We start from the raw sequence: 110,220 nt of genomic DNA on the forward strand, positions 1-110,220 counted from the left end.
GGCGGTGGCCGCCCATGACGGGATCGCCCGCGCCATCCTGCCCGCCCACACGCCGGGCGATGGCGACCTGGTGTTCGGCGTCAGCACTGGGCGGATCCCTTCGGCCGAGGCCGATCTGGCCCTGCTGGGCCATGCTGCGGCTCTGTGCCTGACCCGCGCCATCGCACGCGCGGTCTACCATGCGAAACCGGCGCCGGGCGACCTGTTGCCGTGCTGGTCGGATCTGCAAAATACGCCTTGAAAATATACCTTTTCGACTGCGTCAGGTCGCCGCCGCGCGTCAAATTGCGCATTGACTCTGCGCGCGTTTGATACTGGTTAAAGGGCAGCCAATTCATATCGGAGCAACGCCAATGAAACGTATCATCGCGACTGCCATCGTCGGCCTGCTGGCTGTGCCGGCTCTGGCCGAAGGCGACGCCGAAGCCGGTGCCAAGACCTTCAACAAGTGCAAGTCCTGCCACATGATCGCAACGCCGGACGGCGAAGCCATCGTCAAGGGCGGCAAAACCGGGCCGAACCTGTACGGTATCGCTGGCCGCGCGGCTGGTGCAGAGGAAGGCTTCAAATACGGCGACAGCTTGGTTGCGGCTGGTGAAAAAGGTCTGGTCTGGGACGAGGAAAGCTTCGTCGCCTATGTTCAGGACCCCAAGGCGTTCCTGAAAGACTACCTGGGTGAAACATCGGCCAAGTCGAAGATGACCTTCAAGCTGAAAAAGGGTGGCGAGGACGTCTTTGCCTATCTGCAGAGCGTTTCGGCCGAATAAGCCGCACTTGCCAAAAAATCGGAACAAGTACAAAAGGCCGCAGCCCTGCGGCCTTTCGTGCGCTTGATTGAAACGTCGATCATCGCCAGTTTTGTCGCAGACAAAAAACACTGCGCCCAACCCGCCAGCGCATCGCGCCCAGTCGCCGATGCCGCCAGACCGACGCAGTCACATCAGGAGAGGACAGATGGGAATCATGATCCCGGCTTGGGTTCATGGCGAGCTGACACCCGTGGACAAGCTGGAAGCCCACGAAAAGGGGCTCAAGCACAAGGCGGTCTCGGTCTTCGTCGTGCGGGGCACCGAGATTCTGATGCAGCGTCGCGCGCTGGGCAAATATCACACGCCCGGCCTGTGGGCGAATACCTGTTGCACCCATCCCGACTGGGACGAGAACTCTTCGGACTGCGCCGTGCGCCGCCTGCGCGAGGAGTTGGGCATCACCGGGCTGTATCCCGAATACCGGCACCGGCTGGAATATCACGCGGATGTCGGCAACGGGATGGTCGAGAACGAGGTCGTGGACGTGTTCCTGGCGCATGTGCGCGGACCCCTTAAGATCGAGCCCAACCCCGACGAAGTGATGGAGATCCGCTGGATCGACTACCACGATCTGCTGGCCGAAGTGCACCGCCACCCCGAACGGTTCACCCCGTGGCTGAAGATCTACCTGCACAACCACGCCGACACGATCTTTGGCCCCGACCTGATCATCTCGGCCAAATCCTGACGCGCCCATCTTGCAAGGGCTGACGAAGCCGCATACATCACGGCGTCATGGCCAAGCAGAAGCAGAAGACAGACCCCAACTACAAGGTGATCGCCGAAAATCGGCGGGCCCGCTTCGATTACGCGATCGAAGAGGATCTCGAGTGCGGCATCGTGCTGGAAGGGTCCGAGGTCAAGTCTCTGCGCGCGGGCGGGGCGAACATCGCCGAAAGCTATGCCGCGGTCGAGGATGGCGAACTGTGGCTGATCAACAGCTACATCGCGCCCTACGAGCAGGCCAAGGCGTTCAAGCACGAAGAGCGCCGCCGGCGCAAGCTGCTGGTGTCCCGCAAAGAGCTGTCGAACCTGTGGAACGCCACGCAGCGCAAGGGCATGACACTGGTGCCTTTGGTTCTGTATTTCAACCACAAGGGTCGGGCCAAGCTGAAGATCGGCATCGCCAAGGGCAAGAAAATCCACGACAAGCGCGAAACCCAGGCCAAGCGCGACTGGTCGCGCCAGAAACAACGCCTGCTGAAGGATCACAGCTGACCCGGGCAGCACCGCGGGTCAGACTGAATCAGAACGCCATGGTGGCCTGCACCGCCCGTTTCCAGCGCTCATAGGCCGCCTCGCGGTCAGCCTCGGGCAGGATCGGTTCGAACCGTTGGTCCAGCGCCCAGGTGTCGGCAAATCCGGCCTGATCGGGATAGACCCCGGCCTTCATCCCCGCCAGCCAGGCCGCGCCCAGCGCCGTGGTTTCCTGCATCACCGGCCGGTCGACCGGCGCGCCCAGAATGTCCGACAGACCCTGCATCGCCCAGTCGGACGCGCTCATCCCGCCATCGACCCGCAGAATTACGTCCGCGTCGGCGCCCCAGTCGCCCTGCATCGCGTGCCACAGGTCGCGGGTCTGGAAGGCGATGCTTTCCAACGTGGCCCGCGCGATCTCGGCCCGGCCCGAGTTGCGGGTCAGACCGAACATGGCGCCGCGGCAGTCGGGCTTCCAATAGGGCGCGCCCAGCCCGGTGAAGGCGGGCACCAGCACCACATGCTGGTTGGGGTCGGCCTGCGCCGCCAGCTCGCCGCTTTGAGGGGCCGAGTCGATGATCTTGAGCGCGTCGCGCAGCCACTGCACCGCCGCGCCCGCGATGAAGATCGAGCCTTCCAGCGCATAGGTCCGCTGACCGTCCAACTGATATGCGATGGTGGTCAGCAGGCGGTTTTTCGACTCCACCGGCTGCGTGCCGGTGTTCAACAGTGCGAAGCAGCCCGTGCCATAGGTGGATTTCATCATGCCCGGCTGGAAACAGGCCTGCCCGATCGTGGCGGCCTGCTGGTCGCCGGCCACGCCCAGAATCGGGATCATCCCGCCGAACAGGCCGGTCTGGCCGAAATCGGCCGCGCAGTCGCGCACCTCGGGCAGCATCGACAGCGGCACGTCCAGCAGATCGCAGATCTCGGCGCTCCAGTTGCCCCTGTGGATGTCGAACAGCAGGGTGCGCGCGGCGTTGGTGGCGTCGGTGGCGTGGACACGGCCCTCGGTCAGGCGCCAGATCAGGAAACTGTCGATGGTGCCGAACAGCAGCTCGCCCGCCTCGGCCCGGTCGCGCGCGCCGGGTACGGTGTCCAGTATCCACTTGACCTTGGTACCCGAGAAATACGGGTCGAGCAGCAGGCCGGTCTGGGCGGTCACGTCATCCTCGCAGCCCGCGTCGCGGAACCGCTGGCAGATTTCGGCGGTGCGGCGGTCCTGCCAGACGATCGCGTTGTGGATGGCCTTGCCGGTCGTCTTGTCCCAGACCACGGTGGTTTCGCGCTGGTTGGTGATGCCGATCCCGGCGATCTGGTCGGGCGAGGCACCGACCTCGTTTATCACCTGCCGGCAGACGTTCAGGACGCTGTCCCAGATTTCCTCGGGGTCGTGCTCGACCCAGCCTTCCTGTGGGAAATACTGGGTGAATTCCTGCTGTGCGGTGCCCACGCGCTGCATCTGCGCGTCGAACAGGATCGCGCGCGAGGACGTGGTGCCCTGATCGATTGCCAGAATAAAGGTCATGCCCGTGTTCCCCCCCGGTCGTCATTTTCAGGGGACATTAGGCGATTGGTCGGGGCCGTTCCAGACCCCAGTTTCAGGCCACAGGCACGTCGATATTGTCGATCAGGCGCACGCCTTCCAGCCAGGCGGTGGCGAACAGGCGCGCGGGGCGGGTGGCGGCGGTCAGCGGCGCAAGCGTTTCGGCGCAGCGCAGGTCGATATATTCCACTTCGGAAAAGCCCGCCGCCAGCAGCGTGTCGCGGGCCGGCCCCACCAGATCCGCGAATGCGGCGCCGCGCGCCAGCTGCCCGGCCATGTCCTGCATCACCGCATGCATCCGCGCCCCGGTCGCCAGCCCCTGGTCCGACAGGCGCAGATTGCGCGAGGACATCGCCAAACCCGAGGGCTCGCGCACGGTGGGGCAGCCGATCACCTCGATCGGGATGTCCAGATCGCGGGCCATGCGCTGCACGACCATCAACTGCTGATAGTCCTTTTCCCCGAAATAGGCCCTGTCTGCCTGCGTCTGCAGGAACAGTTTTGCCACGACGGTTGCCACGCCGTCGAAATGTCCGGGGCGGAATTCGCCCTCCATTACGTCGGTCAGGCCGGCGACGGACACGGTGGTGACGAACCCGTCCGGATAGATCTGGTCCGGGTCGGGGACATAGATCGCATCGACCCCCAGCGGCGCCAGCTTGGCCGCGTCGTCCTGCTCGGTGCGCGGGTACTTGGCCAGATCCTCGGGGTTGTTGAACTGCTTGGGATTGACGAAGATCGTCACGATCACCCGGTCGCAATCGGCCCGCGCCGCCTGTGCCAGCGACAGGTGCCCCTGATGCAGCGCGCCCATGGTGGGCACCACGCCGATGGTCTGGCCCGCCCGGCGCCAGGCCCGGGTCTTGGCGCGCAGCTCCGAAAGGGAGCGAAGGATGGGCGCGGTCATGCCTTGCCCCCCTTGGCAGGGGCCTGATCGGCAAACACATGCTCGGCCGCTGGGAAGGTGCGGGCGCGCACCTCGGCGGCGTATTCTGCGATGGCGGCCTCGGCCAGCGGGCCCAGATCGGCATAGCGTTTGACGAATTTCGGTTTGAAGGCCGTGAAAAAGCCCAACATGTCGTCAACCACCAGGATCTGACCGTCACAGCCGGCCGAGGCTCCAATGCCGATGGTGGGGATGGGCAGCTCGGCGGTGATCCGGTCGGCCAGACCCTGCGGAACCTTCTCGAGCACGACCGAAAACGCCCCGGCCTCGGCCACGGCGCGGGCGTCGGCCAGCACCGCATCGGCCTGTTCGTCGCGGCCCTGCACCTTATAGCCGCCCAGCGTGTTGATCGATTGCGGCGTCAGACCCACATGCGCCATCACCGGGATGCCGCGCTTGACCAGAAAGCGGATCGTCTCGGCCATCTCGACCCCGCCCTCCAGCTTGACCGCGCCCGCGCCGGTCTCGGCCATCAGCCGGGCCGCGTTGCGGAAGGCCTGCGCGGGGCTTTCCTCATAGCTGGCAAAGGGCATGTCGATGACCATCATCGCCGCCTCCAGCCCGCGCGCGACGGCCTGCCCGTGCAGGATCATCATCTCCATCGTCACGCCCAGGGTCGAGCTCAGCCCGTGCAGCACCATGCCCACGCTGTCGCCCACCAGGACGAAATCGCAATGGGGGTCCATCAGCCGGGCCATCGGCGTGGTATAGGCGGTCAGGCTGACCAGCGGATCGCCCCCTTTGCGGGCGCGGATATCCGCGGCATTCGGGGCTTTCTTGCGGGCGGTGGCGCTCATGCTCGCTCCTCGCGGGGTTCATGTTGCAGCGCGGCATAGCAGATCGGCAGGGGCCAGAGAAACCCCGGTTGCGCGAACATTTCCTTGAATGACCCAAGGTTTGCAGGGACATTGATTCCGTCTGGGCCGCGTCATCCGCCGCCCATCCGCACATTCTGGGAGGGAATTTACATGACCAAGCCGTTCTTTCGCACCTTTGCCAGCGCCATGGCGCTGGGCGTGGGGCTGCTCGCCTCGCAGGCCATGGCCCGGTCGGACATCACCATCGCCATGCAGCTTGAGCCGCCGCATCTGGACCCGACCAGCGCCGCCGCACAAGCCATCGATTCGGTCGTCTACACCAACGTGTTCGAAGGGCTGACCCGGTTCATGGGCGATGGCTCGGTCGTGCCGGGGCTGGCCGAAAGCTGGGAGATTTCCGAGGACGGAAAGGTCTATACCTTCACGCTGCACGATGGCGTCACCTTTCACGATGGCACCACGATGGATGCCGAGGACGTGAAGTTCAGCCTCGACCGCGCCACCGCCGAGGACAGCGCCAATGCGCAGAAGGCCCTGTTCGCCGGGATCGAAAGCGTCGAGGTCGTGGACCCGCTGACCGTCAGAATCACTCTGAAAGAACCCAACGGCAATTTCCTGTTCAACCTGGCCTGGGGCGACGCGGTGATCGTGGCGCCCGAAAGCATCGAGGGCATCAAGACCAACCCGGTCGGCACCGGCGCCTACAAGTTCGCCGAATGGGTCCAGGGCGACCGCCTCACGTTAGAGCGCAACCCCGATTACTGGGGTGACCAGCCCGCGCTGGAGAAGGCCACGTTCAAGTTCATCTCGGACCCCACCGCTGCCTTTGCGGCGATGATGGCCGAGGACGTGGACGTGTTCGACAATTTCCCCGCCCCCGAGAATCTGCCGCAGTTCGAGGCCGATCCGCGGTTCCAGGTGCTTGTCGGTTCGACTGAGGGCGAAACCATTCTGGCGACCAACAACAAGAAGCCGCCCTTTGACGACGTGCGGGTGCGGCAGGCGCTGGCCCACGCGATCGACCGTCAGGCGATCATCGACGGCGCGATGTTCGGTTATGGCACGCCGATCGGCACGCATTTCGCACCGCACAACCCGGCCTATGTCGATCTGACCGGCCTGTCGGCGCATGACCCGGACAAAGCCCGCGCCCTGCTGGCCGAGGCCGGGTTCGCGGACGGGTTCGAAACCACGCTGCACCTGCCGCCGCCCTCCTACGCCCGCCGCGGGGGCGAGATCGTGGCCGCGCAGCTGGCCGAGGTCGGGATCAAGGCCGAGATCATCAACGTGGAATGGGCGCAGTGGCTGGAAACCGTGTTCAAGGGCAAGGATTTCGCCCTGACCATCGTCAGCCATACCGAGCCGATGGACATCGGCATCTATGCCCGGCCGGATTATTACTTCCAATATGACAACCCGGATTTCCAGGCCCTGATGGCGACGCTGAACGCCACCACCGACCCCGACGAACGCACCCGCCTTATGGGCGAGGCGCAGCGCATGATCGCCGAGGATTACGTCAACGGCTATCTGTTCCAACTTGCCAAACTGGGCGTGGCCAAGGCCGGGGTTCAGGGCCTGTGGGAAAACGCGCCCACGGCGGCCATCGACTTGACCGCGATCAGCTGGGCGGAATGAACCTTGCGGGTCCGCCCGGCGGGCCCGTTTCCCCACATTAGGGTCTGTTTCAGATGACACGTTGCGTGGTTTCGGTGTTTTTCTTCATGGTCGCCATGGCCCTGTCGGGGCCCACGGGCGCGCAGGGGTTGTTTCAGGATGGCCACAGCGCGCTGTTGGGCACCCCGGAGAACCCGGTCGAGGTCGGCGTCGGCATCAAGATCGACCAGATCACCTCGGTCGATCAGAAGGCCGAGAACTATGGCGCCGTGGTCGTGCTGCGGTTTGAATGGAGCGATCCGGCCTTGGCGTTCGATCCGGATGAACTGGGCCGCGATTTCCGCGTATTCGATCCGCCGGCCTTCGTGCGCCATGCGGCCGCACTGGATGCGGTGGTTCCGGCCTTCGTCATCCACAACCAGCAATCCAACCGCTGGGTGCACGAATCCGCGGCCGCGCTACGCCATGATGGGCATGTGACCTTTGTCGAGAAATCCTCGCTGACGCTGCAGGCGCCGCATTTCAACTTCCTCAGGTTCCCCTTCGACACGCAGGAGTTCCACTTCGAGGTCGTCTCGGTCTTTCCGTCCGACTTCGTGCATTACTACGCTCTGGATCAGTTCTCGGGGCTGGGCGACACGCTGGGCGAAGAGGAGTGGATTCTGGGCAATGCCCGTATGCTGGCCTCGACCACGACCGGCCTGTCGGGCAATGAAAGCGATCAGGTGTCGCTGGTCTTTCAGGGCAGGCGCCACCTGACCTATTATGTCATTCGGGTGTTCCTGCCGATGCTGGTGCTGGTTCTGGTCGGCTGGGCGCTGTTCTTTCTGGACGAATACCGCAAGCGGATCGACATCGCCGGGGCCAACCTGCTGGTCTTTGTCGCCTTCAACTGGGCGATCTCGGCCGATCTGCCCAAGCTGGGCTATCTGACCTTTCTGGATTTCATCCTGCAATGCATGTTCCTGATGACCGGGGCGCTTGTGGTGTTCAACGTGATGCTGCGTCGGCTCAAGGTCTCGGGGCGCGAGGACACGGCGCGCAAGCTGGACAACTACGCGATCAAGTGGATCTATCCGCTGGGCTATGCCGCGATCGTGGGCTACGCGGTCTGGGCGTTCCTGATGCAGTCCTGACGCGCTGTGCCGCTGGACCGGCGGCCAATCCCGGCCTAACGTGGCGGCAATGCTCCGATATGCGCTCAAACGTCTGATTTCGCTGGCACTCAGCCTGGCCGTCGCTTCGGTGGTCATCTTCGCGGTGATCGAGGTGGCGCCGGGGGATCCGGCCTCGTTCATGCTGGGGGTGAACGCCCAGCCCGAAACGCTGGCTGCCCTGCGCGCCGAGCTGGGCTTGGACGTGTCACGGCCGCAGCGCTATCTGAAATGGGTCAGCGGCATGCTGGCCGGAGATTTCGGCACCTCGTACACCTATCGCACGCCGGTGGCGCAGATGGTGGCCGACCGGTTGTGGGTGTCGCTGCCGCTGGCGCTCTACGCGCTGACATTGTCGACGCTGATCGCCTTTCCGGTCGGTATCTACGCCGCTGCGCGCCGGGGGAAACCGGGCGATCTGGCGGTGATGGGAGCCACGCAGCTGGGCATCGCGGTGCCGAACTTCTGGTTTGCGATGATGCTGGTGCTGATCTTCGCAATCAATCTGCGCTGGTTCAACGCGGGCGGGTTCGCGGGGTGGGACACTGGCCTGTGGGCCGGGCTGCACTCGCTGACCCTGCCGGCGATTGCGCTGGCTCTGCCACAGGCGGCGATTCTGTCGCGGGTCATGCGCTCGGCACTGCTGGACATTCTGGGTGAGGATTTTATGCGCACCGCCCGCGCCAAGGGCCTGTCGCGCCGTCAGGCGCTGTGGCGGCACGGGGTGCGCAACGCGCTGATCCCGGTGTTGACCATCATCGGGCTGCAGTTTTCCTTCCTGCTGGCCGGATCGATCATCATAGAGCAGGTCTTCTATCTGCCCGGGTTGGGGCGGCTGGTGTTCCAGGCGATCTCGGCGCGGGACCTGATCGTGGTGGAGTCGGTTGTAATGCTGCTGGTCTTTGCGGTCATCACGGTGAACTTCCTGGTCGATCTGGCCTATGCCGCGGTCGACCCCCGGTTGCGGAGCCGCACATGAGCCGGTCTCTGATCCTGGGGGCGGGGCTGTCCTCGGTGGTGGTGCTGATGGCGCTGCTGTCCTTCGTCTGGACACCCTATGACCACGCCGCGCTGAACATCCCCGACAAATTGCAGCCGCCCAATGCGCAGCACTGGTTCGGTACCGATCATTTCGGGCGCGATATATTCTCGATGATCATGGTCGGCGCGCGCACCTCGATCGCGGTGGCTCTGGTGGCGGTGGGCATCGGCATGGCGCTGGGCGTGCCGCTGGGGCTGACGGCCGCGGCGCGCAAGGGGTCGTGGCTGGATGAGCTGATCATGCGTGGCAACGATCTGGTGTTTGCCTTCCCCTCGCTGGTGATTGCCATCCTGATCACCGCCGTCTTCGGCCCCGGTGCGGTGAACGCGATCATCGCCATCGGCATCTTCAACATCCCCGTCTTCGCCCGTATCACCCGCGGCGCGGCCCTGTCCCTGTGGGAGCGCGAGTTCATCCTGGCCGCCCGTGTGGCGGGCAAGGGCGCGGCGCGGATTTCGGCCGAGCACATCCTGCCCAACGTCGCCAATTTGCTGATCGTGCAGGGCACCATCCAGTTCAGCCTTGGCATTCTGGCCGAGGCGGGCCTCAGTTATGTCGGTCTGGGCGCGCAGCCACCCACGCCCAGCTGGGGCCGGATGCTGGCGGATGCGCAGACAATGGTCAGTTTTGCCCCGCATTTGGCTCTGATTCCGGGGCTGGCGATCATCGTGACGGTGCTGGGGCTGAACCTGCTGGGCGACGGGCTGCGCGATTGGCTGGACCCTCGAATCCGGGTGGCCCGCGCATGAGCCTGCTGGAAATCCATAACCTGTCGCTGTCGATCCACGGGGTCCCCGTTCTGGACCAGGTCGGCCTGTCCATCGACCCCGGGCAGATCGTGGCGGTCACCGGTGAGAGCGGCTCGGGCAAGTCGATGTCGGCACTGGCGGTGATGCAGTTGCTGCCCGCAGGGGCCGTGGCCAGCGGCTCGGTCCGCCTTGACGGGCACGAGGTTCTGAACAGCCCCGAGGACGAGATGTGCCGCCTGCGCGGCGCGGCCGTCGGGATGGTGTTTCAGGAGCCGATGACGGCCCTCAATCCGGTGAAGACCATCGGTGATCAGGTGATGGAGACCATCCTGATCCACAAGGCCATGCCCGCCGACGCCGCCCGCGCGCGCGCCCAAGAGGTTCTGACCCGCGTCGGCCTTCCGCCTGATCGCTTTCCCCTGTCGCGCTATCCGCACGAACTGTCGGGCGGGCAGCGGCAGCGGGTGGTGATCGCCATGGCCATCGCGCTGCGTCCCCGGCTGCTGATCGCGGACGAGCCGACAACTGCGCTGGACGTGACCACGCAGGCGCAAATCCTCGATCTGCTGCGAGGGCTGGTCACGGAATACGGCATGGGCCTGCTGATGATCACCCACGATCTGGCGGTGGTGGCCGACATGGCCGACCGGATCGTGGTGATGCAGAAGGGGCGGGTGGTCGAAACCGGGGCCACCGACCACCTGCTGCGCCACATGCAGCATCCCTATACGCGGATGCTGTTTCAGGCCTCGGGCCACCGGGTCGCATTACCTGCTCCGCCCGCGCCCGCGCCGCTGCTCGAGGTCCGCAACGTGGTGCGCGACTATCGCCTGCCGCGCACGCGGTTGTTTGAGAAGCCCGGCCATCACCGGGCCGTGGATCACGTCAGTTTCACGCTGAACCGGGGCGAGCGCCTTGGACTTGTGGGCGAGTCCGGCTGCGGAAAATCGACCCTGACACGGGCTGTTTTGGGGCTTGAGGAGGTTCAGGGCGGGCAGATCCTACTGGGCGGCCTGCCAGTGTTCACCGGTCGCAAACCCAATTTGGCCGTGCGCCGCAAGATGCAGGTGGTGTTCCAGGACCCGTTCGGCAGCTTCAACCCCCGCCACCGTGTCGCCCGCCTGATCACCGAGCCTTTTCACCTGCTGGGAACGCCGCCCACCGGGTCCGAACGGCAGCATCGGATCGCCGAGATGCTGACCGCCGTAGGCCTCTCGCCGGACGATGCGGGGAAATACATCCACGAATTCTCGGGCGGGCAGCGCCAGCGCATCGCCATCGCCCGCGCCCTGATCATCCGGCCCGAGCTGATCCTGTTCGACGAAGCCGTCTCGGCACTCGACGTGTCCGTGCGGGCGCAGATCCTCGACCTGCTGGCCGAGCTGTGTGCGGCCTATGACCTGACCTACCTGTTCATCAGCCATGACCTGAGCGTGGTGCGCACCATCACCGACCGGGTGATGGTGATGCAAGCAGGCCGGATCGTCGAGCAGGGCGAGACCGAGCGCGTGTTCGCGGACCCGCAGCACCCCTATACGCAAACCCTGATCCAAGCCGTGCCGAAATTGCCCGAGATCGGGCAGGGCGCGGCATGAAACCCGTTAGTTAGAGCCTAATTTGGAGGCGGATATGCTAAATCCCATCTGGTTTGATCCCACCCTGTGCCTGATCGGCGGCGATTGGGTCGCGACCGAAGACACGCTTGATCTGACCAACCCGTCCGACGGCACGCCACTGTGCCGGATTGCGCGCGGTGGGGCGCCGCAGATCGATGCCGCCGTGCAGGCCGCGCAGGCGGCGCTGGACGGTGACTGGGGCAGGACGACCGCGCTGGAGCGGGGCCGCATCCTGACCCGGCTGGGGCAGTTGGTGCGGGACAGGACCGAAGAGCTTGCGCTGCTCGAAGCGTTGGACGTTGGCAAACCGCTGACCCAGGCGCGCGCCGACGCACTGGCGCTGGCGCGGTATTGCGAATTCTACGGCGGTGCGGCGGACAAGGTGATGGGTCAGACCATCCCCTATCTGGACGGCTACACCGTCTATACCCTGCGCGAGCCGCATGGCGTGACCGGCCATATCGTGCCGTGGAACTACCCGATGCAGATCATCGGCCGCTCGGTCGGGGCGGCGCTGGCCATGGGCAATGCCTGCGTTCTGAAACCGGCCGAAGAGGCCTGTCTGACAGCACTGGCCTTTGCCCATCTGGCCACCGAGGCCGGCCTGCCGCCGGGGGCGCTGAACGTGGTGTCCGGCATCGGGTCCGAGGCGGGCGCGGCCCTGTCGGCGCATCCGGGTGTGCATCATATCTCGTTCACCGGGTCCGTGGCGACGGGCGCGCTGGTGCAGCAGGCGGCCGGGGCCAACGTGGTGCCGGTGACGCTGGAACTGGGCGGGAAATCTCCGCAATTGGTGTTCGATGATGCCGATTTGCAGGCCGCGCTGCCGTTTCTGGTGAATGCGGGCATCCAGAACGCGGGTCAGACCTGCTCGGCCGGGTCGCGCGTTCTGGTGCAGCGCGGGGTCTATGCCGAGGTCAAAGCGCGCATGGCTGCCGCCTATGCCGACCTGACCGTCGGCCCCGCGACCGAGGATCTGCGGGTCGGGCCGCTGATTTCGGACCGGCAGAAACAGATCGTGACCGGGTTTCTGGCGCAGGGGGCCGATCTTGAGATCGCAGCACAAGGCCGGATCGTGGATCACGCGCCGCCGGGCGGGGCCTATGTGCGCCCGACGCTGTTTGGGGACGTGCCGCCCGATCATCCGCTGGCGCAGCGGGAAATCTTTGGCCCGGTCCAGGTTCTGATCCCCTTCGACACCGAGGAACAGGCCATTCAAATCGCCAACGGCACCGATTTCGGGCTGGTGGCCGGGGTCTGGACGCGGGACGGCGCGCGGCAGATGCGGCTGGCCAAACGGCTGCGCGCGGGGCAGGTGTTCATCAACAATTACGGCGCGGGCGGCGGGGTCGAGCTGCCGTTCGGCGGGGTCGGAAAGTCGGGCCATGGCCGCGAAAAGGGGTTCGAGGCGCTGTACGGTTTTTCCCAGTTGAAAACCGTGGCCGCCCATCATGGCTGAGCCGGGCTAGACGATCACTTCGATCGCTTCTTGGTCCCCTACGCCGAAAACGCGCTTGTAACGCTCGATTTCGTCTTTCGGCCCCATCGCCTTTTCGGGGTTGTCCGACAGTTTCACCGTCGGCCGCCCATTGGCCGAGACCGCCTTGCACACCAGCGAGAACGGCGCCAGCGCATCCCCCGGCACCAGACCGCGGAAATCGTTGGTCAGCAAAGTGCCCCACCCGAACGAGACCTTCACCCGGCCCGCGAATTGGCCATGCAATTCGCGGATCTTGTCCACGTCGAGCCCGTCCGAGAAAATGATCCGCTTCTGGCTGGGATCCTCGCCGCGCGATTTCCACCAGTCGATGGCGATCTCGGCGCCCTTGGCCGGATCGCCGCTGTCGATGCGGATGCCAGTCCAGCCGGCCAGCCAGTCGGGCGCGCGGTCCAGAAACCCCTTGGTGCCATAGGTGTCGGGCAGGATGATCCGCAGGTTGCCGTCATGTTCGTCATGCCAGTCGCTCAGCACGTCATAGGGCGCGCGGGCCAGTTCCTCGTCGGTTTCGGCCAGCGCTGAATAGACCATCGGCAGTTCATGCGCATTGGTGCCGATCGCCTCGACCTCGCGCCGCATGGCGATCAGGCAGTTCGACGTGCCGGTAAACGCCGGGCCCAGCCCCTCGATCATCGCCTGCACGCACCAGTCCTGCCACAAGAAGGAGTGCCGCCGCCGGGTGCCGAAATCGGCGATCCCCAAACCGGGAATGCCGCGCAGCGTTTCGATCTTTTCCCAGACACGGGTCATGGCGCGGGCATAGAGAACCTGAAGCTCGAACCGGCGCATGTCGTTCAGAACCGCACGCGAGCGCAGCTCCATCAGCACCGCCAGCGCCGGGATCTCCCACAGCATGACCTCGTGCCATTTCCCTTCGAATGTCAGCTCGTACTGATCGCCGCGGCGCTCCAGGTAATAGGGCGGCAGGCGCAGATTCTCGAACCATTCCATGAAATCGGGGCGGAACATCTGGCGTTTGCCGTAGAAGGTGTTGCCCCGAAGCCAGGTGCTTTCACCCCGGCTGAGGCTGAGCGACCGGATGTGATCCAGCTGTTCGCGCAGTTCGCCCTCGTCGATCAGCTTGGCCAGCGGGACGTGATTCGAGCGGTTGATCAAGGAAAACTCGACCGTTGTTTGAGGTCGGTTTCGAAACACTGACTGGCACATCAGCAGTTTGTAGAAGTCTGTGTCGATCAAAGACCGGACAATCGGGTCGATCTTCCATTTGTGATTGTAGACACGGGTCGCGATGTCGACCATGAGGAACTCCTGCCATTTCCGTTGTTAGATCAATCAGGGCGGTGAATGGCAAGAGTCGCGGATTTGGTAACAATGCCAAGGACAGGCCATAATGCGGGCATAATGTCTGTTCTTTTCGCGGTCTAGTTAAACGGTGGGATGGTACGAGAAGGTAGTAGTTGGTTGAATGGGTCTGGCTTACGACTTTGATATTGTAACGATTGCAAAAGATGGGGGCGATTGCGGTTCGTCGGCTAAGACCGAGCCGAAAACCGCAACGGTCTGTGCGCGTTTTCGCGACGTGAAGACGGCCGATGCTCTGAGGGGGGCGTCACCGAAGCTGCGTCAGGTGTTCGTGGATGCCGGATTTATTCTGGACAGCCACGGCAGCGGTGAATCGCGTGGTTTCTATCCGCCCGAAGACGCCGCGGCCCGCGAAAAGGTCCTGCGCCAGCTGTTTGCAAATATTCGGGCCACGGGATTGCGCGGCCAGTATTGCGGTGAATTCGACCTGCGCGGTTTTCTGCGCCATGTTCGCAGCGCGCAGCCTGGGATCGGCATCAAACGCCGCGATCCGGTGCGCCGCCCGCAACCGGCCACACCTGCGCCCGCAAAACCTGACCGAAGAACCGTGCCGGGGCGCATTGGCTTCGCCCTTGGCCTTGCGGTTATCGTGTTCGTCCTGCTGAAATACCTGGCTGCGGCGGGAGCGACGCCCTGAACCGCTAGGCCTGCGTAACACCCGCGTCGCGCATGGCCTGTTCCGCCGCTGCGAGCGATCCATCCAGATCGATTGCGCGGCAAGCGTCGGTTCTGACGGTCACGTCAAAGCCCAGCCGGGCCGCATCCACAGCTGAATAATGCACGCAGAAATCGGTCGCCAAGCCTACCAGCGTCAGCCGGTCGATCCCGCGCGTGCGCAGATAGCCTTCCAGCCCGGTGGGCGTGGTGTGGTCGTTTTCGAAGAAGCCGGAATAGCTGTCGATCGCGCTGCGGAAGCCCTTGCGCAGGATCAGGTCAGCATCGATGCACAGGTCGGGGTGGAATTCGGCGCCGGGTGTGCCCTGCACGCAATGGTCGGGCCACAGGACCTGCGGGCCATAGGGCATCTCGACCAGATCATAAGGCGCCTTGCCCGGATGGGAGGACGCGAACGAGGAATGACCCGCCGGGTGCCAGTCCTGGGTCAGGATCACCGCATCGAAATCGGGCATCATGGCATTGATCGGGGCGACGATCTCATCCCCGTTGGGAACTGCCAGCGCGCCGCCGGGGCAAAAGTCGTTCTGGACATCGATCACGATCAGGGCATGGGTCATGGCGGCCTCCTTTGCGTGTCCTATCGGTAGGCGGGCGGGCATGGGTCGTCAATGCGGTCTCTTGCGTTGCGGGAGGCCGCGCATTAGATCGCGGCCATGTACACGATCGCCGCACTGTATCACTTCACCCGTTTTGCCGACCCGGACGCCCTGCGCGTGCCGCTGTTGGAGCTGTGCCGCGCGCAGTCGGTCAAGGGCACGCTGCTGCTGGCGCATGAGGGCATCAACGGCACCATCGCCGGCCCCCGCGCCGGGATCGACGCGGTTCTGGCGCATATCCGGGCGCTGCCGGGCTGCGCCGATCTGGAATGGAAAGAGGCCACCGCCAGCCAGCCGCCTTTTGGAAAGATGAAGGTGCGCCTGAAGAAAGAGATCGTGACCATGGGCCAGCCGGATGTCGATCCGCGCGCCCGCACCGGCCACTATGTCGAGCCGCAGGACTGGAACGATCTGATCCGTTCGGATGATGTGGTGGTGATCGATACGCGCAATGATTATGAGGTGTCGATCGGCACGTTCGACGGCGCAATCGACCCTAAAACGGCCAGTTTCCGCGATTTTCCTACCTGGTGGGAGCATAACAAGGACCGGTTCCACAACAAGCGCGTCGCCATGTTCTGCACAGGCGGCATCCGCTGCGAGAAATCCACCAACTATCTGCTGGGGCAGGGGGTCGAGGACGTTTATCACCTGAAGGGCGGCATCCTGCGCTATCTCGAGGAGGTCCCGCCCGAGGACAGCACCTGGAAGGGTGAATGCTTCGTGTTCGACAACCGTGTCTCCGTAGGGCACGGGTTGGTCGAGGGACCGCACCAGCTGTGTCATGGCTGCCGCCGCCCGATCCTGCCCCAGGACATGGAGCGCCCCGAATACGAGCACGGCGTGTCCTGCCACCAATGCATCCACGAGACGTCCGAGGCCGACAAGGCCCGGTTCCGCGAACGGCAGAAACAGATCTCGCTGGCACGGGCGCGGGGCGAAGAGCATATCGGCGGCCAATAGCTTCGAGTCACGCAAAAAAGCTTGCGATGATGCGCCCGGCGTTAAAAAATGGCCGGTACCCGTGCTTGGGGAGGGGGGACGATGGCGCATGATCCAACCACATTGCAGGATTGGAAGCCCACGCTGATCGCAGCGATGGGCCTTGTCATGCTCAGTGCTCTGGCTTGGTACATCCTTTCACACCTGACCGAATCCGCCGCCGGCGACACGATCGGAGCCGCGGCCACCATCGGGTTGGCGATTTGGCTGTTCTCGCAAACCTGGTACTACGTTGCGCTTGTGCGCTCGCCCAAGCGGCAGTTGCTGCTGATGGGGATTTCCTTCATCCAGGTCGTGCCGTTTCTGTTCGCTGCAGTCTACGGGTCATACGGGTACTACGATCTGTGCGTTGAAGGCGCCCGCGGTCCGGCGGATGTCCTGTATTTCTCGTATGTTACCTTCACGACGGTTGGTTTTGGTGACTTGCGGCCAGTTGGTGTGTGCCGCGCCCTTGCCGTGGCTGAGGCGATTACCGGCTATATTCTACTGGGCCTGTTCGTGGCAGCGGCCGTGGGGCTGTATGGTCGGTCGCATCGCCATCGCCATGACAAAGACGCCTGAGCCCGCCGGCCACACTTCTTCACTTGTTCCGATCAATCCATTGCGACATCGCACGTTTGTCGCGGAAGCACTCGCTGGGGATCGGGCGGCGTTTGGTGCGCGAGATCCGCTCGGCAAAGGCCACCTGTTTACCCGTCGGGTAGTCGGCAAAGGGGGAGGGATCGTGCGGCTTGTGCGCCGAGATCCAATCGGACATGGATCGCCGGTCGCGCTGCGCCTCGACCGGGATCTCCAGAGCGGACTGCTGGGCGATCGCGCGCGCATAGCGCATCTGACGGTCTGTGACGGGCAGAATGTGGTAGTCGTTGGTCGGCCCCATCGGGGTGGATTTGCGCAATGACTGTTCCATCTGGTGATCCTCCGATCATGCAGAACAGAAATGGAACATTAACCGTTTTTTTCAAGAGGGTCCCTTTTTTTGTTGGCAAAAATTCGCCCAAAGCAGCGCTTTATTGACTGATCAATCAATAATCATTACCTGCGGATGAAACCGACCGGCACCTGACTCCCCGGGGCCCGAGAAAAAAGGATCCGCAATGAATGTTCAGCCCAAGGCCAGCCACTTTGTTGATGGCGAATATGTCGAAGACACCGCAGGCACCCCGATCGACGTGATCTATCCGGCCACGGGCGAGGTCATCGCCCGCCTGCATTCGGCGACGCCGCAGATCATCGAACAGGCTCTAACAAGTGCAAAGCGCGCGCAAAAGGCCTGGGCGGCCATGACCGGGACCGAGCGCGGCCGCGTCCTGCGCCGCGCCGCCGACATCCTGCGCGACCGCAACCGCGAGCTGTCGATCCTGGAAACCCATGACACCGGCAAACCGTTGCAGGAAACGCTGGTGGCCGATGCGACCTCGGGCGCGGATGCGCTGGAATATTTCGGCGGGCTGGCCGGGTCACTGACCGGTGAGCATATCCCGCTGGGCGGCGGCGATTTCGTCTATACCATCCGCGAGGCGCTGGGCGTCTGCGTCGGCATCGGCGCGTGGAACTACCCGACCCAGATCGCCTGCTGGAAGGGCGCTCCGGCGCTGGCCTGCGGCAATGCGATGGTGTTCAAACCCTCGGAAACCACCCCCTTGTCGGCGTTGAAAGTGGCCGAGATCCTGATCGAGGCCGGTGCGCCCAAAGGCATCTACAACGTGGTTCAGGGCTATGGCGACGTGGGCGCCGCGCTGGTCACCGACCCGCGCGTGGCCAAGGTATCGCTGACCGGCTCGGTGCCCACGGGCCGCAAGGTCTATGCCGCCGCGGCCGAAGGCATGAAACACGTCACGATGGAACTGGGCGGCAAGTCGCCGATGATCGTGTTCGACGACGCCGATATCGACAACGCCGTCTCGGGCGCGATCTTGGGCAATTTCTACTCATCCGGTCAGGTCTGTTCCAACGGCACGCGGGTCTTTGTGCAGAAGGGCATCAAAGAGGCCTTCCTGACCCGCCTGACCGAACGCCTTGCCAAGGTGAAGATCGGCGACCCGATGGATGAGGCCGTGAATTTCGGGCCGATGGTCAGCGAGGCCCAGATGAACATCGTTCTGGGCTATATCGAGAGGGGCAAGGCCGAGGGCGCGCGGCTGGTCCATGGTGGCGCGCGGCTGGATCTTCCGGGCTTCTACATTCAGCCCACTGTCTTTGCCGACGTGACCGACGACATGACCATCGCCCGCGAGGAGATCTTCGGCCCCGTCATGTCGGTGGTGGATTTCGAAACCGAAGACGAGGTGATGGCCCGTGCCAACGCCACCGAGTTCGGCCTGGCCGCCGGCGTGTTCACCAACGACCTGACCCGCGCCCATCGCGTGGTGGCCGGGTTCGAGGCAGGCACCTGCTACATCAACACCTACAACCTGGCCCCTGTCGAGGCCCCGTTCGGCGGGTCGAAAATGTCGGGCGTCGGGCGCGAGAATTCGAAGCTGGCGATCAACCACTATTCGGAAATGAAAACCGTCTATGTCTCGATGAACGACGTCGAGGCACCCTACTAGACGTTCCCAAATCGGGATTCCGGCCCAACTTGCCCTGTTCCCGACATTTGGGGTCGGGAACAGAGCATACGGTGTCCACACACTGTGGCTGACTTCTGAGGCAGAGGGGTGACGCGCCCCCGCCAGTCAGGAGAAAAGCCCAATGAGAACCCATGCACAGGCCGTCGTGATCGGAGGGGGCCTGGTCGGTTGTTCGATCCTCTACCATCTTGCCAAGCTGGGCTGGACCGACGTGATCCTGCTGGAGCGGGACGAACTGACCAGCGGTTCAACGTGGCACGCGGCGGCCAACATCCACGGGCTGCACGACAACAACAACGTCACGCGCATCCAGCACTACACGATGAACCTCTACAAGCAGCTGGAGCAGGAAACCGGGCAGGGCTGCGGGGTGTTCCAGCCGGGATCGCTGTATCTCGCCCAGACCGAAGCGCGCGAGCACCAGCTGCGCCTGCAAGAGGCCAAGGCGCGGTTCTATGGCCTGAATTTCCATGAGATCAGCCGCGAACAGGCGATGGAGCTGCACCCGCTGGCGCAGTTCGATGACATCCGTTGCATCATGTATGAACCCGATGGCGGCAACGTGGACCCCTCGGGCGTGACCCATGCCTATGCCGCCGGCGCGCGTGCGCTGGGGGCCGAGATTCAGCGGTTTTGCCCTGTAATAGGGACTGAACAGCAGCCTGACGGCTCGTGGATCGTGCGAACGAAAAAGGGCGACATCCACACGCAATGGGTGGTGAACGCCGCCGGGCTGTGGGGCCGTGAAGTAGCAGCTTTGGCCGGGCTGGACCTGCCGCTGCAACCGACCGAGCACCAGTATTTCGTGACCGAGGCGATTGACGAGGTGGCCGCCCTTGGCCGCCGTCTGCCCTCGATCGCCGACCGCGACGGCGAGTATTATTTTCGGCAGGAGGGCAACGGCCTGCTGATCGGCGCCTATGAGAAAGATATGCGGTTCTGGGCCGAGGACGGCACGCCGCTGGATTTCGCCCATGACCTGTTTCCCGACGACTTGGACCGGATCATGGAAAACGTGATCCGCGCGACCGAGCGTGTGCCGGTGGCCGCGACCGCAGGTGTGAAACGGGTGATCAACGGCCCGATGATCTGGTCGCCGGATTCCAACGCCATCTGGGGGCCGGTGCCCGAGTTGCGCAACTATTTCTGCTGCACCGGCATCATCCCCGGCTTTTCGCAATCGGGCGGGCTGGGCCTCCTGGCCGCGCAATGGATGATCGAGGGCGAGCCGCAATACGACATGTTCGCCTGGGATCTGGCGCGGTTCGGCGACTGGGCCGGCAAGAACTTCACCAAGGCGCGGGTCGCCGACCAATATTCCCACCGCTTCGCCATCCATTTCCCGAACGAAGAGCGCAGCGCTGGTCGGCCGGCTCGCGTGCGCCCTGCCTACGAGATGCAGAAACAGATGGGCGCGGTCTTCGGCCTCAACTGCGGCTGGGAACACCCGCTGTGGTTCGCCGACCGGCCCGGGACGGTCGAGACCACCGGCTTTACCCGCCAGAGCTGGTTCGAACCGGTGGGGCACGAGGCCCGGATGCTGCGTGAAAGCGTGGGCGTGATCGACATCTCGAACTTTGCCAACTACGTCATCAAGGGGCCGGGCGCCCATGACTGGCTCGACCGGCTGGTGGCCAACCGGGTGCCGACCGAGGTGGGGCGGTCTTGCCTGACCCCGCTTATTTCCGTGCGTGGCGGCGTGGCGGGCGATTTCACCATCACCAAAACGGCCCAAGACGAATACATGATGATCGGCTCGGGTATGGCCGAACGCTATCATCAGCGGTTCTTCAACATGGTGGGCCTGCCCGAGGGCACCACCTTCGAGGTCGCCACAAACCGCATCGCGGGCTTCAACATCGCCGGCCCGAAATCGCGTGAGGCTCTGCAACGGCTGACCAACGCCGACCTGTCGAACGCGGCGTTCCCCTTCATGCGCTCGGCCACGATCGAGGTTGCCGGGGTCACCTGCCTTGCCATCCGCGTCAGCTTCACCGGCGATCTGGGGTGGGAGCTGCACTGCGCCGAAGAGGACCAGATCAGACTCTATACCGCGCTTCTGGACGCTGCCCGCGCCTGCAATGGAGGGCCGGTCGGCGGCCGTGCTCTGGGCGCGTTGCGGATCGAAAAAGGCTATGGCTCATGGGGGCGTGAGTATTCGCAGGAGTACTGGCCGCACGAGGTCGGTCTGGATGGGTTGATCAAGCCAGACAAGGATTTCCTGCACAAGGCGGCTTGGCTGGCGATCAAAGACAATCCCGCGCGCGAGGTGCTGTCGATTTTCGAGGTCGATGTCCCCCACGATGCCGATGCCAGCGGGGGCGAGCCGATCTTCACCCCAGATGGTACGCCCGTCGGGCGCGTCACCTCGGGCGCTTATGGCTATACGGTCGGCAAGTCTTTGGCCATCGGATACGCCAACCCAGCCGTGGCCCAGCCGGGTGACGAGGTGCATGTCTTCATCCTGGGCAAGCCGCACAGGGCGCGGATCCTGCATGCGCCTCCGTTCGACCCCAAGGGCCTGCGCCTGCGAGACCAAGTACCGACGATGGAGGGCGTCAGGTGACCGAAACCTTCGCCCGCGTTGCCGAGTTTGTTCTGAACCGCCCGGCGGACCAGATGCCCGACAGCGCGCGCGAAGCGGCAGCCCTGATGCTGCTGGATACTTTGGGCATCGTGATCGCCTCGACCCCGATGGAGGCCGGCGTGATCGCCCGCGATACTGCCGCATTGCTGTACGGATCGACCGATCCTGCGTTCTCGGCGCGGATGCTGTGTGATGGGCGTCGGGTCAGTCTGGCAGGCGCGGCCTATGCGGCCGCCACGCAGACCGACAACCTCGACGGGCACGACGGCTACAACCCGACCAAGGGGCATATCGGCGTGGTGGTCGTGCCCGCGCTGTGCGCATTGGCCGAACACTACCCTGATCTGTCCGGACCCGATGCACTGGCCGCCGTCATCACCGGCTACGAAATTGCGGGCCGCGCCGGTATCGCGCTGCACGCCACCGTCAGCGACTATCACACCTCGGGGGCGTGGAACGCACTGGGCGTGGTTGCCATGGCGGCCCGCTTGCGGGGCCATTCACCGAACCAGTTGCGCCAAGGCCTTGGCATTGCCGAATATCACGGCCCCCGCAGCCAGATGATGCGCGAGATCGCCAACCCCACCATGCTGCATGACGGCTCGGGCTGGGGCGCGCTAGTGGGCATGTCGGCGGCAATTCTGGCCGAGCGCGGCTTTACCGGCGCCCCCGCCATCACCATCGAGGAGGACCGCGCCGCACCCTATTGGCAGGACCTCGGAACGTTTTGGCAGATGGAACATCAATATGTGAAACCCTATCCGATCTGCCGCTGGGCCCATGCCGCCATAGACGGGCTGCGCACGGTGATGAGCTCGCGCGGTCTGACCCATGACCAGATCGCCCGTGTCGAGATCCACAGTTTTCGCGAAGCGGTACAACTGTATTCGGGGATGCCCGAGACGACTTCGCAGGCGCAATACTCGCTGCCATTTGCCGTCTCGACTTTTGCGGTACACGGGCGGATCGGGGTCGAGCACATCAGCGGCGATGGATTGTCCGATCCGATGGTCGCCGATTTCCTGAGCCGCATCACCGTATCCGAGTCGGACCGCCATAATTCCCGCTTTCCCGCCGGGCGCTGGGCCGACGTTCAGGTAACGACGCATGACGGTCGCGTTTTCCGCTCGGGCGACATCCATGCCGGGGGCGGGCCTGAGTCTCCAATGTCGCGACAGGACGTCATCGACAAGTTTGTCGAGTTTTCTTCTCCGGAAATCGGAGAGTCTGCTGCCAAGAATCTGAGCAGGGCGGTTTTGAACCTTACCGATCCCGGCACCCGGTTTAGTGACATGGTACAGCCTCTCTACCTGTCGGCGAAGTCGTCAGCCTGACCCGACCAGCCTTGCAACTGCAGAGGATAGGTCGACAGCGTTTCATATCGTGCCCCGTCCGGCCGAAGTGTCGAACAGTTCAGGTTGAACTGGGTGACCATCATGGTGTCTTGGGGAACTGGGAAATGCAAAATGGCCTTGTTTAGAGCCGATTCAATACCCCGAACTATGGTGACATGCGGTCGAAAGCGGCGGCGTTGCAACGTCAGCCCGGCCCGCCCAATGCACTGCAGGACGCTTTCATGCAGGCGCAGGAGTTCAGGATCGGGCTCCACCACCATGTGCAGCGAGTTTCCGAAACTGCCCAGCCCGGACAGTCTGATGGAAAAGGCCGGGCGCTTCAGCGCTTCGAGGTGATCATTCAATTCGATCAAGGCGTTTCGGGTCTGGTCGCCTAGGAAAGCCAGCGTCAGATGAAGGTTTTCAGCAGGCAAACTTCGACCGCAACGTGCTGCGCGAGCGACGTCGGCGCATATCTGGGCGATTTCGGAAGATACGGGAATGGCGACAAAACATCGAATGAGCGCTTCGGACATCCGTTGCCCCTGATCTGGATAAGGTTGAATTTGCCGGGCAGTCTGGCGGTGCTTGCTCTTTCAGACAAGCGCATGCTCTCAATGCGAGGCGCACAAGCCGGCTGTTCGTCGCGCGGATCCTGACTATTCCAATTCAGTTGTCACGTTCAGCAATTCGGCTATCTTCTGCCGCGTGTCGGCGCTGGCCTCAAGCAGCTGTTCAGCGTCTGAAATTGGCTTGTCCGGTTCTCGCTGCACTGGCGCACGCAGGGCCGAGCTCAGATCTATGACCTGCCCCAGCGCTGTGTCCTTCGCCCCAACTTCTTCCAAGTTGAACCCCGCCCACCATGACAGGCGCGCGGCGGTATCCTCATCCCCTATGTTTCGCCAAGCCTCAACGGCGGCCGCGTAATTGCCCATATCGGTCAGGGCTTGTGCCCGCAGCCTTTCAGCGTCATCGGAGGGATCCTCGGCCAATTCGCGAAAGGCCAGATCCGGTCGGTTTTCCAGCAGCGCGGCCCGCGCCCGAAGGATGGCGCGTTCGCGCCTGCGTGTCCCATCCGAACCTGCACCCGTCAAGTCTCGGGCTTGCTTGGCAAAGCCGAGGTCCGCAAAACGCTTGGCGAGCAACAGCGAAGTCTCGGTCGAAATAGACTCTAAATGATGTGGTTTCAGGGTACTTGTATACAGCAGAAAGGCCAGGTCATCCGCGCGCTCTGCTGCCAGATGCAAAATACGATTGCGCGTGCCGGTCCAGGTCTCGTCTCCGCGATGGGCATCAAGGATATTGAAGGCCGCAGAAAACTCGCTGCCAAGGGCAAGCGCCAGGGCGCGACCGCGGGCCATGACCGGGCCCAATTCAGAATTGCGCAGTTCGATCGCGTAGCCCGAGATCAGATCGATTTGGCGTCGCGAAACGGCCCCACCCTCTGCCCACTTCTTTTCAACAAGCCGGGCCAGGGCAAGCGGGGCTTCCAAATCCGAGCTTGGGTTGTCGATGACGTCGTTCAACAAATTGTCGCGGGTGTCCGCATCTCCCTCAGCGGCAGCAACAGTTGCCTGCGCGAATGTCACCTCGGGGTGTTGCAGAGTTTGGACGCGGTCCACCGAACGAAGTACCCGCCGGGCGGCTTCAAGCTGGCCGGAGGTGACGAATATCTCGGCCAGCCGGGGGCCGAGGATCCGGCGTAGATGCTCAGGAAGCCTCAGGTACGCCTGTTCCATCCGTTCCTGCTGCGCATCACCCTGCAACTGGCCATCCGCCATCGCGGCCCACATGGCAACCGCGCCGTCGCAGCGTTGCAACCCCCGCAGTTGGTTAGGCTCTGATACGGGCTGATCATCAATAATTTGCGCGACCGCTCGAACCCATTCCTGTTCCGGCGATGCATCTTCCATCAACTGCAGAACCTGAATGGCCTCTGAACCAAAACCCCAGTGTGCCAACAGCTTTGCGAGCTTGAGCGCGATGGATCTGTCGACCCTGTCGAACTCTAGGAACAGCCCTGCGCGCAGCTCAGCAACCTGATGCGCAAAGGGCCGACCGTCCGACCAGGTGTCGAACCCCAATTCGGCATCCGAAATACAGGCTGGCAGCGCCTCCAGAGGTTGCAGAGGTGGCTCTCCCAGTTTGCCCAACTCGTCAAGTATCGAGCTTACTTGGATATGCGCAGGCAGATCCCGCGCGATGTCCGGAAGCGCTTCCGGCGCCGAGGCACGCGGACCCGGAGGTGTGACGTTCAGGTCCACAAGCTCGCGATCCGAGCCTTGCAACAGACGGGTCGAAAGGCGCTGCTGCAGGCCATCGCGATCCAGTTGCAGAAGTGGGGCAACGATTTCAATTGATGGCGTTTCGGCCTGTGGGCGACGTTTGGAAGTCTGTTCTGGGATCACGATCGATGGAATGTCCAGACTTGGCGGAGGCAAGGCTTTTTGTGCCGCGATGTCCACAACGATCATCGTATCCTTGTACAAAAAAGCAGTCGCCGCGCAATCACAGGCGAAGTTCAGCTCAAGCGGCGCGCCGGGATCGGCCTGCGATATCGCCTCAAGCCGGCCTGCGGACAATCGTGCAAAGACCGATCCGGTCTTGAATTCCACGTCGTCCAATTCGACCGCCAGGCGCGCACCGTTTTTCCGGAGGGCGAGGCTCCAGTTGGTGCCCGCAGGAACGCTGAGAACAAGCCGCGTGAAGCCGTCATGTTCGCCGGACCGCACCGGAACGTCCTTCGCCAGCACTCCAGTTGCCGATGCGCTCAGGCCAAGGGTCAGGAGCAAAACCCGGATCATGCTGCCGCCTGCTTGATCTCTTTCAAGGCTTCCTCCAATTCGGTGAAGCCGGGACGATTGTGGGTCGGCGTGTTCTGGCGACCAACCTCGATACACATTGCGGGGTTGTGATTGTGCAAGTTGGCAACCAGAACTTCCCGGATCAGTTGATAGAAGTGATTGTCTTCCTCCACGACCGCTTTCAGCTTTCCGGCGAAGGGGCCGACCAGTCCGTAGGCCAGAAAGACGCCCAGGAAAGTCCCGACAAGGGCACCTCCGATCAACTTGCCCAAGACCTCGGGCGGTTGGTCGATCGAGCCCATGGTCTTGATCACGCCCAAAACGGCCGCGACGATCCCCAGTGCCGGCAACCCGTCCGCCACGGTTTGCAGGGCGTGGCTGGAATGCATGGCGTGGTGGAAATTGGCATCCATCCGCTTTTCCAGAACCTCTTCAACCTGATGGGGATCGTCATAGTTCATCGCCGCCGACCGCATGGTGTCGCAAATCAGGTCCACTGCCTCTTTGTCCGCCTGTATCTTGGGGAAGGCCGCAAAAATGGCCGAGTTTTCATGGTCTTCGATGTGCTGCTCGAGCTCGACCGGATTTGAACGGGCAAGCCGGATCAGCGAGAACAGAAGGCACAGCAGATCGCGGTAGTCTTCGGGCTTCCACTTCGGGCCTTTGAAAACCTTGCCCAGATCCTTGATCGTGTGTTTGACCGCCGACATGTCATTGCTGATCAGAAAGGCGCCGATGGCGGCCCCGCCGATCATCATCATCTCGAACGGCAGAGATTTGAGGATGATGGCCATCTTGCCGCCGGCGGCGAGGTAGCCGCCGAACACCATTACGAAAATAACGACGATTCCAAGAATTCCGATCATGTGGTCTCTCCGGCAGAGCGGTCTTTGAGGGTGGGGCTCATGGCGGCTACTCAGTGGGGGCGTTGGCGTTGCGTCCGGCCATTACGACACTGATGGTATAGGCGGCCTCGGGGCTGAGACCGGCCATCACACCCGCAGCTGCCTCAGGCGGCATACGCGACAGAAAACCGGCCGCAAAAACCGGATCCATCGTTTCGAACAGCGCCGCGGCGTCCTTGGGCTTCATGTTCTGATAGACATCGGTCAGACGGGTGAGGTCGGTTTCAGCCGCCTTGTCCGCCACGGCCAATGTCTCGCGCAGCGATGCCTCGGCCTCTTGCAAAGCGGACAGGCGCGCCGCAATGGCCTCGTTGGCAATCTCCAAGGCACGCTCCCTGTCGCGCAGCGCGCTCTCACGCTGTTTGACGGCTGCTTCCCGACGCAGCAATTCGGTCAGCAAGGCTTGCATGTCCGGCTTTTCGTCCGACCCGGCGCTGTGTGTCGAGACTTCCGAGGGGTCAGGCCCCCTTGCCAAAGCCGGCCCAGCCTCCAGCCCCAGCCGTATGATGGCGGAACTGATCATCAAGGCTGAAATGAGGGTCAGAACGCCACCACGTGGTCGACGCTGGGCAGGTTGCAGGCTGCGCATCAGGATCGGGCCTCGCTACCTTGCGCCTTGTGCCTGAAGAACAATACGCCCTTGGGAATCGGGCCCGGATCCTCTGCGGAGTCGTTGGTGGATTTGACCTTGGCTTCCGGCTTGGATGGCTTTGGTTCTACAGTCGCAGGCTCAGCGGGTTGCTCGGGTGCTTGAGGCCCGGGTTCCTCTTTCAGCGAGACCGGTTCCGCCTCGAGAGGTGACGGCTTTTTGGTTTCGGCCGAGGAATTTGCAGGCTCCTTAACCTTTGGTTTGTCCTCGGGGATCACGTCGTGCATCGACGCCATGATCAACTCAAGCCGCTGTGCGACTGACTCGGCGCGCTCGGTCGGATCCTGCAGTTTGTGTCCGGACTGGTCAGATGCAGCACGCGCGGCATCCAGGGATTTTTTCAGTTCTTCCGCCTGTGCGGACAGCACGGAAACCGCGCCACCGACGCCCCGCTCCAGGTCCGTGAACCGCCTGAGGCGTCGGGCCAGAACAAAACAGTACAATCCGGCTCCCAAGGCGCCGGCGACCAGCAGAATGTCCGAGATCAGTTCCAATTTCGCCTCCTAGTTCAATACGAATTCCGTGACCAGAACGTCACGTACCCGACCTTCGCCAACGACGATGCCGATGCGCCGCAGCAGGTGCCCGCGGATGCGAACCAGGGCCAGCGAGTCTTCGAGGTCAGACAGGTTGATGGCCCGGAGATAGCCGTTCATCACGTCCATGATGCGGGGAATCATCTTTTCCACCTCGGCCTCGTGACCGGCGGCCACCTCAAGTTGAGCGTGGAATTTCAGATGCCGCGAATCGCCGGAATTCACGGACACGATCACGGGCGGCAGGTCGACGAACCCGACATCCGGCAACGCATCGATTGCATCTCCGGCGTCCGCGTTTTCCGCTGTTTTTCCCCCGGCCTCTGGGGCTTTGCCCAAAAGCCCGGACGCGGTCACATAGTACCCGCCCGCAGCACCCAGCAGCGCCAGAACCGCGCCAATCATCAGTCCCTTTTTGCCCGACTTCTTCGGGTCTTCTGCCTCATCCACGGTCGCGTCTGTCATGGCGTCCTCATTCTTGCGTTCGGCACCCGTCATAACCCCGCAGGGACTAACCGATTGTTAAGGGCAATCGTTCAAACAGGGCACGAGCCGCACAGAATGTCGGCGAGTCGGAGGTGAGCGTGCAGCAGATCGGAACTGTCTGGGCAAGTTTGGGCAGGCGCAAACAAATCATCGTGGCGGTGGCGGCTGTCGTCGTGTTCCTGAGTGTCCTGGCGATGTCGCGGTTGGTGACATCTCCGTCCATGACACTCCTCTATGCGGGGCTGGAAAGCGGGGCAGCGGGGGATATCGTCCGGGCCCTGGATCAACGCAGTGTCACCTACGAGATTCGTGGCGGCTCAATCTATGTTCCGGGCTCGCAACGCGACGAGTTGCGCATGACCCTGGCAAGCGAGGGTCTGCCTGCAAATGGCAACCGGGGTTATGAACTGCTGGATACGTTGAGTGGGTTCGGCACGACTTCCCAGATGTTTGACGCTGCCTATTGGCGCGCCAAAGAAGGTGAACTGGCGCGAACCATCGTCAGCAGCCCTCATGTAGGGCAGGCGCGGGTTCACATTGCCAGCGGGTCCACAAGCCCGTTCCAGCCCAGCGTTTCGCCAACCGCTTCGGTCTATCTGGTGCCATCCGGGGCCAAGATCACGGTTGAGCAGGCCAAGGCGATCCGTTTTTTGGTGGCCTCCGCCGTGACCGGCCTCGCGCCCGAGGATGTTGCGGTGATCGATTCCAACGGTGCGGTGATCGGCCCGCAAGAGACGGCGGTTGCCGCCGACACTGCCGATGACAAGGCCAAGGTCCTGCGCGACCGCGTCCTGCGGCTGGTCGAGGCACGCGTCGGACCCGGCAATGCGGTAGTCGAAGTCAGCGTCGACACGGTCACCGAGACCGAATCCATAAGAGAGCGGCGGTTTGACCCCAAGGGCCGCGTCGCAATCAGCACCGATGTCGAGGAACGGTCGGATACCTCCCGCAATCGGTCGTCTGATGTGACGGTCGCGTCCAACCTGCCGGACGGGGACGGCAATGGCAGCGATGAATCGAATTCTTCAGCCACGCAAACCCGCGAGCGGATCAACTATGAGGTTTCAGAGACCGAGCTTGAAGTTCTGCGGGTGCCGGGGGCCATCAAACGCCTGACGGTTGCCGTGCTCGTCAACGGAACCCGCACAACGGACGCCACCGGTGCCGAGGTTTTTGAACCGATGGCACAGCCGGAACTGGACGCTCTGGAAGAGCTTGTCGCCTCGGCCGTAGGCTTCGATGCGGATCGCGGGGATGTCATCACGCTGAAATCCTTGGAACTGCCCAATGTCGAACCGCAGGGAACGCTGGCGACCGCTTCGGTCTGGCAAAGCATCCATCTGGATACGATGTCGCTGATACAGATGGCAGTGTTGGCCATCGTCTCGCTGATCATGGGGCTGTTCGTGATCCGGCCGATCCTGGCCGGTTCGGCTGCAGTGCCAGCCTTGCCGCCTGCCGCAGCCTCCGCCGAGGGCGGCGCGCCATATCTTGTCGGTGAAATCTCAGATGCGGATGGACAGGAATTCAGCGCTCTCACAGGCCAGGGTGAAAACGGAGGCTCTGTGCCTGCGATTGGGTCCACGGCAAGCGAAGATGCGGTCGGCCGTCTGCGCGCCATGATCGGGGACAAACAGGAAGAGACGGTCGAAATTCTGCGGAGCTGGCTGGAAGAAAACGAGGAGAAGGTGTGATGTCGATCGCCCACCTGCTCGAGGATTTCACCGCTCAGGCCGACGGCGCGAATCTGCGATTGCTGGACGAAGAAGCTTTGGAGGAAGAGCGGCTTGCCGCTTTCGAACGCGGATATGGTGCCGGGTGGGAGGATGCGTTGCAGGCCCAAGCCCAAGGTCGCGCTGCGCTGACCGAGGATATGCGGGCGGCTTTCTCCGACATGTCCTTCACCTACCAGGAAGCTCTGACCCGGATGACCTTGTCGCTTGAACCGATGTTCAGTGCTCTGGTTCAGACCGTCCTTCCGCACGCGTTGGATCGGGGGCTTGCCGCCCGCGTGATCGAGCAGTTGAGCGAAATGGCCAAGGCGCAGGTTGCAAAACCGATCCTTCTGTTGGTTCCACCCGGTGTTGAAGGGGATGTCGAGGCGTTGTTGCCCGCCGACATCACGCCCCTCCCCAAGGTCGTCGCGGACCCCGAGTTGCTGCCGGGTCAGGCGCGGTTGCAGGTCGGCACCGCCCGGTCCGAGGTTGATTGCGCCGCGCTGCTGGACGCGATCGCCGCCGCTTTCGACGCATATGTTTTTGAGGCAAAAGAGGCTTTGTCAAATGAGTGACGCACCTGCATCCACACCTGAAAGACCCAATCCGTTCGAAGCCGTTCCCATCGAGGTGACGGTTTCCGTTGGTCGGGCGCGCCCCTTGATACGCGACCTGTTGACCATGGGTGAGAACGCCGTTCTGACCTTGGACAAACGGGTCGAAGATCCGGTGGATCTGTATGTCGGCGATCAATTGGTCGCCCGTGGTCTGCTCGAGGAAATGGAGGGGGACAATGCCGGTCAATTGGCGGTGCGTCTGACCGAGATTTCGGATTTCCAGAACGGACTTGGATGATGCGCCGGGCGGCCTGGTGTGCAATTGCGATCCTTGTGCTGACGCCAGCACTGGCATCGGCACAGGAGCTGTCGCTGTCATTGGGCGACGGCGGATCCATATCGGCGCGAACCATTCAGTTGATCCTGCTGATCACGGTGCTCAGCCTGGCACCCGGCCTTGCGATCATGGTGACCTGTTTCCCCTTTCTGGTCACGGTACTGGCCATTCTGCGGCAGGGGATCGGATTGCAACAGTCCCCGCCCAACATGCTGATCGTCAGCCTGGCGCTGTTTCTGACCTACTTCATCATGGAGCCGGTCTTTACCCAGGCTTGGGACACCGGGATCCGACCGATGGTCGAAGAAACACTCGCGGTAGAGCCTGCATTGGAACGTGCCATGGTGCCGTTCCGCGAGTTCATGGTGGCGCGGCTGGATGGTGACACGTTTCGGGCCATGGCGGCCTTGCGCCCCGACACCGCTTCGATGGAGCTGTCGCCGGAGGCGCCACTGTCGGTTCTCATGCCGTCGTTCATGCTGTCCGAGGTTGCTCGCGCGTTCCAGATCGGATTCCTGATATTTCTACCGTTTCTGATCATCGATCTTGTAGTGGCCGCGATACTCATGTCGATGGGGATGATGATGGTGCCGCCCGCCACGGTTTCGCTGCCGTTCAAACTGGCGTTTTTCGTGATTGCAGATGGGTGGTCCCTGATCGCCAGTGCCTTGGTGCGAAGCTATTCCTAGCCTGCGTGCGGTTGGTCTCAGCGCCGGATTTGCAGCCGTGCCCGCAGACCCTGATCACCCGCTTCAAAGCGCAGCGAGCCGCCATGCTGCTCTGCCACGGTTGCAACGATTGTCAGGCCCAGCCCGAACCCGTCGGACGACCCGATGTTCGAACCGCGCCGAAACGGGGCCATCAGCGCCTCGATATCCGAGACGGACAAATTGGTTCCCTTGTCTTCGACGACAATCGTGGCGGTTTCCGCGTCGGTTTCCAGTTCAACCGTTGCGTGACGCCCGTATTTCAGAGCGTTGTCGATCAGGTTCGTCAACGCCCGTTTCAATGAGATAGGTCGCGCCATGACAAGGATGCGGCGGGTCTCTGGGAGCGAGCCATGCCCGCGCCGCGACATGAAGAGCGACGCCGCGCCCTCCACCTCGACCGGGGCGACCTGTTTCAGGGTCACAGGCAGATCCATATCCTGGTAGTCGGCAACCAGCGACTCGACCAGTGAGGTGAGGGAGATTTGGCGCGGGTCCTCGATGCTCAGTTCCGAGCGGGTGTAGGTCAACACGCTTTCGATCATGCCCGTCATCTGGTCGACATCGGACTCCAGCTTCTCTCGCAATTCGGCGTCCGGAATCAGCGCCGCGCGCAGACGCACGCGGGCCGCTGGCGTACCAAGGTCGTGGCTGACGCCGGACAGGACCGTGGCACGCTTTTCCAGCTGTGCGCGTTCGTCCTCCAGATGCGTATTGACCGCCGATACGATGTCGCGCAGTTCGGCCGGCCCGGACATGTGGTAGCTATCCGGACCCCCGCTGCGCCGGCGGTCACGCAGCGACTGGGAGAACCGCGAAAAGCTGTCTGTCACATTGCCGACCGATGTCAGAATGATCGCAAGTGCCACGACGGCCAGAAAGATCGCGGGCAGGCGCAGGTCGGTCGGGGCCGCATCGCACCCCCAGACCTGCGTACCGTCGATCTTCTGCCAAGCGCCCTGTCCGAACCGGGCCACCAGAATGGGTTCGCTGCAATAGGTGGCCAGCAGGCGTGTCAGGTTGCCCATCTTCTGCGGCCCGGTCTGGTCGTTGCCTGACACGATGTCGGATACCGGATAGACCAGCCGGTCGGACAAGACCGCAAGCGTCAGGTTCCGCCCGCTGAGCGGCGCGGAGCTGTCGGTCAGAATGGACAGGTTGGTCAGAAACCGGCGTCCTGCAAGGTCGGGCAACTGCTCGAATTCACCCGCATCGGCCAGACTTGCGGCCTCGGGCGGCAGTGGCGTGATCAATACGTCGGGATGCGAGGCGCGACCGGTGCGCAGATCTTCGTAGACCGAGAACCCGGCAACATAGGCCCGGGTCAGATAGGCGTCCCAGTTGCGAACGGATGAAAACCACAGTCCTGCCGCCAGCAGCCCGGCAGCAAACGCACCCAGGCTCCAGGCCCAGCCCAGATCCCGCAGGCGCAGGGTCATGCCTCCTGTTCCACGGTGACCTCGCAGGCGAAGACATAGCCGACACCGCGGGCCGTGCGCAGCATCTGCGGATCTTTGGGGTTGGCCTCGATTTTGGAGCGCAGCCGCCCCACCAGAACGTCGATGGCCCGACCCTGCGCTTCGGGCTTGTCACCGGTGCCGGTCACGTCCAGCGCGGCGGCGATCTCGTCGCGGGTCAGCGGAATGTGCGGGTTGGCCAGCAGCACCTTGAGCAACGCGGTTTCGCGCTGCGACAGCGACACCTGGTACCCGTCCGGGGCATGCACCTCGTCGCGTTTGCCGTCATAGACCCATCCGCCAAAGCGGAACGTGCGGATCCGCCGGCGATAGGCCAGCGATGGCGTGCGCCGCGCGCGCTGCATCACCGCGCGCACACGCGCCAGCAGCAGTTGCGGGTTGAACGGCTTGGCGATGTAGTCGTCGGCGCCCACCTCGTACCCGGCCATGCGCTGATGATCGGCAGACAGGGCCGACACGAAGATGATCGGCACGTCCTGCTCGCGGCGCAGCCGGGCGCAGATCTCGACCCCGTTCTCGTCACCCAGCATCACGTCCAGAAGGATCAGGTCGATGCGGCCTGACTTCAGGTGTGCCTGCACCTCGCGCTCGGTGGCTGCTGGCAGGGCAATGAACCCGTTCTGGTGAAAGAACTGGGTCAACATCGACCGGATTTCCGGATCGTCATCCACAACCAGCAGACGTGGAATGCTCACGCTGTTCCTCCCCGATTTCCCCCTCGACGCTGCCCTCAATTGTAACGGACTGCAACAGATTCAAGGTCAACGTAACACGCTGTAACAAAAGGCGGGAAAATTTGCAGCCCGCGCCGGATACATGGGAATTTGCCATTGCCAGACGGCAAGCGGCTGCCGGTAATGTCCCGCATCGCTGCCCCGCGGCAGCAAACAAGGATCTGGGAGGATACCAAACATGAAACGTTTCGCACTCGCCACGGCGTCGTCGCTGGCCGTTCTGGCTGGCACGTCGGTGATGGCCGAACCGCAGGCCGAAGTTCTTCACTGGTGGACGTCGGGCGGCGAGGCCAAGTCGGTCGCCGTTCTGCAGGAGGAATTCGCGTCCAATGGCGGCACCTGGACGGATATGCCCGTTGCAGGCGGCGGCGGAGACGCGGCGATGACCGCGCTGCGCGCCCGCGTTCTGGCCGGCAACGCGCCGACCGCCGTTCAGCTGAAAGGCCCGGCGATCCAGGAATGGTACGAAGAGGGTGTTCTGGCGGACATTTCGAACGTTGCCGAGGCCGAGGGCTGGGCCGAAGTCCTGCCCGCCTCGATCGCGGCGCACATGCAGTGCGAAGGCACCTGGTGTGCCGCACCGGTCAACGTGCACCGTATCGACTGGATCTGGGCAAATGCCGACATCCTGGCCGCCAATGACATCGAGATGCCGACCACCTGGGAAGAGTTCAACGCCGCTGCCGAGAAGCTGCAGGCCGCAGGTATCATCCCGCTGGCCCACGGTGGTCAGGCCTGGCAAGACGCAACCGTCTTCGAAGCAGTTGCGCTGGGCATCGGTGGACCCGAGTTCTTCAAGAAGGCCTTTGTCGATCTGGACCCCGAGACTCTGACCTCGGACACGATGGTTCAGATTTTTGACCAGATGCGCACCCTGCGCGGGTTCGTTGATGAGAACTTCTCGGGCCGCGACTGGAACCTGGCCACCGCGATGGTCATGAACGGTGAGGCCGCCTTCCAGATCATGGGTGACTGGGCCAAGGGTGAATTCCTGGCCGCGGGCAAGGTCCCCGGCGAAGACTTCCTGTGTGCCTCGACCCCCGGTGACGGCTATCTGTACAACGTCGACAGCTTTGCCATGTTCGACGTGGACGGCGACGACAAGCGCGCCGGTCAGGAACTGCTGGCCAAGCTGATCGTGGCCCCCAAGTTCCAGGAAGTGTTCAACCTGAACAAGGGTTCGATCCCGGCGCGGACCGACGTCGCGCTGGACAAGTTCGACATTTGCGCCAAGATCTCGGCCGAAGACATGGGCGCTTCGTCCGCCAATGGCTCGCTGCTGCCGTCCTACGCGCATGGCATGGCGCTGCGCGGTGCGCAGGCTGGTGCGATCACCGACGTCGTGACCGCGCATTTCAACTCGGATATGTCCTCGGCTGACGCGGTTCAGCAACTGGCGGACGCGGTGGCAAACAGCTACTGATCCAACACGCTCTGCCCCCTATACTGCGGGGCAGAGCATCTTTCCCCGGAGGAAAAAATGTCCGAATGGCTGGAAAACCACCTTCCCAAGGTGGTGCTGGCACCGTCGTTCATCGCCGTATTGATCTTTGTCTACGGATTTATCGGATGGACCGCCTGGGTGTCGCTGACCCGATCGAAACTGCTGCCGAAATACGAGATCAAGGGCTTCATCCAATATGAGCGCCTGTTCGACTCGCCCCGCTGGGACACGGCGATCAACAACCTTTACGTCTTTGGCGCGCTATTTATCGTGATCGCGATGGTGCTGGGCCTGCTGCTGGCGATCCTGCTTGATCAGAAGATCCGCGTCGAAGGCGCGATCCGTACGATCTATCTCTACCCGATGGCGTTGTCGATGATCGTGACCGGTACCGCATGGAAGTGGATCCTGAACCCGGGTCTGGGTATCGAGGCTATGGTCCAGGGCTGGGGCTTTCCGAATTTCAAGTTCGACTGGCTGGTGAACCCGGACTACGCGATCTACACGATCGTCATCGCCGCGATCTGGCAGAGCTCGGGTTTTGTCATGGCTCTGTTCCTGGCCGGACTGCGGTCGGTGGATGGTGAGATCATCAAGGCCGCACAGGTCGATGGCATCCCCACTTGGCGGATTTATACGGCAATCATCATTCCGTCGATGGCTCCGATCTTCCTGTCGGCCTTCATCGTGTTGGCGCACCTTGCGATCAAGAGCTTTGACCTTGTCATCGCCCTGACAGGCGGCGGTCCGGGTTATGCGACAGATCTGCCCGCAACATACATGTACGCCATGGCGTTTTCGCGCGGCGATATCGGCCAGGCGGCGGCGTCCGCGATGATCATGATGCTGGTCGTCTTTGCCATCGTGGTTCCTTACCTCTACTCAGAACTGAGGGCGAAAAATGACTGATCTGTCGATGCCCCAAACCCGAACCCGCAGCCAGAGTGCCACGGGCAAGATTGCCCTGCGTTGGTTGCTGTATGTCCTGCTTGGTCTTTTTGCGCTCTACTACCTGATGCCGCTCTTCGTGATGTTGACCACATCGCTCAAAAGCCTCGAGGAAATTCGCACGGGATCGCTGATCTCGCTGCCGCGCGAGGTCAGTCTGGATGCGTGGAAAACCGCCTGGTCGGGCGCCTGCACCGGTATCCAGTGCGAAGGCCTGCGGCCTTATTTCTGGAACTCGGTCCTGATTGCGGTCCCTGCCGTGGCAATCTCGACCCTTCTGGGGGCGTTGAACGGATTTGTCGTCGCGCAGTGGCGGTTCAAAGGGGCCAACATCATCTTTTCCCTGATGCTGTTTGGTTGCTTCATCCCGTTCCAGGTGGTCCTGCTGCCGATGGCGCGTCTGTTGGGCATGATGGGGATCGCCGGAACCATTCCGGGCCTGATCTTCGTCCACGTGATCTATGGGCTTGGCTTCACCACGCTGTTCTTCCGCAACTACTACGTCACCATCCCGGCCGAGCTGACCAAGGCGGCGCGGGTGGATGGTGCCGGGTTCTTTCGGATCTTCTGGTCGATCTTCCTGCCGCTGTCGCTGCCCATCATCGTGGTGACCGTGATCTGGCAGTTCACCCAGATCTGGAACGACTTCCTGTTCGGCGTTTCGTTCAGCCAGGCGGGCACGCAGCCCGTGACCGTGGCGCTCAACAACATCGTCAACTCAACCACCGGCGTCAAAGAGTACAACGTCGACATGGCCGCCGCGATCATCGCGGGGCTGCCGACGCTGCTCGTCTATGTCGTTGCCGGTAAGTATTTCATCCGCGGCCTGACCGCCGGTTCCGTGAAGGGATAACCCATGGCTCCCATCCTCGATATCCAAAACCTGTACAAGAATTACGGCGCAACCGAGATTCTGAAGGACATCAACATTTCGATCGAACCGGGCGACTTCCTGGTGCTGGTCGGCCCTTCCGGCTGTGGCAAGTCGACCCTGCTGAACTGCATCGCCGGGCTCGAGCCGATCTCGGGCGGGACGCTGTCGATCGGCGGCAAGGACATGACCCATGTCAGCCCCAAAGACCGCGACATCGCGATGGTGTTCCAGTCCTACGCCCTGTACCCGACAATGTCGGTGGCCAAGAACATCACTTTCGGCATGAAAGTGCGCGGGGTCGATCAGGCCACACAGGACGCCAAGCTGAAAGAGGTCGCGTCGCTGCTGCAGATCGAGCCGTTGCTGAATCGCCGCCCCAGCCAATTGTCGGGTGGCCAGCGTCAGCGTGTGGCAATGGGCCGGGCGCTGGTGCGCGACCCCAAGCTGTTCCTGTTCGACGAGCCGCTGTCGAACCTGGATGCCAAGCTGCGGGTCGAGATGCGGACCGAGATCAAAAAGTTGCATCAGACGCTGGATGCCTCGATCGTCTATGTGACCCATGACCAGATCGAAGCGATGACCCTGGCCACCAAGATCGTGGTGCTGAAGGGCGGCGTGGTGCAGCAGATCGGCACCCCGGCCGAGATCTACAATCGCCCCGCCAACCTGTTCGTGGCCGATTTCATGGGCTCGCCGGCGATGAACCTGATCCCGGCGCGGGTCCAGCGCAACGGGACCGGCACGCAGGTTGCCATTGCGCGGGATGGGGCTGACCCGATCGTGCTGACGGATACGCGCGATCTGGACCTGCCCGAAGAGGTGATCCTGGGCCTGCGCCCCGAGGACATCGCTGAATCCGGGTTCCGCGCTGGTGCCGGTGTGCAAGAGGCCGCCTGCCTGGTCGATATGGTCGAACCGGCCGGTGCCGATACCTACGTCGTGTCGGAACTGGGCGGCAAACAGGTCACCGCGCGCCTGCATGCCGAGACCAGCGCCAGGGCCGGTCAGATGCTGAACCTGGCCTTTGACATGAGCAAAGTGTCCTATTTTGCGAAAGCGACCGGCGAACGCCTGAACTGAGCCACGAAAAACGCCGCGCAGGGATCCTGCGCGGCGTCATCATCACTCTGACCGGTTGGTTCAGCCGGTCTTTTTCAGGTCATTGATCAGCTGATCCAGGTTGCCTTTGCGCGCATCCAGCATGGCGCCGATCTCGGTCCGCTCTGTCAGCAGCAGGTTCACCCCTTCGATGAACATGTTGTAGAACTTGTCGCGACCCGATTTGTCCGACACCAGGAAGGTCACCTCGAACGGCGCTTCGCCGCGCAGCTTGACGCTGCTGCGCACCTCGTAGCCGGCCTTGATCTTGCGGGCATTCTTGACGGTGACCTCACCCCCGATGAATTCGCGGAAGCGTCGACCGTATTTGCGCGAGATATACCCCTGGAAAGCCTTGGTGAATTCGCGCATCTGGGCATTGCTGGCGCTGCGGGCGTCGGCGCCCAGCGCATAGCGCGCCATGATCGGAACGTCGGCATACTGCACGAAGATCTTTTCGAAATCGCGCAGCATGGCGCTTTCGGATTTGCCCGACTCGATCACGCGCGTGATGTCGGCAACGACGCTATTGACCAGTTGCGTGGCGCTGGCCTCGGTCAACGCCAGGGTCTGCTGCGGAAGGCCAGCCACGGCCAGCCCGGCCAGGGCGGTGGCGGCAAAGGTACGGCGGTTCATGGCGTTATTCAGCATAGGGGTCCTCATATGGGTCCTCGTAAGGGTCAAGGTATGGGTCCCTGACCGGGTCGGTGCCGGTATCGGCGTAGGGATCGGAATACAGACCCAGATAGGCATCCTCATCGTCCCTTGCCAGTTCGAACCGGCGGTTTTGCAAATAGATCAGACGGGCCTGAGCGTAACTGTCTGCGCTTTCGTACAGAATCGAGTCGACCGTGTCCGAGAATCTGCCCCGATCGCCCATCCGCCGTACCACCTCGGCATAGACGCCCAGGTTGTCGGCCGGTCGCGTCGGCGAGAAGTTGATCGGGTTCGAGAACAGGTTGACCACAACGCCGACCGCATCCCGGGTCGTCGAGGGGCCATAGAACGGCAGTTCGACATAAGCCCCTTCGCCGAAGCCCCAGACATGAAGCGTTTCGCCGAAATCGGTATCAACCGGCGGCAGATTCAACTCATCCGCCGGTTTGGACAGACCGAACCCGCCCACGGTCGAGTTGATCACGAACCGCAGCAGGGCGTTGCCCGACTGTTTCAGATTGCCCTGCAGCAGATAGTCGACGGCCTGTCCGGGCAACGAGATGTTTTCAGCGAAGTTGTTGAAGCTGGTGACCATCGGGTCGGGTACGATTTTCACATAGCCTTTCGAGGCCGGGCGGAACAGGAATCGGTCGACGCCCAGATTGAACTTGTGAATGCCGCGATTTGCGTTTTCGTAGGGGTCGAAGACCTCGCCGCGGGCCGCTGCGTCCTGGGGCTGGGACGCGCAGGCCGACAGAACCGCGAACAGCGACACTGCGACGATGTGCTTGAAACGGATCCGGTTGGACACGGTCTTGGTTACTCCCGATCGTCCGGATGTAATCCAGCCGGACACTCAATCAATACGTTTTCTCGTTGGCACAACGGACCAATTCAACGGCACATAGTCGTTTCGCACCCGAAAGGAAACTCCTAGCGTTTAACCCGCGCGCCGGACCCGGGTAAAGTGGCCTGCATTCAACACATCCGCATGAGTGGAGACCTGCCCAAATCGCGGGCAAATGCGAAATTGCCGGTTTCCGGCTTTCCGTAGGCGGTGTTCCCGGTTAGCGTCCGCCAAAGTCACATGAAGTTGAGGACAATCACATGAGCATCGTAGCCAAACTGGAATCCCTGGGCGTGACCCTGCCGGACGCCCCCGCACCGGCAGCCAACTACGTCCCGTTCGTGCGGGTGGGCAACATCGTCTATGTGTCGGGTCAGATCTCGAAGGACGATGCGTTGATCACCGGCAAGCTGGGCGCCGATATGGATGTCGCTGCCGGTGCGGCGGCGGCGCGGGTCTGTGCCATCAACCTGCTGGCCCAGGTCAAGGCGGCCTGTGGTGGTGACATCGACAAGCTGGTGCGGGTGATCAAGCTGACCGGATTCGTGAACTCGACCGCCGATTTCACCGACCAGCCGCAGGTGATCAACGGCGCATCGGACTTCCTGGTCGAGGCGCTGGGCGATGCGGGCCGCCATTCGCGCTCGGCCGTCAGCGCCGCGTCGCTGCCGTTGGGCGTGGCCGTCGAGATCGAAGGGATTTTCGAGATCCAATGACATCGTCTCTGCCTCGTGTGTTCATGGGCGCGCCGATCGCACATCGGGCGTTGCATGACATCCGCCAGAACCGCCCAGAAAACAGCCGGGCGGCCATCCGGGCCGCCATTGCTGCGGGCTACGGGATCGAGATTGACCTGCAGTTGACGTCGGACGGCCATGCCATGGTGTTCCACGACTATGATCTGACGCGCCTGACCGGGCGGCCGGGCGCCATTCAGCAGATCACCCGGGCCGAGGCCGCGGACCTTCCGCTGCTGCACGGGGACGAGGGTATCCCCTCGCTTGAGGAAGTTCTGCAACTGGTGGCGGGCCGCGTGCCGTTGCTGATCGAGTTCAAGGATCAGCACGGTGCGATGGGGCCTGTGGACGGGCGGCTGGAACGGGATGCGGTCGCGCTGCTGAAGTCCTATGACGGTCCGGTCGCGCTGATGTCGTTCAACCCCAACTCCGTGGCCGAGCTGGCCCGGCTGGCGCCGGAGATTCCGCGTGGGCTGACGACCTGTTCCTACAAGCCCGAAGTCGAGCATCTGCCGGCCGAGGTCTGCGACCACCTGCGCGACATCCCCGATTTCAACCGGGTTGGCGCCAGCTTCATCAGCCACGAGGTGCAGGACCTGGCCCGCCCCCGCGTGGCCGAGTTGAAGGCGCAAGGCGTGCCGATCCTGTGCTGGACGGTGCGCTCGGCCGAACAGGAGGCCGAGGCGCGAAAGGTGGCCGACAACGTGACCTTCGAGAACTATCTGGCCGCCATTCCGGGTTGAACCCGGCTGCTGGCGTCACAGATAGTTCAGGGGACGCAGGAGGGCACATGGACCAGTCACAGATCGAGATACGGGTTCTGTCGGCGCTGGATCAGATCCCGGCGGCCGAATGGGACAGTTGCGCCTGCCCCGAGGCCGCCGACGGCACCCGCCCGCTGGACCCGTTCACCACGCACCGGTTCCTGCGCGCGCTGGAAGACAGCGGCTCGGTCGGGCGGGGCACCGGCTGGCAGCCGCAATACCTGACCGCCTATCTGGACGGCCTGCTGATCGGGGCCGCGCCGATGTTTGCCAAGTCGCACAGCCAGGGCGAATACATCTTCGATCACAGCTGGGCCCATGCCTATGAAAACGCGGGCGGGCGGTATTACCCCAAATTGCAGATCGCTGTGCCCTTCACCCCGGCGACCGGGCGGCGGTTCCTGACACGGCCCGGCTATGACGGGATCGCCATGTCGGCGCTGGTGCAGGGGGCGGTGCAACTGGCCGCCGACAACCGCCTGTCGTCGCTTCACGTTACCTTCTGCACCCAGGACGAGGCGCTGGCCGGGCAGCGGATGGGCCTGCTGGCGCGCGACTCGCAGCAGTTTCACTGGCTGAACGACGGCTATGCCGATTTCGACGATTTCCTCGCCGCGCTGTCTTCGCGCAAACGCAAGAACATCCGCAAGGAACGGGCGGAGGCCAATGCCTTTGGCGGCGAGATCCGCACCCTGACCGGTGCCGATCTGCGCCCCGAACACTGGGACGCGTTCTGGGAGTTCTATCAGGACACCGGCGCGCGCAAGTGGGGCTCGCCCTATCTGACGCGGCAATTCTTTGACATCGTTCACGAAACCATGGCCGATGACGTGGCGCTGGTGCTGGCCGAGCGGGGCGGATACCCGGTGGCCGGCGCGCTGAACTTCATCGGGCGCGAGACCTTGTTCGGGCGCTATTGGGGCTGCAACGAACATCACCCCTGCCTACATTTCGAACTGTGCTACTATAGGGCGATCGACTTTGCCATCGCGCATGGTCTGGACCGCGTCGAAGCCGGCGCGCAGGGAGAGCACAAGCTGGCGCGGGGTTATCTGCCCACGCGCACGCACAGCCTGCACTGGATCGCCGATCCCGGTTTTGCCGACGCCGTCGCGCGGTATCTCGAGGCCGAGGCCCGCGCGGTGGGGGAAGAGATCGAAATTCTGACGGACTATGGCCCGTTCAGAAAAGCCAACCCGGAGGAACAGCAATGAGCGAACTTCTGTCGACCGAGACCCGTGGCCCGCTGCTGGATCCGCTGTTCAAGAACGGCTGGACCATGGTCAAGGATCGTGACGCGATCACCAAGACCTTTATCTTCGACGATTTTGTCGATGCCTTCGGCTGGATGACCAAAGTGTCGATCTTTGCGGAAAAATGGAACCACCATCCCGAATGGTCCAACGTCTACCGCACGGTCGAGGTGGTGCTGACCACTCATGACGTGGGCGGCCTGTCGTCTCAGGACGCCAAGCTTGCGCGCAAGATGGACAGCCTGCTTTAGCCGCGGTCGCCCCGCGACCCCATGCCCCCAGCCAGCATCGCTACCTCGCCCAAACGGCGGAACTCGGCCGGGGTCACGGTGCCGTCGCTCACGTCGATGTCGCGCGGGATCCCGGCGGTGCGGTTGCCCATCATCCGTACGCTGCGCGCAGCCGGATTGATGTCCAGACAACGCGTCTGATAGCAGGTAAGGCCAGCCGTATTGATCTGAATGCGCGCTTGCCCGTCCGGCCCGGTCACGACCGGCGCCTGCGGGACGTCGCACGCTGCCAGCAGAACGACCGCGCCAAGCCAACAAAATACTCTCATGCCTGCGCTCCTATTGGTCACAGGGTCAGCCGTGCCGGGGCGCCGGGCCTCAATCCAACTGACCGTTCCGGTCTTTGTCCGCAGACAGGAAATCGTCATTCATCTGCGAGTCATACTCTGACCGAGAGATAGAGTTGTCGCGATTGCGGTCAATCTTCTGGAACATCTTGATATCCATGAACGGCTTGGCCTCGTCCAGACCGAGTGTGCCGTTCTTGTCATCGTCCATTTCCTGATAGGCGTAATCCGAAAAGGCATCAAATTCGTCGCGCGACAGGAAACCGTCGTTGTTGGCGTCGATCGCGTTCAATTCGCGCTCATTCAGTTCGGCCACGCTGTCTGCGGCGGCAGGTGCTGCCATCATCAGGGCCGTCATCAATAGAACCGAGTGTTTCATCCTGGCGCTCCTCAGCATGCGAATCTCTGGCCTTCGACCCCGCCGGCCACGGCGCCGGCTGCGGTCAGAATATCCTTGCCCGACCCACCGCCGAACTGGTTGCCGATGGCGCCGCCGATCAACGCGCCGCCCAGGGTGCCGCCAAGACAGGCGATCTCGTGCTGGCGCGCAGCCTGTTGCTGCGGTGTTGGCGCAGGCCCGCACGCGGTCAACAGCCCCGCGCCGCCCAAAGTAATGACTGCTAGAAATCTTTTCATGAATGAGCTCCCGGTTCCCATGCAGGAACACTGGCACATTCCGGGGGTGCGGGCCAAGTTAATTGGCCTTCATCCAACGTGATCTGTGGCATGGCCCCGGTGCGCACCGGGGCCGTCCTGTCAGATGACTTCGAGCAAGCCTTCGCCAGCCGAAATCTCGCAGGCGCCGGGGCTTTCCTCCAGGTTCAGCGCCACGACCTTGCCGTCTTCGACCAGCATCGCATAGCGCTTGGAGCGCGCGATCAGGCCGGCTGGCGGGGCGTCGAAATCCATGCCGATCGCCTTGGTGAATTCCGAGGCCGGATCGGCCAGCATGGTCAGTCCGGCCGCAGTTGCGCCCGTGGCCTCGCCCCAGGCCTTCATCACGAAGGGGTCGTTGACCGACACGCAGATGATCTCGTCCACGCCTTTGGCCGCAAACTGGTCCTTGGTGCGCATGAAGCTGGGCACATGGGCCGAGTGGCAGGTGGGGGTGAACGCGCCGGGCACGGCAAAGATCACCACCTTGCGGCCCTTGACCTTGCTGGAGACCCGCACCTCTTCCGGTCCGTCAGCGCCCATCTGGATCAGGGTTGCTTCGGGCAGGGTGTCGCCGGTTGAAATCATCTTCATGCTCCTGTCGATTGAAATTGCAAACTCGCTCCTTGCCGCAATATAGGTGGGCGGGTGGCACAAGCCACGGGAAATTGACAGGGGGCGGACCAGATGAGCCATATCGTCGTGATCGGAGCCGGGCAGGCGGGGTCATCACTGGTGGCCGGGCTGCGCAAAGGCGGGTTTGACGGGGCGATCACCCTGATCGGGGCGGAACCCGTGCTGCCCTATCAGCGCCCGCCGCTGTCCAAGGCGTATCTGCTGGGCGAGATGGAGCTTGAACGGCTCTACCTGCGCCCCGAAAGTTTCTATGCCGAGAACGATATCACCCTGCGTCTGGGCCAGCAGGTGGGCGCGATCGACCCGGCGGCCAAGACCGTGACCATAAGCGGTGAGGTGATATCCTACGACCAGCTTGCCCTGACCACCGGCTCGCATCCGCGCCGCCTGCCTGCCGCGATCGGCGGAGACCTGGCGGCCGTGCATGTGGTGCGCACGCTGGCCGATGTGGACACGATGGCCCCCGCCGTCACCCAAGGCGCGCGGGCGCTGATCGTGGGCGGCGGTTATATCGGGCTCGAGGCCGCGGCGGTCTGCGCCAAACGCGGCGTGCAGGTGACGCTGGTCGAGATGGCTGACCGCATCCTGCAGCGTGTCGCGGCCCCCGAGACCAGCGACTATTTCCGCGCACTGCACAGCGCGCATGGCGTGGACATCCGCGAAGGCGTAGGGCTGGACCGGATCACCGGCGAGAATGGCAAGGTCACCGGCGCGGTGCTGGGCGACGGGACCGAACTCGAGGTCGATTTCGTGGTGGTCGGCGTGGGCATCGCTCCGGCCACCGAACTGGCCGAAGCGGCCGGGCTTGCCATCGAAAACGGTATCAAAACCGATGTGCAGGGCCGCACCTCTGCCGCCGATATCTGGGCGGCGGGCGATTGCGCCTCGTTCCCCTACAAGGGCCGGCGAATCCGTCTGGAAAGCGTGCCCAACGCCATCGACCAGGCCGAGGTGGTGGCGCAGAACATGCTGGGCGCGGGCAAGGATTACGTGGCCACGCCCTGGTTCTGGTCGGACCAGTATGACGTGAAGCTGCAGATCGCCGGGCTGAACATGGGTTATGACCACGTCGTAACCCGTCCGGGCGAGGGAGCGACCACCTCGTTCTGGTATTACCAGGGCGATCAGCTGCTGGCCGTGGATGCGATGAACGACCCGCGCGCCTATATGGTCGGCAAGCGCCTGATCGACGCAGGGAAAACCGCGGATCCGGCGGTGGTGGCCGACCCCGCAGCGGATCTGAAACCGCTGCTCAAGGCGTGAGGATCATCGCCGGAGACTTCCGGGGCCGGGCGCTGGCCTCGGTCGGCAAGGGGGATGCAGGCGCGCATCTGCGCCCCACCACCGACCGGGTGCGCGAAAGCCTGTTCAATGTGCTGAACCACCTGATCGATTTCGACGGGCTGCGGGTGCTGGACCTGTTCGCCGGCACCGGCGCGCTGGGGCTCGAGGCGCTGTCACGCCGCGCGGCGCATGTCACCTTCGTCGATGACGGGCGGGTGGCGCAGGGGCTGATCCGCAAGAATATCGACCTGACCCGCAGCGCCGACCGCACCGCCCTGATCCGCCGCGACGCGACGCGGCTGGGCGATAATCCCGAAGCGCCGTTCGACCTGATCTTTCTCGACCCGCCCTATGGCAAGGGAATGGGGCAAAAGGCGCTGGTGGCGGCACTCAAGGGCGGCTGGCTGGCCGATGACACGCTGGTGGTCTGGGAAGAGAACGCCCCGATGGCCCCGCCCGAAGGCTTTACGCTGCACGATGCGCGCAAATACGGCGACACCCATGTCTCTCTGATGTGGCGGGACGGAACGCATGCATGATCTGGTAATCTTTGATTGCGACGGTGTCTTGGTCGACAGTGAAACGATCTCCAACCAAGTGATGGTCGACAACCTGGCCGGGTATGGGCTGAACCTGTCGCTGCAGGACTGCATGTCGATGTTCGTGGGCGGCACCATGTCGGGCGTCCGGGACTCGGTTCGCAAGATGGGCGCTGACCTGCCCGATGACTGGACCGAGCAGATCTATGCGCAGATCTATGATGTGCTGCGCGCGGGTGTTCCCGTGATTCCGGGAATCCCCGAGTTGCTGCGCCATCTGGACGAACAGCGCATTCCATTCTGTGTGGCCTCGAACGGGCGGCGCGAGAAGATGCAGACCACCTTGGGCCAGAACGGGCTGTGGGACAGGTTCCAGGGCGCGATCTTCTCGGCCCATGAGGTCGGCAGCGCCAAGCCCGAGCCGGGGTTGTTCCAGACCGCGGCCCAACATTTCGGTGCAAAGTCGCCGGTCGTCCTCGAGGACAGTGCGAACGGTGTGACCGCCGCGATCCGGGCCCAGATGAGGTGCCTTGCTTATGCGCCGCATGATGACGGCGCGCGCCTGGCCGGGCTTGGGGCCGAAGTCATCCGTGACATGAGGGATGTGCCGCGGCTTTTGGGTCATTGACCGGCCTGTGCTAGACTGCGGTCATGGATCGCGCACTTTCACGCCCGCTCTGGCCCACCCGGTTCGAGGCGCAGGCCACCTCAGGACCCGAGCCACAGCCTCGGCCCGCACCCGTCTTCATTCAGGACGCAGTGACGCCTTGGGGCCCGGACACCCTGCTGCTGAAGCTTCTACGCGATCAGGCCGCCGATCAAGAGGAGTAGGTCGGGTGGAACTTCCCGCCCGGTGACAGGGTAAAGATCTCGACCCCGTCCGCCGTCACACCCACCGAATGCTCGAACTGCGCCGACAGCGACTTGTCGCGGGTCACGGCGGTCCAGTCATCGGCCAGCGTCTTGGTCTCAGGGCGGCCCAGGTTCACCATCGGCTCGATGGTGAAGAACATGCCCTCTTCCAGAACCGCGCCGGTGCCGGGGCGGCCATAGTGCAACACGTTGGGCGGCGCGTGGAACACGCGGCCCAGCCCGTGCCCGCAGAAATCGCGCACCACGCTCATGCGGTGGGCTTCGACGTAAGACTGGATCGCGTGGCCAATGTCACCGAAGGTATTGCCCGGCTTGACCATCTCAATGCCTTTGAACAGGGCGTCGTGGGTCACCTGGATCAGCCGCTCGGCCTTGCGCGGCAGCTTTCCGGCCACATACATGCGCGACGTGTCGCCGAACCAGCCGTCGACGATCACGGTCACGTCGATATTCAGGATGTCGCCATCCTTGAGCTTCTTGTCCCCGGGAATCCCGTGGCAGACCACGTGGTTCACGCTGATGCAGCTGGCGTGCTGATAGCCTTTGTAACCGATGGTGGCCGATTTCGCGCCGGCGTCCTCGACCATCTGGGTGATGATCCGGTCGATCTCGCCAGTGGTCTGGCCGGGAAAGACATGCTCGGCAATATCATCCAGGATGCGCGCCGCCAGAGCCCCTGCCGCGTGCATGCCGGCAAAGTCAGCCTGTTCGTAGATGCGGATACCGTCCTTCGTCAGACGGCCACGATGCTCTTTCATTCGTGCGGGGCTCCAAAAAATTCTGCGCAGCATCCTTTCTACGCTGCTTGTGCAGAAAGTACCAGAGGGCGCAGGGACGCGGGTGCCTGCCCTGATCTGAATTTGGATGCGGGGGGCGAAACGTCAAGGGACGTTGCCGCGTTTTGCGCGGGTGGTCCGGCCCGGCGTCAAAAGGCCTCGACCGATGCCCGGATTTGGGGCCAAATGAATGTACACAGACTCATTTGGTCGGGAAGAGAGGAGCCGGATGAATGTCGCAGAAACGGGAACTGATATCGAATGGAAACCCCATGGAGGCGGTCGTCGGCTTCAGCCGCGCCGTCCGGGTGGGAAATTTCATCGCGGTCGGGGGGACTGCCCCGGTCGATGCGCAAGGCAAGACAGTCGGGGTCGGGGACGTCTATTTGCAGACCAAACAATGCTTTGAGATCATCAAGGATGCGCTGGAGCGTGCCGGATCGGGTTTGCAGGACATCGTCCGAACCCGCGTGATCCTGACCGATATCGACAATTGGAAGCAGGCGATCGAGGCCCGCAAGCTGTACTGTCTGGACGCGCGACCCGTGGACACGATCATGGCGATCAACCGGTTCGTAAATCCCGAATGGTTGGTTGAAATCGAGGTCGACGCCGTCGTCCCCGATTGAATCGCCACGCGGCGGAAATCGACCGGCCTTCAGTCGCTGGAAATCGTCGCCTGCGGCTGAACCCAGACGCCATCCGGTGAAATGCGCGTACCACAGACCAAGTGTTCAACCCCATTGGCCCGGGCAGTCGAAAACGCTGCCGCATAGGCCGGGTCGATATCGGCGGCCAATGCGAAATTGCGGCAATCCGTGCGCTGAACCAGGTAGAGCAGGATGGCCCGGTGCCCTTGCGCGGCCATTTCGGCCAGTTCCCCCAGATGCTTGGTGCCCCGCGCGGTGACGCTGTCGGGAAACTCGGCCAGCCCCGGTTCGCGCGACAGGGTCACGCTTTTGACCTCGACATAGGCGTCGGGCAGCCCGGGTTGCGAAAGCAAAAAGTCGATGCGGCTGTTCTGGCCGTATCTGACCTCGGGCCGCACGGTTTCATAGGCGGCAAATGCGGGGATCTCCCGGGCTTGGAGCGCAGCGCGCAAGGCCCGGTTGGGCACCGAAGTATCGACCCCGGTGAAATGGCCGTTTTCATGATCGACCAGCCGCCAGCCGTATTTGAGCTTTTTCTTCGGGTATTCATTAGGCTCAAGCCAGATCTTTTCGCCCGGTTCGGCCAGACCCATCATCGAACCCGGATTGGCGCAATGGGCCGTCACCTCGCGCCCGTCCTCAAGCCTGCAGTCGGCCAGAAAGCGTTTATAGCGGCGGATCAGGCGGGCGGGCACAAGAGGGGTTTGAAAGCGCATGGTTCCGGGCCTATACCTGCCGCAAAGGTCGATCAAGAGGAGAGCGTGCCATGCCCAACCCAACCGCTGCAATGCTGGTGATCGGGGATGAAATCCTGTCCGGCCGAACCCGCGACGCCAACATGCATTATCTGGCGCAGGAGCTGACCAAACACGGCATCGATCTGAAAGAGGTCCGCATCGTCAGCGACGAGGCACCGGCGATCGAGGCCGCCGTCACGGCGCTGTCGCAGGGCTATGACCATGTGTTCACCAGCGGGGGCATCGGCCCCACCCATGACGACATCACCGCCGATTGCATCGCCCGCGCGTTCGGGGCGCAAATCGATGTGCGAGACGATGCCCGCGCCCTGCTGCAGGCGCACTACGACCAATCGGGGCTGGAGCTGAACGAAGCGCGCCTGCGCATGGCGCGCATCCCTGACGGGGCAACGCTGATCGACAACCCGGTTTCCACCGCGCCAGGGTTCACTATGGGTAATGTCCATGTGATGGCCGGCGTCCCATTGGTCTTCCAGGCGATGGTGGCCAGCGTTCTGCCCACCCTGACCGGAGGAAAACCGTTGTTGTCTCAGACCTTGCGGGTCAACCGGGGAGAAGGTGACATCGCTGCGACCCTGGCCGCCGTGGCCGAGGAATTCGGCGACGTGTCGATCGGGTGTTACCCGTTCCAGATCAACGGCGTCTTCGGGGCCAACGTGGTTGTTCGGGGCACTGACGGGTCGCGTATCGATGCGGTCACGACGCGACTGGCCAAGGAGCTTGGCCTGTGACGGTAGACTGGGCGGCAGTGGTCGATGGCACCTGGCCCGCCGCACGGTATGAGCAATTGGGTCCGTTTCTGCTGCGCGAAGGGCAGGGCGGTGGATCACGCGTATCGGCGGCCAGCCGTGCCGGCCCGGTCACAGCGACCGACATCGAGGCGGCCGAGGCGGTCATGCTTGCGATGGGCCAAAAGCGAATCTTCTGCCTGCGCCCCCACGACGCGGACCTGGACGAAATACTGGCGCAACGCGGATACAAGGTCCTGGACCCGGTCAACATCTATGCCTGCCCGGTCTCACAGCTGACGGACCAGCCGGTCCCGCCGGTCACGGTGTTCTGCCTGTGGGAGCCGTTGGCAATCATGCGCGAAATCTGGGCCCAAGGTGGCATCGGGCCTGCCCGGCTGGCCGTGATGGAACGGGCAACAGGTCCGAAAACCGGACTGTTGCTGCGTCACCGCGATCAACCGGCCGGCACCGCTTATGTCGCCATACATGATGGTATCGCCATGCTGCACGCGCTTGAGATCGTACCCGCCCACCGCCGGCAGGGGCTGGGCCAATGGGCAATGCGCGCCGCGGCCTTTTGGGCGCTGGACAATGGCGCGCATACCCTTAGCGTGATCTGCACCAAGGCCAATACCGGCGCCAACGCACTCTACCACTCTCTCGGGATGGAACACGTCGGAGAGTATCACTATCGCCAGCTGGTCTGAGAGGAGACAGACGTGACCGATCGAGACATGCCCACCGCGCTTGACCTGCCAATGGTGGATCCGCTGCCGCCCGAGACTCAGAAATACTTCGATATCTGCGTCGAGAAGCTGGGCATGGTCCCGAACGTACTGAAGGCAAACGCCTTTGACATCGACAAGCTGAACGCGTTCACGGGCATGTACAATGACCTGATGCTGGCGGACAGCGGGCTCAGCAAGCTGGAACGTGAGATGATCGCGGTCGTGGTTTCGTCGATCAATCGGTGCTTCTATTGCCTGGTGGCCCATGGTGCCGCCGTGCGGCAGCTGTCAGGTGATCCCAAGCTGGGTGAAATGCTGGTGATGAACTACCGTGTGGCGCCGCTGGATGCCCGCCAGCGCGCGATGTTGGACTTCGCCGCAAAGATGACCACCGCCAGTGCCGAGATCGAGGAACCGGACCGCCAGCGCCTGCGTGATGCGGGGTTCACCGACCGCGATATCTGGGACATCGCAAACGTTGCGGGCTTCTTCAACATGTCCAACCGGGTCGCCAGTGCCACGGCGATGGTGCCCAATGACGAGTATCACGCGCAGTTTCGATGACCCGATTTGCTGTCCTTCTTTTCTGTCTGATCGCGGGTCCGGTGGCGGCGCAGGACCTGTCGCTGCCGGCGAGCGCCCGACAAATCAGCCAGCGCGTCAGCCCCTTGGACAGCTACCAATTGCCGACCGGCCCGTTTGCAGACAACGCCGTTCCCGCGCGCACGGTCGAAGGCCGGATCGAGCGCACCACATGGCGGTTGCAGGCCGGATCCAGCACGACGCTGCAAATCCTCGACCCGCTGCGGGATCAGCTCAGGGCGCAGGGTTTCGAGATCACTTTTGAATGTGAGGCCCGCACTTGCGGTGGGTTCGACTTCCGCTTTGGAACCGAGGTGGTGCCGACGCCCGACATGTATGTCGCAATCAATGATTATCGATTTCTGTCAGCCACTCGCGGAGCCGAAGCCCTGACCTTGCTGATCAGCCGAAACCAGCCCGACGGGTATGTGCAGATGATCCGCGTCACTCCGAAGGGTAAGACCCCACCGCCGCTGGTGGTCGAGGAAACGGTGATTGGCGGCGACGGGCTGGTTGCCAGCCTTGTACGGGATGGACACGTGATACTCGGCGATCTCAGCTTTGAGACGGGCGAGGTCGCCTTGGGGGCCGGGCCATTCGAGTCGCTGGGCCTGCTGGCTGGCTACCTGGCCGAGACCCCCGGCGCGCGGCTGGCGCTGGTTGGGCACACCGACGACACCGGCGACCTGCAGGCCAATATCGAGGTCAGCACGCGCCGCGCTCAGGCTGTCCGTGCGCGATTGATCGAGGCACATGGAGTGGCCGAAGACCGCGTGCAGGCGCAGGGCGTCGGCTACCTCGCCCCGATCGTTTCCAACGCCACCCCGGAAGGGCGCGAACAGAACCGCCGGGTCGAGGCTGTTCTGCTGTTGAACTGACCATAAAAAAAGCCCGCGCAATTTGCGCGGGCCGGTCAGTCTTCACAGGGAGGTCTTACCAATCCATCGGACCTTTTTCGGCAAAGGACTCGACAAGGAAATCAATGAACGCCCGCACCTTGGGCTGGGTGAAACGGCCCGGCGGGTACACCGCATAAACGCCCTGAACCTCGTCCGGCAGCGACGGCATTGCGTCGACCACCTGGCCGGATTTCAGCGCGTCCGCGTAGAGATAGCTGGGCAGGTAAGCGATTCCGAGGCCCGAGATAGCCGCGTTCAACAGGGATTGACCGTCGTTCACGCTCAGCCAACCGGCCGTGCGCACCTGCCTCTTTTCGCCCGAGGGCGCGGTCAACTTCCAGACGTTGCCCGAGGACTGGCTGGAGTAATGCAGCAGCTTGTGTTCGTTGAGGTCATCGATCTTTGCCGGGCGCCCGAACTTCTCGATATAGCTGGGGGCCGCAACCATGCGTTTGACCGTTTCGGTCAGCTTGCGCGCGCGCAGGGTGCTGTCTTCCAGTTCGCCGATACGCACGGCCACGTCGAACCCTTCGGAAATCAGTTCGACATAGCGATTGTTCAAGACCATGTTCACGGTGATGTCGGGATAGGCCGCCAGGAAACCCGAAAGAACGGGTGACAGGTGGTTCACCCCGAAATCAGTGGCCACACTGATGCGCAGCAGACCCGAAGGCGCCGATTGCATCGACGTCACCAGCGCGTCGGCTTCGCCTGCATCATTCAGCACGCGGCGTGCGCGGTCGTAATAGGCCAGCCCGATCTCGGTCGGCGACACGCGGCGCGTCGTGCGGTTCAGCAAACGCGCGCCCAAGCGGGCCTCCAAGCTCGACACGTGCTTTGACACGGCTGATTTGGAAATGCCCATCTTTTTGGCCGCGTCGGTGAAACCACCTTGGTCCACCACGTTGGCGAAGGCCTCCATTTCTGTCAGTCGGTCCATTCTCGTTCCCCAGGTCGTCTGTTCGTTGACCGACCATCGCCTCCAATCTGGGCGGAAACTGGGCAGACATGGGATAATATCAGGGTTTTGAATCGGATCGTTTGCGCTTCGGAAACGCGGAAACAGTGGTTTCTCTCCTGCATCCGCCCCCTGTTTGCGTGTTCTTTTCTGGTAATTTCTCGCAACGTGCTAAAGTCAGAATGGCATTTTTGTGACCAGGGAGGAGATCATGAAAGCCATTCTAGCAACTATTTTTTGCCTGTTTGCCCCCTTGGCCTGGGCCGGAGGGGAGACGCCATCGAACCCGGACGCTGAGGTCTATTTCGTCAACCTGTCGGACGGCGACACGGTAACGTCGCCGGTGACGGTGGTCTTTGGCCTCCGCGGTATGGGCGTTGCGCCAGCCGGGACGGAAAAGGAAAACACCGGCCATCACCATTTGCTGATCGATCGCCCCCCATTGGGTCAGGGTGAGGACGGGGCCGATGAACTGGCCTATGGACTGCCGGCTGATGACAACCACCTGCACTTTGGCGGTGGTCAGACCGAAGTCACGTTGGAGCTTGCCCCCGGGACGCACACGTTGCAACTGGTGCTGGGCGATGCGGGTCATGTGCCTCACGCGACGCCGATCGTTTCCGAGGTGATAACGATCAGCGTGGAGTAACCCGAACCGACCAACCGCTGCGCCGGGACCAACCCGCCGACAGCGGCGGGACGGTTTCGGTTTGATTACATGTGCTTGCCTCGCCTATACACGATCCCGATCGGGAGCGGAGCCATGGTATTTGAATGAACGTTGTTTTTGGGGTCGACCGGAACTTTCTGTATCCCGCATTGTTGTCGGCCTATTCCGTGGTCAAGAACGCCAGCCGGCCTGTTGACGTTACCGTTTTCGGTCAGGATTTTACCGCACAAGACATCGCAGCCGTCGACCAGCTGGATCGTGCGGTCGACAACGGCACGGTTTGTTACCGGGAGTTCCAGTCCGAAACGCTCGGCCGGTTTTCAGAGTTCAAGACGAAATACCCGAAAATCACGCTGCTGCCGTTGTTTCTGCCCGAATTCTTTTCGGGCCGGTGTCTGTTCATTGACGCCGACACTCTTGTGCTGGGCGATGTCTGCGAGTTGCAGGAGCTCGACATGAGTGGCCACGGGATCGGGGCCTGTGTCGACATGGGATTGGTCACGTTGGGCGAAGGCCGCTTTCTGCGCCCATCCCTGCAGAGTGTTCTGAGACCGGGGCACGAACACCAAAAGTCGGTCACACGCGTTTTGCGCAGCATCCGGTTGGGCTTTCTGCCCGGCGAGAACTATTTCAACGCGGGCATCCTTCTGATGGATTGCGAAGCGATCCGGAATTCACCCGCGGGCAAGGAGCTGGGCAATTTCGACAAGCTGATCCCGCATATCCACGACCTGCCCGAGCAGGATCGGATGAATCAGATTTTCGCCGGCCAGTGGCTCAGACTCCCTCAGCAATGGAACACGCGGCCGCAGATTTGGTACGACGCGCACAGTCCGAAATTCCGGCATACCTCTGCCGAATTTCGAGACCAACTGAAACAGGCAAGCCGAAACCCGAAGATGTGGCACTATATCGGGGGCAAGAAGCCCTGGCGCGCGAAGCCAGCGTCACAAATTCTTCTGCGCCGCGCCTTTCGAGATTACCAGGAATACCTGGTACTGTTCGAGGACGAGACAGGTCTGACTTTTTCCGTTTAAGGCGGGGAATTGGCTCAACCCTCAAAAAAGCCACCCGGGCATCGTTCGGGTGGCTTTCTTTTGTCTGGGTGTTCTCGCCTTGGGGCAGTGGACGGAACGGGTCTTCCCTAAAGTGCAGCGGCCAGCCGCGTGCCCTGGTTGATCGCCCGCTTGGCATCCAGTTCCGCGGCCACATCCGCGCCGCCGATCACATGCGGGGTGATCCCGCGTTCGATCAGTGCATCGGCCAACGACCGCTCGGGCACCTGTCCGGCACAAAGGACAATCGTTTCAGCTTTGATAACCGTCGGGTCCGCGCGCTCTTCTCCGAATGAGACATGCAGCCCCTCGTCGTCGATGCGCTCGTAGTTCACGCCGCCCACGAAGTTCACGTCCTTCATCTTCAGCGTCGCGCGGTGGATCCAGCCGGTGGTCTTGCCCAGCCCCTTGCCATGCGCCTGCTTCTTGCGTTGAAGCAGCGTGACCTGCCGCTTGGGCGCCTCGGGCTGGGGGCCTTCGGGCGCCAGGCCTGAGCGGTGCTGTTCAGGGTCGGCGACGCCCCATTCCTTCATCCACAAGGGCAGGTCTGTGGTGGGCGAATGGCCCTCCTCCAGCAGGTATTCCGAGACGTCAAAGCCGATGCCGCCCGCGCCGATCACGGCCACCGATTTGCCCACCGGGGCTTTGTCGCGCAGCACGTCGATATAGTTCACGACATTGTCGTGGTCCTCGCCGGGGATCTGCGGGTCGCGCGGGTTGACGCCGGTGGCGATCACCACCTCGTCGAACCCGGTCAGATCGTCGGCGCCAACCGCGCGGCCCAGTTTCACCTTGACGCCAAGGCTGTCGAGCATGGTGCGATACCAGTCCACCAAGCCCCAGAACTCTTCCTTGCCCGGCACCTGCTTGGCCAGGTTCAGCTGGCCGCCGATCTCGTCGGCCTTGTCGAACACGGTCACGTCATGGCCGCGTTCCGCCGCCGTCATCGCCGTGGACAGGCCCGCCGGACCCGCGCCCACGATGGCCACGCGCTTGGGCGCGGCGGCCTTTTCGATCACCAGCTCGGTCTCGTGGCAGGCGCGCGGGTTCACCAGGCAGGAGGTCAACTTGCCGCTGAAGGTGTGATCCAGGCAGGCCTGGTTGCAGGCGATGCAGGGCGCGATCTTGGCCGACTCGCCAGCCATCGCCTTGGCCACGAAATCCGCATCCGCCAGCATCGGCCGCGCCAGCGAGACCATGTCGGCGCAGCCGGTCGACAGCACTTCTTCGGCCACTTCGGGCGTGTTGATCCGGTTCGAGGTGATGACCGGAATCCCCACCTTGCCCATCAGTTTCTTCGTCACCCAGGCAAAGGCCGCGCGTGGGACGCTGGTGGCGATTGTGGGAATCCGAGCCTCGTGCCAGCCGATGCCGGTGTTGATGATCGTCGCCCCGGCCTTCTCAACCGCTTGCGCCAGTTGCACCACCTCTTCATGGGTCGAGCCATTGGGCACAAGGTCGATCATCGACAGGCGGTAGATGATGATGAAATCGGTGCCCACCGCCTCGCGGGTGCGGCGCACGATTTCCAGCGGCAGGCGCATCCGGTTCTCATAGGATCCGCCCCAGCGGTCGGAGCGCTTGTTGGTATGGGTCACCAGGAACTGGTTGATGAAATACCCCTCAGACCCCATGATCTCGACCCCGTCATAGCCCGCCTTCTGGGCCAGCACGGCGGCGTTCACGATGTCGCTGATCTGCTTCTCGATGCCCTCTTCGTCCAACTCGTTGGGGGGGAAGGGCGAGATCGGCGATTTCACCGGGCTGGGCGCCACGCATTTTGGGCCATAGGCATAGCGGCCCGCATGCAGGATCTGCATGGCGATCTTGCCACCCGCCTGATGCACCCGGTCGGTGACGACGGAATGATTGGCCACATCCTTGTCGCTGGCCATCATCGCAGCGCCGGGCAGGACCGAGCCTTCGAGGTTCGGCCCGATGCCACCCGTCACCATCAGCGCCACGCCACCACGTGCGCGCGAGGCATAGAATTCGGCCACCCGGTTCCAGTCTCCGGTTTCCTCCAGCCCGGTATGCATCGAGCCCATCAGGACCCGGTTCTTCAACGTGGTAAAGCCCAGATCCAGCGGGGCCAGCAGGTTCGGGTACGCAGTCATCGTGAAACTCTCCCTCAATTCGGGGCCGACAATCGCGCCGCACCGCGCCGGTGTCACGCGAAACCTGACGTCACCCCCTTTGCCGCCGCTTTGCCAGTTGCTACAGCTTGGCCAACCACATCACGAGGCCCGCCCATGACCCCAGAACAGATCGCCAAACTGCCCTACCGCCCCTGCGTGGGCCTGATGCTGATGAACGATCAGGGCCAAATCTTCGTCGGCCAGCGCAACGACCGGTTCGAGGACGCCTGGCAGATGCCCCAGGGCGGCGTGGACGAGGGTGAATCTCCGCGCGCGGCGGCCCTGCGCGAGTTGCAGGAGGAAATCGGCGTCACCCCCGACCTCGTGGAAATCGTGGCCGAGACCGACGGCTGGCTGCCCTACGACCTGCCGCATGACATCGTGCCCAAGATCTGGAAGGGCCGCTTCCGCGGGCAGGAGCAGAAATGGTTCCTGCTGCGGTTTCTGGGAACCGAGGACCAGATCGACATCGAGACCGACCACCCCGAGTTCACCCGCTGGAAATGGCAGGACCCCGACCGCCTGATCACCGAGATCGTGCCTTTCAAGCGCGCGGTCTACGAGCGGGTGATGGAGGCGTTTCGGGAGTATTTGGGGTGAACAAAACCACGGCCGAGCGGGTTCCACATTTCGGACAAAGGGCCCAGTCCATGGATCCCTGCTATGAAATTCGCGAACCTGTGCTAGGCCTTGTTCATGGCAAAGACCTCAACACAAACCGGACCGGCTATTCCCTATGCGCTTGCGGTTGCAGGCGTTCTTCTCGCGTCGATCTGCTTTGGGCTGGTGCCCTATTTCAGCAGAGGGCTAACGCAGCAGGGCGTCGCGCCCTTTGCCGTCGCGTTCTACCGCTACATCGTCGCAGCAATTCTGCTGCTGCCCGTTCTCCTCGTGCACCGAAAAGCTTGGCGCGAGATTTGTTGGGGCCTTTCGGCAGGAGCCGTGATGGGACTTGGGTGGATCGGATACGTAACGGCGTTGGAGGCCTTGCCCGCATCAACCGTGGGCGTGCTCTACATGACCTATCCGGTTGTTACATTGGTCATTGCCTGGGCGCTTTTTTCTGATGCACCCACGCGGCGCGCCTTGCTTGCTTCTGGCCTTATCGTTCTGGCGGCAATCACTGCTGGTTCGCCCGCATCCGTGTCCCCACAACACATACCTACTCTTTTAGTGGCACTGGCGGCCCCGTTCGGCTTTGGTTTCGGTATTTGTGTTTTGGTCCACAGGCTGTCCCGCATCGCGCCGCTTGCGCGTATCGCCTCGGTTTCCTTGGGATCGGTTCTTGGGCTCCTGCCGCTGATGCTGAGTGCCGATGTGCAACAGCTGCTCCCGGAGGGGCAATCCGACTGGATCTTGATCGTCGGGATCGGCCTAGTCACGGCGCTTGTGCCGCAGCTCATCTACACGATCTGCTCGCCGTTTATCGGCGCCTCCCAAACCGCGGTCGTTGGAAGCATAGAATTGCCCACGATGTTCGTGGTCGGATTTGTTGCTTTTGGCGAAGCAATCACGGCGCCCCAAGCCATAGCCTGCGCTTTGGTTCTTGGAGCGATCGCAATCACCCGAAGCTGAACGACACGCACCTTGACCACCGTGATCGCGAAAGAACCCAAAAGGTAGGTTTGACCTCAAACCAACCCTTCCTCCCGCAACAACTCCAGCGCGTTGGTATCCGGCCGCGACGATCAGACCGACATCGAAACGGCCGCAAGTTCAACCGCTGGACATGGTAGGACCCGGACCGCCTGTTCGCCGAGATCGTGCCCTTCAAACGCGAGTTCTACGAGAGGGTGATGGAGGCGTTCGGGGGTTGTCTTATCAGAAAACAACGAAACACCAGTGAATGAACACAATGAATCGTTATCAAGTAACCGCCGCCTAACGATAGGCACTGCCCGCAGACCAATGGGTGCATATTCCAAGGGGTATCCGGCAGATTGGGAGTTTTTCACCTATGGAGAGGAGGGAGGCCGACGATGAAAAACAATAAAATGATAACTCCTGGTAGCAACACTATTGCATTCCGAACGTAGGTAATATTCCTATCGTCTTCCTCAGTTCGTTTGACGCCATAGTGGTACCAGTCTGCCGCTGAAAAATATAGGTCAACGAGTGCTGCAAGTATCACAAGAACGCTGAGGTGGTCGTCCCAATCCCATATGCTGTCGGTTTCTCGAAATGCAAAAAGAATGATCGATGCAACTAATATCGTAAATGGCAGCAAAATACGAAAAAATCGGGCTATAGAATTGTTCCCAAAATTCTTGTACATCAGCGGTTCTTTCGGTTTTTTGTTGATTGTCATCTATTTTTTCATCTCGTGGTTTGGAATGGTTTTCACGTAAAGGGTGAGTTAGCCCAACAGCTTTGCACCCTCAAGGGGCGTTTTGATGGTGCGGCTCTTGCTTTGGGGGGTAATTGTGAGGTGCTCTTTGAGCGATTGCTCGGTCGCGGTTCGCTGCGCGTCGCGTCGCGTCGCTTTGGCAAGGCTTGGTTCTTCGAGCTTCTTGCCTTGCTCACTTTTCACGGCGCGGCTTCATTTTTCCCTGAACCCAAGCGCTGTCCTGGACTACGAACACACGAAAATCTTCGTCCCAACATCATTGCGACGCGGCAAATCGCTTGCGCGCGTCAAACCAACCCTTCGTCCCGCAGCAGTTCCAGCATGTTCGCCTCGGGGCGCGGGCCGATATGGCTGATCACTTCTCTGGCGCAGACGTTGCCGATGCGGGCGCAGGTCTCCATGTCGCGGCCCGTCGCCATGCCGAACAGGAATCCGGCGGCGAACTGGTCGCCCGCGCCGGTGGCGTCCACCGGCACCACCTTCTCGACCGGCACGTCGATGCGGATGCCGTCATGCAGAACCGTCACCCCGTCGCCCGAGCGGGTGCAGACCACCAGCGGGCAGATCGCAGCCGTGCGCCGCAGCGCCTCTTCCAAATCGTCGGTCTCGAACAGCGATTTGATCTCGGCCTCGTTGCCGATCACGAAATCCAGCTCGTGTTCGATCAGCAGCAGGAAATCGGTGCGATGACGCTCGACGCAGAACGGGTCGGAGATGGCGATGCCGGTCTTGCCGCCGCCGTTGCGACAGTCGCGCGCAGCCTCGAGGAAGGCGGTCTTGCCCTTCTCCTTGTCGAACAGATACCCCTCGAGGAACATGATCTGGCTGTTGCCCGCCACCTCGGCCGGCACGTCCGTCGAGGACAGTTCCGAGGAAATCCCCAGATAGGTGTTCATCGACCGTTCGCCATCGGGCGAGACGAAGATCATCGAGCGCGAGGTCGGCAGCTCGCCCCCCGGCACGGGCGGGTTCACGAAATCCACGCCGTCCTCGTTCATCGCATCGGCATAGAACCGGCCCAGCGCATCATCATGCACCCGCCCGATGAAGGCCGCGTCCAGACCCAGCGCTCCTGCGCCCGCGATGGTGTTGGCCACCGACCCGCCCGGCGTCTGCACCCGGTTTTCCATGGCCGCATACAGCACCTCGCCGCGTTCGCGTTCGATCAGCTGCATGATGCCCTTCTCGATTCCCATCATCTCGAGAAAGCTGTCGTCGGCCTGAGAGATGACGTCCACAACGGCGTTGCCGATGCCGGTCAGGTGATAGGTTTTCATAGGGTCTTGTCCTCGAATTGGCACAGGTCGCGGATCAGGCAGGTGCCGCATTGCGGCTTGCGCGCCTTGCAGTGGTACCGGCCGTGCAGGATCAGCCAGTGATGGGCGTGAAGCTGAAAGTCCACGGGAATATTGTCTTCGATGGCGCGTTCCACGGCATCCACATCCTTGCCGGGGCAGATACCCGTGCGGTTGCCGACGCGAAAGATATGGGTGTCCACCGCCTGCGCCGGGTATCGCCACCACATGTTCAGCACCACGTTCGCGGTCTTGCGCCCGACGCCCGGCAGCGACTGCAGTGCGGCGCGCGAGTTGGGCACCTCGCCGCCGTAGTCCTCGACCAGGATGCGCGACATCTTGATGACGTTCTTGGCCTTCTGGCGGAACAGGCCGATGGTCTTGATGTGCTCGATCAACCCCTCTTCGCCGAGGTCGAGCATCTTCTGCGGCGTGTCCGCGATCTTGAACAGCGCGCGGGTGGCCTTGTTGACGCCCGCATCGGTCGCCTGCGCCGACAGCGCCACGGCGACGACAAGCGTGTACACGTTCACGTGCTCAAGCTCGCCCTTGGGTTCGGGGTCGGCCTGCTGGAACCGGGTAAAGATCTCGCGGATCGTGTGATAATCAAGCTGCTTTGCCATCCGGGCCTTAATGCCGCCCGCGGTGCCGGGTGACAAGCCCAAAGCCCGCTGCACCGCCAATGCGCAAGTTTCGGGTCGCACGGTCGGGCCCGGCGCGGCTAGGATGGGACAAGCCACAGCAAGGTGAATGCCATGAACGTCCAGACATCCGAATCCGGGTACCACTACAACGTGATGCGGCGCGCGATCGATCTGATCGACCAGGGCGGTGAGTCGCTGTCGCTGGAAGAACTGGCCCGCCAGATGGACATGAGCCCCGCCCATTTCCAGCGCCTGTTCTCGCGCTGGACGGGCGTGTCGCCGAAACGCTACCAGCAATATTTGACGCTCGGCCATGCCAAGGCGCTGCTGCGCGAGCGGTTCACCACGCTGGAGACCGCGCACAGCGTCGGTCTGTCCGGCAGCGGCCGCCTGCACGACCTGTTCCTGAAATGGGAGGCGATGAGCCCCGGCGAATATGCCCGCAAGGGGGCCGGGCTGACCATCTATTGGGGCTGGTTCGAAAGCCCCTTTGGCCCGGCGCTGGTAATGGGCACGGCCAAGGGCATCTGCGGCATGGCCTTTGCCGCGGAGACCGGCGAAGAGGCCGCGATGCAGGACATGCTGTCGCGCTGGCCCCTGGCTGACTATGTCGAGGATCCGATGCGCCTGCGCCCGTGGGTCCTGTCGGCCTTTGGCGCGGCCAGCGACCGGCTTGAGCCTACGCCGTTGTACCTGATCGGCTCACCCTTGCAGATCAAGGTGTGGGAGGCGCTGATGCAGATCCCCTCGGGCCAGGTGACGACCTATTCCCAGATCGCGCAGGCCGTGGGCACGCCGCAGGCGGTGCGGGCGGTGGGTACGGCGGTGGGCCGCAACCCGGTCAGCTGGCTGATCCCCTGCCACCGCGCGCTGCGCAAATCGGGGGGTCTGGGCGGCTATCACTGGGGGTTGCCCGTCAAACGCGCCATGCTGGCCTATGAGGCGGCGCAGGCCGATGCCTGATTGACTAAGGCCCGCGCGCCTGCCACAAGGCGCGCAGGTTCGGGTATCCTGCCGCTCGCGGCCCTTTGGCTTTGGTGAAACCCGGTTCAAACCACATCTGTTGCCCTTTCCCGGCGCGCGGATGGCAAGGCGAGCCCCGTCCAATACTCGCGCCCGTTTTGGAAACGAGGCAAGACATGACACAGACCCGAAACATCGCCCCCGTGGGCGAGCTGAAAGTGCAGGCCAAACGCCTGCGCGAGAAACTGCGTGGCGCCGGCGTGGCCCTCAGCCATGCGCAATCGCTTGAGATGATCGCCCATCAGCACGGCGCGCGCGACTGGAACACGTTGCACGCAATGGCCGGAAACCGGCTGCACCTGAAGGTCGGAGACCGCGTGCGGGGGACCTATCTGGGCCAGCCCTTCACCGGGGAAATCCGCGGCCTGACGATGCTGGGCGACGGCGCGCAGCGGCGGATCACGCTGCAGTTCGACACCCCGGTCGACGTGGTGACCTTTGACAGCTTCTCGGCCTTCCGCCAGCGCGTCAGCGGTCAGATCAGCTGGGACGGTCGGTCAGCCCGCCATACGTCGAACGGTGAGCCGCAGCTGGTGGTGCGCCCGGCCTGACGCAAACGGGGCAAGGCACCGGTCCGCTCCTTGCCCCGCATTTTGTGCGGTCCCGTGCGGGGGTTATTCCGGGGTCCAGCCGCTGATGGCTTTGGTCTCCAAGAAGTCCTCCAGACCCCAGACACCGCCTTCGCGCCCGTTGCCGGACTGTTTCATGCCGCCAAAGGGCGACCCGGCGGCGCGCGACTGGCCGTTCATCTCGACCATGCCCGAGCGCAGCTTGCGCGCAATGCGGTTGGCGCGGGCGCCGTCCTGCGTCTGGACATAGTTGGTCAGGCCATAGGGCGTGTCATTGGCGATCTCGATGGCCTCTTCCTCGGTATCGAAGGGGATCATCGTCAGGACCGGGCCAAAGATTTCCTCGCGCGCGATGGTCATCTGGTTGTTGGCGTCGGCAAACACGGTGGGGCGCACGAAATAGCCTTTGTTGAACCCTTCGGGGCGACCGGGACCGCCGGCGACCAGGCGCGCACCCTCGTCGATGCCTTTCTGGATCAGGGCCTGGATCTTGGTCCATTGCAGCTCGTTGACGACGGGGCCGATATGGCGGCCTTCCTGCATCGCCGGCCCCACGGTGACCTTGCCCGCCACCTCGGCCGCGGTTTCTACCGCCTGGTCATAGATCGGGCGCTGCACCAGCATCCGGCTGGGCGCGTTGCAACTCTGGCCGGTGTTGTTCATCATGTGCAGCACGCCGCGCTTGACCGCCTTGTCATCGGCATCGGCAAAGATCACGTTGGCGCCTTTGCCGCCCAGTTCCAGATGCACCTTCTTCAACGTATCGGCGGCGTTTTTGGAAATCGCGGTGCCCGCGCGGGTCGAGCCGGTGAAGCTGACCATATCGACGTCCGGATGCCCCGACAGTTGCGAGCCCACGCCCACGCCGTCGCCGTTCACCAGGTTGAAGACACCCGGCGGGAAGCCCGCCTCGTGCATCATCTCGGCAAAGATCATCGCGTTCAGCGGGCTTTGCTCGGACGGTTTCAGAACCATGGTGCAGCCCGCGATGGCCGCCGCGCCTACCTTGAGAGTGATCTGGTTCATCGGCCAGTTCCACGGGGTGATCAGAGCGGCGACGCCGACCGCCTCGTAGATGATCCGATCATTGGGGGCGTGGTTGCCCAGGGGGCGCTCGAACTGGAAATTCTTGGCTGCTCGAATGAAATTCTTCAGGTGCCATATCCCGGCGCCCACCTGCTGGGTGCGCGACATGTCGATCGGCGCGCCCATCTCCGTCGACATCGCCTGTGCCAGATCCTCGGCGCGGGTGGGGTAGATCTCGATCAGCTTTTCTACCAGAGCGATGCGCTCTTCGACCGGGGTGGCCATCCAGCCCGGCAGCGCCGCCTTGGCCGCCACCACGGCCGCGTCGGTATCGGCCTGACCGCCCAGCGAGATCACCGTGCAGGGCTCCTCGGTCGAGGGGTCGATCACATGGAAATCACTGGCTTGGCTGGGGGCGACCCACTGGCCGTTGATGTAAAAGTCGCGTTTCTCGATCATGGCGTGTCCTCTTGATCCGCATTCATTCGACCGCGCGGTCGGTTTTCTCGGGCACTCTGTCACTGCGGCCCCCGTGGGGCAAGGCAATTCTGGAAATTTGATCAAATTATTGATCGCACGTTTTTTGCCGCTGTGCCACATCAATGGTTTAACCTGAGGGCAAAGTGATTAGGTTTGCACCAACCGACTCGGGTTTTCACAGGAAAGGAGATGCATCATGGGTTTGCGCATCAACGATACCGTCCCCAATTTCACAGCTGAAACGGACCAGGGCACCATCCAGTTCCACGACTGGATCGGCGACAGCTGGGCGATCCTGTTCTCGCACCCCAAGGATTTCACTCCGGTCTGCACCACCGAGTTCTCGGCCGTGGCGCAGTTGAACGACGAATGGGCCAAGCGCAACACCAAGGTGATCGGTGTTTCGGTCGATGGGGTCGAGGACCATAAGAAGTGGAAGAAAGACATCGAGGCCTATGGCAAGGCCAACCCCGGCTTTCCGATCATCGCCGATGACGGACTGGCAGTGTCCAAGGCCTTCGACATGCTGCCCGCCGAGGCATATCTGCCCGACGGCCGAACCCCGGCGGACAGCGCCACGGTGCGCTCGGTCTTCATCATCGGGCCGGACAAGCAACTGAAACTGTCGATGACCTATCCGATGACCGTGGGCCGGAATTTCGCCGAGATTCTGCGCGCGCTGGACGGCCTGCAGATGAGCGCCAAGGGCGTGGCCACTCCGGCCAACTGGGTGCCGGGCGAAGACGTGATCATCCCGCCGTCGGTTTCGAATGACGAAGCCAAGGAGAAGTTCGGCGAGTTCGAGACGATCTTCCCCTATCTGCGCAAGACCAAGGCGCCGAGCTGACATAAAAAGGGGTGGGGCACATCATGTCCCGCCCCGTACCGCATTGAACGTCCTCAGGCCTCAAGCGCCTCAAGCACTTTCCTTGCAACCGCAGCGGACGACGCCGGGTTCTGCCCGGTAATCAGTTTGCCGTCCTGCACGGCGTGAGGTTGGAACGGGTCCACCTTGCTGAACTGCGCACCCCGGTCCTTCATCGTATCCTCGACCAGCAAGGGCACGATTTCGGTCAGGCCGACGGCGTCTTCTTCTTCATTCGTGAAGCCGGTGACGGTACGACCCTTGACCAGCGGCGACCCGTCCGCGGCCTTGGTGTGCGCCAGAACGATCGGGGCGTGACACACGGCGCTGACCGGTTTCCCCGCTGACCAGAACGTCTCGATCAGATCAATCGATTTCTCATCCGACACAAGGTCCCACAGCGGCCCGTGCCCACCGGGATAAAAGATCGCGTCATAGTCCTGGGCGTTCACCTCGGACAGTTTGACCGTGTTGGCCAACGCCGCCGTCGCTTCGGGGTCGGCCTCGAACCGGCGGGTGTCGTCGGTCTGGCTGTCGGGTGCGCTGCTTTTGGGGTCCAGCGGCGGCTGGCCACCTTTGGGCGAGGCCAGCGTCAATTCGGCCCCGGCATCCTTGAACACATAATACGGAGCAGCCAGCTCCTCGAGCCAGAACCCGGTCTTTTCTCCGGTGTCGCCCAGCTGGTCATGCGATGTCAGGACGACCAGAATTTTCTTTGCAGTCGAAGCCATGTGTTTTCTCCTCGTTCGGCCGGTTCACCCGGCCCGTGTCTTGTGTGATCGGGATATATGTCTGTTGCCGCTTGTTGATTAGTGTCGGATTTGGCAAAGCATTATTGCTGACATGTAATAATGAGGCTGCGAGATGGCGCTGTGGGACGGGCTGGAAGAATTCCTAATGGTGGTCGAGACGGGAGGCTTCACTGCTGCGGCCCGGCGGCTTGGGGTTTCGGCCAGTCATGTCTCGCGTCAGGTCGCCCGGCTTGAGGACCGTCTGGGCGTCAAGCTTTTGGCGCGTTCGACCCGCGTGGTGCGCATGACCGATGCCGGGCGCGACTATCACGCGCGGGTGGCCGGGCTTGTGGCGGGTCTGGAAGAGGCGAACCAGTCGGCGGCAGGGGATCGGGCCCAGATCGCGGGGCGCATTCGCGTGTCGGCCGCCGGGCCATTTGCAGAACAGTTCGTGGCACCGGCATTGGCGCGGTTCGCAAGCCTGCACCCAAAGCTCTCGGTCACCATCGACTTCAATTCGCGCCTCCTGAACCTGACCGAGGAAGGCTTCGACTTTGCAATCCGCTATGGCACGCTGACCGAAAGCGGGCTGATCGCGCGACGTCTGGCAACCCGACGAATGGTCTGCGTGGCCGCGCGCGGCTATCTCAACCGGCACGAAAGGCCGACCCATCCGGCCGACCTGCGGCATCATCAGTGCCTGATCACCAACAATGACCGGTGGGTATTCCGCGACCCCGGCTCGGGCGACCCGATCGAGGTTCGGGTGCATGGCCGGTGGCAGGCCAACAATCCGCACGCCATTCTTTCAGCCGCGCGGCAAGGTCTGGGGGTCATGTACGCGCCCGAGATTTTTCTGGGCGCGAAACGCCACCCTGAGCTGGAGCCGATTTTGCAGGGGTTCGAAGACCCAAGCCGCGCGAGTTGGATCGTCTATCCTGAACGTCGTCATCTGCCGCTGCGGGTGCGCCGGGCGATGGATTTCCTGGTCGAGGAACTGGGCGATGCGGTGCCCGACTAGTCGGGGCGCTGCGGATGCAGGTGCAGTTGCGCGCGATAGGCGGCGCGCTTGAACTCGCGGGTCAGCTTATCGGTCAACGGCGGTTTCGTCTGGATCGTCGAGCCACCGATTTCACTTGCCACTTCCTGGTTGCCGCTGCCCTGCAGCGCGTGGACGCGCTGGCCCGTGATCCAGTGCATCTGTAGGAACGTGTCCACCGGGCGGTCAATGTGGTCGGTGGCCGCCAGCAGACGTTCCGCCGCTTTTCGGCCCACCACCTGGCAGACGCATTGCAGCCCGATGACCTTGGGCAGGATCAGACGAAGGCCGTCATGCTCAGCGAGGGTCTGGGCTGCGGTTTCGCGCTGCTTGACCGGGATGCGGATAAAATGGTCAGGGGTCGCGATCGGGCGTAGCAGATCCAGCGCCGCCGACATCCGGTCAGGATCGACGCGCAGATCATCTTCGGCCGTGATGGCCAGGTCGATCCCCTCGTCGACCATCTTGCGCCAGATCCGGCGGTGGCTTTCGAAGACGCCGATCTCGGCCGGGCGCAGGGTGAACGGGTAGCGTGGGCGATGCAGGTTGCCCGGGTGCGGCGTGACCCCAGCAATCTGCGCCGGATCGCGCCCGTTGACCGCTTCGATCAGTTCGGCATTGGGCAGGTCGGCGCAGAGCTGCTCGGCATTGGGTCGGCGCGCGGTGCTGGAGGACATATGGATGACGAAGGATCGCATGGTGTCGTGCATAGAACAGGGGCGCCGCCCGGGAAAGGCCCCGATAAAACAAAAAAGACCCCGGCCGGAACCGGGGTCTTGGACTGCGCAAAGGGTAGGGCGGGTTATTCCGCGCCTTCCTCTTTCTTTTCTTTCTTCTCGGGCACGATCTCTTCGCCGGTTTCCTGATCGACGCATTTCATCGACAGGCGGACCTTGCCGCGATCGTCGAAGCCCAGAAGTTTGACCTTCACTTCCTGGCCTTCCTTCAGAACGTCCGAAGGGTGGTTCAGGCGGCGGTTTTCGATCTGAGACACGTGGACCAGACCGTCACGCTTGCCGAAGAAGTTCACGAAGGCGCCGAAATCGACGATTTTCACGACCTTGCCGGTATAGATCTGACCTTCTTCCGGCTCAGCCACGATCGAGTGGATCATCTCGTAGGCTTTCTTGATCGACTCACCATCGGGCGATGCGATCTTGATGATGCCGTCATCGTTGATGTCGACCTTGGCGCCGCTGGTTTCCACGATCTCGCGGATCACCTTGCCGCCCGAGCCGATCACTTCGCGGATCTTGTCGGTCGGAATCTGCATGGTCTCGATGCGCGGTGCGTGGATCGAGAACTCGGCAGTCTCGCTCAGCGCCTTGCTCATCTCGTTCAGGATGTGCAGACGGCCGTCCTTGGCCTGAGCCAGGGCTTTTTCCATGATCTCGGGCGTGATGCCCGCGACCTTGATGTCCATCTGCAGCGAGGTGATGCCGTTTTCGGTACCCGCAACCTTGAAGTCCATGTCGCCCAGGTGGTCTTCGTCACCCAGGATGTCGGTCAGAACGGCATAGTCGCCGTCGTCTTCCAGGATCAGACCCATGGCCACACCGGCCACCGGAGCCTTGAGCGGAACGCCCGCATCCATCATCGACAGCGAACCGCCGCAGACCGATGCCATCGAGGACGACCCGTTCGACTCGGTGATCTCGGACACCACGCGGATGGTGTAGGGGAAATCGGTCGGAGCCGGCAGAACCGCCTGCAGGGCGCGCCATGCCAGTTTGCCGTGGCCGATTTCGCGGCGACCGGGCGAACCGACGCGGCCCACTTCACCGACCGAGTAGGGCGGGAAGTTGTAGTGCAGCAGGAAGTTCGATTTGAAGTTGCCGTGCAGCGCGTCGATGAATTGCTCGTCGTCACCAGTGCCCAGCGTGGTCACGGCCAGCGCCTGGGTTTCACCTCGGGTGAACAGGGCCGAACCATGGGTCCGCGGCAGCAGGCCGGTTTCGGCCACGATCGGGCGCACGTCGGTGGTCGAACGACCGTCAATCCGCTTGCCGCCCTTCACCACGTCGCCGCGCAGGATGCTGGCTTCGAGCTTTTTCATCGCCGAACCCAGGTTCGAGTCCTCAAGCTGCTCTTCGGTCAGAGCGGCCTTGATGGCCTCGCGCGCGGCAGCGACGGCTGCGGTGCGCTCTTGCTTGTCGGTGATTGCGAATGCGGCACGCATCTGCTCTTCACCGGCAGCTTTCACGGCAGCGTACAGCTCCGAGTAGTCGGGGGCTTCGAACGCAAAGGGCTCTTTCGCGGCGTCTTCGGCCAGCGAGATGATCAGGTCGATCACCGGCTGGATCTGTTCGTGCGCGAAGGTCACGGCGCCCAGCATCTCGGCTTCAGTCAGCTCGTAGGCTTCCGACTCCACCATCATCACGGCGTCTTTGGTGCCGGCAACAACCAGATCCAGACGCTGTTCAGGATTCAGGCGCAGGTCCTGCATGTCGTCAACGGTCGGGTTCAGGACGTACTCGCCATCCACGAAACCGACGCGGGCACCGGCGATCGGGCCGCGGAAGGGCGCGCCCGAGATGGTCAGGGCCGCCGATGCGGCGATCATCGCCACGATGTCGGGGTCGTTGACCAGGTCATGGCTCAGCACGGTGCACATCACCAGAACTTCGTTCTTGAACCCGTCAACGAACAGCGGACGGATCGGACGGTCGATCAGGCGCGCGGTCAGCGTCTCTTTCTCGGTCGGACGGGCCTCGCGCTTGAAGAAGCCACCCGGCACCTTGCCGGCGGCATAGTATTTTTCCTGATAGTGCACGGTCAGCGGGAAAAAGTCCTGACCGGGCTTCTGTTCCCGGGCAAAGGTCACGTTGGCCATGACGCTGGTTTCGCCCAGCGTGGCAATCACGCTGCCGTCAGCCTGACGGGCAACCTTGCCGGTTTCCAGTGTGAGCGTTTCCTCGCCCCACTGCATCGATTTCTTCGTTACATCAAACATATGCGTATCCTAGATGGGAGCACTCCCGCCCCTGCGGGTCTCCCGTTTTGCGTGGCGGCCCCATTGCCGCCGACCCCAATTTATCTTCCATTCGAGTGCCGGGGTCAGGGCACAACGTCTCAGATACCGCGCGCATACATGAGATTGCGTCGGATTGAAAGGGATAAGGCCGCAGAAGGCACACGGTCCTGCATCTGTCGTGGTTCGCCGTTCCGTCAGCCGACACCGCGAACGTTCCGATGCGTAAGCCCGCATAGCATCTGGCGTGCACCCGCTCGCAAACAGGACCATCGCTCGTCATCGAGGATATGCAGATCGGAAATCGGCGCGGCCGAGGCTGGTGAGAGATTTTGGGCCGCAGCGGCGGTGTAAGGCCGCGGAACATATGCGACCCCGTCCGCTCGACCTCGGTGAGGCTATCGCTGGCCACGCGCAGACATATTCTCGTAGGCGAATGCATTTTGTGAAAAAGTGATTGCAGTGTAGCCTCTTACCACGGAACCCGCGGTCCAGACGACGAAAAGGCGCCAAGGGGGTAAGACTACTCACTGTCGTCCGAAGGCCGAATACCTTGGCGTTTGCATTTCGCGCGAACGAAAGGGACGGCCACATGTCTCAGACCAAGAAAATGCTGGATCCGGATCCGCGGATCTATGATTTCGAAACGGAATACGAGCTGGGGCAGGACAATGTTCGCCCATTCGGGCTGGATATTCACAACCCGGTTTTTCTTATCTCAAGCATCCTGATCTTTGCCTTCGTGCTGATCGCTCTGGCCAATCAAGAGGCCGCAGCAACGTTCTTCGGTTGGCTGCGGCCGTGGCTGACCAGCACCTTCGACTGGTTCCTCGTCCTGTCCGTGGATGCAATCACGCTGTTCTGCCTGGCCCTGATCGTTCTGCCGGTGGGCAAGGTGCGCATCGGCGGCAAAGACGCCAAGCCCGATTACTCCTACGCCGGCTGGATTGCGATGATGTTCGCGGCCGGGATCGGCATCGGATTGCTGTTTTTCGGCGTGTTAGAGCCTGTCTACTACAATTTCGCCGAGGATGGCGGCGCCCGTCCTTTGGGCATCGACATCGCGGTGCCGGGCAATGAATACATTGGTGTTGTCGGTACCATCCACCACTGGGGGCTGGAGGGCTGGGCGGTCTACGCCGCCGTGGGCCTGAGCCTTGCGATCTTCAGCTACAATCTCGGTCTGCCGCTGACCCTGCGCTCGGCCTTCTACCCGTTGCTGGGCGAGCGTGTCTGGGGCTGGTGGGGCCATGCGATCGACACGCTGGCGGTGTTTGCCACCCTGTTCGGCCTGACCACATCGCTGGGGCTGGGCGCGCAACAGGTTGCCGCCGGTCTCTACGAGGTGTTCGGCATCGAACCCAGCCCAACCGTCGTCGTCCTGCTGATCATCGGCATCACGATGATCGCGCTGGGCTCGGTGCTGATGGGCATGGATGCGGGTGTGAAGCGGCTCAGCGAGATCAACATGATCATGGCCGTGGGCCTGTTCCTGTTCGTGATCGCAGTGACCGGGATCGGCACGGCGATCTCGCGCTATTTCAGCGTGATGACCGATTACGTCAGGCTGCTGCCGGCTTTGTCGAACCCGTTCGGTCGCGAAGACACCAGCTTCTTCCACGGTTGGACAACCTTCTACTGGGCCTGGTGGATCGCATGGTCGCCTTTCGTGGGCATGTTCATCGCCCGCATCTCCAAGGGGCGCACGGTGCGTGAATTCGTGATCTGTGCGCTGCTGGCGCCGACGGCGGTCTGTGCGCTGTGGATGTCCACCTTTGGTGGCGCGGCCATCGATATGCTGAACGTCGGCGGCGCCGAGGGCGTCAAGGCCACGGTGATCGACAGCTATGCCCCCGAAGGCGCGCTGTTCGGCTTCCTGAAAGAGCTTCCGCTCTACGGCATCGTGGCTCCGATCGCGCTGATTCTGATCGTGGTCTTCTTTGTCACCTCGTCCGACTCGGGGTCTCTGGTGATCGATACGATCACCGCCGGCGGCAAGATGGACGCCCCGGTGGTGCAGCGTGTGTTCTGGTGCACGCTGGAAGGTCTGGTCGCGATCGCGCTGCTGCTGGGTGGCGGGCTTGCCGCGCTGCAAGGGGCGGCGGTGTCAACCGGCATCCCGTTCACGCTTGTGGTGCTGATCATGTGCTACTGTCTGTGGCTGGCGCTGAAGTCTGAGCGCGCCAAGATCTGAGCCGCCCTCGACGGCCTATGAACGCCCGCCAATTGGCGGGTGTTTTTTCGCTTTAACCGGACCCAGCTGTAAGTTCCGAAGGTTTGACCCGGGTCGGAAGTCTCTATTCAGGATCTCGCAACAAAGCCTTCGCAAATTGAATGAACATTGCGATGAACACGCCGACCCCGACGAAAATGTAGATCACGGTGAAGACCTTGCCGATCTTGGTCGCCGGGGACAGATCGCCGAACCCGACCGTCGATAGTGTGGTTGCGCTGAAATACAGCGCGTCCACCCAATGCCAGCCCTCGACGCTGCTGTAGAACAACGTGCCGGACAGCAGAATAAGAATACATAGCAGCAAACCACCCCGAAAATTCGGATCATCCCACGATCGGACGATCGCCTTCAGCAGACGGTAGGCATTGAGAAACAGAGATATCATCGCACTTCCTTTCAGCGAACCCTTGGCGCAACCAGAGAAGCGCGCTCTAAGCCCAAAAATCTCTTTGAGCGATTTGGTGGCCTGAGTATCCTCTCAGAAAATTCTTGGGAGGATACTATGCGTTATTTGACTTTGATATTGGGATTTCTCGCAATGGGCGCCACGTCTGTGGCTGCGCAGAACGATGTTGCCCGAACCCTGATTGCCAACGTGCATGTATTTGATGGGGTGAACGAAGCCCGCATAGAAAACGCAAGTGTGCTGATCGAGGGCAACCTGATTACCCGCGTTTCCACCGAACCGATTTCGGCTGAAGACGCTACAGTGATCGATGGCGCCGGTCGCACCCTGATCCCCGGCCTGATCGATGTACACTGGCACACGACATATGCGTATACCCCGGCAACCGTCTTGATCTTCAATCAAGGCGATATGTCGGAAGTGGCCATTCGTTCGATGACAGGGGCAAAGGAAACCCTGATGCGCGGCTTCACAACAGTGCGCGATCCCGGCGGCAATCCATTTGCAATCAAGAGACTGATCGATTCCGGCGAATACCCCGGGCACCGCATTCTGCCTTCGGGGCCGTTCATGAGCCAAACATCGGGTCATGCCGATTTCCACAGTTTGTTGGAGAACCCAAGAAACTCGACTTCCGAGTTGAGTTATTGGGAAAAGAACATGATGGCGATGGTGGCCGATGGGGTCCCCGAGGTTCGCAAAAGGACCCGCGAGATTCTCAAGTACGGTGCCTCCCAAGTCAAAATAACCACAGGCGGTGGCGTATCCTCACAGTATGATCCGCTGGATGTGAGCGAATACTCTGTTGATGAGATCGAAGCGGTCGTCGAAGAAGCTGCGAACTTCAATACTTACGTACTGGCCCATGTAATGACGGACCGCGGGATTCGCACCTCAGTCGAAGCCGGCGTCATGAGCATCGAGCATGGTTTCTTCGCGTCTCGTGAAACGCTTGAGCTCATGAAAGAAAAAGGGGCATGGCTAAGCCCCCAGACCATGAAAGAAGAGGACATGGTCTGGGACAGCCCGATCAGCGCGGCAAAATACAAGCAGGTCACAGATGCCGTTGCGAACCTGTACCCGATGGCCAAAGAGGTGGGGGTGAACCTGGCCTTTGGGACCGACCAGCTTCTGGACGCCTCCAAGGCGTATCAACAAAGCCTTTATCTGGTGCGATTGGGCGAATGGTTCACCCCCTATGAAGTGTTGAAAATCGCCACTTCTGAAAACGCCCGGTTGCTGGAACTGAGCGGCCCCCGGCACCCGTATCAAGACGGCCCGCTGGGGGTCATCAAAGAGGGTGCCTATGCCGACCTGATCCTCGTCGACGGTAATCCGCTTGAAAACCTTGAGTTGGTTGGGAATCCGGGCGAGTACTTCGACCTGATCATGAAAGACGGTGTGGTCTACAAGAACACGCTGGACTGAACATCACGCTCCTCTGACAAAAAACGCCCGCCAAATGGCGGGCGTCTCGAACTTGAAAGCGGTGTAGTCCGCGCTTAGCGGCGGATGCCCAGCTTTTTGATCAGGTCCTGATAGCGCGCTTCTTCCTTGCCCTTCAGGTAATCCAGCAGCTTGCGGCGCTGGGCGACCATCTTCAGCAGACCACGGCGGCCGTGGTTGTCTTTCTTGTGGGTCTTGAAGTGCTCGGTCAGGGTGTTGATGCGCGAGGTCAGGATGGCAACCTGGACTTCCGGCGAACCGGTGTCGCCGTCCTTGGTTGCGAATTCTTTCATGACGCGTGCTTTTTCTTCAGCAGTGATCGACATCGGGGTCTCCTTCGAAGGTTAGAGTTGATGGCGCAGGCCGGGATGTCGTCCAGCACAGGCCCATGGAGAAAACCGCACCGATTCCGATGCGGATGGGCGCGTATAGGCGCAATCGGAATAAATGGCAAAGGGATTCTGCGTATCTCAGCCCGTGGGGCTGGTCAGGGTCGGGTCCAGACCCGGAGTCAGTTGGATGTCCTCGGGCCCAAGACCTTGGGCGCCGAACAGATAGGCCACCTCACGCCCGTTGACCAGAACGCGCGTCAGAACGGCGTTGTCCGCGTCTTGTTCGATCCCGATTTCGGGCGCGTCAGGGCCGTTCCATTCGATCAGAAGCTTGTCTTCTCCGGGGGTGAAATCCACGATGCTGACTTCCTTCCCGGTGCCCGTTCCATCGATGGCGATCTGGTCCGCTCCCTGACCGCCGGTGACGACATCTCCGACGCCTGCCAGGATCGTGTCGTCCCCTGCGCCGCCGTTCAGAAAATCGCTGGCGGGCGTTTCGCCATCGTCGCGTCCGGTCAGAGTGTCGTCGCCCTCACCGCCGAACAGTCTGTCTGCCCTTGCGCCGCCGGCGAGCATGTCTTCGCCGTCGCCGCCTTGCAGCGCGTCTTCGCCCTCACCGCCGGCAAGGTCATCGTTGCCCTGACCGCCGAACAGATCGTCATTGCCTTCGCCGCCAACCAACTGGTCGTCGCCGGCATGACCGTACAATATGTCGTCACCGGCATTCCCCGAGAGGTCATCGTGACCGTTGCCACCGTGCAGAACATCATTGCCAGTGTTTCCGTTTAGCGTGTCATCCCCGTCCGCGCCGAACAACGTATCATTTCCGGCGCCACCATCGATAATGTCATCGCCGTCATAGCCGTTGATCTGATCGTTGCCCTCGGCCCCGCTCAGATTGTCCACGCCCGGTCCGCCGGCGATGACAAGGTTTCCGTCCACGTCCGACAGTATGGTTCCGGTGGACGCATCCTCGGCCTCGGCCGGCTCTTCGAAAGAATCGTCAATCTCAAGCAGATTTCCTTCGGGAATGTCTTCGACGGCATCTTCTTCGATGACATCGTCGTTGTCCTCGTCCTCATCCCCCGAGAATACGTCGCTGATCGCGTATGCTGCGCCGCCCATTGCGGCCAGGCCGAACAATCCGAGCAGAAACATGGGAACCCTCCGAAAGCGTGCCACCCCGAGTGTGAAATATCCCATGCTGCCAAAGGGTTGGTCAAAGCCAACCTGTGTCTGTGGTTAACCCTTTGTCACCGGTTCCACGGTTCAGGTTGCTGAGTATACGCGATGTAGAGCGGATGCTTGGGGTGGCCTGCCTTGCTGAGCCCCAGGTGGAACAGCGGCTGGCCGGTGCCGCGCAGCAGACGCTCGACCGTCGGGCCGCGATCCAGATGCGCGCCATGCGTGCCCCAGGCGGCGATCACCTGATCGGCCCAGTCCACGCCGGCCAGGATGGCGGCGTCGTTCTCGGGCCCCACCGGATCGGCCGCGGCGCGCATCTTGCGCGGGTCAGTGTCGCGCCAGGCAAAGATGTTGGTCACCTGGAATGCCCCGAACCCCAAGGCCCGCGCGCGCCGCTCGCAACGCTCGACGGTCGGGTCATTCTGCACCTCGGTCGCGGTCGAGGGATTCAGCATCACGAACAGCGCCCGGCGCCCGGCCGGATCCCAGATGCGGGTCAGGCTGTAGCGATAGCGTTCGCAGTCGGAATAGACGGCTGTCGAGGGCGCGTCGCCCTTGGTGTGGGACCGGGTGATCATGCGCCTTCGCTTAGCACGGGACCTAACCGGCGAACACCCGGCTGGGGTGCAGTTCACCGGATTTGTAGACCCCCACCGCCACGGCCTTGCCGTCGAACGATGCCCAGGCCTCGTCGCCGTATTCCACGTCGCCGGCCAGAACCATGCCGGGGTTGCCGTTGCGCAGGCGGGTGGCGCCTTCGGGGGTGCATTTCAGCTCGGGCAGGTCGGCCAGCCCTTCTTCCAGCGGGCGCAGGTAGTCATCCAGCGCCGGGGTTTTCGCCATCGCGTCGATCTGCTCGATGCTCAGGCCGTCCTCCGCCTCGAATGGGCCGGACCAGATCCGGCGCAGCTCCTTGACGTGGCCATGGCAACCCAGCACCTCACCCAGATCGCGGGCGATCGAGCGGACATAGCCACCCTTGCCGCAGGTCATTTCCAGCACGACATGGTCGGGGTCGGGCCGGTCGACCAGCACCAGTTCCTCGACCCACAGGGGCCGGGCGGCCAGTTCCACGTCCTCGCCGTCGCGGGCCAGCTTGTAGGCGCGCTGGCCGTCGATCTTGACCGCCGAGAACTTGGGCGGCACCTGCATGATCTCGCCCACGAAGGGCAGCAGGGCCTGCTTGATCTCGTCATCGGTGGGGCGCAGGTCGCTTTCCGCGATCACTTCGCCCTCGGCATCGTCGGTATTGGTGGCCTGGCCCAGACGCACGGTAAAGGTATAGGCCTTGAGCGCATCGGTGATGTAGGGAACGGTCTTGGTGGCCTCGCCCAAAGCGACGGCCAGAACGCCGGTGGCTTCGGGGTCGAGCGTGCCGGCATGGCCCGCCTTCCTGGCATCCAGCGCCCAGCGGACCTTGTTGACCACGGCGGTCGAGGTCATGCCCGCGGGCTTGTCGACCACCAGCCAACCGGAAATGTCACGACCCTTGCGTTTGCGTCCCATGATGCACCTAGAATTCTGCTGAGGCGCGCGACCTAGCGGATCGGTCCGGCGCTGTCAATTTGTCGGGATGTCCTCGACCACGCCGACGATCGGCCCCAGCGAAAATCCCACGTCCGACCGGTTCGCCGCCCGATCATACATGCGCGAGATGTTGCCATCGAAAAACAGCGCGTTGGGCGTGTTCAGCACGTCGCGGAACAGGCGGCCGAATTCATGGAAGGTGACGTAATCCTCGGAGATCACGAACACCGCGCGGCTGCCATCGGCGCTGGTGCCCACCCCGTTGCGGATATAGCGCGAGGTCGAATCCTCGAGAAACCGCGGATGCAATTCTCCGTCGATCACCAGCATCGGGCCGGATTGGGTGGCAAAGCGGCACTCGGGTTTGCGGTCCAAATAGCCCAGCGTCTCGAACACGTCGGCGCGGCCTTCGCGGATGCAGAACACCCCGTTGGGCAGCAGGCCGAAATTGCCGGGGCCGGGGTTGGGAATCACGCGCATGAGTTCCTGCCCGTCTTCGACATAGTGGCCCACGGGCGAGCGGTCCTCGTGATACATGCCGGCATTCATCGCAAAGCTCAGGCGTTGGCCCGCATCGGCCAGTTCCTCGTTCACCGACGAGAAATGGCCCAGTACTTGGCCCGCGTCGTCATACAGGAACAGGCGCAGGTCCTCGGTGGTGGCGTCGACCTCGCACACGGTATAGCGCCGGTCTTCGTGGGCCACGCGCTCGCAGGTCACCGCACCGGCCTGTCCGGCCCAGAGCAGCGCGAGCAGAGCGGCCGCCCTGCGGATCACTCGTCCAGATCCCGGCGCACGGCGTCCTGTTCGAACATCCGGCGCGTGTCGTCCATGCGGTCGAACGTTTCGTCCAGCCGGAAGCGTAGGTCGGGGGCGAATTTCAGGCCGACCTTCTTGCCGACCATGCGGCGCAGCTCGCCTTTGTTGCGGGCCAGCAGCTCGATCACGGTGTCCTGCCCCTTGCCGCCCAACGGCAACACATAGGCGGTGGCGATCTTGAGATCGGGCGAGGTGCGCACTTCGCCCACGGTGATCGACAGGCGGTTCAGGTCGGGGTCGTGCACGTCGCCGCGCGCCAGCACCTCGGACAGGGTGCGGCGGATCAGTTCGCCGACGCGAAGCTGCCGTTGCGAGGGGCCGGGGCCGTCGTGGAATTTGTTCTTAGCCATGTCCCCGATCTAAGCGCAAAGCGGGGCTTTGCCAAGCGGCCCCGAACCGGGTAGGAGGCTTTGAGCCGAATTTCAGAAGAAGGACCAGCGCAATGACGCATATTCCGGGAATCGTCGTGACCGGGGCTTCGGGCCGGATGGGGCAGATGCTGATCAAGACCATCACCGACAGCGATCAGGCGCGGCTGGTCGGCGCGGTCGAGCGCACGGGCCATGACTGGATCGGCGAGGACGTGGGCACCGCGATGGGCGGCCAGCCGCTGGGCGTGACCGTCACCGACGATCCGCTCGAGGCTTTTGCCCAGGCCCAGGCGGTGATCGACTTCACCGCGCCCGAGGCGACGCTGGAGTTCGCCGCGCTGGCGGCGCAGGCGCGCTGCGTGCATGTGATCGGCACCACCGGCATGAGCGACGAACAGATCGCCGCGCTGGAACCTGCCGCGCGCCATGCGGTGATCGTGCGGGCCGGAAACATGAGCCTGGGCGTGAACCTGCTGGTGCAGCTGACCAAGAAGGTCGCCGCCGCGCTGGACGAGGATTTCGACATCGAGGTGATCGAGGCGCATCACCATCACAAGGTCGATGCGCCCTCGGGCACGGCGCTGATGCTGGGCGAGGCCGCGGCCGAGGGGCGGGGCGTGCAACTGGCCGATGTCGCCGACCGGGGCCGCGACGGGATCACCGGCGCCCGGCAGGGGGGGCATATCGGCTTCCACGCCATCCGCGGTGGCGACATCGTTGGCGAACACGACGTGCTGTTCGCGGCGCCGGGCGAACGGATCGTGCTGCGCCACGTGGCGACCGACCGGGCGATCTTTGCCCGAGGCGCGCTGAAGGCGGCGCTGTGGGGACAGGGCAAGGCCCCCGGCCAATATGACATGGTGGATGTGCTGGGGCTTTAACCCTCGCCCAGATGCCGGTCGACCATGCGCTGAACGATCGGCGCGAAATGGTCGAAGCCGGGGGTGTCCATGTCGGGCCGTTTGCCGGCCTCGTCCAGATACCGGACCTGGATGATTTCCTTCAGGTTCGGGTTGGCCTCGAATGCGGCGACTTCCTCGGCGCTCATCGGGCCGCCCTGCAGGTCCAGCGTATGGACCGAGGCCGCCGATAGGCGGTTGAAATACTCGGGTCTGGTTGCACACAGGTACCGTTTGGCCGCGACGTGATAGCGGCAGCAGTCGGTGATGACCGACGGAAAGAACCGCTCCAGCACCTCGGCGCCGGCGTCCTCGTGGTGGCGATCCTCGGTGTCGTCGGGGTGGTAGGTGCCGAATTCCGAGGTGAAATGCCCGATATCGTGCAGCAGGGCGCCCACGATGATCTCTTCGGGCATGCCGTTCTGCTCGGCAATGGTGGCGCCCTGCAGCATGTGCTGGGCCATGGTGACCGGCTCGCCCAGGTATTCCTCGCCTCCGCGCCGGTCGAAGATATCGGCGATGAAGGCCACGATGTTGTCGCGGGTCAGGGTCTGGAAATCGGGTTTCATTCCGCCGCCTCCGGTTGCGCCATCCGCATCGCGGCCAGAGTCGACAGCAGCCCGTCCTTGTCGGCATAGCATCCCTGCAGCCAGCGCGACCCGGCACCCGAATATCCCAGACGCGCATGCAGGACGCGGGTGTTGTCGACGATGAAGCTTTCGCCCGGTTCCAGCTTGAACGCCACGCCCAAGGTCGGGTCGTCGATGATCTCGCCCAAACGGCGGTAGGCGGCGTAATAGGCCTCCATCCGGTCGAAGGGCACATCAACGAACGGGGCCGAGGACCGGTTGTTGAAGCGGATGCCGATCAATTCGCCATCGGGCGACAGCTCGATCATCGGGCGGCGCGCGCGCAGGCAGACCCCGTCCGAACCGCGGTATTCGAACCGCGCGGGATAGCCGGCCAGCAGGGCAAAGCCCTCGGGGTTTTCGTCGCGCAGGCGCTGGGCCGCGCGAAAGCCGTCGACCACGATCGACTCCCCGCCCTCGGCGCTGTTTTCCAGGCAATAGAGGATCTGCAGCGTGGGGACCGGGTCGCGATAGGGGTTGTCGGTGTGCGCCTGCAGGCCAAGGCCGGTATAGGCTAGGTTGGTCGGGTTCACCTCGGTCCGCACCTCGAAATAGGGGCCATAGTTGGTCTCGCGCACATACCCGAACAGATCGGCGACCTTCAGCAGCGAACCGGGCTCGGTCGGGCCGCCGGTCAGCATGGCAAAGCCGTATTCGGCGACCGCCGCCAGCCAGTCGCGCTTGGCGGCGGGGTTTTCATGCACCTGCGTCCAGTCGCCAGCCGGGGCCGCGAACCCGCCGTCCCAGGTGGTGATACCCGGCGACAGCCAGCCCATCTGGCGGGTCTGGTCCCGATCATAGACATGCGCGGCCAACCAGTTTGCGGGGAAGGTGACGGTCTTGTCTTCGGGGGCGAAGGTCACCTGCAGGTCGCCGCCCGCCACCTCGGCCGCCTGGATCTCGATCCCCGCCGGAATGTCGCCGATCGTGATCAGACGCTGGCCGTTGCCGGGGTCGCGCGTCTGCGGGTCCAGCGCATTGTCGCGCAGCCAGATGGCGTGGAAACGGGCGCGGGTGCCGTCTTCGAACTCAACCGAAACGACCGCCGAGTCATGGGTGGCGTGGCGCAGCATGGGGCTCTCCTGTTCAGCGCGGGCTTTGATTGAGGAGATACGCGGGATATGGCATTACGACAATTAAGTCTTGTTCCATCTAAGAGTTGGAAAATCTAATGAGCAAGAAAAAGGTCGGCCTGCCCCCGCTGGACTGGCTGCGCGTGTTCGAGGCGGCTGGGCGGCTGGGCGGATTTTCGGCCGCGGCGCGCGAGTTCGGCCTGACCCAGGCGGCAGTCAGCCAGCGCATCGCCAATCTGGAATCCTGGCTGGGCCGGTCCCTGTTCGTGCGCGAAGCGCGCGGCGTGTCGCTGACGGTCGAGGGCGAAAGCTATCTGCCGCTGGTGCAGGACAGCCTGCGGGCGTTGGAACGCAACACCGAGGATCTGTTCGGCACCGCCCCGCGCGCGTTGCGGGTGGCCGGGCTGTCTTCGCATATCCAGGCACTCGTGCTGCCCAGCCTGGGGGCCTTTCGAGCCCTGCGGCCCGAGGTGCAGGTCACCACGGATTCGGTGGCGCGGCGGTCCTCGCTGGAGGACGAGCGGACCTGGCTTCAGCTCCGCTATGGTCGCGGCAACTGGCCGGGGCGCGCCGCCGACCTGATCGCGCCCGAGGTTCTGACGCCGATGGCGGCGCCGGGCGTCAGCTGGGGCGCGCCGGTGATCGACCTGCGCGGCGAACGTCCCGGCTGGCAGGACTGGATGCAGAAGACGGGCGACACGGATCTGCCACGCGCCGGTCTGAGCTTTGATTCGATGGAACATGCCCTTGGCGCGGCGCGGCAGGGGCTGGGGGTTGCTTTGGGGTCGGTCGCCCTGGCCTCGGCGGATTTGGCCTCCGGCCGTCTGATCCGGCTGGGGCGTCCCGATCTGGAAACCCGCGACGGATACTGGCTGACCTGGCCGCGGGACCGGGCGCATTCGAAAAAGCAGCAGGCCCTGATCGGTGATTTTCTGCAGGCCCTGCGCGCGGCGGTCTGAGCGGTCAGAAATCGATCGCGATGCCCTTCTTCTCCCAATCGCCATAGCGCGCGGGATCGGGGCCGTCGCGCCCGCCCAATTCCTTGGGCAGGGGTTTGGCCTCGGCTTCGGCCTTGCCCCGGCGCTCTTCGGCCTCGGCCAAGGCGCGTTGGGCGGCGGGCGGCAGGTCTGTGCGGTCGTCGCTCATGACATCGGGTTCCTTTCCGTGCATGGCCTTGATATACGCCCTCGTCCGCTGATGGCAATGCGGGCGCAAACCTTGCAAAGGCGGTTTCATGTCCAACACCCCGACGGCGGCGCGGCGCAGCGCCATCCATCTGCTGGATCAGATCCTGGGCGAGGGGCGACTGCTGTCCGAATGCCTGGCGGCAGGGGCGCTGGATCGCCTGGCCCCCGAAGACCGCGCGCGTGCGCAGCGGCTGACGCTGGAGACCTTGCGCGGGCTTGAGCGCGCAGACCGCCTGCTGGAGGGGCATCTGCGGCGCACACCGGCTTTGACCGTCCAAAACGCGCTGCGTCTGGGAACGGTCGAACTGTGCCATGGCGAGGCCGCGCATGGCGTCGTGAACGCGATGGTCGAGATCATCGGCCGCTCGCGCAAGCACGGGCGGCTCAAGGGGCTGGTCAACGCGGTTCTGCGCAAGATCGCCGCCGAAGGCCCCGAGGCCTGGCCGAAGATGCGGGTGCCGCGCCTGCCGGACTGGCTGCGCGAGCCGCTGATCGCCGCCTGGGGCGCGGAGGCGGTCAAGGGCATGGAGCAGGCACATTTCGCCGGCGCACCGCTGGACCTGACGCCAAAACCCGGCGCAGCGATCCCCATGGGCACCGAACTTCCGACCGGGTCGGTGCGGGTTGCCGATGCGGGGCAAGTCTCGGCCCTGCCGGGCTATGCGGCCGGAGACTGGTGGGTGCAGGATGCCGCCGCCGCCCTGCCGGCGCGGATTCTGGCGCCCCTGCCCGGCGAGCAGGTTCTGGACATGTGCGCCGCGCCCGGCGGCAAGACGCTGCAACTGGCGGCGGCGGGGGCCGAGGTCACCGCGCTGGACATTTCCGAGGCCCGGCTGGCGCGGGTGCGGGAAAACCTCGAACGGACCGGGCTGTCGGCCCGGGTGGTCGCCGGCGACGCGCTGGACCATCAGGGCCAGTACGATGCGATCCTGCTGGACGCGCCCTGTTCGGCGACCGGCACCATCCGGCGTCACCCGGATCTGCCCTTTGCCAAAGACGGTTCCGAGTTCGGCGGGTTGATCGAGTTGCAGGCGCGGATGCTGGCCCATGCCTGGACCCTGCTGAAACCCGGCGGGCGGCTGGTCTATTGCACCTGCTCGCTGCTGCCCGACGAAGGCGAAGTGCAGATCGAAGAGGCTCTGCCGCAACATCCCGACATGCAGGTGGACCGCGCCGCGCTGCAGGTGCCCGGCGTTCAGCCCGACTGGCTGACCGAGGAAGGCGGGTTACGCCTGCGCCCCGATTTTTGGCCTGATCTGGGCGGTATGGACGGGTTCTACATCGCCTGCCTGAACAAATCGGCCTGACCGGTCGCTTTTCGATGACTTGACGAACCGGCCCGGCTATCGTTGGTTCAAACGCCAGCAGAGCGGCAGGGGCAGAGCAACACACGTCATGTCGAATTCGGACACCATGGCCAACCGATGGGTGCGGTTTCAGAACCGTCTCTACGCGCGCCTCAGCCAGCGCCGCAAACCTGTCAGCGGCTTTGTCGGTCAGCCCGAGCCGCGCACTGTCGGTTCCTTTGCGCGCGGGCGGCAACTGGTGGCGGGAAATCTCTTGTTTGCGGGTTACCTAGTCGAAGCCCCGGACACAGGCTTGTGGGAGGTCGTGGCCCCCAACGCCGCATTCGATGCTGAACGCCACGGGTTTGCCTGGCTGGACGATCTGGCCGCGGTGGGTGATGCCGCGGCACGGGAAAAGGCGCAACGCTGGGTCTGGGGCTGGATCGAGACCCACGGCAAGGGGCAGGGTCCGGGCTGGGCTCCGGACCTGACCGGACGCCGCCTGATCCGCTGGATCAATCACGCGCTGTTCCTGCTGCGCGGTATGGACGAGGCCCACAGCCGCCTGTTTTTCCGGTCTCTGTCACAACAGACCTGGTTCCTGTCCAAACGCTGGCACACGGCGACACCGGGGCTGCCCCGTTTCGAGGCGCTGGCCGGCCTGATTCAGGCCGGTTTGGCGCTGGAGGGGATGGAAGACATCTCGGACCCGGCCGTTCGGGCTTTGGCGCGGGAATGCGAGGCCCAGATCGACGCGCAGGGGGGCATTCCCACGCGGAATCCGGAGGAATTGCTCGAGGTCTTTACCCTGCTGGCCTGGACTTCCGCTGCGCTCAGCGAAGTGGGGCGCGGCACGCCCGCCGCTCAGACGGCAGCAATCAAACGGATTGCCCCGACCCTGCGCAGCCTGCGTCATGCCGATGGCGGGCTGGCCCGGTTCCACGGCGGTGGCCGCGGCGTGGAAGGCCGGTTGGAACAGGCGCTGGCCCAAAGCGGGGTCAAGCCCAAACCCGTCAAAGGCCTGACCATGGGCTATGCCCGTCTGGCCGCCGCCCGCACCACGGTGATCATCGACGCAGCACCCCCGGCCAAAGGGGCGGCCTCATACATGGCGCACGCCTCGACGCTGGCTTTCGAGCTGACCTCGGGTCGTCGGCCATTGATCGTCAACTGCGGTTCGGGCGAAAGCTTCGGGTTGGAGTGGCGCCGGGCCGGGCGGGCCACGCCTTCGCACTCGACCCTTTGCCTGGATGGATACTCCAGCGCCCGGTTGGCTGCCCCGACCAAGGGAACCGCGAACGAAGCGCTGGTGGATGGCCCGAGCGAGGTGCCGGTAGAGTTCGAGGATTCGTTCGAAGGCGCGCGCGTGATGGCGGGCCATGATGGGTACGCCAAGGTGTTCGGACTTACCCATGCCCGTACGATTGAGCTGCGCTTTGACGGGCGCGAGGTAACAGGTGAAGACATCCTTCTGACGGCCACCGACAAGGCAAAACGCCAGTTCGACCGGGCGGTTGACGCATCCAAGCTGTCAGGGATCGGTTTTGACATCCGGTTTCACCTGCATCCGGACGTGGACGCAGCGCTGGATCTGGGGGGGTCTGCGGTGTCGATGGCGCTCAAAAGCGGCGAGATCTGGGTTTTTCGCCATGACGGCGCCGGAAAATTGTCTCTTGAGCCAAGCGTTTATCTGGAAAAAGGCCGTCTGAAGCCCCGCGCGACAAAACAGATCGTTCTATCCGGCCGCGCAATCGAGTATGCGACGCGCATCCGGTGGACGCTGAGCAAGGCGCAGGATACAGCCTATGCCGTGCGCGACGTGCACCGGGACGAGCCCGATTTCGACTGAGCCAAAAGGATCTTTGGACCCATGACCGACCTTCACCCCGTGCGCCGCGCGTTGCTTTCCAATTCCGACAAGACCGGATTGATCGATCTGGGCAAGGCCCTGGCCGACCGCGGGGTCGAGCTGCTGTCGACCGGCGGCACCGCCAAGGCGCTGCGTGATGCGGGGCTTGTGGTCAAGGATGTCAGCGAGGTCACGGGGTTCCCCGAGATGATGGATGGCCGGGTCAAGACGCTGCACCCGATGGTGCATGGTGGCCTGCTGGCGCTGCGCGACAATGACGCCCATGTGGCGGCGATGCAGGAGCATGGCATCGGCCCGATCGACCTGCTGGTGGTCAACCTCTACCCGTTCGAGGAAACGGTGGCCAAGGGCGCGGGCTATGACGAATGCATCGAAAACATCGACATCGGCGGCCCCGCGATGATCCGCGCCGCGGCCAAGAACCACACCTTCGTCAACGTGGTGGTCGATGTCGAGGATTACTCGGCCCTGCTGGATCAGCTCGAGGAAAACTACGGCAAGACGTCGCTGGGCTTCCGCCAGTGGCTGGCGCAGAAAGCCTATGCCCGCACCGGAGCCTATGACGCGGCCGTGTCCAGCTGGCTGGCCGACGCGCTGCAGATCGACACCCCCAAGCGCCGCGTGTTCGCCGGCGAACTGAAACAGCCCCTGCGGTATGGCGAGAACAGCCACCAGCAGGCGGCGTTCTACGTCGATGGCTCGGGCCGCCCCGGGGTCGCCACAGCCGTTCAGCATCAGGGCAAAGAGCTGAGCTACAACAACATCAACGACACCGACGCCGCCTTTGAACTGGTGGCCGAGTTCGACCCGCGCGACAGCGCCGCCTGCGCCATCATCAAACATGCCAACCCTTGCGGCGTTGCAACGGGCGCCACGTTGCTCGAGGCATACAAGGCGGCGTTCGACTGCGACCGGACCTCGGCCTTTGGCGGGATTGTGGCGCTGAACCGGCCGCTGGACGCGGAAACCGCGCGCGAAATCACCGGCATCTTCACCGAGGTCGTGATCGCCCCCGGCGCCACCGACGAGGCCAAGGCGATCTTTGCCGCCAAAAAGAACCTGCGCCTGCTGACCACCGAAGCGCTGCCCGACGTGCGCGCCGGCGGCAAGACCGTGCGCCAGGTGGCCGGCGGGCTGCTGGTGCAGGACAAGGACAACGGGCATATCGAGATGGATGACCTCAAGGTCGTGACCAAGCTGGCCCCCACGCCCGAGCAGATGCGCGATCTGCTGTTTGCCTGGAAAGTGGCCAAGCACGTCAAGTCGAACGCCATCGTCTACGTCAAGAACGAGGCCACGGTGGGCGTCGGCGCCGGCCAGATGAGCCGGGTGGATTCCGCCCTGATCGCCGCCAAGAAGGCCGAGCGTATGGCTGAAAGTCTGGGCCTGCCCGAACCGCTGACTATCGGCTCGGCCGTGGCCTCGGACGCGTTCTTTCCCTTCCCCGACGGGCTGATGGAGGCCGCCGCCGCAGGCGCGACCTGCGTGATCCAGCCGGGCGGGTCGATGCGCGATGACGAGGTGATCGCCGCCGCCGACGAAGCCGGTCTGGCCATGGTGTTCACCGGCATGCGGCACTTCCGTCACTGATGCGGGTCCGGGTTCTGCTCTGGGCCGGGCTGGCCGCATTTGTGATCGACCAGCTCAGCAAGTACCTGGTGGTCCACGTGTTGCGCGTGGCCGACCGGCCCGGCGGCATCGACGTATTGCCGCCGCTGCTGACCTTTCGGTACGGCGAGAACCGCGGCATCAATTTCGGCCTGTTTCAGGGCAATTCCGAAGCCGCGCGCTGGTTTCTCATCGCTATTTCGCTGGCCATCAGCATCGGCGTTTTCGTCTGGCTCTGGCGAACGGCCGCATCAACGCGGATGCTGGTTCTCGGCGGATTGCTGATCGGCGGAGCGTTGGGGAACGTGGTTGACCGGGTGCTGTATGGATACGTTCTGGATTTCCTGAACATGTCCTGCTGTGGCATCAACAACCCGTTCGTCTTCAACCTCGCCGACGTGTTCATTTTCGCGGGTGCCCTCGGGTTGGTGCTGTTCGAAGGCAAAAAGCCCTCGTGACGCGCCGGATGTTATGCGATAAAAGCGCCTGAAACAGGCTGGAGACCAAGATGCGGATGCCGCGCGCCATTATTGCTCTGACACTTGCTGCTGCGGTCGCAGGATGTTCCGATATCGGCCTGCGCCATCTCGAAGCGCCAGGGCCCGGGCCCGACGAGTTTTCGGTCATGCCGGTCAAGCCACTGACCCAGCCCAAAGATTATGCGTTCCTGCCCGCGCCGACGCCGGGTGGCGCGAACCTGACCGACCCGAACCCGAATGCCGATGCCGTGGCTGCGTTGGGTGGCAATCCCGGGGCGCTGAACCCCGGCACTGGTATTCCGTCGTCGGACGGGGCGCTGGTGACGGCTTCCAGCCGCTATGGCGTTTCCCCCAACACCCGCCAGGTTCTGGCGCAGGAAGATGCGGATTTCCGCAAGCGTCAAAGCCGGTGGACGCGGTTGCGCCTGTTCAAGGTGGACCGCTATTCGCAGGTCTACAAGCGCAATTCCATCGATCCCCAGGTGCAGACCGAAGCTTTGCGCAGACAGGGCGTGGAAACACCCTCGTCGCCGCCGGATGAATAATTCTTAACTTTCCGTCATCGCTCTTGAACCCGTTCGGCGTCACCGTAGTTTGAACACCGTAACGAAACGGAGGATGCCCCATGGCTCGGGCCTTGGCGTTTTGCGCCGCTTTGATGACCGCAACCCCGGTTTTGGCCGAAACCGGGCACGAGGCCGTCACCACTTTTACCCTGGACAACGGCATGGATGTCGTCGTGGTCGAAGATCACCGCGCGCCCGTGGTTCAGCACATGGTCTGGTATCGGGCCGGATCGGCGGATGAGCCGATCGGGTCGTCAGGTGTGGCGCATTTCCTCGAGCATCTTCTGTTCAAGGCCACCGATACGATGGAGGCGGGCGAGCTTTCGGCCACCGTTGCGGCCAATGGGGGCAACGACAACGCTTTCACCTCGTATGACTACACAGCCTATTTCCAGCGCGTCGCGGCCGACCGGCTGGAGTTGATGATGAAGATGGAGGCCGACCGGATGCGCAACATCCGGCTGACCGAGAGCGACATCGCAACCGAACGCGACGTGATCCTGGAAGAGCGCAACCAGCGCACCGAGAACAACCCCCGCGCCCTGTTCGGCGAACAGATGAGCGCGGCGCAGTATCTCAACCACCGCTACGGCGTTCCGGTGATCGGCTGGAAGCACGAGATGGAGACATTGGACATGGAGGACGCGCTGTCCTTCTACCAGACCTATTACGCGCCCAACAATGCGATCCTGGTGGTGACTGGCGATGTGGACCCCGGCGAGGTCAAAGCCTTGGCCGAGACGTATTATGGCGTGATCCCCGCCAACCCGGACCTGCCTGAACGGGTCCGATCGCAGGAACCGCCGCAGACCGCCGAGCGGCGTCTGACCTTCAAGGATGCGCGGGTTTCGCAACCATATGTTCAGCGCAGCTACCTCGCGCCCGAGCGTGATGCCGGTGCACAGGAAAAGGCTGCCGCGTTGTTCTTGCTGGCCGAACTGCTGGGCGGCAGCACCACGTCCTACCTGAACGAGAAACTGCAGCTTGAGCAGCAACTGGCTGTATATGCCGGGGCGTTTTATCGTGGGGTGTCGTTGGATGACACGACCTTTGATCTGATCGTTGTTCCGGCTGAAGGCGTGTCGCTGCAAGAGGCCGAGGATGCGATGGATCAGGCGGTGGTCGATTTCATCGCAGAAGGCGTCAACCCGGAGGATCTGGACCGGATCAAGATGCAGCTGCGCGCCGCACAGGTCTATGCCCGAGACAATGTCGATGGAATCGGCAACCGCTATGGCCGGGCGCTGACCAGCGGCCTGACGGTCGAGGACGTGCAGGCCTGGCCCGACATCTTGCAGGCCGTCACCGGCGAAGAAATCATCGCCGCCGCGCGCGAGGTGCTTCAGCCCGAAGCGTCTGTCACCGGCTGGCTGATGCGTGATGACGAGGTGACCCAATGATCCGTTTCCTTGCCCCCTTGATCGCCCTGCTGATCGCTCTGCCTGCCTGGGCCGAGATCAAGATTCAGGAGGTCACCTCGCCCGGCGGCATCCGGGCCTGGCTGGTCGAGGATCACTCGATCCCGTTCACTGCGCTGGAACTGCGGTTCCGCGGGGGCACGTCACTGGACGATCCCGACAAACGCGGCGCGGTCTATCTGATGAGCGGCCTTCTCGAAGAAGGCGCGGGCGACATGGATTCCCGCACCTATGCGCGGGCGCTGGAATCCCTGGCGGCGTCGATCGGATACAGGGCCACGGATGACAGTGTTGCGATCTCGGCCCAGTTCCTAACTGAAAACCGGGACGACGCCGTTGACCTGCTGCGCACCACCATCCAGAAACCGCGCTTTGATCAGGACGCGATCGACCGGGTTCGGGCGCAGGTCCTGTCCGGGCTGCGCTCGGAACAGACCGACCCTAATGACATCGCGGGTGAGGCATTCGCCAAAATGGCCTATGGCGATCATCCGTATGGATCCAACGGCAAAGGCTCGATCGACAGCGTATCGGCCCTGACCCGTGACGATATCATCGACGCATACAAAGGCGTCTTCGCCAAGGACCGTCTGTATGTGGGCGCAGTGGGCGACATCACACCCCAAGAGTTGGGTGCGTTGCTGGACAATCTGTTGTCGGACCTTCCCGAAACGGGCAAACCGATTCCCGGGAATGCCGAGGTAACGATCCCCGGTGGCGTCACGGTGGTCGAGTTCGACACGCCGCAATCAGTGGCGCTGTTCGGCCAGAAGGGCATCGACCGCGACGATCCGGATTTCTTTGCAGCCTACATCCTGAACCACATCCTCGGCGGCGGCGGCTTTGAAAGCCGCCTGATGCAGGAAGTGCGCGAAAAACGCGGCCTGACCTATGGCGTCGGGACCTATCTGGTGCCCAAGGATCTGGCCTCGGTCTATCTTGGGTCGGTATCCTCGGCCAATGACCGGATCGGGCAGGCTATCGAGGTAATTCGCGACGAATGGCGGCGCGCGGCGACCGAAGGCGTAACCCAGAAAGAGCTGGACGACGCCAAGACCTATCTGACCGGCGCTTATCCGTTGCGCTTTGACGGCAATGCCCAGATCGCGGGCATCATGGTGGGCATGCAGATGGAAGATCTTCCGATCGACTACATCGCGACCCGAAACGACAAGGTGAACGCGGTTACGCTGGACGAGGTGAACCGCGTCGCGGCCGAGCTGCTGGACCCGGACGGGCTGCATTTCGTGGTTGTGGGCAAACCCGAGGGGATTGAGACCACGAACTGACGCGAAGGGCCGGCAGTCGGCAGGCCTTTTGCAGAATTCTTGACGAGCGGCCATTCAGCGCCGCTCGCCCCGGGTCCCTTGAACCGGAAGCGTCCGCAACCTGTGGATCGTCCGCGTATCCGCCACCTGTTCCGTAAAACCGGTACGGTATTCACGGTCATGCGCGTCCGCCGGCGGGCTTGTTTCACTTGATGGACAGATGTCATCATGAAGCGGAACTATTTTCGCGGGTAAGGAAGGAGGGGTCATCGATGCCCTATCATTTCTGGCATTCGAAGTTGACCGACCCTCCCATCCACGTCCCGGCGATCGGACTGCAGTTGTTTGTCCGGATACCGCACGACACCACCGACGAGAATATCTCGGTCATAGAGACAATAAATGAACCGGGGTTTGGCCCGCCTCTGCACCGTCACCCACAAACTGAGATCTTTCGCGTTTTGGACGGGCGGTATCTCTACGAGTGCGATGGAAAGCGTTTTGTTGCAGAAACAGGCGACGTCGTAACGATCCCCGGGGGCGCCACGCATGCGTTTCGCAACCTTTCCGACGGGCCAGCGCGGCAACTGGTCATGATACTGCCATCCTTCGACACGGTCGCCTTTTTCAACGGGCTAGGAGACATCATGGCAGACGGAGTTCCCGACCGCGGCGTGCTGAATGCATTCTCCGAGAAATGGCAGATCGAGTTTCTGGGGCCGCCCCTGCAGCTTTGACGTCGGTCCAATTTGCCTCGGGTGCCAAAGTTGGCGGCTGCGTCAAGCATTCACCGGATTTTCGCGTTTCTTTTCCGGCCAGAACTCATCCACGACCACGTAGGCTATGATGACGAACAGGGCCGCGCTTGCGACTTGCAGAACCCGAGTAATGCTTTTGACATCAGCCTCGTCCGAAAACGGTGAAATCGACCCGCCGTAGACAATCAAGACCGTCGTCAGGGCCGATCCGGCGGCGGCGGCCAGCGGGATCTGGGATTTGCCGAGCGCGCCCAGCGTCACGCAGGCGAAAAAGCACAGCAGGATCGGCGTGAGAATGACCGGCGCGATGACGTTGACTTCGTAGCAGATGATGGACGCTGCTGCGCCGAGCAGGTTTGCCGTCAGCATCGCCTTGGCCACGGCTTTGCCGGCGGCAGGCATCGCAGCGAGCTGCTGGCTGAGAAGGGCCACAAAGAACAGAACCAGCAGGGCAGACGCACCAGACACAAAGAATGCCAGGGCGAAAGGAACCGTGACAAGCGACATTCTGACGATACGCCTATGCTTGTCAAAATCAGCGGCGGATGCGGCTTTGGCCTGCGTGGCTGTCTGGGGGGCGGCCGGAATCAGCGTGAACATCAGCGTCGATACGAAACCGGCAAACAACAGGTTCAGCGGGATCCAGAATACAAGCACAAGCGCCAGATCCGAAGATTGCAGAACGAGGTTGGGGATCATCAGCGCCCCCATCAGGGCGATGACGCCCGGCAGGACACCGGCACCAGACACGGACCATATGAAGGACAGGATTATCCCGATCGCCACCAGTATCAGAAACACGACCGGATAGGGCGCGAAAACCGATGAAAGCAGGAAAGAAACGAACATCAATGCAATCGAGAAGATGAACAGTTTCGCAAACGCGGCCAGGGGCAACGCGGTAGGTGCCTGAAGGAAGAGCGCGGTGAACACCGCGCCAACAACCGCCAATGGCCACCCAAGGAAAAGCCCCAGAGAAAAGACGCCGGTCACACCCAGTGCAAGTCTGTAAACGGCGTGTCTGTCCTCAGTACGCATAAGAAAAGATCGAAACCAAACGAATGTATGTCCGACCGACCGCGTTCAGTATCCCGTTGTCGCTGAGGTACATGATGACATCCGCCTGACCGTTCAACTGAAACCTGAGGTCGTCTTCCGCGCTTCCGGCCTCGTAGCCCGGCAGTATGATGCGCACGGGAAACCGTTCAGGTTCGCGCAGAAAGCCTTTGGTGCTCGGCGGGCTTGCCAATTGTCCGGGTGTGTCGCCACCACTCAGCGAGACCGCCGCGCTGAAGCTTTCGATTTTGCCCGGGATGATCTGACCGGGGTGCATATCCAGCACGACATCCACCGGAGACCCGACGGTGGCGCGCCCCAGATTGTTCTCGGTGAAATACGCCTCGATCCACACGTCCGTCGCATCAAGAAAGGTCAGCAGATCCTGGCCGGACCGGGCGTATGTGCCGGGCGCAATCAACAAGTTGGATATGACACCGGTCGCCGGCGCGCGCAGTTCGGTCCATTCCAGATTGAGCTCGGCATCGGCCAAAGCCGCCAAGGCACGCTGGATTTTGGGATTCTCATTCCCTTCGTCCCCAAGCCTTTGCTTGGCCTTCTCCAGATCCGCTTTGGCGTTTTCATAGTTCGCCTCGGACTCGGCCAGCTGGCCTCGGGCGTCGTCGGCTTTCGAGATGGCAATCAGCCCTTTCTTCTCGAGCGCGAAGACCCGCTCCGTCTGAATGCGCATCGTATCCAGATCGCTCTGCGCGCGGGCCAACTTGGCTTGCGCCGCACTTACCTCGGCCGAGGATGCGCCGACCTCCTGAGTGGCCGCCTCAAGGTCGGCCTGGGCTCTGTCGCGATCAATCTCGTAGGGTCTCGGGTCGATCCGAACCAGCAGATCGCCGGCCGAGACGACCTGCCCGTTTTCTACCAATACCTCGATCACGGTTCCCGTGACCTGCGGAACGATTTGGGTCGCCACGGCCTTTACCCGTGCGTTCCCGGTGAACGGCGTCTTGCGGTCGGCAACCAGATACCAGGTGAGGAAGATGAGAATGACGGCCAGTGTCGTCCAGATCGTCTTCCTCATTTTGCGGCTCCCTCGGCGGTGTCATCGGTCGCTGGTGAGGCGTCGATCCAGACCTTGAACAACTCGTAGAAGACGGCGAACAAGACCGGACCCATGAAGATGCCGATCAGGCCATAGGCCATCATCCCGCCCAGCACCCCGATGAGGATCACGAGCATCGGGGTCTCCAGGCCTTTTGAAATGAAAACCGGCCGCAGGAAGCTGTCCATTATGCTGACGGGAATGGCCAGAACGGTGAAGATCAGCGCCGCACCGCCGGACATGGAACTCCATGCATAGATGACCAGCGGCAGAAGGACGAGGCCGGGGCCGATCTGGATGATCGAGAGGATCAGGCAGATGAACGCCAGCGTCGCGGCCGAGGATATCCCGAACAGCGCCAACAAGACCCAAACAACGACGGCCTGAATGGCGGCAACCCCGATTACGCCCTTGGTGACGTTCCGGATCGTGGCCCCAGCCAGAGTGACGAATTCGCCGCCGCGTGGCGCAAAGACGCGGTTGGCAAAGCGCTGAAGGCCCTGCACCAGATCCGGTCCGGGGCTGAACAGGGCGCCCATGATCAACACCGACAGCGCAAGGCCGAGAAGCCCGATTCCGATCCCCAGGACTTTGCCAAAGAGCGATTTGGTGATCTCGAGGATTTGCGCGCCGTATTTTGCAAGCGCACCATCCAAGTTCCGTTCGAACATGCCCCAGGCATCGGCAAGCTTGGCGCCGACCAGAGGCAGATCCTTCAGGCCTTCTGGCGCCGGCGGTATCTTCAACTCGCCCTTGTCAGCTTGCTCGGCAAACTCGGACCCCAGTTCCGCAGCCCCAGATACCGCCGTTGCTACCGGCCCCAATGTGAGAACCAGACCCAGCAAAACCAGGATCGTCGTTGCCAGCTTCTTCCGTCCTCCCAGCTTGGACTGAAGCCAATCGAAGGCGGGATAAAGCGCAACGCAGAGAATTGTGGCCCAGATGACGACGCTTGCAAGCGGGGCAACCATGACCAAGGCGCTGTAGAGAAACAGCCCGAGAAACAGTAACCTTATCGCAAGGTCGACAATCTTTGCGTCCTGAGTCTTTTCCATTCCATCCCCCTGGTATGTTTTTCCGTATGTTACACTCAAAAAAGTAAATATGTATATTTTTTGAGCTTTTAGGGGATGCCCGGCAGTGCGGTGGTTGACTCAGCCCCCAATTTGCAAGCGGATCCTGAGGTGCAAAGCACGCTGTTGCTCACCTTGCCAGAGCCTATTTTTTCGGAGTCTCATCCTCCTGGGATAGGATCGTGTCGGCCACGGTCGTGGCGGCGGTGACGAAGATACCCAGACCCACGATTATGTACGCCATCGTAAAGATCTTGCCCGCAGCGGTTTCAGGAGAAAAGTCGCCAAAACCCACGGTCGAGATCGTCACTACGGAAAAATAGACGGAGTCCAACCAACTCCACCCCTCGACAAAATGGTAGAACACGGACGCCCAAAGGATCATTCCGACGGTGAAGGCGAGTATGCCTTTCACTCTGCCGTCCTTGAAAGCGACACCTATCCCACGCGTTATTCTGGTCAGTGAATTCATCATGCCCTCATTCGCAAAAGAATTCACGTATAGCAGTAATTGGATGATTGTGTGAATCCAAAGGGTGAGTTGGCCCGGGCAACGGCAATCTCGTGGCCTCAGAAGGCGCGCGAAACATGTATTCCATTAACATGATGGATAAATGCTCTAGGGTAATCACATGCTGAATCGGGACGCTGAGGGATAACGTGCGAATAATTGTCAAAGGTGTCTTGATCTGTTGCGCGGTCGCGCTTGTGGTTTTTGCCGCGGCTTGGCTGTTTCTGTCGTCCGCTTTGTTTTCGTCGGTGCGGACCAGTTTCGTTGAGAACCTGATCTCAAGGAAGCTGGGCCAGCAGGTCTTGATTGAGGATGAGGTGCGTTTGGGCCTTGGCCGTCAGTTGCAGGTATCAGCAGCTGGACTGGTTCTGCCCGCTACGCCCAAAGCCGAGGCGGATCTGGCGGCGATCGATCAGATCGAGTTCGAAGTATCTGCACGGGACCTGTGGAACAGCCAGCTGTCGGTGAGCAATCTTTCAGTGTCGGGAGTTCATCTGAACCTGATCACAGACGAAGAAGGCGTGACCAACTGGCAGTCCTTTTCGCGCACCGGGGCCGAAACCGACAAGACTTCGGAACGCCCGACCCAACCTTTGGCCGGTATCCTGACGGATCGCACGATCGACCTCAAGGATGTCACCGTACTCTATCAGAACGACCTGAACGGCATTGGACTGGACTTGCAGCTTCCAGAACTGGTTTTGCAGCGCGATGCCGAAACCGATGTTGCCTCGGCGGTCGGAACGGGGTCGCTCAACGGTCAGAGTTTTGACTTGAAGGGCACGTTCCCGCCCCAGGACACGTTCCAAGTGGCATGGAACTTTGATCAGATTTCGGTCGAAGCCCAACAGATTCCTGTGGAGACCGGCCTTCAGGTCAAGGCGACCCTCGAGGTCGGTCAATTGGGTCAACTGCTCGATGTCCTGAAACTCAACCGCGTGTTGGAGGGTTCGGGCAGTGTTGGTGCAACATTCAAGCTGGCAGACGGCGTCGCACGGGTTGATGACCTGTCTGTTCTGGCCAAGCTGGATGGTGGCCAAAGCCTTTCCGTCACCGGACAAATCGGGGAATTGGGCAATCCGGAAGATGTTTCTCTGACGACCCGCATTCGCCTGTATCCAGAGGATGCCGAGCCGGCTCCGGCTACCTCGAGGTATGACCTCAAGCTTATCGCTGTGGATATGGTCATCGACAGTGTCCCGGGACAGGTCCCGCAACGGCAGATGGTTATCAAAACGAACGGTTTCACGCTGGACACTTCTGGTGAGGGCCCGCCGCCGATCAAATTCTCCGAGCTTGCCAGAACGCCCGAGGGTGCCCTGAGCGTGGGCAACATCAATTTGAGGATCGGAAACCCCGCCGATCCGTTTATCATTCTGACCGGTTCGGTCGAGGATGCGTTGCAGTTGCAGGGCGTATCCGCCGAAGGTTTGATTGATATTCCGGCAAGCAGTCTGATCTCGCCCGAACTGCTGGGCCCCGATGACCAGTTGGGCAGGTTTTCGGGAAACTTTCATTTGAACGGAAACATCGAACAACTTGCTTTGACCAATCTGGATGGTCAGACAAGCGAAACCGAGGTCTGGAACCTGGAGGTGCACGGGTCCGTAGAAAATGTCCTCAAGTTCGAGAATCTGGATCTCGCGATCGGCGTGGATGTTCCGTCTGGCGCGGATCTTCTGAAGGCCTTGTCGCTGGAGCCGGTGGACACCGGTCGGGCCCATCTTGAAATCGACCTGGTAAGTGAAGGCACCGATTGGAATGCCAATGCCAATGTCGAGGTTTCCGAGTCAGTCTTGAAAATCGCGGCGGATCTTGACGATGCAACAAGCGATCCCGTGCTGCAGGGGTCGATCGAGAGCGATCTGATAAAAATCGATCAAATCCGGACCATCGTTCAGGCGGCCGCCCAACTGCGCAAGATAGGTGGTTCACCGCCGGAGCAGGAAGATGCCGAAAAAGACGACGGTGACACAGGTCCGTTGAGGGATGTGACCCTCAAACCCATCGGGCGGGCCATTTTGCTGTCGGGTGTGAATGTAGATGTCGATATAGACCTGCGTCACATTGAGGGCGCAAAGGGCATCAGCAGCCTGCAGAGCGAACTGACTCTGGACGAAAACGAGCTACGGGCCGGACCTCTGAAGTTTGAATACGGAGGTGGTCATTTCGACGTAAGCGGGCAAATGGATCTTTCGAATGAGGCGCATCTGCTGACCCTGACCGGAAAGGCGGGCGGATGGCAGTTGGATGACCTTCTGCAAAACCTGAACTTCAAGAAGGGCGCCAGCGGTACGGTGTACGCAGATTTCTCGGTTACGGGGGGCACGGACACCGTCAAGCAATTCGTCGGTAGCATGAGTGGCAATGCCACGGTTTCCATGCGCGACGGTTCGATCGAAACCCAGCTTCTGGATCTGGCCGGGCTGGGTATTCTTCCGTGGGTATTTACCAAGGAAAAACAGAAAGTGGCGCCAATCGTGTGCCTGCGCGCGCCGATCAGCATTTCCAACGGAAAAATCGAGACGAAACAGACGACGCTGGAAACAGATCATGTTCAGGTCGTTGTCTTTGGCGCTGTCGACCTGACGGACAAGGTGTTGGACCTGAACATCCAGCCAAGAAAGATTGGCGAGCCACTTGCGCGCAGCCCGTGGCCGGTGACCCTGAGGGGCGCGCTCGCTGAGCCCAAGGTCAAAGTCAAGGATGGTCCGAAAAGGCTGAAGCGGTCGGATGGTGCAGACCAGATGCCTGCACAAAGAAAGCTCTGCATCCCGGATATCCTGCAGTTGCAGTAGGGGCGGTTTGCCAAGCGGCCACGGCCCTGCCTGTGTTCGGCAAGGCCGGCCAAGCCTGTCGGACGCGGATCACCCCTTTTTCATGCTGCGCAGCATCTGCCCCATCATCTGGCCGAACTGACCCGAGCCGCGCTGATACAGCGCCCCGTCCACGGCCAGAACCGTACCGCTGACATAGCTGGCCATGTCCGAGGCCAGGAACAGACAGGCGTTGGCCACGTCCTGAGGCGTGCCCCAGCGGCCCAGCGGCACGTCCTGCAGCAACTGCTTGCCCGCGTCGGGTGTGGGGGCCAGACGCTTGGCGCCCTCGGTGCCCTCGATGAAACCCGGCACCACCGAGTTCACCCGGATGCCTTCCACGCCCCATTCCATCGACAGGGTGCGGGTGATCTGATCGACACCCGCCTTGGCCGCGCAGACATGGGCCTGGCCCTCGTAGGGCAGATAGGATTGCGGAGCCGAGATGTTGATGATGTTGCCGCCGGGCCGTTTCAGATAGGGATAGGCGCCTTTCAGCACATGCACGGTGCCCATCAGGTCGATCTCGACCACGGTGCGGAAGGCGTTGACCGACATCTCCGCCATCAGCGCTGGGAAGTTGCCGGCCGCCCCCGAAACCAGCACGTCGAAATCGCCGAGCGCCGCGTGGAACTGTTTCAGCCCCTCGGCGACCGCCTCGGCATCACGAACGTCGAAGGCCGCGCCGATGGCCTCGGCCGCGCCGGCCGCCTTCAGCGCGGCGATGGTGTCGTCCACCTTCTCCTGCGAGCGGCTGGCCACGGCCAGTTTGGCGCCCGAGGCCGCGAAGGCCTCGGCGATGCCCCGATTGATACCGCTGGTCCCGCCGATGACGACGACCGTCTTTCCTGCAAAGTCCATGTAGAGCCTCCCGCTTTGGAAGGGGCCCTACTCGCCGTAGGGCACCCAGATGTTCTTGATCTCGGTCGCAGCCTGCAGGAAGCGGCGGGTGTGGTCCATGCCCCAATCGAATGCCGTCGCGTTATTGACCCAGGTCCGTTTCAGGTTCCCGGCCGAGACGACCTCGATCTGCGCTGACAGGTCCGACGACGAGAAGGACCACACCGCATCCACGTTCAGATGCGAGGCCAGCGGTTTGGCCAGTTCCTCATGGCTGCCCGTCAGGATGTTGACCACGCCGGCGGGCACGTCCGAGGTGTCCAGCACCTGATAGAAATCGGTGGCCGCCAGCGGATAGGGCTCGGACGCCACCAGAACCACCCGGTTGCCCATCGCGATCGCCGGGGCCATGGCCGAGACCAGACCCAGCAGCGGCGCCTCGTCGGCACAAAGCGCGCCGATCACGCCCACCGGTTCCTTCATCGCAATCGCCACGCCCCGGATCGGAACGCCATGCACCTGGCCGTCATACTTGTCGGCCCATGCGGCGGCTGTGAACAGGCGCTGGATTGCGGCATCGACCTCTTTCGCGCCGTCCTTGCGGCCGGTCATTGCGTCGATGCGATGCGCGAACTCGTCGGCGCGGGCCGAGAGGTTCTCGCCGATGTAATACAGGATCTGCGCCCGCAGATGGCCGGTGGTTTTCGACCAGCTCGCCGCGCCTGCCGCGGCCTCGACCGCGTTGCGCACGTCCTTGCGGTTGGCCAGACCCACATGGCCCAACAGCCCCGCCTTGCCCCAGACCGCGCGGGAATAGCCGCCATCAGGCCGGGCCTGCTTGCCGCCGACATAGAGCTTGGCGGTACGGTCGATTGGGTCAACCGGGCCGCCTTCGCCCACGACGGGTTCGATTTTCGCCAGCGGCTTGGTCTTGCCCTTGGGCTTGGTATAGGCACTCAGCCCTTCCCAGCCACCTTCGCGGCCAAAACCGCTTTCGCGCACGCCGCCAAAGCCCGCGGCCGCGTCGAACAGGTTGGTGGCATTGACCCAGACCACGCCCGCGACCAGCTTGGGCGCGATGTCCAGCGCAAGGTTGACGTTCTCGGTCCAGACCGTGGCCGCCAGTCCGTAGCGGGTGTTGTTGGCCAGCTCGACCGCCTCGGCCGGGGTACGGAAGGTCGACGAGACCAGAACCGGGCCGAATATCTCCTCCTGCATCAGCGGGTCCGAGGTCTCGAGTCCGGTGATCAGCGTCGGCGGGTAGTAGCAGCCATTCGATGGCAACTCACAGGCGGGCTGGTAAACCTGGCCTACCGCGTTGCCCTCGACCATCGAGGTGATGGTCTGCAGCTGCACCGGGTCCACCACGGCGCCCACGTCGATGCATTTGTCCAGCGGGTTGCCGATGCGCAGCGTGTCCATGCGGGCGCGCAGCTTGGCATAGAACCGTTCGGCGATGCCCTCCTGCACCAGCAGGCGCGACCCCGCGCAGCAGACCTGGCCCTGGTTGAACCAGATCGCATCGACCAGACCTTCGATGGCACTGTCGACATCGGCGTCGTCAAAGACGATATAGGGCGACTTGCCGCCCAGCTCGAGCGTGAGGGACTTGCCCGACCCGGCGGTGGCCTCGCGGATGCGGCGCCCCACGATCGTCGAGCCGGTAAAGGCGATCTTGTCCACGTCTGCCTTCACGATCATCTCGCCCACCGCGCCGTCGCCGGTGACGATGTTGACCACGCCCTTGGGCAGACCGGCCTGCATGCAGATATCGGCAAACAGCAGCGCCGTCAGTGAGGTGTATTCGGCAGGCTTCAACACCACCGTGTTGCCCATGGCCAGCGCCGGGGCCACCTTCCACGCCAGCATCAGCAGCGGGAAGTTCCACGGGATGATCTGGCCGCAGACCCCCAGCGCCTGTGCGTCGGGCAGCTCGGTTTCCATCAGCTGGGCCATACCCGCGTGATAGTAGAAATGCCGCTGCACCAGAGGAATGTCGATGTCGCGCGATTCACGGATCGGCTTGCCGTTGTCGAGCGTCTCCAGCACCGCGAACAGGCGGGCGTGTTTCTGGATCAGCCGCGCGATGGCATAGAGGTAGCGGGCGCGGGCCGGGCCGCCCAGCTTTTCCCATTTGGGTTGCGCCTTGCGGGCGGCAGCGACGGCGGCATCCACATCGGCCTGCGTGGCCTGGGTCAGCTTGGCCAGAACCTCGCCCGTGGCCGGGTTGCGGCTTTCAAATCCTTTGCCGGGCTTGGTAAAGGCGCCGTCGATGAAATGGCCGAACTTGTCGCCCTGATCGACCAGCCATGCCAGGGCCTCGGCGGCACTTTCCGGGGCGGGTCCGTATTCCATGGTCTCGAAAATCTCTTTGACTGTCATTGTTCCTGTCCTCAGCCCATCGGGTGCCGGTAACCGGCCGAGTATGCCCCGGTGACGAAATGTTCCAACTGCTGCTCGATATCGCCCAGCAGGGACGACGCGCCGAACCGGAACAGGTCGGGCTGCAGCCAGCGGTCGCCCAGCTCGTCCTTGATCAGCGACAGGTAGACCAGCGCATCCTTGGCCTTGGAAATCCCGCCGGCGGGCTTGTAGCCCACGCGATAGCCGGTGCGGTCATAGTAGTCACGGATCGCGCGGATCATGACCAGCGACACGGGCAGGGTGGCGTTGACGCTTTCCTTGCCGGTCGAGGTTTTGATGAAATCGGCCCCCGCCATCATGCAGATAAGCGAGGCACGCGCCACGTTGCGCAGGCTGCCCAGCTCGCCGGTGGCGAGGATGGCCTTTACATGCGCCTCGCCGCAGGCTGCGCGGAACGCCTTCATCTCGTCATACAGCGCCTGCCAGTTGTCCTGCAGCACATGGCGGCGCGAGATCACGATGTCGATCTCCTCGGCCCCGGCCTTCACGCTCTCCTCAATCTCGGCCACGCGCAGGTGAAAGGGCGACAGGCCCGCCGGAAAGCCCGTGGACACGGCTGCGACCGGAATGCCGGTGCCTGTCAGCGCATCCACCGCGGTTTCGATCATGTCGTGATAGACGCAGACCGCGCCGGTGGTAATCGGCGGCATGTCAAGCGCCCTCAGCAGGGCGGGTGACACGGGCTGGCGGGCCTTGGCGCACAGGCGGCGCACGCGGCCCTCGGTGTCATCGCCCGACAGGGTGGTCAGGTCGATCATGGTGATCGCCTTCAGCAGCCAGGCGGCCTGATGCTCTTTCTTGACCGACCGGCGCCCGGGCAGGGTCGCGGCCCGGCGCTCGATGGCCGAGGTGTTGGCCTGCACGGCGCGCACCCAGTCGAGGTCCAGATCCATGCCAGGGTTTCGGGGCTCGGTCACTTGCGGCAGATGCGCGGTGCGCACGGGGCTTTCTGAGCTCTGCGTATCCATTGTCACGTCCTTTGGGAGGTTTGCGCCAAAATCGCACGGGAAACGGCCAAAGGAAAGGCAAACTGGACGCCTTTGGCCACTTTTTTGACCAAATGGACAAATCCGGCTTTTTCTTGCGAGTAATTCGCAACACGGTTGACTTAGTTGCGAATGGTTCGCATATTCATTCTCAACTGGTACTCGGAACGAGGTCACATATGATTCGCCGCAGTTTTCTTTTTGCCCTTGCTCTTGGTGCCGCGCTGCCCTTGGCGGCGTGGGCCGAGGCGCCGCTGAAGGTCGTGGCGACGACCGGAATGATTGCGGACGCCGTGCAGCAGGTCGGCGGTGATCAGGTCGAGGTCAAAGGGCTGATGGGTCCCGGTGTCGACCCGCACGGCTATCGCCAGACCCGCAGCGATATCGTTGCCGCGACAAGGGCCGACTTGGTCTTGTGGCACGGCTTGTATCTTGAGGCGCAGATGGAAGACTTCTTCCACGACCTCGGGCGCAAACGCAAAGTCGTTGCCGTGGCGGATGCCATCGACAAGCAGAAACTGCGTGCGCATGCCGACTATGCCGACAAATACGATCCACATGTGTGGATGAGCCCGGTCTTGTGGAAGGATGTCGTCGTCGAGGTGCAAAAGGCGCTGACCGACGTGCGGCCAGACTCCGCCGCTTATTTCGCCGCCAACGCCCAGCGTTTTCTGGCTGGAATCGACCAGTTGGACGCTTATGGGAAAAAGGTGCTGACCCAGGTACCCGAAGACAACCGGGTGCTGGTCACTGCCCATGACGCCTTTGCCTATTTCGGCGAGGAATTCGGGTTCGAAGTGTTGGGGATACAGGGTATCTCGACCCAGTCCGAGGCGGGGCTGAACCGGATCGGAGAATTGGTCAACACTTTGGTCGAGCGCAATCTGACCGCCGTCTTCGTTGAAAGCTCGGTCTCGGATCGGTCGATGCGGGCATTGATCGAGGGGGCGGCGGCGAAGGGTCATACCGTCTCGGTCGGGGGTGAGTTGTATTCGGACGCCATGGGCGAGCCGGGCACCTATGAGGGCACCTATATCGGGATGCTGGATCACAACATCACGGTCATTGCACGGGGCTTGGGTGCGGATGTGCCCGAACGCGGCATGTCCGGCAAGCTGTCGGCGGGGCTCTGACCATGTTGGAGCTTGCGGCTGGCAAATCGTCATCAAACGGGGACCTGACGGTGCAGGACAGCCCGCTTGTGATCCGGGGGATGACGGTATCCTACGGTCAGAAACCGGCCATTTTCTCAGTAGACATGACGGTGCAACCCGGGGCCATGACGGCCATCATCGGACCGAACGGCGCTGGCAAATCGACGCTGCTCAAGGCGGCGCTGGGTATCGTCAAGCCGCTGTCGGGCCAGGTGCTGGTATTCGGCAAGGCGTTGGACCGGCAGCGGGCCCGAATCGCCTATGTGCCGCAGCGCGCCAGCGTCGATTGGGACTTCCCGACGCGGGTCATCGACGTGGTCCTGATGGGCCTGTCACGGGAACTGGGCTTGCTGGGCCGGGTCCGGATGCGACACATGGCCCACGCGATGGAGTGTCTGCATCGGGTCGGGATGCATGAGTTTGCGGATCGCCAGATCGGCCAGCTTTCAGGTGGTCAGCAGCAACGGGTGTTCCTTGCGCGCGCACTTGCTCAGGATGCCGATCTGTACCTGCTGGATGAACCGTTTGCCGGGGTCGATGCCGCCACCGAAAAAGCCATTATCTCGGTCCTCAAATCCCTAAAGGAAGCCGGCAAGACGGTGGTCGTGGTCCACCATGACCTTGCCACGGTCACGGATTATTTCGACCACGTGTTCCTGATCAATACCCGCAAGGTTGCCGAGGGCCCGGTGGAGCAGGCCTTTACCGCCGAGACTCTTCAGGCCGCGTACGGGGGGCGGCTTGCCACCGCCCAGATCAACCAGATCTCGGGCACTGCGGGCTGACACATGCTGTGGGACGCTCTGACCCTGCAATTGGGGTACAACGCCACCTTGGTTGCCATCGGCGCCACGCTGCTTGGGTTTTCGGCTGGCGTGACAGGCACCTTCCTGTTTCTGCGCAAGCGGGCGCTGGTCAGTGACGCCATCAGCCACGCAACCCTTCCGGGCGTCTGCATCGCCTTCATGGTATTGGTGGCGCTGGGCGGAACCGGGCGAAACCTGATCGGATTGCTGAGCGGCTCGGCGATTTCGGCCGCCGTGGGTCTGTTGTGCATGAACTGGCTGATCCGCCGCACCCGTCTGGCCGAGGACGCGGCGATCGGGGCGGTCCTGTCGGTCTTCTTCGGCTTTGGTATCGTTCTGCTGACAATCATCCAGACCATGGGGGTGGGCCGACAGGCCGGGCTTGAGGGGTTCTTGCTGGGCTCGACGGCCGGGATGCTGTGGTCTGACGCTCTGATCATCGCGATCGGCGGCGCTGCAACGCTGCTGCTCGTCATGATCATCCGCCGCCCCATGATGATGGTGGCGTTCGATTCCGAATATGCGGCCGCCTTGGGGCTGCCAGTGCATCGCATCGACCTTGCGATGATGGGGCTTGTCATGGCGGTCACGGTTGTCGGGCTGAAGATCGTCGGATTGATCCTGATCGTGGCTTTGCTGATCATACCCGCCGTCACGGCGCGGTTCTGGTCGGACCGGTCCGACCATGTGGTGCTGTTGTCGGGGGTCATCGGCGGGTTGTCGGGCTATCTGGGTGCGGCGGTGTCCGCCTCGGCGCCCAACTTGCCGACCGGACCGATCATCGTCCTGTTCAGCTTTGGTTTTTTTGTCCTATCGCTGTTTCTGGCTCCGGTGCGCGGCGTGTTGGCCGCGATCGTGCGGCATCTGCGGTTCCAGCGGCGGGTTCACATCCGACAGGGGTTGCTGGCGCTTGCACAAGGCCAGAACATCTATGAGCCCTACACATTGCGCCTGCTGCGTCAGGCCGGACTTGCCCGGCCCGACGGGGTGGCTACGGATGCGGGCAGAGCGCAGGCGGCCAAGGCGCTGCGCGACGAGAAACGTTGGGAAATCGTACGCGCCGACAATGCGCACGAGGCAGCCGCCGCCCTGTATGACGGATTGCGCGACATCGAAACGGTTCTGACCCGGGACCAGATCGACGACATCGACCGCCGCATCGGCGGACCACGGGAGGTTCGCCCATGAGCGGTGAAGAATTCGTTCCCCTGTCCTTGACCCCGCTGTTGATCGGGACTTTTGCGGCCATCGCCTGCGCCTTGCCAGGAAACTTCCTTGTGCTCCGAAAACAGGCACTGATCGGCGACGCCATCAGCCATGTGGTTCTGCCCGGAATCGTAGTGGCCTTTCTTGTCACCGGCGCGATCTCGACCTGGCCGATGATGCTGGGCGCCGCGGGCGCGGCGGTTTTCGCCGTTGTGCTGATCGAGACCATCCGGAGGCTGGGCCAGATCGAACCGGGCGCCGCAATGGGAGTCGTGTTCACCACCATGTTCGCCGGAGGGGTGCTGCTGTTGGAGCAAACCGACACCTCGAGCGTTCATCTGGATGTCGAACACGCACTCTATGGCAGCCTGGAAAGCCTGATCTGGCTTGACGCGACTGGCTGGTCCTCGCTGCTGGATCCAGTCGCGCTGGCCGGTCTGCCACCCGAGCTTGCTCGGATCGCCCTGACCCTGGTGGGTGTCAGCCTGTTCGTCTGGCTGTTCTGGCGGCCGCTCAAGATCTCGACCTTCGACGAAGGCTTTGCCCGGACGATCGGAATTCGAACCGGGGCGCTGGGAATGGCGCTGGTGATTGCGGCGGCGATTGCAGCCGTGGCCGCGTTTGATGCCGTCGGCTCGATCATCGTGATCGCAATGTTCATTTGCCCGCCGGCCGCCGCCCGGATGATGACCGACCGGCTTGAGACCCAGATTGCCTGGAGTGTTGTCTTCGCCATCCTGTCCGCCGTGTCCGGCTATATCCTGGCTGGATATGGCCCGCTGTGGTTGGGCGGATCGGACGCCGTCAGTGCGGCCGGGATGATCGCCACCATGTCCGGCCTGATTCTGGCTGTCGCGGCCGTGTTTGGCCCCTGCCGGATGCGCGCAGCGGCGCCGGGTCCGGGCTGATCCGGCGTGTTCCCGCCACCGGTTCGGGTCGGTGATCGGCCAAACTTTGCCCACCAAACGGGGCAAGCGAACCTTAAGCAGATTTGTCCAACGCACCGTGTTAGACACCGCGCCATTACACCGTTAATGACCACCACTCACCACGGATCGTCCGGGCAATCGTGAAACTTCTGGCAACCAATTCGGGTTGCGCATCTCGATTGGCCGGGCGATCCGACCCCCTAGACCAAAGCAACGTAAACCGGTGGCAGAATCGCGTGCGATTGTGCTAGGTCTAGCGGTATGGCGCAGGCAAACCCCAATATCAGCGAAAATCGCCCGGTAATCCGGCAACTCGACGAGGCCGCGATCAACCGCATCGCGGCCGGTGAAGTGGTCGAACGCCCCGCTTCCGCCGTCAAGGAACTGGTGGAAAACGCGATCGACGCAGGCGCGACCCGGATCGGCATCGACATCGCCGATGGCGGCAAAACCTTGATTCGCGTCACCGACGACGGATGCGGCATCGCGCCCGAGGATCTGCCGCTGGCCCTGTCGCGCCACGCGACCTCCAAGATCGACGGGTCGGACCTGCTCAACATCCACACCTTCGGGTTCCGCGGCGAGGCGTTGCCCTCGCTGGGCGCGGTGGGGCGCCTGACCATCACCAGCCGCGCGCCGGGGGCCGAGGCGGCCCAGATCCGCGTGGCCGGCGGCAAGATGGAACCGGTGAAGCCCGCCGCCTTGCGCGCCGGCACCGTGGTCGAGCTGCGCGACCTGTTCTATGCCACGCCCGCGCGGCTGAAATTCATGCGCACCGACCGGGCCGAGGCGCAGGCGATCTCGGACACGGTCAAGCGGCTGGCCATGGCGGAACCCTCCATCACCTTCACCCTGCGCGATGTCTCGGGCGGGGGCGAGGGGCGCGTGGTGTTCCGCGCCGACCGCGAGAACGGAGACCTGTTCGACGCGCTGCACGCCCGGCTGGCGCGCATCCTGGGGCGCGAGTTTGCCGAGAACGCCTTGCGGATCGACGCCACCCGCGAGGGGATCCGGCTTTATGGCTATGCCGCGCTGCCCACCTATTCGCGTGGCGCGGCGGTGGCGCAGTTCCTGTTCGTCAACGGCCGGCCGGTGCGCGACAAGATGCTGACCGGCGCCCTGCGCGCGGCCTATTTCGATTTCCTCAGCCGCGACCGGCACCCGGCGGCGGCGCTGTTCATCGACTGCGAGCCCACCTTGGTGGACGTGAACGTGCACCCCGCGAAATCCGAGGTGCGGTTTCGCGATCCCGGCGTGGCGCGCGGGCTGATCGTCTCGAGCCTGCGGCACGCGCTGGCCGAGGCGGGGCACCGCGCCTCGACCACCGTGGCCAACGCAACGCTGGGTGCGATGCGGCCCGAACCGGCCCCCGCGGCACCCGCGCGGGTCTATCAGATGGACCGGCCCTCGCCCGCGGCGCGGGCCATGGCCTATCAGGCGCAGGCGCCCGGCTTTGCCGATCTGGCCAATGTCTACAGCGGCAGCGTGGTCGAGCCCGTGGCCGAAGCCGAGCAGCCCGACCAGACCCCGCCCGAGCATCTGCCGCTTGGGGCCGCGCGCGGGCAGGTGCATGAAAACTACATCATCGCCCAGACCACCGACGGCATGGTGATCGTGGACCAGCACGCCGCGCATGAACGGCTGGTCTATGAGAAACTCAAGAAGCAGATGGCCGAGAACGGCGTGGCCGCGCAGGCGCTGCTGATCCCCGAGATCGTGGAACTGTCCGAGGGCGACTGCGCCCGCCTGCTCGCGGTGGCCGACGACCTGTCGCGCCTGGGCCTGACCATCGAGCCCTTCGGCGGGGGCGCGGTGGCGGTGCGCGAGACCCCAGCCATTCTGGGCGAGGTCAGCGCGCGGGCGATGATCCTCGACATTCTGGACGAGCTGGCCGATCAGGGCGAAAGCCAGACGGTGCAGGCGCGGATCGAGGCGATCCTCAGCCGGGTGGCCTGCCATGGCTCGGTCCGCTCGGGCCGCCGGATGCGCGCCGAAGAGATGAACGCCCTGCTGCGCGAGATGGAGGTGACGCCCCATTCCGGCCAGTGCAACCACGGTCGGCCCACTTACGTGGAGCTGAAGCTGAGCGATATCGAACGGTTGTTCGGCCGCAGTTGATCCGGCCGCCGGTCGGCGATAGAAAAGAAGAAACAAAACAAGAACGCACAGGTTGAGATGATCGAGATTGCAGGCACCCGATATTCGCTGGAAGACCCCATGGTGATGGCCGCCCTGATCGGGGCGGGGGTGGTTCTGCTGATCCTCGTCCTGCTGTTTCTGGCCCTGCGCGCGGCCAACCGATCGGCCCGGATGGCCGAGCCGCTGGCGCAGCAGCTGGCCTATCTGGGCCAGCATGTGCAGCAGTTGGGGCAGGGGCAGGAGCAATTGCGCGGCGGGTTGCAGCATGTCTCGGACACGCAGGCCAATGCGCAGGTGCAAGTGATCCAGACGGTCGAGTCGCGCCTGTCGGCGGTGCAGCAGCACATGAACGACCGGCTGGCCGACAACGCCATGAAATCCGCCCGCGCGCTGGCCGAGATGCAGGAGCGGATGAAGGAAACCCTTCATGGGTCGTCGAAACAGACAGCGACCTCGCTGACGCAGTTGCAAGAGCGTCTGGCCGCCATCGACAAGGCGCAGGACAACATCACCAAGCTGTCGGGCGACGTGTTGTCGCTGCAGGACATCCTGTCGAACAAGCAGACCCGCGGCGCTTTCGGCGAGATCCAGCTGAACGACATCGTGTCCAAGGCGCTGCCCTCGGACAGCTATGTGCTGCAGGCGACGCTGTCGAACGGCAAACGCGCCGACTGTCTGATCCGCCTGCCCAACCCGCCTGGGCCCATCGTGATCGACAGCAAGTTCCCGCTGGAAGCCTACGAGGCGCTGGTGGGCGCGGGCAGTGACATGGAGTTGAAGGCGGCGGTGCAGATGTTTCGCAGCACGGTGCGCAAGCACATCACCGACATCTCGACGAAATACATCCTGGACGGTGAAACCGCTGACGGGGCGCTGATGTTCCTGCCCTCCGAGGCGGTCTATGCCGAACTGCACGCCAAGTTCCCAGAACTGGTGCAGGAGAGTTTCTCGAAACGGGTCTGGATCGTCTCGCCGACCACCTGCATGGCCACGCTGAACACGATGCGGGCCATCCTCAAGGACGCGCGGATGCGCGAACAGGCGGGCGCGATCCGCAAGGAACTGGGCCTGCTGCACAAGGATGTGGAGCGTCTGGGTGACCGGGTGGCCAATCTCGACCGGCATTTCGGGCAGGCGGCCAAGGATATCTCGGAAATCAAGATCAGCGCCGAAAAGGCCGGCAGGCGGGCGCAGCGGCTGGACAATTTCGATTTCGAGGAACTGGCCCCCGAGGACCGCGCCAACGTGGTGCCGTTGGGCAAGTCCGAGGGCTGAGGTCTACTGGATGGACAGGTCCAGATTGTAGCCGGCGGTCTTGCCGGTATCCCGGTCATTGCCCATCAAGTAGACGCGGATGGTATAATCCCCGTCCTCGGGCAGGGTGATGCGGGCTGTGTTGCCGTCGATCGAGCCGTTGTAGATCGCGACCCCGTCGCTGCCCGGCGGCAGGATGTTGAAATAGACTACGCCGCTGCCGTTGGTACCGCTGACCTGAAGCTCGGCAAACAATTCCTGCCCGCCTTTCGCGCCCAGCACGTAATCGAAATATTCATTACCCGTGATGGTGCCGTTAACCATGGTGCCGAAGTTTCCAGCTTGGAACTTCACCTCGGCCGTCCTTTGGGCCAAGGCCGGCACGGCCACAACGGCAATGAACAGAGCTGCCAGAGCTTGTTTCAACATTCTGCATATCCTCACAGTGATTCCCGGCTCCAAGCCTAGCACACCCGAGGGACTGTTCAGATTC

General features: G+C 62.8%; 114 protein-coding genes (2 of these 114 running past the window's edge). 64 read left to right on the forward strand and 50 right to left on the reverse strand.

The features are described 5' to 3' along the window. The 4 genes from ACR0MM_RS11085 to smpB form a co-directional block, all read left to right on the forward strand. Window positions 1-241: the final stretch of a P1 family peptidase gene (locus ACR0MM_RS11085; RefSeq protein ID WP_480696147.1), read on the forward strand. 773 nt of this gene lie to the left of the window's left edge; only the last 241 of its 1,014 coding nucleotides appear in the window; the start codon falls outside the window, past its left edge; the stop codon is at window positions 239-241. A 112-nt stretch (window positions 242-353) separates the two neighbouring features. Then, the gene (locus ACR0MM_RS11090; RefSeq protein ID WP_170341868.1) at window positions 354-767 is read left to right on the forward strand and encodes a c-type cytochrome; all 414 of its coding nucleotides are present in this window, start codon (window positions 354-356) and stop codon (window positions 765-767) included. Between the two features lie 187 nt (window positions 768-954). Next, a complete protein-coding gene (gene idi, locus ACR0MM_RS11095; protein WP_170600346.1) occupies window positions 955-1,497 on the forward strand; it encodes an isopentenyl-diphosphate Delta-isomerase in 543 nt (180 codons plus the stop codon). A 47-nt stretch (window positions 1,498-1,544) separates the two neighbouring features. Next, window positions 1,545-2,027: an SsrA-binding protein SmpB gene (smpB, locus tag ACR0MM_RS11100; RefSeq protein WP_170600344.1), complete on the forward strand. Its 483-nt coding sequence runs from the start codon at window positions 1,545-1,547 to the stop codon at window positions 2,025-2,027. A 28-nt stretch (window positions 2,028-2,055) separates the two neighbouring features. Here the strand turns inward: smpB and glpK are convergent, their stop codons facing one another. The 3 genes from glpK to panB form a co-directional block, all read right to left on the reverse strand. Further along, window positions 2,056-3,534 carry a glycerol kinase GlpK gene (gene glpK, locus ACR0MM_RS11105; protein ID WP_170600342.1) on the reverse strand — a complete coding sequence of 493 codons (1,479 nt, stop codon included), beginning with the start codon at window positions 3,532-3,534 and terminating at the stop codon, window positions 2,056-2,058. Window positions 3,535-3,607: 73 nt separating this feature from the next. Further along, on the reverse strand, window positions 3,608-4,459 hold the full coding sequence (gene panC, locus ACR0MM_RS11110; protein ID WP_480696150.1) for a pantoate--beta-alanine ligase: 852 nt from the start codon (window positions 4,457-4,459) through the stop codon (window positions 3,608-3,610). Further along, window positions 4,456-5,295 carry a 3-methyl-2-oxobutanoate hydroxymethyltransferase gene (gene panB, locus ACR0MM_RS11115; RefSeq protein WP_480696152.1) on the reverse strand — a complete coding sequence of 280 codons (840 nt, stop codon included), beginning with the start codon at window positions 5,293-5,295 and terminating at the stop codon, window positions 4,456-4,458. The genes panC and panB overlap by 4 nt, the downstream gene beginning before the upstream one ends. 171 nt (window positions 5,296-5,466) lie before the next feature. Here panB and ACR0MM_RS11120 point away from each other — a divergent pair, with 171 nt between their 5' ends. The 6 genes from ACR0MM_RS11120 to ACR0MM_RS11145 are packed head-to-tail and all read left to right on the forward strand — an operon-like array spanning window position 5,467 to window position 12,953. Further along, window positions 5,467-6,954, forward strand: a complete 1,488-nt coding sequence (locus tag ACR0MM_RS11120) for an ABC transporter substrate-binding protein (RefSeq protein ID WP_480696154.1) — start codon at window positions 5,467-5,469, stop codon at window positions 6,952-6,954. A 53-nt stretch (window positions 6,955-7,007) separates the two neighbouring features. Continuing rightward, window positions 7,008-8,069: a ligand-gated ion channel gene (locus ACR0MM_RS11125; protein ID WP_480696156.1), complete on the forward strand. Its 1,062-nt coding sequence runs from the start codon at window positions 7,008-7,010 to the stop codon at window positions 8,067-8,069. 49 nt (window positions 8,070-8,118) lie between these two features. After that, window positions 8,119-9,066 (forward strand): ABC transporter permease, encoded by a 948-nt coding sequence (locus ACR0MM_RS11130; protein ID WP_480696158.1) that lies wholly within the window; start codon window positions 8,119-8,121, stop codon window positions 9,064-9,066. Beyond that, entirely contained in the window at window positions 9,063-9,878 is an 816-nt protein-coding gene (locus tag ACR0MM_RS11135; RefSeq protein WP_170457227.1) for an ABC transporter permease, read from the forward strand. The genes ACR0MM_RS11130 and ACR0MM_RS11135 overlap by 4 nt, the downstream gene beginning before the upstream one ends. Next, complete coding sequence (locus tag ACR0MM_RS11140) at window positions 9,875-11,473, forward strand: ABC transporter ATP-binding protein (RefSeq protein ID WP_480696160.1); 1,599 nt, start codon at window positions 9,875-9,877, stop codon at window positions 11,471-11,473. The genes ACR0MM_RS11135 and ACR0MM_RS11140 overlap by 4 nt, the downstream gene beginning before the upstream one ends. 34 nt (window positions 11,474-11,507) lie before the next feature. Then, on the forward strand, window positions 11,508-12,953 hold the full coding sequence (locus ACR0MM_RS11145; RefSeq protein WP_480696162.1) for an aldehyde dehydrogenase family protein: 1,446 nt from the start codon (window positions 11,508-11,510) through the stop codon (window positions 12,951-12,953). Window positions 12,954-12,959: 6 nt separating this feature from the next. Here ACR0MM_RS11145 and pncB read toward each other — a convergent pair whose 3' ends face one another. Next, window positions 12,960-14,252, reverse strand: coding sequence for a nicotinate phosphoribosyltransferase (gene pncB, locus ACR0MM_RS11150; protein WP_170372845.1), 1,293 nt, complete (start codon window positions 14,250-14,252; stop codon window positions 12,960-12,962). A gap of 166 nt (window positions 14,253-14,418) precedes the next feature. Between pncB and ACR0MM_RS11155 the strand changes: the two genes are divergently transcribed. Next, complete coding sequence (locus ACR0MM_RS11155; protein WP_170433748.1) at window positions 14,419-14,952, forward strand: hypothetical protein; 534 nt, start codon at window positions 14,419-14,421, stop codon at window positions 14,950-14,952. A 4-nt stretch (window positions 14,953-14,956) separates the two neighbouring features. On the opposite strand, the gene pncA is transcribed toward ACR0MM_RS11155, so the two are convergent. Further along, window positions 14,957-15,550: a bifunctional nicotinamidase/pyrazinamidase gene (gene pncA, locus ACR0MM_RS11160; RefSeq protein ID WP_480696164.1), complete on the reverse strand. Its 594-nt coding sequence runs from the start codon at window positions 15,548-15,550 to the stop codon at window positions 14,957-14,959. A 96-nt stretch (window positions 15,551-15,646) separates the two neighbouring features. Here pncA and trhO point away from each other — a divergent pair, with 96 nt between their 5' ends. Next, window positions 15,647-16,552, forward strand: coding sequence for an oxygen-dependent tRNA uridine(34) hydroxylase TrhO (gene trhO / locus ACR0MM_RS11165; protein ID WP_480696166.1), 906 nt, complete (start codon window positions 15,647-15,649; stop codon window positions 16,550-16,552). A gap of 81 nt (window positions 16,553-16,633) precedes the next feature. Continuing rightward, a complete protein-coding gene (locus ACR0MM_RS11170) occupies window positions 16,634-17,152 on the forward strand; it encodes a potassium channel family protein (protein ID WP_480696168.1) in 519 nt (172 codons plus the stop codon). A 19-nt stretch (window positions 17,153-17,171) separates the two neighbouring features. Here the strand turns inward: ACR0MM_RS11170 and ACR0MM_RS11175 are convergent, their stop codons facing one another. Beyond that, window positions 17,172-17,501, reverse strand: a complete 330-nt coding sequence (locus ACR0MM_RS11175; RefSeq protein ID WP_093964087.1) for a hypothetical protein — start codon at window positions 17,499-17,501, stop codon at window positions 17,172-17,174. A gap of 187 nt (window positions 17,502-17,688) precedes the next feature. On the opposite strand from ACR0MM_RS11175, the gene betB reads away from it, so the two are divergent. The 3 genes from betB (at window position 17,689) to ACR0MM_RS11190 (ending at window position 23,085) form a co-directional block, all read left to right on the forward strand. After that, entirely contained in the window at window positions 17,689-19,143 is a 1,455-nt protein-coding gene (gene betB / locus ACR0MM_RS11180; protein ID WP_480696170.1) for a betaine-aldehyde dehydrogenase, read from the forward strand. A gap of 142 nt (window positions 19,144-19,285) precedes the next feature. Beyond that, entirely contained in the window at window positions 19,286-21,730 is a 2,445-nt protein-coding gene (locus ACR0MM_RS11185) for a GcvT family protein (protein ID WP_170451612.1), read from the forward strand. After that, window positions 21,727-23,085, forward strand: a complete 1,359-nt coding sequence (locus ACR0MM_RS11190; protein WP_480696172.1) for an MmgE/PrpD family protein — start codon at window positions 21,727-21,729, stop codon at window positions 23,083-23,085. Before ACR0MM_RS11185 ends, ACR0MM_RS11190 begins: the two co-directional genes overlap by 4 nt. Here the strand turns inward: ACR0MM_RS11190 and thpR are convergent. The 6 genes from thpR to ACR0MM_RS11220 form a co-directional block, all read right to left on the reverse strand. Next, window positions 23,058-23,621, reverse strand: a complete 564-nt coding sequence (gene thpR, locus ACR0MM_RS11195; RefSeq protein ID WP_480696174.1) for an RNA 2',3'-cyclic phosphodiesterase — start codon at window positions 23,619-23,621, stop codon at window positions 23,058-23,060. The genes ACR0MM_RS11190 and thpR overlap by 28 nt on opposite strands. Before the next feature lie 123 nt (window positions 23,622-23,744). After that, window positions 23,745-25,889 carry a hypothetical protein gene (locus ACR0MM_RS11200; RefSeq protein WP_480696176.1) on the reverse strand — a complete coding sequence of 715 codons (2,145 nt, stop codon included), beginning with the start codon at window positions 25,887-25,889 and terminating at the stop codon, window positions 23,745-23,747. Beyond that, window positions 25,886-26,755, reverse strand: coding sequence for a flagellar motor stator protein MotA (gene motA, locus ACR0MM_RS11205; RefSeq protein WP_480696178.1), 870 nt, complete (start codon window positions 26,753-26,755; stop codon window positions 25,886-25,888). Before motA ends, ACR0MM_RS11200 begins: the two co-directional genes overlap by 4 nt. A 46-nt stretch (window positions 26,756-26,801) precedes the next feature. Continuing rightward, window positions 26,802-27,383, reverse strand: a complete 582-nt coding sequence (locus ACR0MM_RS11210) for a MotE family protein (protein WP_480696180.1) — start codon at window positions 27,381-27,383, stop codon at window positions 26,802-26,804. Beyond that, window positions 27,383-27,937, reverse strand: coding sequence for a hypothetical protein (locus ACR0MM_RS11215; RefSeq protein WP_480696182.1), 555 nt, complete (start codon window positions 27,935-27,937; stop codon window positions 27,383-27,385). The genes ACR0MM_RS11210 and ACR0MM_RS11215 overlap by 1 nt, the downstream gene beginning before the upstream one ends. A gap of 9 nt (window positions 27,938-27,946) precedes the next feature. Continuing rightward, a complete protein-coding gene (locus tag ACR0MM_RS11220) occupies window positions 27,947-28,444 on the reverse strand; it encodes a flagellar basal body-associated FliL family protein (RefSeq protein ID WP_480696184.1) in 498 nt (165 codons plus the stop codon). Between the two features lie 119 nt (window positions 28,445-28,563). Between ACR0MM_RS11220 and fliF the strand changes: the two genes are divergently transcribed. The 4 genes from fliF to fliP are packed head-to-tail and all read left to right on the forward strand — an operon-like array spanning window position 28,564 to window position 31,763. Then, window positions 28,564-30,159: a flagellar basal-body MS-ring/collar protein FliF gene (gene fliF, locus ACR0MM_RS11225; protein ID WP_480696186.1), complete on the forward strand. Its 1,596-nt coding sequence runs from the start codon at window positions 28,564-28,566 to the stop codon at window positions 30,157-30,159. Beyond that, on the forward strand, window positions 30,159-30,755 hold the full coding sequence (locus ACR0MM_RS11230) for a FliH/SctL family protein (protein ID WP_480696188.1): 597 nt from the start codon (window positions 30,159-30,161) through the stop codon (window positions 30,753-30,755). Before fliF ends, ACR0MM_RS11230 begins: the two co-directional genes overlap by 1 nt. Continuing rightward, window positions 30,748-31,035: a FliM/FliN family flagellar motor switch protein gene (locus ACR0MM_RS11235; protein WP_170370277.1), complete on the forward strand. Its 288-nt coding sequence runs from the start codon at window positions 30,748-30,750 to the stop codon at window positions 31,033-31,035. The genes ACR0MM_RS11230 and ACR0MM_RS11235 overlap by 8 nt, the downstream gene beginning before the upstream one ends. Next, window positions 31,035-31,763 (forward strand): flagellar type III secretion system pore protein FliP, encoded by a 729-nt coding sequence (fliP, locus tag ACR0MM_RS11240; protein WP_480696190.1) that lies wholly within the window; start codon window positions 31,035-31,037, stop codon window positions 31,761-31,763. Before ACR0MM_RS11235 ends, fliP begins: the two co-directional genes overlap by 1 nt. Window positions 31,764-31,780: 17 nt before the next feature. Here the strand turns inward: fliP and ACR0MM_RS11245 are convergent, their stop codons facing one another. Continuing rightward, window positions 31,781-33,220 (reverse strand): sensor histidine kinase, encoded by a 1,440-nt coding sequence (locus ACR0MM_RS11245; protein WP_480696192.1) that lies wholly within the window; start codon window positions 33,218-33,220, stop codon window positions 31,781-31,783. Next, window positions 33,217-33,954 (reverse strand): response regulator transcription factor, encoded by a 738-nt coding sequence (locus ACR0MM_RS11250; protein WP_170360520.1) that lies wholly within the window; start codon window positions 33,952-33,954, stop codon window positions 33,217-33,219. Before ACR0MM_RS11250 ends, ACR0MM_RS11245 begins: the two co-directional genes overlap by 4 nt. Window positions 33,955-34,171: 217 nt before the next feature. On the opposite strand from ACR0MM_RS11250, the gene ACR0MM_RS11255 reads away from it, so the two are divergent. From ACR0MM_RS11255 to ACR0MM_RS11270, 4 genes are read left to right on the forward strand one after another with little or no spacing between them, the layout of a single operon-like run. Next, window positions 34,172-35,416 carry an ABC transporter substrate-binding protein gene (locus tag ACR0MM_RS11255; RefSeq protein ID WP_170341930.1) on the forward strand — a complete coding sequence of 415 codons (1,245 nt, stop codon included), beginning with the start codon at window positions 34,172-34,174 and terminating at the stop codon, window positions 35,414-35,416. Window positions 35,417-35,473: 57 nt separating this feature from the next. Then, on the forward strand, window positions 35,474-36,346 hold the full coding sequence (locus ACR0MM_RS11260) for a carbohydrate ABC transporter permease (protein WP_093964102.1): 873 nt from the start codon (window positions 35,474-35,476) through the stop codon (window positions 36,344-36,346). Beyond that, window positions 36,339-37,238, forward strand: coding sequence for a carbohydrate ABC transporter permease (locus ACR0MM_RS11265; protein ID WP_170341932.1), 900 nt, complete (start codon window positions 36,339-36,341; stop codon window positions 37,236-37,238). The genes ACR0MM_RS11260 and ACR0MM_RS11265 overlap by 8 nt, the downstream gene beginning before the upstream one ends. A 3-nt stretch (window positions 37,239-37,241) precedes the next feature. Continuing rightward, complete coding sequence (locus ACR0MM_RS11270; protein WP_170341040.1) at window positions 37,242-38,339, forward strand: ABC transporter ATP-binding protein; 1,098 nt, start codon at window positions 37,242-37,244, stop codon at window positions 38,337-38,339. Window positions 38,340-38,399: 60 nt separating this feature from the next. On the opposite strand, the gene ACR0MM_RS11275 is transcribed toward ACR0MM_RS11270, so the two are convergent. Both ACR0MM_RS11275 and ACR0MM_RS11280 read right to left on the reverse strand, forming a co-directional pair. Further along, complete coding sequence (locus ACR0MM_RS11275; RefSeq protein ID WP_170341935.1) at window positions 38,400-39,008, reverse strand: MlaC/ttg2D family ABC transporter substrate-binding protein; 609 nt, start codon at window positions 39,006-39,008, stop codon at window positions 38,400-38,402. Beyond that, window positions 38,998-39,825, reverse strand: a complete 828-nt coding sequence (locus ACR0MM_RS11280; RefSeq protein WP_170341043.1) for an MlaA family lipoprotein — start codon at window positions 39,823-39,825, stop codon at window positions 38,998-39,000. The genes ACR0MM_RS11275 and ACR0MM_RS11280 overlap by 11 nt, the downstream gene beginning before the upstream one ends. A 296-nt stretch (window positions 39,826-40,121) precedes the next feature. Between ACR0MM_RS11280 and ACR0MM_RS11285 the strand changes: the two genes are divergently transcribed. Genes ACR0MM_RS11285 through ACR0MM_RS11300 form a run of 4 tightly spaced genes read left to right on the forward strand, consistent with a single transcriptional unit; the run spans window position 40,122 to window position 42,866 of the window. Further along, a complete protein-coding gene (locus ACR0MM_RS11285; protein ID WP_480696195.1) occupies window positions 40,122-40,577 on the forward strand; it encodes a RidA family protein in 456 nt (151 codons plus the stop codon). Beyond that, entirely contained in the window at window positions 40,574-41,341 is a 768-nt protein-coding gene (locus ACR0MM_RS11290) for a glycerophosphodiester phosphodiesterase family protein (RefSeq protein ID WP_480696197.1), read from the forward strand. Before ACR0MM_RS11285 ends, ACR0MM_RS11290 begins: the two co-directional genes overlap by 4 nt. Window positions 41,342-41,388: 47 nt before the next feature. After that, window positions 41,389-42,576, forward strand: coding sequence for a GNAT family N-acetyltransferase (locus ACR0MM_RS11295; RefSeq protein ID WP_170370271.1), 1,188 nt, complete (start codon window positions 41,389-41,391; stop codon window positions 42,574-42,576). Continuing rightward, on the forward strand, window positions 42,573-42,866 hold the full coding sequence (locus tag ACR0MM_RS11300) for a 4a-hydroxytetrahydrobiopterin dehydratase (protein ID WP_170341049.1): 294 nt from the start codon (window positions 42,573-42,575) through the stop codon (window positions 42,864-42,866). The genes ACR0MM_RS11295 and ACR0MM_RS11300 overlap by 4 nt, the downstream gene beginning before the upstream one ends. Here the strand turns inward: ACR0MM_RS11300 and ACR0MM_RS11305 are convergent. The 4 genes from ACR0MM_RS11305 to ACR0MM_RS11320 all read right to left on the reverse strand — a co-directional run bounded on the left by ACR0MM_RS11305 (window position 42,863) and on the right by ACR0MM_RS11320 (window position 44,434). Then, a complete protein-coding gene (locus tag ACR0MM_RS11305; protein WP_480696199.1) occupies window positions 42,863-43,174 on the reverse strand; it encodes a hypothetical protein in 312 nt (103 codons plus the stop codon). The two genes, ACR0MM_RS11300 and ACR0MM_RS11305, sit on opposite strands and share 4 nt — an antisense overlap. 49 nt (window positions 43,175-43,223) lie before the next feature. Further along, window positions 43,224-43,571, reverse strand: coding sequence for an EF-hand domain-containing protein (locus ACR0MM_RS11310; RefSeq protein WP_170360535.1), 348 nt, complete (start codon window positions 43,569-43,571; stop codon window positions 43,224-43,226). Between the two features lie 11 nt (window positions 43,572-43,582). Then, the gene (locus tag ACR0MM_RS11315; RefSeq protein WP_093964393.1) at window positions 43,583-43,828 is read right to left on the reverse strand and encodes a glycine zipper 2TM domain-containing protein; all 246 of its coding nucleotides are present in this window, start codon (window positions 43,826-43,828) and stop codon (window positions 43,583-43,585) included. A gap of 120 nt (window positions 43,829-43,948) precedes the next feature. Next, a complete protein-coding gene (locus tag ACR0MM_RS11320) occupies window positions 43,949-44,434 on the reverse strand; it encodes a peroxiredoxin (protein WP_170360950.1) in 486 nt (161 codons plus the stop codon). A gap of 99 nt (window positions 44,435-44,533) precedes the next feature. On the opposite strand from ACR0MM_RS11320, the gene ACR0MM_RS11325 reads away from it, so the two are divergent. Genes ACR0MM_RS11325 through ACR0MM_RS11340 form a run of 4 tightly spaced genes read left to right on the forward strand, consistent with a single transcriptional unit; the run spans window position 44,534 to window position 47,136 of the window. Next, window positions 44,534-45,745, forward strand: coding sequence for an NAD(P)/FAD-dependent oxidoreductase (locus tag ACR0MM_RS11325; RefSeq protein WP_260063708.1), 1,212 nt, complete (start codon window positions 44,534-44,536; stop codon window positions 45,743-45,745). Further along, window positions 45,742-46,305, forward strand: coding sequence for a 16S rRNA (guanine(966)-N(2))-methyltransferase RsmD (rsmD, locus tag ACR0MM_RS11330; RefSeq protein ID WP_480696201.1), 564 nt, complete (start codon window positions 45,742-45,744; stop codon window positions 46,303-46,305). The genes ACR0MM_RS11325 and rsmD overlap by 4 nt, the downstream gene beginning before the upstream one ends. Beyond that, window positions 46,298-46,933: an HAD family hydrolase gene (locus tag ACR0MM_RS11335; protein ID WP_480696203.1), complete on the forward strand. Its 636-nt coding sequence runs from the start codon at window positions 46,298-46,300 to the stop codon at window positions 46,931-46,933. Before rsmD ends, ACR0MM_RS11335 begins: the two co-directional genes overlap by 8 nt. Window positions 46,934-46,956: 23 nt before the next feature. Next, on the forward strand, window positions 46,957-47,136 hold the full coding sequence (locus ACR0MM_RS11340; protein WP_170444070.1) for a hypothetical protein: 180 nt from the start codon (window positions 46,957-46,959) through the stop codon (window positions 47,134-47,136). Here ACR0MM_RS11340 and map read toward each other — a convergent pair. Then, window positions 47,124-47,936 carry a type I methionyl aminopeptidase gene (gene map, locus ACR0MM_RS11345; protein ID WP_170360548.1) on the reverse strand — a complete coding sequence of 271 codons (813 nt, stop codon included), beginning with the start codon at window positions 47,934-47,936 and terminating at the stop codon, window positions 47,124-47,126. The two genes, ACR0MM_RS11340 and map, sit on opposite strands and share 13 nt — an antisense overlap. A gap of 251 nt (window positions 47,937-48,187) precedes the next feature. Here map and ACR0MM_RS11350 point away from each other — a divergent pair, with 251 nt between their 5' ends. Beyond that, a complete protein-coding gene (locus tag ACR0MM_RS11350; protein ID WP_170364684.1) occupies window positions 48,188-48,583 on the forward strand; it encodes a RidA family protein in 396 nt (131 codons plus the stop codon). A 29-nt stretch (window positions 48,584-48,612) separates the two neighbouring features. On the opposite strand, the gene sfsA is transcribed toward ACR0MM_RS11350, so the two are convergent. Then, window positions 48,613-49,320: a DNA/RNA nuclease SfsA gene (sfsA, locus tag ACR0MM_RS11355; RefSeq protein WP_480696206.1), complete on the reverse strand. Its 708-nt coding sequence runs from the start codon at window positions 49,318-49,320 to the stop codon at window positions 48,613-48,615. A gap of 50 nt (window positions 49,321-49,370) precedes the next feature. On the opposite strand from sfsA, the gene ACR0MM_RS11360 reads away from it, so the two are divergent. From ACR0MM_RS11360 to ACR0MM_RS11375, 4 genes are read left to right on the forward strand one after another with little or no spacing between them, the layout of a single operon-like run. Further along, window positions 49,371-50,093 (forward strand): competence/damage-inducible protein A, encoded by a 723-nt coding sequence (locus tag ACR0MM_RS11360; protein ID WP_480696208.1) that lies wholly within the window; start codon window positions 49,371-49,373, stop codon window positions 50,091-50,093. Beyond that, entirely contained in the window at window positions 50,090-50,800 is a 711-nt protein-coding gene (locus ACR0MM_RS11365) for a GNAT family N-acetyltransferase (RefSeq protein ID WP_480696210.1), read from the forward strand. The genes ACR0MM_RS11360 and ACR0MM_RS11365 overlap by 4 nt, the downstream gene beginning before the upstream one ends. Before the next feature lie 12 nt (window positions 50,801-50,812). Beyond that, window positions 50,813-51,385, forward strand: a complete 573-nt coding sequence (locus tag ACR0MM_RS11370; protein ID WP_170360556.1) for a peroxidase-related enzyme — start codon at window positions 50,813-50,815, stop codon at window positions 51,383-51,385. Further along, window positions 51,382-52,281, forward strand: a complete 900-nt coding sequence (locus ACR0MM_RS11375; protein ID WP_170433801.1) for an OmpA family protein — start codon at window positions 51,382-51,384, stop codon at window positions 52,279-52,281. The genes ACR0MM_RS11370 and ACR0MM_RS11375 overlap by 4 nt, the downstream gene beginning before the upstream one ends. 55 nt (window positions 52,282-52,336) lie before the next feature. Here the strand turns inward: ACR0MM_RS11375 and ACR0MM_RS11380 are convergent, their stop codons facing one another. Beyond that, window positions 52,337-53,242 (reverse strand): LysR family transcriptional regulator, encoded by a 906-nt coding sequence (locus tag ACR0MM_RS11380; protein ID WP_093964122.1) that lies wholly within the window; start codon window positions 53,240-53,242, stop codon window positions 52,337-52,339. A gap of 229 nt (window positions 53,243-53,471) precedes the next feature. On the opposite strand from ACR0MM_RS11380, the gene ACR0MM_RS11385 reads away from it, so the two are divergent. Beyond that, complete coding sequence (locus tag ACR0MM_RS11385) at window positions 53,472-53,909, forward strand: DUF4399 domain-containing protein (RefSeq protein ID WP_480696212.1); 438 nt, start codon at window positions 53,472-53,474, stop codon at window positions 53,907-53,909. Between the two features lie 125 nt (window positions 53,910-54,034). After that, window positions 54,035-54,967 (forward strand): glycosyltransferase family 8 protein, encoded by a 933-nt coding sequence (locus ACR0MM_RS11390; RefSeq protein WP_480696214.1) that lies wholly within the window; start codon window positions 54,035-54,037, stop codon window positions 54,965-54,967. A 107-nt stretch (window positions 54,968-55,074) separates the two neighbouring features. Here ACR0MM_RS11390 and ACR0MM_RS11395 read toward each other — a convergent pair whose 3' ends face one another. Continuing rightward, the gene (locus ACR0MM_RS11395) at window positions 55,075-57,102 is read right to left on the reverse strand and encodes an FAD-dependent oxidoreductase (protein WP_480696216.1); all 2,028 of its coding nucleotides are present in this window, start codon (window positions 57,100-57,102) and stop codon (window positions 55,075-55,077) included. A gap of 135 nt (window positions 57,103-57,237) precedes the next feature. Between ACR0MM_RS11395 and ACR0MM_RS11400 the strand changes: the two genes are divergently transcribed. Further along, the gene (locus tag ACR0MM_RS11400) at window positions 57,238-57,723 is read left to right on the forward strand and encodes an RNA pyrophosphohydrolase (RefSeq protein ID WP_480696218.1); all 486 of its coding nucleotides are present in this window, start codon (window positions 57,238-57,240) and stop codon (window positions 57,721-57,723) included. A 96-nt stretch (window positions 57,724-57,819) separates the two neighbouring features. Continuing rightward, window positions 57,820-58,698, forward strand: coding sequence for a DMT family transporter (locus ACR0MM_RS11405; RefSeq protein WP_480696220.1), 879 nt, complete (start codon window positions 57,820-57,822; stop codon window positions 58,696-58,698). A 376-nt stretch (window positions 58,699-59,074) separates the two neighbouring features. Here the strand turns inward: ACR0MM_RS11405 and ACR0MM_RS11410 are convergent, their stop codons facing one another. From ACR0MM_RS11410 to nth, 3 genes are all read right to left on the reverse strand, one after another. Next, on the reverse strand, window positions 59,075-59,431 hold the full coding sequence (locus ACR0MM_RS11410) for a hypothetical protein (protein ID WP_480696222.1): 357 nt from the start codon (window positions 59,429-59,431) through the stop codon (window positions 59,075-59,077). A 326-nt stretch (window positions 59,432-59,757) separates the two neighbouring features. Further along, window positions 59,758-60,747 (reverse strand): adenosine kinase, encoded by a 990-nt coding sequence (locus ACR0MM_RS11415; protein ID WP_170341979.1) that lies wholly within the window; start codon window positions 60,745-60,747, stop codon window positions 59,758-59,760. Continuing rightward, window positions 60,744-61,388: an endonuclease III gene (gene nth, locus ACR0MM_RS11420; protein ID WP_170360575.1), complete on the reverse strand. Its 645-nt coding sequence runs from the start codon at window positions 61,386-61,388 to the stop codon at window positions 60,744-60,746. Before nth ends, ACR0MM_RS11415 begins: the two co-directional genes overlap by 4 nt. Window positions 61,389-61,520: 132 nt before the next feature. On the opposite strand from nth, the gene ACR0MM_RS11425 reads away from it, so the two are divergent. Further along, entirely contained in the window at window positions 61,521-62,372 is an 852-nt protein-coding gene (locus tag ACR0MM_RS11425; RefSeq protein ID WP_005980227.1) for a bifunctional helix-turn-helix domain-containing protein/methylated-DNA--[protein]-cysteine S-methyltransferase, read from the forward strand. A 176-nt stretch (window positions 62,373-62,548) separates the two neighbouring features. After that, complete coding sequence (locus ACR0MM_RS11430; protein WP_480696224.1) at window positions 62,549-62,983, forward strand: glyoxalase superfamily protein; 435 nt, start codon at window positions 62,549-62,551, stop codon at window positions 62,981-62,983. Window positions 62,984-63,046: 63 nt separating this feature from the next. On the opposite strand, the gene ACR0MM_RS11435 is transcribed toward ACR0MM_RS11430, so the two are convergent. Further along, the gene (locus tag ACR0MM_RS11435) at window positions 63,047-64,486 is read right to left on the reverse strand and encodes an aldehyde dehydrogenase family protein (RefSeq protein ID WP_480696226.1); all 1,440 of its coding nucleotides are present in this window, start codon (window positions 64,484-64,486) and stop codon (window positions 63,047-63,049) included. A gap of 217 nt (window positions 64,487-64,703) precedes the next feature. On the opposite strand from ACR0MM_RS11435, the gene ACR0MM_RS11440 reads away from it, so the two are divergent. After that, window positions 64,704-65,354, forward strand: coding sequence for a peroxiredoxin (locus tag ACR0MM_RS11440; RefSeq protein ID WP_093964131.1), 651 nt, complete (start codon window positions 64,704-64,706; stop codon window positions 65,352-65,354). Between the two features lie 53 nt (window positions 65,355-65,407). Here ACR0MM_RS11440 and ACR0MM_RS11445 read toward each other — a convergent pair whose 3' ends face one another. Then, on the reverse strand, window positions 65,408-66,103 hold the full coding sequence (locus ACR0MM_RS11445) for a type 1 glutamine amidotransferase domain-containing protein (RefSeq protein ID WP_480696228.1): 696 nt from the start codon (window positions 66,101-66,103) through the stop codon (window positions 65,408-65,410). 133 nt (window positions 66,104-66,236) lie between these two features. On the opposite strand from ACR0MM_RS11445, the gene ACR0MM_RS11450 reads away from it, so the two are divergent. Next, complete coding sequence (locus tag ACR0MM_RS11450; RefSeq protein WP_480696230.1) at window positions 66,237-67,124, forward strand: LysR family transcriptional regulator; 888 nt, start codon at window positions 66,237-66,239, stop codon at window positions 67,122-67,124. Here the strand turns inward: ACR0MM_RS11450 and ACR0MM_RS11455 are convergent. Together ACR0MM_RS11455 and pnp are read right to left on the reverse strand one after the other, a co-directional pair. Continuing rightward, the gene (locus ACR0MM_RS11455) at window positions 67,121-67,852 is read right to left on the reverse strand and encodes a glycosyltransferase family 25 protein (protein WP_480696232.1); all 732 of its coding nucleotides are present in this window, start codon (window positions 67,850-67,852) and stop codon (window positions 67,121-67,123) included. The genes ACR0MM_RS11450 and ACR0MM_RS11455 overlap by 4 nt on opposite strands. A gap of 92 nt (window positions 67,853-67,944) precedes the next feature. Beyond that, window positions 67,945-70,095, reverse strand: coding sequence for a polyribonucleotide nucleotidyltransferase (gene pnp, locus ACR0MM_RS11460; RefSeq protein ID WP_170341993.1), 2,151 nt, complete (start codon window positions 70,093-70,095; stop codon window positions 67,945-67,947). Between the two features lie 610 nt (window positions 70,096-70,705). Between pnp and ACR0MM_RS11465 the strand changes: the two genes are divergently transcribed. Then, entirely contained in the window at window positions 70,706-72,307 is a 1,602-nt protein-coding gene (locus ACR0MM_RS11465; protein ID WP_170341096.1) for a BCCT family transporter, read from the forward strand. Window positions 72,308-72,410: 103 nt separating this feature from the next. On the opposite strand, the gene ACR0MM_RS11470 is transcribed toward ACR0MM_RS11465, so the two are convergent. Beyond that, window positions 72,411-72,734 carry a potassium channel family protein gene (locus tag ACR0MM_RS11470; protein WP_480696234.1) on the reverse strand — a complete coding sequence of 108 codons (324 nt, stop codon included), beginning with the start codon at window positions 72,732-72,734 and terminating at the stop codon, window positions 72,411-72,413. A 117-nt stretch (window positions 72,735-72,851) separates the two neighbouring features. Here ACR0MM_RS11470 and ACR0MM_RS11475 point away from each other — a divergent pair, with 117 nt between their 5' ends. Continuing rightward, entirely contained in the window at window positions 72,852-74,183 is a 1,332-nt protein-coding gene (locus tag ACR0MM_RS11475; RefSeq protein ID WP_480696236.1) for a metal-dependent hydrolase family protein, read from the forward strand. Between the two features lie 74 nt (window positions 74,184-74,257). On the opposite strand, the gene rpsO is transcribed toward ACR0MM_RS11475, so the two are convergent. From rpsO to rbfA, 6 genes are all read right to left on the reverse strand, one after another. Continuing rightward, a complete protein-coding gene (gene rpsO / locus ACR0MM_RS11480; RefSeq protein WP_005980247.1) occupies window positions 74,258-74,527 on the reverse strand; it encodes a 30S ribosomal protein S15 in 270 nt (89 codons plus the stop codon). Between the two features lie 144 nt (window positions 74,528-74,671). Then, complete coding sequence (locus ACR0MM_RS11485; protein ID WP_170370250.1) at window positions 74,672-75,691, reverse strand: calcium-binding protein; 1,020 nt, start codon at window positions 75,689-75,691, stop codon at window positions 74,672-74,674. A gap of 95 nt (window positions 75,692-75,786) precedes the next feature. Beyond that, window positions 75,787-76,296, reverse strand: coding sequence for a DUF1643 domain-containing protein (locus tag ACR0MM_RS11490; RefSeq protein ID WP_170364136.1), 510 nt, complete (start codon window positions 76,294-76,296; stop codon window positions 75,787-75,789). Between the two features lie 22 nt (window positions 76,297-76,318). After that, a complete protein-coding gene (truB, locus tag ACR0MM_RS11495) occupies window positions 76,319-77,224 on the reverse strand; it encodes a tRNA pseudouridine(55) synthase TruB (protein ID WP_170370249.1) in 906 nt (301 codons plus the stop codon). 54 nt (window positions 77,225-77,278) lie between these two features. Next, window positions 77,279-78,022 (reverse strand): phosphodiester glycosidase family protein, encoded by a 744-nt coding sequence (locus ACR0MM_RS11500; protein ID WP_170342004.1) that lies wholly within the window; start codon window positions 78,020-78,022, stop codon window positions 77,279-77,281. Then, complete coding sequence (gene rbfA, locus ACR0MM_RS11505; RefSeq protein WP_093964142.1) at window positions 78,019-78,414, reverse strand: 30S ribosome-binding factor RbfA; 396 nt, start codon at window positions 78,412-78,414, stop codon at window positions 78,019-78,021. The genes ACR0MM_RS11500 and rbfA overlap by 4 nt, the downstream gene beginning before the upstream one ends. Window positions 78,415-78,506: 92 nt before the next feature. On the opposite strand from rbfA, the gene dapB reads away from it, so the two are divergent. Further along, the gene (gene dapB / locus ACR0MM_RS11510) at window positions 78,507-79,316 is read left to right on the forward strand and encodes a 4-hydroxy-tetrahydrodipicolinate reductase (protein ID WP_480696239.1); all 810 of its coding nucleotides are present in this window, start codon (window positions 78,507-78,509) and stop codon (window positions 79,314-79,316) included. On the opposite strand, the gene tmpB is transcribed toward dapB, so the two are convergent. Both tmpB and tmpA read right to left on the reverse strand, forming a co-directional pair. Then, window positions 79,313-79,903 carry a (R)-1-hydroxy-2-trimethylaminoethylphosphonate oxygenase gene (gene tmpB, locus ACR0MM_RS11515; protein ID WP_480696241.1) on the reverse strand — a complete coding sequence of 197 codons (591 nt, stop codon included), beginning with the start codon at window positions 79,901-79,903 and terminating at the stop codon, window positions 79,313-79,315. The two genes, dapB and tmpB, sit on opposite strands and share 4 nt — an antisense overlap. After that, a complete protein-coding gene (gene tmpA / locus ACR0MM_RS11520) occupies window positions 79,900-81,036 on the reverse strand; it encodes a 2-trimethylaminoethylphosphonate dioxygenase (RefSeq protein ID WP_480696243.1) in 1,137 nt (378 codons plus the stop codon). Before tmpA ends, tmpB begins: the two co-directional genes overlap by 4 nt. A 98-nt stretch (window positions 81,037-81,134) precedes the next feature. Here tmpA and ACR0MM_RS11525 point away from each other — a divergent pair, with 98 nt between their 5' ends. Next, complete coding sequence (locus ACR0MM_RS11525) at window positions 81,135-81,995, forward strand: LysR family transcriptional regulator (protein WP_480696245.1); 861 nt, start codon at window positions 81,135-81,137, stop codon at window positions 81,993-81,995. Between the two features lie 4 nt (window positions 81,996-81,999). Here the strand turns inward: ACR0MM_RS11525 and ACR0MM_RS11530 are convergent, their stop codons facing one another. Further along, on the reverse strand, window positions 82,000-82,182 hold the full coding sequence (locus ACR0MM_RS11530) for a DUF1674 domain-containing protein (protein WP_480696247.1): 183 nt from the start codon (window positions 82,180-82,182) through the stop codon (window positions 82,000-82,002). Window positions 82,183-82,270: 88 nt separating this feature from the next. On the opposite strand from ACR0MM_RS11530, the gene ACR0MM_RS11535 reads away from it, so the two are divergent. The 8 genes from ACR0MM_RS11535 to ACR0MM_RS11570 all read left to right on the forward strand — a co-directional run bounded on the left by ACR0MM_RS11535 (window position 82,271) and on the right by ACR0MM_RS11570 (window position 91,455). Then, window positions 82,271-83,530, forward strand: a complete 1,260-nt coding sequence (locus ACR0MM_RS11535) for an RsmB/NOP family class I SAM-dependent RNA methyltransferase (protein WP_480696249.1) — start codon at window positions 82,271-82,273, stop codon at window positions 83,528-83,530. Between the two features lie 88 nt (window positions 83,531-83,618). Beyond that, window positions 83,619-85,358, forward strand: coding sequence for a heparinase II/III family protein (locus ACR0MM_RS11540; protein WP_480696251.1), 1,740 nt, complete (start codon window positions 83,619-83,621; stop codon window positions 85,356-85,358). Between the two features lie 21 nt (window positions 85,359-85,379). After that, a complete protein-coding gene (purH, locus tag ACR0MM_RS11545) occupies window positions 85,380-86,969 on the forward strand; it encodes a bifunctional phosphoribosylaminoimidazolecarboxamide formyltransferase/IMP cyclohydrolase (protein WP_480696253.1) in 1,590 nt (529 codons plus the stop codon). After that, window positions 86,969-87,445: a signal peptidase II gene (gene lspA, locus ACR0MM_RS11550; protein ID WP_170364739.1), complete on the forward strand. Its 477-nt coding sequence runs from the start codon at window positions 86,969-86,971 to the stop codon at window positions 87,443-87,445. The genes purH and lspA overlap by 1 nt, the downstream gene beginning before the upstream one ends. A gap of 50 nt (window positions 87,446-87,495) precedes the next feature. Further along, complete coding sequence (locus ACR0MM_RS11555; protein ID WP_170341119.1) at window positions 87,496-88,011, forward strand: DUF3035 domain-containing protein; 516 nt, start codon at window positions 87,496-87,498, stop codon at window positions 88,009-88,011. An 80-nt stretch (window positions 88,012-88,091) separates the two neighbouring features. Beyond that, on the forward strand, window positions 88,092-89,432 hold the full coding sequence (locus ACR0MM_RS11560) for a M16 family metallopeptidase (RefSeq protein WP_480696255.1): 1,341 nt from the start codon (window positions 88,092-88,094) through the stop codon (window positions 89,430-89,432). Beyond that, window positions 89,429-90,739 (forward strand): M16 family metallopeptidase, encoded by a 1,311-nt coding sequence (locus ACR0MM_RS11565; RefSeq protein WP_480696257.1) that lies wholly within the window; start codon window positions 89,429-89,431, stop codon window positions 90,737-90,739. The genes ACR0MM_RS11560 and ACR0MM_RS11565 overlap by 4 nt, the downstream gene beginning before the upstream one ends. Window positions 90,740-90,990: 251 nt before the next feature. Continuing rightward, complete coding sequence (locus tag ACR0MM_RS11570; protein WP_480696259.1) at window positions 90,991-91,455, forward strand: cupin domain-containing protein; 465 nt, start codon at window positions 90,991-90,993, stop codon at window positions 91,453-91,455. 42 nt (window positions 91,456-91,497) lie between these two features. On the opposite strand, the gene ACR0MM_RS11575 is transcribed toward ACR0MM_RS11570, so the two are convergent. The 4 genes from ACR0MM_RS11575 to ACR0MM_RS11590 all read right to left on the reverse strand — a co-directional run bounded on the left by ACR0MM_RS11575 (window position 91,498) and on the right by ACR0MM_RS11590 (window position 95,077). Continuing rightward, entirely contained in the window at window positions 91,498-92,514 is a 1,017-nt protein-coding gene (locus ACR0MM_RS11575) for a DUF2955 domain-containing protein (RefSeq protein WP_480696261.1), read from the reverse strand. After that, window positions 92,504-93,568 carry an HlyD family secretion protein gene (locus tag ACR0MM_RS11580; protein ID WP_170370224.1) on the reverse strand — a complete coding sequence of 355 codons (1,065 nt, stop codon included), beginning with the start codon at window positions 93,566-93,568 and terminating at the stop codon, window positions 92,504-92,506. Before ACR0MM_RS11580 ends, ACR0MM_RS11575 begins: the two co-directional genes overlap by 11 nt. Then, a complete protein-coding gene (locus tag ACR0MM_RS11585) occupies window positions 93,565-94,644 on the reverse strand; it encodes an AI-2E family transporter (RefSeq protein ID WP_170341131.1) in 1,080 nt (359 codons plus the stop codon). Before ACR0MM_RS11585 ends, ACR0MM_RS11580 begins: the two co-directional genes overlap by 4 nt. A 163-nt stretch (window positions 94,645-94,807) precedes the next feature. Continuing rightward, window positions 94,808-95,077: a potassium channel family protein gene (locus ACR0MM_RS11590; RefSeq protein ID WP_315901678.1), complete on the reverse strand. Its 270-nt coding sequence runs from the start codon at window positions 95,075-95,077 to the stop codon at window positions 94,808-94,810. Window positions 95,078-95,322: 245 nt separating this feature from the next. Here ACR0MM_RS11590 and ACR0MM_RS11595 point away from each other — a divergent pair, with 245 nt between their 5' ends. Continuing rightward, window positions 95,323-97,971: an AsmA family protein gene (locus tag ACR0MM_RS11595; RefSeq protein ID WP_480696263.1), complete on the forward strand. Its 2,649-nt coding sequence runs from the start codon at window positions 95,323-95,325 to the stop codon at window positions 97,969-97,971. Between the two features lie 69 nt (window positions 97,972-98,040). Here the strand turns inward: ACR0MM_RS11595 and ACR0MM_RS11600 are convergent, their stop codons facing one another. Genes ACR0MM_RS11600 through deoC form a run of 3 tightly spaced genes read right to left on the reverse strand, consistent with a single transcriptional unit; the run spans window position 98,041 to window position 102,221 of the window. Continuing rightward, window positions 98,041-98,850, reverse strand: coding sequence for an SDR family oxidoreductase (locus ACR0MM_RS11600; RefSeq protein ID WP_480696265.1), 810 nt, complete (start codon window positions 98,848-98,850; stop codon window positions 98,041-98,043). Window positions 98,851-98,877: 27 nt separating this feature from the next. Further along, complete coding sequence (locus ACR0MM_RS11605; protein ID WP_480696267.1) at window positions 98,878-101,211, reverse strand: aldehyde dehydrogenase family protein; 2,334 nt, start codon at window positions 101,209-101,211, stop codon at window positions 98,878-98,880. Window positions 101,212-101,222: 11 nt separating this feature from the next. Further along, window positions 101,223-102,221, reverse strand: coding sequence for a deoxyribose-phosphate aldolase (deoC, locus tag ACR0MM_RS11610; RefSeq protein ID WP_480696269.1), 999 nt, complete (start codon window positions 102,219-102,221; stop codon window positions 101,223-101,225). Between the two features lie 197 nt (window positions 102,222-102,418). Between deoC and ACR0MM_RS11615 the strand changes: the two genes are divergently transcribed. The 6 genes from ACR0MM_RS11615 to ACR0MM_RS11640 all read left to right on the forward strand — a co-directional run bounded on the left by ACR0MM_RS11615 (window position 102,419) and on the right by ACR0MM_RS11640 (window position 109,748). Then, window positions 102,419-103,372, forward strand: coding sequence for a metal ABC transporter solute-binding protein, Zn/Mn family (locus tag ACR0MM_RS11615; protein WP_170342043.1), 954 nt, complete (start codon window positions 102,419-102,421; stop codon window positions 103,370-103,372). Between the two features lie 2 nt (window positions 103,373-103,374). After that, the gene (locus ACR0MM_RS11620; RefSeq protein WP_170433862.1) at window positions 103,375-104,178 is read left to right on the forward strand and encodes a metal ABC transporter ATP-binding protein; all 804 of its coding nucleotides are present in this window, start codon (window positions 103,375-103,377) and stop codon (window positions 104,176-104,178) included. Window positions 104,179-104,181: 3 nt separating this feature from the next. Beyond that, the gene (locus ACR0MM_RS11625; protein ID WP_170364764.1) at window positions 104,182-105,387 is read left to right on the forward strand and encodes a metal ABC transporter permease; all 1,206 of its coding nucleotides are present in this window, start codon (window positions 104,182-104,184) and stop codon (window positions 105,385-105,387) included. Continuing rightward, complete coding sequence (locus ACR0MM_RS11630; RefSeq protein ID WP_480696271.1) at window positions 105,384-106,313, forward strand: metal ABC transporter permease; 930 nt, start codon at window positions 105,384-105,386, stop codon at window positions 106,311-106,313. The genes ACR0MM_RS11625 and ACR0MM_RS11630 overlap by 4 nt, the downstream gene beginning before the upstream one ends. A gap of 282 nt (window positions 106,314-106,595) precedes the next feature. Next, window positions 106,596-108,452: a DNA mismatch repair endonuclease MutL gene (gene mutL, locus ACR0MM_RS11635; protein WP_480696273.1), complete on the forward strand. Its 1,857-nt coding sequence runs from the start codon at window positions 106,596-106,598 to the stop codon at window positions 108,450-108,452. A gap of 57 nt (window positions 108,453-108,509) precedes the next feature. Further along, window positions 108,510-109,748, forward strand: coding sequence for a DNA recombination protein RmuC (locus ACR0MM_RS11640; protein ID WP_480696275.1), 1,239 nt, complete (start codon window positions 108,510-108,512; stop codon window positions 109,746-109,748). A gap of 3 nt (window positions 109,749-109,751) precedes the next feature. Here the strand turns inward: ACR0MM_RS11640 and ACR0MM_RS11645 are convergent, their stop codons facing one another. Further along, a complete protein-coding gene (locus ACR0MM_RS11645) occupies window positions 109,752-110,156 on the reverse strand; it encodes a hypothetical protein (protein WP_480696277.1) in 405 nt (134 codons plus the stop codon). A gap of 56 nt (window positions 110,157-110,212) precedes the next feature. Next, a protein-coding gene (locus tag ACR0MM_RS11650) for a ChrR family anti-sigma-E factor (RefSeq protein WP_170342057.1) crosses the window boundary here: on the reverse strand, window positions 110,213-110,220 show its final stretch. The gene runs 643 nt beyond the window's last position; only the last 8 of its 651 coding nucleotides appear in the window; the start codon falls outside the window, past its right edge — the gene reads right to left on this strand; the stop codon is at window positions 110,213-110,215.

The sequence above is a fragment of the Ruegeria sp. BC6 genome (genome assembly GCF_056539185.1).

Bases quoted from the DNA above. Each gene is read 5' to 3' on its own strand.
- ACR0MM_RS11565 (WP_480696257.1), top strand. From the start codon at position 89,429: ATGATCCGTTTCCTTGCCCCCTTGATCGCCCTGCTGATCGCTCTGCCT.
- ACR0MM_RS11625 (WP_170364764.1), top strand. From the start codon at position 104,182: ATGCTGTGGGACGCTCTGACCCTGCAATTGGGGTACAACGCCACCTTG.
- ACR0MM_RS11185 (WP_170451612.1), top strand. From the start codon at position 19,286: ATGAGAACCCATGCACAGGCCGTCGTGATCGGAGGGGGCCTGGTCGGT.
- glpK (WP_170600342.1), bottom strand. From the start codon at position 3,534: ATGACCTTTATTCTGGCAATCGATCAGGGCACCACGTCCTCGCGCGCG.
- lspA (WP_170364739.1), top strand. From the start codon at position 86,969: ATGCGGGTCCGGGTTCTGCTCTGGGCCGGGCTGGCCGCATTTGTGATC.
- idi (WP_170600346.1), top strand. From the start codon at position 955: ATGGGAATCATGATCCCGGCTTGGGTTCATGGCGAGCTGACACCCGTG.
- ACR0MM_RS11560 (WP_480696255.1), top strand. From the start codon at position 88,092: ATGGCTCGGGCCTTGGCGTTTTGCGCCGCTTTGATGACCGCAACCCCG.
- ACR0MM_RS11390 (WP_480696214.1), top strand. From the start codon at position 54,035: ATGAACGTTGTTTTTGGGGTCGACCGGAACTTTCTGTATCCCGCATTG.
- tmpB (WP_480696241.1), bottom strand. From the start codon at position 79,903: ATGAAACCCGATTTCCAGACCCTGACCCGCGACAACATCGTGGCCTTC.
- ACR0MM_RS11465 (WP_170341096.1), top strand. From the start codon at position 70,706: ATGTCTCAGACCAAGAAAATGCTGGATCCGGATCCGCGGATCTATGAT.
- ACR0MM_RS11300 (WP_170341049.1), top strand. From the start codon at position 42,573: ATGAGCGAACTTCTGTCGACCGAGACCCGTGGCCCGCTGCTGGATCCG.
- smpB (WP_170600344.1), top strand. From the start codon at position 1,545: ATGGCCAAGCAGAAGCAGAAGACAGACCCCAACTACAAGGTGATCGCC.
- ACR0MM_RS11585 (WP_170341131.1), bottom strand. From the start codon at position 94,644: ATGGAAAAGACTCAGGACGCAAAGATTGTCGACCTTGCGATAAGGTTA.
- thpR (WP_480696174.1), bottom strand. From the start codon at position 23,621: ATGTCCGAAGCGCTCATTCGATGTTTTGTCGCCATTCCCGTATCTTCC.
- ACR0MM_RS11130 (WP_480696158.1), top strand. From the start codon at position 8,119: ATGCTCCGATATGCGCTCAAACGTCTGATTTCGCTGGCACTCAGCCTG.
- ACR0MM_RS11135 (WP_170457227.1), top strand. From the start codon at position 9,063: ATGAGCCGGTCTCTGATCCTGGGGGCGGGGCTGTCCTCGGTGGTGGTG.
- ACR0MM_RS11640 (WP_480696275.1), top strand. From the start codon at position 108,510: ATGATCGAGATTGCAGGCACCCGATATTCGCTGGAAGACCCCATGGTG.
- panB (WP_480696152.1), bottom strand. From the start codon at position 5,295: ATGAGCGCCACCGCCCGCAAGAAAGCCCCGAATGCCGCGGATATCCGC.
- nth (WP_170360575.1), bottom strand. From the start codon at position 61,388: ATGGCAAAGCAGCTTGATTATCACACGATCCGCGAGATCTTTACCCGG.
- trhO (WP_480696166.1), top strand. From the start codon at position 15,647: ATGTACACGATCGCCGCACTGTATCACTTCACCCGTTTTGCCGACCCG.
- ACR0MM_RS11415 (WP_170341979.1), bottom strand. From the start codon at position 60,747: ATGAAAACCTATCACCTGACCGGCATCGGCAACGCCGTTGTGGACGTC.
- ACR0MM_RS11475 (WP_480696236.1), top strand. From the start codon at position 72,852: ATGCGTTATTTGACTTTGATATTGGGATTTCTCGCAATGGGCGCCACG.
- motA (WP_480696178.1), bottom strand. From the start codon at position 26,755: ATGATCGGAATTCTTGGAATCGTCGTTATTTTCGTAATGGTGTTCGGC.
- betB (WP_480696170.1), top strand. From the start codon at position 17,689: ATGAATGTTCAGCCCAAGGCCAGCCACTTTGTTGATGGCGAATATGTC.
- map (WP_170360548.1), bottom strand. From the start codon at position 47,936: ATGAAAGAGCATCGTGGCCGTCTGACGAAGGACGGTATCCGCATCTAC.
- ACR0MM_RS11470 (WP_480696234.1), bottom strand. From the start codon at position 72,734: ATGATATCTCTGTTTCTCAATGCCTACCGTCTGCTGAAGGCGATCGTC.
- ACR0MM_RS11290 (WP_480696197.1), top strand. From the start codon at position 40,574: ATGACATCGTCTCTGCCTCGTGTGTTCATGGGCGCGCCGATCGCACAT.
- dapB (WP_480696239.1), top strand. From the start codon at position 78,507: ATGACGCATATTCCGGGAATCGTCGTGACCGGGGCTTCGGGCCGGATG.
- ACR0MM_RS11540 (WP_480696251.1), top strand. From the start codon at position 83,619: ATGTCGAATTCGGACACCATGGCCAACCGATGGGTGCGGTTTCAGAAC.
- ACR0MM_RS11145 (WP_480696162.1), top strand. From the start codon at position 11,508: ATGCTAAATCCCATCTGGTTTGATCCCACCCTGTGCCTGATCGGCGGC.
- ACR0MM_RS11305 (WP_480696199.1), bottom strand. From the start codon at position 43,174: ATGAGAGTATTTTGTTGGCTTGGCGCGGTCGTTCTGCTGGCAGCGTGC.
- ACR0MM_RS11175 (WP_093964087.1), bottom strand. From the start codon at position 17,501: ATGGAACAGTCATTGCGCAAATCCACCCCGATGGGGCCGACCAACGAC.
- pnp (WP_170341993.1), bottom strand. From the start codon at position 70,095: ATGTTTGATGTAACGAAGAAATCGATGCAGTGGGGCGAGGAAACGCTC.
- rpsO (WP_005980247.1), bottom strand. From the start codon at position 74,527: ATGTCGATCACTGCTGAAGAAAAAGCACGCGTCATGAAAGAATTCGCA.
- ACR0MM_RS11600 (WP_480696265.1), bottom strand. From the start codon at position 98,850: ATGGACTTTGCAGGAAAGACGGTCGTCGTCATCGGCGGGACCAGCGGT.
- ACR0MM_RS11450 (WP_480696230.1), top strand. From the start codon at position 66,237: ATGGCGCTGTGGGACGGGCTGGAAGAATTCCTAATGGTGGTCGAGACG.
- ACR0MM_RS11405 (WP_480696220.1), top strand. From the start codon at position 57,820: ATGGCAAAGACCTCAACACAAACCGGACCGGCTATTCCCTATGCGCTT.
- ACR0MM_RS11620 (WP_170433862.1), top strand. From the start codon at position 103,375: ATGTTGGAGCTTGCGGCTGGCAAATCGTCATCAAACGGGGACCTGACG.
- ACR0MM_RS11230 (WP_480696188.1), top strand. From the start codon at position 30,159: ATGTCGATCGCCCACCTGCTCGAGGATTTCACCGCTCAGGCCGACGGC.
- ACR0MM_RS11525 (WP_480696245.1), top strand. From the start codon at position 81,135: ATGAGCAAGAAAAAGGTCGGCCTGCCCCCGCTGGACTGGCTGCGCGTG.
- ACR0MM_RS11125 (WP_480696156.1), top strand. From the start codon at position 7,008: ATGACACGTTGCGTGGTTTCGGTGTTTTTCTTCATGGTCGCCATGGCC.
- ACR0MM_RS11285 (WP_480696195.1), top strand. From the start codon at position 40,122: ATGAGCATCGTAGCCAAACTGGAATCCCTGGGCGTGACCCTGCCGGAC.
- ACR0MM_RS11535 (WP_480696249.1), top strand. From the start codon at position 82,271: ATGTCCAACACCCCGACGGCGGCGCGGCGCAGCGCCATCCATCTGCTG.
- ACR0MM_RS11375 (WP_170433801.1), top strand. From the start codon at position 51,382: ATGACCCGATTTGCTGTCCTTCTTTTCTGTCTGATCGCGGGTCCGGTG.
- ACR0MM_RS11430 (WP_480696224.1), top strand. From the start codon at position 62,549: ATGACACAGACCCGAAACATCGCCCCCGTGGGCGAGCTGAAAGTGCAG.
- ACR0MM_RS11245 (WP_480696192.1), bottom strand. From the start codon at position 33,220: ATGACCCTGCGCCTGCGGGATCTGGGCTGGGCCTGGAGCCTGGGTGCG.
- ACR0MM_RS11325 (WP_260063708.1), top strand. From the start codon at position 44,534: ATGAGCCATATCGTCGTGATCGGAGCCGGGCAGGCGGGGTCATCACTG.
- ACR0MM_RS11490 (WP_170364136.1), bottom strand. From the start codon at position 76,296: ATGATCACCCGGTCCCACACCAAGGGCGACGCGCCCTCGACAGCCGTC.
- sfsA (WP_480696206.1), bottom strand. From the start codon at position 49,320: ATGCGCTTTCAAACCCCTCTTGTGCCCGCCCGCCTGATCCGCCGCTAT.
- ACR0MM_RS11120 (WP_480696154.1), top strand. From the start codon at position 5,467: ATGACCAAGCCGTTCTTTCGCACCTTTGCCAGCGCCATGGCGCTGGGC.
- ACR0MM_RS11200 (WP_480696176.1), bottom strand. From the start codon at position 25,889: ATGATCCGGGTTTTGCTCCTGACCCTTGGCCTGAGCGCATCGGCAACT.
- ACR0MM_RS11410 (WP_480696222.1), bottom strand. From the start codon at position 59,431: ATGACAATCAACAAAAAACCGAAAGAACCGCTGATGTACAAGAATTTT.
- ACR0MM_RS11320 (WP_170360950.1), bottom strand. From the start codon at position 44,434: ATGATTTCAACCGGCGACACCCTGCCCGAAGCAACCCTGATCCAGATG.
- purH (WP_480696253.1), top strand. From the start codon at position 85,380: ATGACCGACCTTCACCCCGTGCGCCGCGCGTTGCTTTCCAATTCCGAC.
- truB (WP_170370249.1), bottom strand. From the start codon at position 77,224: ATGGGACGCAAACGCAAGGGTCGTGACATTTCCGGTTGGCTGGTGGTC.
- ACR0MM_RS11270 (WP_170341040.1), top strand. From the start codon at position 37,242: ATGGCTCCCATCCTCGATATCCAAAACCTGTACAAGAATTACGGCGCA.
- ACR0MM_RS11335 (WP_480696203.1), top strand. From the start codon at position 46,298: ATGCATGATCTGGTAATCTTTGATTGCGACGGTGTCTTGGTCGACAGT.
- ACR0MM_RS11295 (WP_170370271.1), top strand. From the start codon at position 41,389: ATGGACCAGTCACAGATCGAGATACGGGTTCTGTCGGCGCTGGATCAG.
- rbfA (WP_093964142.1), bottom strand. From the start codon at position 78,414: ATGGCTAAGAACAAATTCCACGACGGCCCCGGCCCCTCGCAACGGCAG.
- ACR0MM_RS11140 (WP_480696160.1), top strand. From the start codon at position 9,875: ATGAGCCTGCTGGAAATCCATAACCTGTCGCTGTCGATCCACGGGGTC.
- ACR0MM_RS11485 (WP_170370250.1), bottom strand. From the start codon at position 75,691: ATGTTTCTGCTCGGATTGTTCGGCCTGGCCGCAATGGGCGGCGCAGCA.
- ACR0MM_RS11210 (WP_480696180.1), bottom strand. From the start codon at position 27,383: ATGCGCAGCCTGCAACCTGCCCAGCGTCGACCACGTGGTGGCGTTCTG.
- fliP (WP_480696190.1), top strand. From the start codon at position 31,035: ATGCGCCGGGCGGCCTGGTGTGCAATTGCGATCCTTGTGCTGACGCCA.
- deoC (WP_480696269.1), bottom strand. From the start codon at position 102,221: ATGGATACGCAGAGCTCAGAAAGCCCCGTGCGCACCGCGCATCTGCCG.
- ACR0MM_RS11260 (WP_093964102.1), top strand. From the start codon at position 35,474: ATGTCCGAATGGCTGGAAAACCACCTTCCCAAGGTGGTGCTGGCACCG.
- ACR0MM_RS11315 (WP_093964393.1), bottom strand. From the start codon at position 43,828: ATGAAAAGATTTCTAGCAGTCATTACTTTGGGCGGCGCGGGGCTGTTG.
- ACR0MM_RS11435 (WP_480696226.1), bottom strand. From the start codon at position 64,486: ATGATCGAGAAACGCGACTTTTACATCAACGGCCAGTGGGTCGCCCCC.
- ACR0MM_RS11630 (WP_480696271.1), top strand. From the start codon at position 105,384: ATGAGCGGTGAAGAATTCGTTCCCCTGTCCTTGACCCCGCTGTTGATC.
- ACR0MM_RS11350 (WP_170364684.1), top strand. From the start codon at position 48,188: ATGTCGCAGAAACGGGAACTGATATCGAATGGAAACCCCATGGAGGCG.
- ACR0MM_RS11555 (WP_170341119.1), top strand. From the start codon at position 87,496: ATGCGGATGCCGCGCGCCATTATTGCTCTGACACTTGCTGCTGCGGTC.
- ACR0MM_RS11275 (WP_170341935.1), bottom strand. From the start codon at position 39,008: ATGCTGAATAACGCCATGAACCGCCGTACCTTTGCCGCCACCGCCCTG.
- ACR0MM_RS11615 (WP_170342043.1), top strand. From the start codon at position 102,419: ATGATTCGCCGCAGTTTTCTTTTTGCCCTTGCTCTTGGTGCCGCGCTG.
- ACR0MM_RS11605 (WP_480696267.1), bottom strand. From the start codon at position 101,211: ATGACAGTCAAAGAGATTTTCGAGACCATGGAATACGGACCCGCCCCG.
- ACR0MM_RS11425 (WP_005980227.1), top strand. From the start codon at position 61,521: ATGAACGTCCAGACATCCGAATCCGGGTACCACTACAACGTGATGCGG.
- ACR0MM_RS11580 (WP_170370224.1), bottom strand. From the start codon at position 93,568: ATGAGGAAGACGATCTGGACGACACTGGCCGTCATTCTCATCTTCCTC.
- ACR0MM_RS11440 (WP_093964131.1), top strand. From the start codon at position 64,704: ATGGGTTTGCGCATCAACGATACCGTCCCCAATTTCACAGCTGAAACG.
- pncB (WP_170372845.1), bottom strand. From the start codon at position 14,252: ATGGTCGACATCGCGACCCGTGTCTACAATCACAAATGGAAGATCGAC.
- tmpA (WP_480696243.1), bottom strand. From the start codon at position 81,036: ATGCTGCGCCACGCCACCCATGACTCGGCGGTCGTTTCGGTTGAGTTC.
- ACR0MM_RS11570 (WP_480696259.1), top strand. From the start codon at position 90,991: ATGCCCTATCATTTCTGGCATTCGAAGTTGACCGACCCTCCCATCCAC.
- ACR0MM_RS11235 (WP_170370277.1), top strand. From the start codon at position 30,748: ATGAGTGACGCACCTGCATCCACACCTGAAAGACCCAATCCGTTCGAA.
- panC (WP_480696150.1), bottom strand. From the start codon at position 4,459: ATGACCGCGCCCATCCTTCGCTCCCTTTCGGAGCTGCGCGCCAAGACC.
- ACR0MM_RS11340 (WP_170444070.1), top strand. From the start codon at position 46,957: ATGGATCGCGCACTTTCACGCCCGCTCTGGCCCACCCGGTTCGAGGCG.
- ACR0MM_RS11645 (WP_480696277.1), bottom strand. From the start codon at position 110,156: ATGTTGAAACAAGCTCTGGCAGCTCTGTTCATTGCCGTTGTGGCCGTG.
- ACR0MM_RS11255 (WP_170341930.1), top strand. From the start codon at position 34,172: ATGAAACGTTTCGCACTCGCCACGGCGTCGTCGCTGGCCGTTCTGGCT.
- ACR0MM_RS11360 (WP_480696208.1), top strand. From the start codon at position 49,371: ATGCCCAACCCAACCGCTGCAATGCTGGTGATCGGGGATGAAATCCTG.
- ACR0MM_RS11265 (WP_170341932.1), top strand. From the start codon at position 36,339: ATGACTGATCTGTCGATGCCCCAAACCCGAACCCGCAGCCAGAGTGCC.
- pncA (WP_480696164.1), bottom strand. From the start codon at position 15,550: ATGACCCATGCCCTGATCGTGATCGATGTCCAGAACGACTTTTGCCCC.
- ACR0MM_RS11395 (WP_480696216.1), bottom strand. From the start codon at position 57,102: ATGACTGCGTACCCGAACCTGCTGGCCCCGCTGGATCTGGGCTTTACC.
- ACR0MM_RS11155 (WP_170433748.1), top strand. From the start codon at position 14,419: ATGGGTCTGGCTTACGACTTTGATATTGTAACGATTGCAAAAGATGGG.
- ACR0MM_RS11455 (WP_480696232.1), bottom strand. From the start codon at position 67,852: ATGCACGACACCATGCGATCCTTCGTCATCCATATGTCCTCCAGCACC.
- ACR0MM_RS11380 (WP_093964122.1), bottom strand. From the start codon at position 53,242: ATGGACCGACTGACAGAAATGGAGGCCTTCGCCAACGTGGTGGACCAA.
- ACR0MM_RS11170 (WP_480696168.1), top strand. From the start codon at position 16,634: ATGGCGCATGATCCAACCACATTGCAGGATTGGAAGCCCACGCTGATC.
- ACR0MM_RS11575 (WP_480696261.1), bottom strand. From the start codon at position 92,514: ATGCGTACTGAGGACAGACACGCCGTTTACAGACTTGCACTGGGTGTG.
- ACR0MM_RS11400 (WP_480696218.1), top strand. From the start codon at position 57,238: ATGACCCCAGAACAGATCGCCAAACTGCCCTACCGCCCCTGCGTGGGC.
- ACR0MM_RS11310 (WP_170360535.1), bottom strand. From the start codon at position 43,571: ATGAAACACTCGGTTCTATTGATGACGGCCCTGATGATGGCAGCACCT.
- ACR0MM_RS11090 (WP_170341868.1), top strand. From the start codon at position 354: ATGAAACGTATCATCGCGACTGCCATCGTCGGCCTGCTGGCTGTGCCG.
- mutL (WP_480696273.1), top strand. From the start codon at position 106,596: ATGGCGCAGGCAAACCCCAATATCAGCGAAAATCGCCCGGTAATCCGG.
- ACR0MM_RS11445 (WP_480696228.1), bottom strand. From the start codon at position 66,103: ATGGCTTCGACTGCAAAGAAAATTCTGGTCGTCCTGACATCGCATGAC.
- ACR0MM_RS11385 (WP_480696212.1), top strand. From the start codon at position 53,472: ATGAAAGCCATTCTAGCAACTATTTTTTGCCTGTTTGCCCCCTTGGCC.
- ACR0MM_RS11530 (WP_480696247.1), bottom strand. From the start codon at position 82,182: ATGAGCGACGACCGCACAGACCTGCCGCCCGCCGCCCAACGCGCCTTG.
- ACR0MM_RS11220 (WP_480696184.1), bottom strand. From the start codon at position 28,444: ATGACAGACGCGACCGTGGATGAGGCAGAAGACCCGAAGAAGTCGGGC.